The following is a 115,343-nucleotide window of genomic DNA, read 5'->3' on the forward strand; positions in this document are numbered from 1 at the left end:
GTCGCCGTCCTCGACGTCGGCGGCCGACAGCCGGCTGAGGCGAGTGGTCACTTGCGGGTCGTCGAGGACGAGGCAGGGGACCTGTCGGCGGTCTGCCGGGTGCAGTGCCTCGGCGGTGAGCAGAAGTACGGGTCCGGCGTCGGCGAGGAGACGGGTGATGCGGTCGGCAGGATGGTCGGGGTCGACGGGGAGGTAGGCGGCGCCTGTCTTGAGAACGGCCAGCAGGGCCACGACGAGATCGGCGGAGCGTTCCAGGTGGACCGCGACGAGGGATTCGGGCCCCGCGCCGCGTCCGGCCATGAGACGGGCGAGCCGGTTGGCACGCGCGTTGAGATCGGCGTAGGACAGCCGTACGTCTTCGAAGATGACGGCGGTGGCGTCGGGAGTGCGCGCGACCTGTGCCTGGAAGCGGTCCGCAAGCGTCGCCGCCGGCACCTCGTGCGCGGTGTCGTTCCACTCCACCAGCACGCTGTGACGCTCGTCCTCGCTGAGCAGGTCGATGTCCGTGACGGGCTGGGCGGGGTCGGCCGTGACGGAATCGAGGATTCGCAGGAACCGCTCGGCCAGCGACTCCGCCGTGCCGTGATCGAACAGGTCGGTGGCGTAGACGACGGAGCCGGTCAGGCCGCCGGTGTGGGTCTCGCGGAGCTGGAAGTCGAGGTCGAACTTGGCGGGCCGATCCCCCGTGTTGAGGAGGCGGGTTTCGACTCCGGGCAGAGTGAGGCTCGCGGGCGCGGCGTTCTGCAGAGCGAGCATGACCTGGAAAAGGGGGTGGCGGGCCATGGAACGGGTGGGGGCCACGTCTTCCACCAGCCGTTCGAACGGCACGTCCTGGTGAGCGAAGGCGTCCAGACCTCGTTCGCGTACCCGGTGCATCAGTTCACGGAATGACGGCTCGCCCGAGATGTCGGTGCGGAGGACCAAGGTGTTCACGAAGAAGCCGACCAGCTCGTCCAGGCTTTCGTCGGTGCGGCCCGCCAGGGAGGTCCCGATAGGAATGTCGGCACCCGCGCCCAGGCGGAAGAGCAGGGTGGCGAGGGCGGCCTGGAGCACCATGAACTCGGTGACGCCTTCGGCGCGGGCCAGGCCGGTGATCCGCTCGTGGAGTTCGCCGTCGATGCGCAGGTCGACGGTGCCGCCGCGGTGGGTGGCCACCGGTGGCCGGGGCCGGTCGGTGGGCAGGGTGAGTTCCTCCGGCAGGCCGGCGAGGGTCTCGCGCCAGTAGTCCAGCTGGTGGTTGAGGATGCTTGCCGCGTCGTGGTCCTCGCCCAGGAGGTCGCGCTGCCAGAGGGTGTGGTCCGCGTACTGGACCGGGAGCGGTTCCCAGGCCGGCGTCCGGCCGTTGGCGCGGGCGGTGTAGGCGGTGGAGATGTCGCGGGCGAGCGGTGTGAGGGACCAGCCGTCGCCGGCGATGTGGTGCAGCACCAGGACCAGAACGTGTTCCTGTGGCGTCACAGCGAACAGCCTTGCCCGAAGCGGGAGTTCACCGGTGAGGTCGAAGGGGCGCAGTGCTTCTTCGGCCACTGCCCGCGCCAACTCGCCCTCCGGCATTTCCTCCGGGACGAGCGGCAGGTCCATCGCCTGTTGAGCGAGGATGCGCTGCTCAGGTACGCCGTCGACATGTCCGAAGACGGTGCGGAGGATTTCGTGGCGGGTGACGACGTCGTTGAGAGCGGTTCGGAGGACGTCGGGGTCGAGGTCTCCGGTGAGGCGGAGGGCGATGGGGATGTTGTAGAGCGCGGAAGGCCCTTCCAGCTGCTCCAGGAACCACAGGCGTTGCTGGGCGTACGACAGCGGCACCGTGTCGGGCCTCGGCCGGACAGTCAGCGGCAGACGTGTGCCGTCGGCGCCGGCCTTGGCGAGACGGAGGGCGAGCCCGGCGACGGTTGAGGTTTCGAACAGGGCTCGAACCGGGATCTCGGCCCCGAGGGTGGTGCGGATGCGACTGACCAGGCGGGTGGCCAGCAGGGAGTGCCCGCCGAGGTCGAAGAAGTTGTCGTCCACCCCGACGTGCGCGAGGCCAAGAATGTCGGCGAACGCCTGACTGAGAAGGTGTTCCTGAAGGGTCCGCGGCTCCCGGCTCGGGCTCGTGGCGCTGTAGTCGGGAGCGGGCAGGGCTTTGCGGTCCAGCTTGCGGTTGACCGTCAGCGGGAGCGCGTCCAGTGCGACGATCGCCGCCGGCATCATGTAGTCCGGCAACACCTCTGACAGGCCGGCACGGACGTCGGTGATGTCCACACCGTCCGGACCGCTCGCCGGGACGGCGTAGCCGACCAGGCGCTTGTCGCCGGGCTGGTCCTCACGCACCACCACTGCCGCCTGGCCCACGGACGGATGCGCCATCAGCGCGGCCTCGATCTCGCCGAGTTCGATGCGGAAGCCTCGGATCTTGACCTGGTCGTCGGTACGGCCCAGGTACTCGAGCTGCCCGTCGGTGTTCCAGCGGGCCAGGTCACCGGTGCGGTACATCCGCTCGCCCGGACCACCGTAGGGGTTGGCGACGAAGCGCTGCGCGGTCAGCGCGGGCCGGTCGAGGTATCCCCGCGCCAGCTGAACACCTGCCAGATACAACTCCCCGGCCACCCCCGGAGGCACCGGCCGCAACGACCGATCCAGCACGAAGGCCCGGGTGTTCACTATCGGACGGCCGATCGGCGGAGTACGGCCCCACGACGGCGCAGCACACCGCATCAGCGTGGCCCCGACGGTCGTCTCCGTCGGCCCGTAACTGTTGTAGAACTCCCGATCGGCAGTAGCCCACCGGTCGATCAGACCCGCGTCCGGCGCTTCACCCCCTACCACGAGCAACCGCAGCTCCGGCAACCGCGCAGGGTCCAGCGACCGCGCCACTCCCGGTGTCATGTGCGCCACCGACACGCTCCGCGCACGCATCAATCCCTGCAGGCGCTCGAGGTCGACCCGATCCTCATCGGCAGCCAGCACGAACACCGCACCGGAGAGCAAGGTCATGAAGAGGTCCTGCACCGACACGTCGAAGCTGAAGGCCGTCGCCCCCAGCACCCGCGACCGCTCATCGATCCCGTACTCCGGCATGACGGCGGCGATGTTGTTGACGAGCGAACGATGCGTGACCACCACGCCCTTCGGACGCCCCGTGGACCCAGAGGTGTAGATGACGTACGCACGGTGGTCGAGCAGCAGCGGGCTGCGCCGCTCCACGTCGGACAGATCATGCGCAGCACGGCCCGACAGGTCCTGCCGCAACCGGGGGTCGTCAAGTGACAACCGAGCCACGTCGACGACGCCCCGCAGACTCTCCCACGTCGCATCGTCGGCGATGAGGACCGAGGGCCTTGCCTCAGAGAGCAGATGGGCGATCCGATCGACCGGATGACCGGGATCGATCGGGACGTACGCTGCCCCTGTCTTGAGTACGGCCAGGATGGCGACGATGAGGTCGACGGACCGAGGAAGCGCCAGAGCGACCAACTGCTCGGGCTCCGCGCCATGCTCCACCAGCAGTCGGGCGAGCCGATTGACACGGGCGTTGAGCTCCGCGTAGGACACTTCGACACCCTCGAACACAACGGCCGGCGCCGAAGGAGTACGCGTCACCTGCGCCTCGAACAACTCCGTCACCGTGGCCGGCAGCACCTCTCCGGCGGTGTCGTTCCACTCCACCAGGACGCGGTGGTGTTCGACCGCGCTGAGAGTGTCGATCCGGCTCACGAGCACAGACGGATTCGCGGTCACCGTTTCCAGGACTCGAACGAAACGTTCACCGATGCCGACGGCGGTGTGGTGGTCGAACAGGTCGGTGGCGTAGGTGAGGACGCCGTGCAGGCCCGCGGGGGTTCCGTCGTCGGTGAGGTGTTCGCCGAGTTGGACGTCCAGGTCGAACTTGGCCGGCGCCTCGCCGGTGGGCAGCACCTCGACGTTCAGGCCGGGCAACTCAAGGTCCGGCGTGGTGTTGTTCTGCAGGGTGAGCATGACCTGGAACAGGGGGTGGCGGGCCATCGACCGGGCCGGGGTGAGCTCCTCCACCAGCCGTTCGAACGGTACGTCCTGGTGGGCGTAGGCGTTCAGTGCGTGCTCGCGGATGCGCTCGAGGAGTTGGATGAAGTCGGGGTCGCCGGACAGGTCGGAGCGCAGGACGAGGGTGTTGACGAAGAATCCGACCAGGTCGTCGAGTGCCTCGTCGGTCCGTCCGGCGATGGGGGTGCCGATGGGGATGTCCTCCCCGGCGCCGAGGCGGTTGAGCAGGACGGTCAGCGCCGCCTGCACGACCATGAACACGGTCACGCCCTGCGCCCGGGCCAGTTCGACGACCGCCCGGTGCATTTCGGCGTCGATGTGCAGGTCGACGGTGCCGCCCCGGTGGGAGGCCACGGAGGGACGCGGCCGGTCGGCCGGCAGTGCCAGTTCCTCGGGCACCCCGTCCAGCGCGTGGCGCCAGTAGCTGAGTTGCCCGGCCAGGAGGCTGTCGGCATCGGACGCGTCGCCCAGCAGCTCCCGTTGCCACAGGCTGTAGTCGGCGTACTGCACCGGCAGCTGGCCCCATGCCGGCGTCCGTCCGTCGGCACGGGCGGTGTAGGCGGTCGACAGGTCGTGGGCCAGCGGGCCCAGCGACCAGCCGTCACCGGCAATGTGGTGCAGCACCACGACGAGCACGTGCTCGTCGGGGCGGATGCGCAGCAGACTGGCGCGCAGGGGGATCTCGCCCGCCAGGTCGAACCGGTGGCCCGCCGCCTCGGCGACCAACCGGCTCAGCCCGGACTGGGCGACGCCTTCGCTGTCGACGGTGGTGAGCAGGTCACCGATCGTGTCGGTGTCCACGATCCGCTGACAGGGCCGGCCGTCCTCAGTGGTGATCAGCGTGCGCAGGACCTCGTGCCGGCCCACCACATCACGCAACGCTGCGCGCAGAGCATCGGTGTCCAGCGTGCCGGTCAGCCGCAGCGCCATCGGGATGTTGTAGGTCGCCGACGGGCCTTCCAGCTCGCTCAGGAACCACAGCCGCTGCTGCGCGAACGACAACGGCACCAACTCCGGCCGCAGCACAGGCGCCAAGGAAAGCCGGGACACACTGGAAGTGGTCAGTCGGCCGGCAAGAGCGGCCGGGGTGGGAGTCTCGAACAACGTCCTGATCGGTACTTCCACCCCGAACACCGACCGGATCCGGCTCACCAGACGGGTCGCCAGCAGAGAGTGCCCGCCGAGGTCGAAGAAGTTGTCGTCCACCCCGACCTGAGGCAGATCGAGCACCTCGGCGAAGACCGCGCACAGGATTTCCTCCTGCACGTTTGCCGGGCCCCGGCCGCCGGCATCGGTGCCGTAGTCGGGGGCGGGCAGCGCCTTGCGGTCCAGCTTGCGGTTCACCGTCAGCGGGAGCGTCTCCAGTTCGACGATCGCCGCCGGCACCATGTAGTCCGGCAACACGGCTGACAGGCCGGCACGGACGTCCGAGATGTTCAGACCATCCGGACCGCTCGCCGGGATGACGTATCCGACGAGGCGTCTGTCGCCCGGCTGGTCCTCACGCACCACTACCGCCGCCAGGCCCACGGACGGATGCGCCATCAGCGCCGCCTCGATCTCACCGAGTTCGATGCGGAAGCCACGGATCTTCACCTGGTCGTCGGTACGGCCGAGGTATTCCAGCTGGTCATCGGTGTTCCAGCGGGCGAGGTCTCCGGTGCGGTACATCCGCTCGCCCGGCCCGCCGTAGGGGTTGGCGACGAACCGCTCCGCGGTCAACCCCGGCCGGTCGAGGTATCCCCGGGCCAGGCCGGCCCCGGACACATACAACTCCCCCGCCACCCCGACCGGCACCGGCCGCAACGCAGCGTCCAGCACAAACACCCGGGTGTTCCAGATCGGCCGTCCGATCGGCACACGCCCGTCATGTCCGCCATGCACAGCCGCCAACGTCGACCACACAGTCGTCTCCGTCGGGCCGTACAAGTTGGTCACCGACACGGCCGCCGCCGCCAACCGCTCGGCCAACGCCGCAGGCAGCACCTCACCACCGACCAGTACCCGCAGCCCGCCCAGCGCGTCCGGAACCTCCACGGCCAGCGCCTGCCACACCGCCGGCGTCGCCTGGAGCACCGTGGCCCCCGACCGGTCAATCAACCCAGCCAGCGCCCGCGGATCCCGCACCGTGTCCCGGCCGGCAAGCACCACGCAAGCCCCCGACACCAACGGCACATACATCTCCAACGTATGAATGTCGAAAGCCACCGTCGTCACCGCAACAAGGACATCATCGGCACCCAGCGCCAGATGCCCGCGCAAAGCAGCCACGAAGTTACCGATCGCCTGATGGGAGACCACCACCCCCTTCGGCCGACCCGTCGAACCCGACGTATAAATCACATACGCAGGATGAGCAGCCACCAGCGCCACACCACGGTCAGCGTCAGACAGATCCCCACCCTCACAACGCGAAAGCGCATCGACGGTCTCCGGAGCATCCACGACCAACCGCGCCACACCCTCCGGCAACACCGGCAACACCGGCGCCACACCACCGGCAGTCACCACCAGAGCAGGCCGCGCATCGGCCACCACAAAAGCAATCCGATCGACCGGATGACCCGGATCCAACGGAAGGTAAGCAGCTCCTGTCTTGAGTACGGCCAGGATGGCGACGATGAGGTCCACGGACCGAGGAAGCGCCAGAGCGACCAACTGCTCGGGCTCCGCGCCATGCTCCACCAGCAGTCGGGCGAGGCGGTTGGCACGGGCGTTGAGTTCCGCGTAGGACACTTCGACACCCTCGAACACAACGGCCGGCGCCGAAGGAGTACGCGTCACCTGCGCCTCGAACAACTCCGTCACCGTGGCCGGCGGCACCTCCCGGGAAGTGTCGTTCCACTCCACCACAATGCGGTCGTGTTCGACCGGACTGAGGATGTCGATCCGGCTCACGGGGACAGACGGATCAGCGGTCACCGTCTCCAGGACCCGAACAAGACGTTCGGCGATACCGGCGGCGGTGTGATGGTCGAACAGGTCGGCAGCATAGGTGATCGCACCCTGCAGCCCAGCAGGCTCGCCTCCGTCGGAGAGGTACTCGTTGAGCTGGACGTCCAGGTCGAACTTGGCCGGCACCTCGCCGGTGGGCAGTATCTCGACGTTCAGGCCGGGCAACTCAAGGTCCGGCGTGGTGTTGTTCTGCAGGGTGAGCATCACCTGGAACAAGGGGTGGCGGGCCATCGACCGGGCCGGGGTGAGCTCCTCCACCAGCCGCTCGAACGGTACATCCTGGTGCGCGTAGGCGTTCAGCGCGCGCTCACGGATGCGCTCGAGGAGCTGTGTGAAGTCGGGGTTCCCCGACACGTCGGACCGCAGGACGAGGGTATTGACGAAGAACCCGACGAGCTGGTCAAGGTTATCGTCGGTCCGTCCGGCGATGGGGGTGCCGATGGGGATGTCCTCCCCGGCACCGTGGCGGTTGAGCAGGACGGCCAGTGCCGCCTGCATCACCATGAACACGGTCACACCCTGCACCCGGGCCAGATCCACGACCGCCCGGTGCACCTCCGCGTCGATGTGCAGATCGACCGTACCGCCCCGGTGGGAGGTCACCGGGGGACGCGGCCGGTCGGCCGGCAACGCCAGTTCCTCCGGCACCCCGTCCAGCGCGCCGCGCCAGTACGTCAACTGCTCCGACAGCAGACTGCCGGCATCGGACGCGTCGCCCAGCAACTCCCGCTGCCACAGGCTGTAGTCGGCGTACTGAACGGGCAGGGACGCCCATGTGGGGACCTCACCGGCGGAGCGGGCGGCGTAGGCCGTCGACAGATCGTGGGCCAGCGGGCCCAGGGACCACCCGTCACCGGCGATGTGATGCATCACCATGATGAGTACGTGCTCTTCGGGGCCGGTCCGAAGCAGGCTGGCGCGCAGTGGGGTCTCGCCCGCCAGGTCGAACCGGTGGCCCGCCGCCTCGGCGACCAACCGGGTCAGCCCGGACTGCACGACCTGTTCGGTATCGACGGAGGTGAGCAGGTCACCGATCGTGTCGGTGTCCACGATCCGCTGGTAGGGCCGGCCGTCCACGGTGGTGATCAGCGTGCGCAGCACCTCGTGCCGACCCACCACATCGCGCAACGCTGCGCGCAGAGCGCCGGTGTCCAGTGCGCCGGTAAGGCGTATCGCCATCGGGATGTTGTAGGTCGCCGACGGGCCTTCCAACTCGCTCAGGAACCACAGCCGCTGCTGCGCGAACGACAACGGCACCAACTCCGGCCGCAGCACAGGCAGCAACGGGGGCCGGGACACGCTGGAGGTGGTCAACCGGCTTGCCAGCTCACGTAGCGTGGGTGCCTCGAACAGCGTCCGGATCGGTACTTCCACCCCGAACACCGACCGGATCCGGCTCACCAGCCGGGTCGCCAGCAGAGAGTGCCCGCCCACCTCGAAGAAGTTGTCGTCGAGCCCGACCGAGGGCAGGTTGAGCACCTCGGCGACCAGCGCGCACAGGATTTCCTCTTGCATGCTCGACGGACCCCGGTCGGTGACACCGGCGCCGTAGTCGGGAGCGGGGAGGGCTTTGCGGTCCAGCTTGCGGTTTGCCGTGAGCGGGAGTGCGTCCAGTTCGACGATCGCCGCCGGCACCATGTAGTCCGGCAGCAGCCCGGCGACGTGGGCGCGGAGCGCGGAACCGTCCGTCTGCGGCACAAAGTCCCCCGTGGGAACGATGTAGCCGACCAAGCGCTTGTCGCCGGGCTGGTCCTCACGCACGATGACGGCAGCCTGAGCGACGGACGGGTGCGAGGCCAGAGCCGCCTCGACCTCACCGAGTTCGATACGGAAGCCGCGAATCTTGACCTGGTCGTCGGTACGGCCGAGGTATTCCAGCTGGTCATCGGTGTTCCAGCGGGCGAGGTCTCCGGTGCGGTACATCCGCTCGCCCGGCCCGCCGTAGGGGTTGGCGACGAACCGCTCCGCGGTCAACCCCGGCCGGTCGAGGTATCCCCGGGCCAGGCCGGCCCCGGACACATACAACTCCCCCGCCACCCCGACCGGCACCGGCCGCAACGCAGCGTCCAGCACAAACACCCGGGTGTTCCAGATCGGCCGTCCGATCGGCACACGCCCGTCATGTCCGCCATGCACAGCCGCCAACGTCGACCACACAGTCGTCTCCGTCGGGCCGTACAAGTTGGTCACCGACACGGCCGCCGCCGCCAACCGCTCGGCCAACGCCGCAGGCAGCACCTCACCACCGACCAGTACCCGCAGCCCGCCCAGCGCGTCCGGAACCTCCACGGCCAGCGCCTGCCACACCGCCGGCGTCGCCTGGAGCACCGTGGCCCCCGACCGGTCAATCAACCCAGCCAGCGCCCGCGGATCCCGCACCGTGTCCCGGCCGGCAAGCACCACGCAAGCCCCCGACACCAACGGCACATACATCTCCAACGTATGAATGTCGAAAGCCACCGTCGTCACCGCAACAAGGACATCATCGGCACCCAGCGCCAGATGCCCGCGCAAAGCAGCCACGAAGTTACCGATCGCCTGATGGGAGACCACCACCCCCTTCGGCCGACCCGTCGAACCCGACGTATAGATCACATACGCAGGATGAGCAGCTACCAGCGCCACACCACGGTCAGCGTCAGACAGATCCCCACCCTCACAACGCGAAAGCGCATCGACGGTCTCCGGAGCATCCACGACCAACCGCGCCACACCCTCCGGCAACACCGGCAACACCGGCGCCACACCACCGGCAGTCACCACCAGAGCAGGCCGCGCATCGGCCACCACAAAAGCAATCCGATCGACCGGATGACCCGGATCGAGCGGGACGTACGCCGCCCCCGCCTTGACCACCGCCAGCAGAGCGACCACCAAGTCGACCGAGCGGTCCATCAACACGGCCACCCGGCCCTCCGGCCCCACACCTCTGGTGACCAACAGCCGCGCCAGACGGTTCGCCCGAGCGTTCAGCTCCGCATACGTCAACCGGATGTCCCCGAACACCACCGCGGTCGCATCCGGCGTGCGCGCAACCTGCGCCTCGACCAGCTCAGGAAGGGTCGCGAGTGGAATGTCCCGGGAAGTGTCGTTCCACTCCACCAGAATACGGTCGTGTTCGACCGGGGTGGCCAGACCCAGCTGGGCGATCGGCGAAGCGGGCTCCAGGCGGGCCAGGGCCGCGAGCAGATGAAGAAAGCGAGTCTGGTGGGCGGCGTTATCCTCTTCCGTGTAGAGCGCGGGGTTGGCCAGGAAGTCCACCCTCAGACCTGCGTCCCGCTCGTAGACGAGGATCGTCAGGTCGTCCACCGCACCGTTCGCCAGGTACGTGCGCGCGGTGGTCTCGCATCGTCCGAACCGGGGCATTGTCCGGTCATCGGGAAGAAAGTTGATGACGGGGCCGAACATGCGACCGCCCGTACGGGCGAGTTTCAGGTCGCGATGCAGGTGCTCGTATCGGTAACGCTGGTGCTGTAGCACGCCCCGGCTCCGCGCAGACGCCCCCCGAGCCAGGTCACGCACGCTCATGCCCGGCGCGATGGGCAGACGCAGCGGCAGCGCTTGGGCCATGCTCGCCAACGACCCGCGCACACGCGACCCCTTGCGCGCCGTGACAGTCAGTCCCAGCACGACCTCCTGCACCTGCGCCATCCGATGCACGTACAGCCCGGCGGCCCCGATCAGCAGGGCAGGCAAAGCGACGCCCGACGCGCGGGCCACCTGTCGAAGCGACTGCGCGACCTCAGCCGAAACCACGGCGGTCCGGCGGTGAGAATGCCGGGACGCAAACGCCGTCCGTGAGGCCAGGGTCACGGCCTCGGACGCGTCCCCCATCTGCTCTGCCCAGTACGCCCGGTCCTGTGCGAACTGCTCGCTACCGCGGTACGACTCATCGTCGGCCACGATCTCATCGAGGGTCGCGAATGGCGTGAACGGGCAGTCCTCTCCGTCCTCCAGGGCGGTGTAGATCTCCGCCACCCGGTTGAGCCACACCGAGTACCCGATGCCGTCCAGCGCGATGTGATGGGCCCCCAGATACACCACGGTCCTGTCCTCGCCCACGAGAAGGGCGGCGAGGGTGAAGACCGGACCGTCTTCGAGATCGGCGGGACGGGCCGCCTCGGCACGCATCCACGCCTCCGCGGCCGCCACCGGCTCAGGCTCCTGCCGCAGGTCGATCACGGGCAACCGGTAGTCAAGCGGGAGGTCGACCACCTGCCACGGCCCATGGCCGCTCTGCCCGAACCGCACACGCAACAGCTCGGCCTCGGCCAGCGCCTGGCCGAACGCCTTCTCCAGCAATGCGAGCTGCAGGGTGCCGGCGATGTCCAGGTAGTCCGCCATGTTCTGGGCCGGGCTCTCCGGATCCAGTGCCTGGGCGTACCAGATGCCTTCTTGAGCTGCGGTCAGGGCCTTTTTGGCGTGGTTCGACATATTGAATGTCCCGTGTGCTTGGTATCCAGCGAGAAATCAGCAAAAAATCCTGTGCCGCGCAGACTCGGCATCCGTCAGCAAGAGAAGTGGTTGACACACCCTCTTGGCCTCTCGGAAGCCTGGCTGTGAGCGCGGTTTAATGCTGGACCACCCGGGTGGCGACCAGCGAAGCCTTATAACCGTCCCCGATTATGCGGCAAGTTCGCCAATATCGGACGAAATAATTCTCCACTGCCTGGAATACGACCTGAGTGAACAGGTCGGTGCCCGACAGGTCACCCGGGGGCGCACATCGGCGCACGTCCGGCGCCCCGGCGGCGGATCGGGGATCCGCCTCAGGGCTCACGTCCGGGTGGTGAAGAAGCTATTCGGCGAAGATATGAAGCGCGTACGACGGCCCCGTCCCGGGGCTGATCGGCCGCGAGTGTGGTCCGCTGAGATCTAGCGGACCACAAAAGCCGATGCGCTCAATTGCCGCCCATGGCATCGACCAGGCTCTTGGGTCGCATATCGGTCCATGTGCGCTCAACGTACTCCAGGCAGTCCTGTCGCGGAGCCTCGCCGAACGCGATCTCCCAGCCCCCGGGGAGATCAACAAAGGTCGGCCAGAGCGAGTACTGCTTCTCCGAGTTGACCAGCACCAGGTAAGTGGCTGCCTGGTCCTCGAACGGGTTCGTCACGTTAGGGCTTTCTGATACTCATCGCTTGTGTTCTTGGTGAACTTGGCTCAGAAGGGAGTACAACTACCTTAAGTGAACGTGGAGGTACTCCTGATCGGCTCTGGGATGATCTTGCCGTGGCCAGCGGCCCAGGTCTTCGAACTCAAGTGGTGCATCTCGGTTGATGTGTTGACTACTCGGCACAACGTGCGTGACGCGCATGACGGGGCTGGCTCCCGGACGCACGACGCCCGCCGACCTGATTGATCATTTCTGCTCCCTGCACAGAAGCATCGCTGGGGAGCCACGGGCTGGATACGACGATATTGCTCGGCCTCGACGGGGTGTCCGTCGTGCGGGTCGAGTCACTGGCCGACGGACGGGACGAGGCGGCGGAGCCTGCCCGTCCTGCGGGTCATCGCCTCCCAGATCAAGAGGACGTGAGGTGATCCGGTCGGCACGATTTGCCCTACGAAGAGAGAGTTGGAGTTCTCCTGGTACAAGCGACACTGGTGGTGTCGGGAGCCGAAGTGCCCGAGGGAGTCGTTCACCGAGAGCCCTGCCCAGACGCCGGCCGGGGCGCGGATCACCACACGGCTGCACCAGGGGGCCGGGAGCCGGGTGCGCGATGCCGGCTTCACCGTCATCCAGGCTGCCCGCGACCTGCATCTGTCCTGGCCGACGGTGATGGGCGCCTTCCGCACAACGCCGCACGAGGCCGTCGCCGCTCCGCTGCCCGAGGTGGAGGTGATGGGCATCGACCAGGCCCGGCGGGGCAAGACGAAGTGGGAGCGGGACCGCGACAGCGGCAAGTGGCGTTTGACGCGGGATCGGTGGCACACCGTATCCGTCGACGCACTGGGCCAGGACGGGCTGCTCGGCCAGGTCGAGGGCGGTGTCGCACCCGGCGGGCTTCCCCCACGAGAGCTCCGCGACCTGCAACATCGCATCCGCGCCGAGCAGCACACACCCGACTGGAAAGTCGGCCATACCTTCCGCTCGGGAGTCGAGGGCACCTCAACACGGCCCCCCACCGCACAACATGGGCCACTGCCTCTACCGAGGACAGCCGAGAACCCATTTACAACACGTACTCACGGCCATCGCCGTGAACATCCAACACATCAGCACCGGCCGCCCGAGGAAAGTCCCCGACCATGGCCACCATCGCCTTCCAGACCTTTCCGGACCAGCACGGCATCCTCCGGTCGAAGTCGTGGCGCAGTTCGGGCAGTTGACCCCGCCCGCTGACAAGATCCCCGACCGAGTCAAGCTCAGCCCACGAGCACGTGACAGCGCCCATTTCACAGGTTGTTAGCCCGCTGTCACCCTGGCTCTCTCCATCCGTTAGGTACCCCAACGAATCATCGCAGGCGATACGGAGGTGTTGCCGCGGAAGGCCGCCGACTGGCGTGCCCGTCCCTCACAGGCCTCGGCTGCCACACCCGACCGAAGTCAGCGACGTTCGGATGACCGGACATGCACGCGCTGGCCCCGGACTGTCCGCCCGTCTCGTGAGTGAGGCGACACCCACGCGGATCCGAACCACGGTCTGACTCAACGCCACAGCAAGGACGCACACATGACGAACCCGTTCGAGGATCAGGACGCCCAGTACCTCGTGCTGGTCAACGCGGAGCAGCAGTACTCGCTGTGGCCGGCCTACATCGAGGTCCCCCAGGGTTGGGAGATCGCACATGACGAGGCCTCCCGGCAGGACTGCCTGGGCTACATCGAAGAGACGTGGACCGACATGCGGCCCAAGAGCCTGGTCGACGCCATGGAAGGCAACTGAGCCGGAGCCCAGACGACGGTCCGCCGGAAATCTGGCGGACCGTATAGGGGGCTCGATCGGAGCCACCGCTGCCGGGCACACTCCGGCGCTCAGTGAGGGCCTGCGCGCCCCACCGCCTCCAGGTCCGAGGAACTACTGATCCCTCCATGCGTTCTCCAAGGCAAAGCGCTCCCCACCGGCTGCCACGACAGTTCCATGCTGTCTGGGCCGCGGTGACTGTCTCGAGTATCGGCGACGGTATGCGGGCGGTCACCCTTCCCCTGCTCACCGCCCACCTCACAGACGACGCCCGGTTGGTCGGGCTGGTGGCCTTCGCCGGACAAATTCCCTGGCTCCTTGTCAGCCTTCCCTCCGGCGTCCTCGCGGACAGGTTCGAGCGCCGCCGTCTCCTGTGCTTCGTCGACACTGCACGAGCGGTCATCATGACCGGCCTCATGCTTCTCGCGATGCTCGACGGCCTGTCCATACCGCTACTGGCCGGTGCTGCCTTCCTCCTGGGCTGCGGCCAGACTCTCTTCAACGGAGCCTGGTCCGGCATGGTGCCCTCCCTGGTACCACCCGAAGGACTGACCAAGGCGAACACATACCTGCAGATCACTGTGCTGTTCGCCAGTCCCCTGCTGGGCACCCCGCTGGGAGCCGTGCTCTTCGGGGTCACGCCGGCGCTCCCGCTCGCCGTCGACGCGCTGTCTTTCGTGTGCGCCGCAGGACTGATCCTGCTGTTGACAGGGGGAACACAGGCCGGTTCCCAGAAGAGCGTTCCCACTCGGCAGTCACTGCGCCAAGACGCTCTGCAAGGACTCGTCTGGCTGTGGCGGCACAGTCAGATGCGTCGACTGTGCGCAGTTTCCGCTGTGAACAATCTCGTGGTGGTCGGACTCATGTCCGTCCTGGTCCTCTACGCTCAGCAGACGCTGGAACTGGAAAGCTCAGGCTACGCGGTACTGGTGGCTGCCTTCGCAGTCGGAGGCCTCATCGGAGTACCGCTCGCACCTCGCCTGGAGAAGCGGATCGGGGCGGTCCGATTGCTACGGCTCGGCATACTGGCCACCGGCGTCCTCTGCGCCAGCATGGGCATGGCCCGGTCCGTCCTGGCGGGAGTACTGGTCATCGCCGGGTACGGCGCAGTAAGTCTGGTTTGGGGCGTCACCGCGGTGTCACTTCGTCAGTCACAGGTTCCGGCCGAGCTACTAGGCCGGGTCACCATGGCCTTCCAGATGGCTTCCGTGAGCGCAGGAGCCCTGGGAGCCCTACTGGCAGGACTGGTCTACCACAGCATCGGCCCCCAAGCTCCCTTCTTCACCGGCGCCGCACTGCTCTGCCTGGCCGGTGCCCTTCTCTACCACGCTCCCACCCCGCACCCCGCTAGCAGCAACGGCCACGCACACGCCCGGCCCATGAGTCAGACTCCACCGGACTGAACAAGCGTGTCGTCCCCGCAGAGCCGCACGGTACGGGATTCAGGTACCGGCCAAATTCCAAGTGGACTCGCGGTGAGGCGTCGGCTTATGGCATCGATCGTCGCAACGCGGATCACGGCTACGGAGCGGTGGGGATGATGGCGCCCCAGGCAAGTGCGGGAGTGCACAGGGTCTCCGCCGGCACCAGTGACTCGGGACCCCACCTGTTAACGGTCGAGATCGGGCAGCGCGGGGCAGCCGCACAGAACGAGGGCGTCGCGCAAGGCGCGTGCCTTGTCAGGGCTGCTTTCCAGAGCAAACCAAGGCCCCCGGTCAATTCGGTGGAGCCGAACCGCACGAGCTGGCCGGTGACGGTCTGGCACCGGGGCTGCGCGACTGTACGTCAGTAGCCGCAGGCCACGCCGGGGGCGACGTGACCTGGGGGCAGAACCCCTCAGCGGCTGCTACTTCAGACTCACAGCGTCCCCGCCGGAAACGACCCGTGCGGTCGTCGTGGTGCCAGGGAAGTACCACCGCCAGTTTCCTGCCGAGGCGGCGGTGACCTTGGTGCTGAGCTTCCCGGCTTGGCCGGTCTTCACGGTCTTGACCGTGCTGTAGTGGGCGGCACCGGCCTTCTTGAACTGCAGCTTCACGTCCTGCCCGGCGAGACCGTGGTACGCCAGGTCCTCCCAGTTGGCGCGTGACAGCTTGCCGGTGACGGTGAGCTGGGCCCCCTTGGCCACGGGCTCGGGCGTGGCATCGGTCGTGAGCTTGGAGGCCCGCTTCATCTTGAACTCGGCGATGTGGTCGGAGATCCAGTAGTCACCGTCGTTCGCTTTCACGGTGGCGTTCACCTGCCAGGTGCCTGCGGTGTGATTCACGTCATCCGGCAGACTGTCCGGGAGCCAGGCCGGGGCGATCGTCATCGTGGCCGTGCACACCGACGTGGTGGAGCTCTTCTTCTCGCACCGGGTGTCCACCCAGTCGCTGAAGCCCCAGCCGTTCGTCTTGTTGAACACACTGACGTGCGACAGGCCCTTCACACCGGAGTTGTCCCGAATCGTGATGGCGATCGGGTACGTGACGCGCTTCGTCGTGCCGACGATGACGTTGTTCCCACCGTTCACGACCGTCTTGGTGACCCGGATGTCACCCCTGCCCTCCGCCTGGGCCCCCGTGGCTGACAGCAGCGTCAGGGCCGCCACCCCACTCGCCAGGACGCTCACCGTTCTGGCCGTTCTACCTCGCATGATCCCTCCCCTGTGATGTGGAGGGAGACTACACAGCCAACCGGGCCCGGTTCACACAAGGGTTCGCCAGTCACATGGTGCTTGCGGGCACACCCCGCGAGCCACATGGCGCCCGCGCAGCCTGTCCGAACCGCCCGACGGGCAGGCCGTCCTGGGCAGCCGCGGGCGGCCAGCCAAATGACGAGATCGTCGGCATACAGCCGCGGACCGTGACCATCGCACCTGCACCGGTGTGCACCGCAGGTCAACGAGCCCAACGATCCTCGGGCAGATCGTCGTCTTGGCCGACCATATGCAATACTGAGCATCGATTCATCAACGGATCCTTCTGCCCTTGGCGGTACCGGCGCTCCGTGCCCACACCGCCGCAGGAAGAGACGACCCCTAAGGACATGAGTACAGATATGCGCATGAAGACCTTCGTGCGAGCGGCTTCAACTGCCGCCCTGCTGGCCGCGGTGAGCGCCACCCTCACGCCTTCCGCCTCCGCCTCCGAGGTCGGGACGGCTGCCACCACGATCAACTACCCGCAGGCGCAGGCGTCGTACGACAACAACCCGGGCAACGGACGCGAGAGCTGGCTCTGGGCGTCGAACTGGGGCTCCAGCAAGATCCGCATTGACGCCCAGCACTACGACAACAGCATCAGCTATGACCTGGTGGTCGAGCCGAACCAGGCGAGGTCGGTCAACTTCAACAAGGACATCTGGCGCATCAGGTACTGCTGGTTCGACTCGCGGGTCAACTACTGGGGCTGCCACGGCTGGAGCTGACTCCATCACCCGTTCATCCGCCACGCCTTCCGTGTCGTGGATCGAGCAGGCCTACCGCCGGGGTGATCTCCAGGCGGTACACACATGAAGACAGGGCTTCTCGGCAGCTGAGGGATGCGATTCGCATCTCGCAGTGCCGGGAGGCCCTGGTGTCGCGGCCGTGCGCGTCCAAGCCCGTCCAGATCAACTCGACGGGGCATCGTGTGATGGATCCTCGCTCAACACCGGGTACTCAGCGTGGTTCCGCTCTGACATCTACCCCGCCCTGCGACATCATGGCCAGCAGCAATTCCATGGCCGGACGTGCCAGCCCGCGACAGTCGAGAACGAGAGTCCACCAGTACCCGGGCTGTGATCCCGGCGGGTTCTCTTCGTCGACCGCTTACAGGACAGGTGCCCGGGCTCACGGGCCGGTTCAGTCGGCGGACGGAGCGTCCGCGATCGACGCTGGCGGATCCCACCGCCGACCTGCCCAGCCTCCAACGGTTCGCCCAGCACCCGGAACGCGACTTCGACGCCGAAACCGCCGGGCTCTCGCCATGGAACTCCAGAGTCGTCGAAGGCCATGTCGACCGGATCAAGATGCTGAAGCGCCAGATGTTCGGCCGCACCAGCTTCGAACCCCTGCGTAAACGGTCCTGCCGTGCTCCTGAAAGGCGGTTCAGGACGCATCGTGGATGAGCCCGATACCACCGGGAACACTTCCAGGAGCTCGCGGCGAGCCCACCAACTGGGACCTGACCGCCGCCTCCCAAGACGTGACCGTCTCCCTCCACCACACCACCGACCTGAGCCAGGCGATCAAGCAGCCCGACCGCAAGGGCTGACTTCCCCGCCGCCGGGCCCAACCGACCGTGATCCCCTGAGTCCGCTGGGCCCCGAAGGGTGCCGCAGCGATGTTCAATCCCTCCCGAACCGGGCCGGCCCGTAGAGCGCTGCGGTGAGTGCCGCGTACGCCGCGGCGTCGGGGGTCACCAGACGGACCAGCTCCACCGAGGTCGGCGTCGCCGCAAGGGTGCGCACCGCGATCCGGGCGGCCTCGCCGACGGGGAGGGAGCTTCCCAGCATCGGGAACGCCACGCTGTGCACCCCGATCCCGTCCGCCGCCGCCAGGGCATCGCGGTGACATGACGCCAGGCCCCACGGCCCGTCGTCCTTCCCGGCCATTGCTGCCGGAACGGCGATCACGTGCATGATCCGAGGGCTCAGGCCGACGGCGGGCGTGATCACGGCACGCCCCGGCGCGTCCGTCCCGGCACCCGGCGCCGGGTCCACTGCGGTCACGACGGCCTCGGTGTCCTGCGCCGTGAGCTCCCCGAGCACGGCCCGCAGTTCCGGGCCCCCACCGGTCGGGCGGGCGGGGCGGGCGGCCAGTCGCCGTTCGACCAGCGCCCGGTGCTCGGGGAACCGGTCCGCCAGCCCCGGCAACCGCAGGAGCATCTCGCCCCGCGTGGGGAACGGGTACGCCTCGTGGTGCAGCGCCAGATGCACCCGCACCGGGTCGTCGCCCGCACGGAGCCACGTCGTCAGGGTGCGCCCGAGGGCGGTGCCGTTGTCGGTGCCGGACCACGCCGCGATGTTGAGCAGGTCCGCGCCCCGTGCGCGGTCGGCGCGCCCCGCGGCCACGGCCTCGGCGACGGGCTCTCCCACGTCGTCCGACCCGTGCGCGGCGATCAGTTCCTCGACGGCCTCGTGCAGCTCCCACGGGTGTCCGCCGTCAGGCTCCCACAGCGGCAGCGTGCAGACCCGGCCCAGCGCGGCGTCCAGCCGCGCGCCCCGCGCTCCGCCCACAAATCCCCCTCAACCTCGGCGTCAGAGGTCGAGATTACGCCGCGCACGGGCGCGCCCGTGCGCAGCGAGGGCCCCTTCCGCCCGCGCATGCCCGCCCGCGTCCGCTCCGGACCGGGCTGTCAGCACCCCCGTCTACCGTGTGGGCCATGAGCATGAACGGGCAGTACCTCCGCCTCACCCCGGCCGAACTCGAACGCGCCCTGCACGATCCGGACTGGGCCGCCGAGCTCGCGCACCCCCGGCACGACACCGGCGCCCTGGCGGCCGCCGAACGCGTCCACGAGACCGACAAGGCCTGGCACGGCCTCAACTTCCTGCTGACCCGGCGCGGATTCCCCGTGGACGTGGTCTTCGGCGAGGCAGACATGCCCTGGCCCGCGGGCCACGACTGGGGCTACGGCCCGCCCCGGCTCCTGACCGCCGACCGGGTGCGGGCCGCCGTCGACGCCCTCGACGCCCATGCCCCCGACACACTGACCGACGGCGTCACACCGGGCGACCTGGCAGCCGCGGACATCTACCCGCAGATCGTGTGGGAGCGCGGCGAGGAACCGGACTGGATCGCGGCACACTGGGCCGCGCTGATCCCCTACCTTCGCGCAGCCGCCCGCGACGGGGACGCACTGCTGCTCTGGATCTCGTGACCCGGCATCCGGCCTCACCGGGCTGGGGCTTCGGGGTCGATCCGACCTTGCAGGGCATCGATCACGTCGGGTGACGGTCCTCCCTGCCCACGCGGGGGTGATCCGTTGCACTCGTGATGCTGGCTGAGCTTCTCGCAGTCCTTCCCGCCGACGCGCCCAAGCGTGGTCGGTGTGGTTCAGGTCGTACAGCGGCGCGAGCGTGCCTCGCCGGGCCGTGACCCGGATCGCGATGAAGCCGGCAAGCGCGTGGCGGGCGATGACCTCGCGAGGTTCAACTTGGGTGGTTGGCGTGGCCAGGACCGGCCCGATGAGGCGCACGACTTGGTGGTCGCCGGCGTAGGCAGGAATGTGCTCAGTCGGATCCGAGTGAACGTGCTCAGCTCAGGCCGCTTCCACCGGACTCCACCGCTGCACTCCTTGGACGGCATGCTCCTGCCGTCCGCGGTGTCACTACACGGGCTCACCCTGGCGAGATCCGGAGGCTAGGGCCTGGTCGCGGCGCTGCAGGATGTAGAGGCTCCAGCTGTCGGGGTCGCCGATGGAGACCAACAGCATCGGGCGCTCGAGAGTGCCGAACACGTCCCAGGTGTCCAAGCGGCAGTCGTCGATGAGCACAACCACTGTCTGGGATTACGGTCCTGCACCCGGGTCGTACTTCCAGGTCCCGGTGCCGGTGCACTTGTGCATCACGGTTTCGAAGGAGTCGTCGTCGAGCTCGAACGATTCGACGCGGGTCGCCGTGGCTCTGCCATTCGCTGCGAGGACGAGTATGCCGCCCTTGCCGTCTGACCACGTGCCGGCGCTGCCTTCCGCGCCCGGTCGCGGAGGCTCGTATCGATTCCGGCGTACAGGCCGATCCCGGCGAGCACGCCGGCAGTGGCGACAGCGAGCGTTCCGTACTGCGCCACCCGCCCGAACATCACGCCACCGGAGAGCGGCGGGCGGTCCGGGAGCAGCAGCCTGCGGGCGACCAGCGCCGGGGCGGCGAGCGCCGCCGTCACCACGAGCCACCCACCGCAGCCCATGAGGGCGTCAGCGTCCACGATTACCGCCGTGGCCACGGCCGACGGGGCGGAGCCGGCGGCCGCCAGCGCCGGAACCCACCACCACGCCTCGCGCCTCGAGAAGCGGCGGCCGAGTCATCCGGCAACGACCAGAAGCGGCATCACCACGCCGATCGACAACATAGCGGCGAGAACAGCCCCGGCCACTGCCATGAACGGCGAGATCAGGATCAGGAGGATGACCCCCAACGGGTCGTAGAGGAAGCCCGGGCTCTCGAGGGTCTGCCTCCACACGAAGTACACGATCGCCCCGATCGCCGTCTCGACGGCCAGCACCGACATCGAGGCCGTCAGCACCGCGCCGAACCTGTCCCTCACACGTCCCTGCGGCACCGGCCGAGCATTTTTGAACGCATTCAAATCCTCTCCCGGTCCGTATCCTCCTCCATGCGAGACGAGCCCCGGCACGGCGTCCCCATCGGGTACGCCTTGCACCGGCCCGGGGCAGAGTGCCGGTCAGCGGGGAGCCTGTATTTCCACCCGCGTTGCCAGTGGGAGGATCTGGATCAATGGGTAGGTCGAGCCGCTGGAGATGCCCATGTGGGACACCCTCGTCGTCATAGTCGGCTTCGCGGTCGTGGTCGACCCGCTCCTGCGGCGTATCCGCCGCCTGTCGCAAGAGCGCCGCATTTCCCGAACAGTCGCCGCACTGGGCACTGGGGGAACCGTCCGCATCCGCTGTGATGCACGATTCCGCAACGCCGGCGGGAAGCGACACCGCGCTCGGCTCGTGGTGCAAGCCGAAGGCGCATTCCTCTCCACCGTCGACGGCAAGGTCCCAAACCTGGAGCTCAGCACCCCTGCTGCCACCGTCGAGGTCGTCAATGACCTCTCGATGGTGCTGTGCAACGTGGATGGACGACAGCTTGAGGTCCTCTTGCCAGCCGGCGAAGACCGCCTGCTCAAGGCCGTAGGGGACGTCCTCGCACGCTGAGGGGCGAGCTCTGCCCATCCCGACGTCACCGTCGACGCTGATTTGCCGTTGACAGGAGAGCCATCAGGGCAAGGTTCTGCAACACGTCACCTACAGCACGACCGGTGTGCGTGGGCGAGAGTCGCGAACTGCGGCGTCGGCAGGAGCGAGCCAACCCTGCGGTCGGCTCGCTCCTGCCGCCCAAAGGGCGGGACGGTCCTGGGCGGTTCCCCGTCACGGCTCCTTCCTCAGCCGATGGTGACGACTCGCGCCCAGGGCGGCGGGGTGTCCGGGACGTAGTCCGGGTCGTTCTCGTTCATGGCGCGGGCGGGACGGGGGAAGAGACCGACGACGGTGCGGCAGGGCGGCTGCGCGGAGGGCCACGGCGTCTGGCCGTCCGTCAGGGCGACGATCACGTCCGGGCGCGGCCGGGAGCGGAGCGCCTGGGCGAACCCCGAGCGCAGGTCGGTGCCTCCACCGCCGACCAACTCGATCTTCTCGGCGCGGCAGAGCGGTATGGCGATCCCGGCCGCCGCATCGCAGGAGATCACCGTGACCAGGTCACGCCGCCCGCCCACCGCCCGCGAGATCGCCGCCACCTCGAGCAGCGCACTGCCCAGCTCGGAGTCGCTCACCGATCCTGAGGTGTCGATCACGATGCAGACCCGGGGCGGCGTACGGCGCAGGCTCGGCAGCACCACCCCGGGGACGCTTGCCGAGCGCCGGGACGGACGCCGGTAGCTGTGGTTCTCGCCCACTCCCGGTGCGCCGGCCGCCGAGCGGACCGCGGCCCCGAGCAGCTGCCGCCACGGCTGCGGCGGATGGAACGCCTCGTCGGCCCACCGGCGCCAGCCCTCCGGGGCGTCGCCCGGTTTGCCCTTGATCCCCTCCGCCACCCGGAAGCGGACCGCGTCGCGCTGCTGCCTGGTCAGCCCGTGGGCTCCGTCGGGCCCCAGCTCCCGCGTCCGCTCCTCGCCGTCGGCACCGCTGCCGCAGTCCAGCCAGGCCAGGTTCGCGGCGAGGGAGGACATCGACGCCGTCCGCAGGTACTCCTCCATCAGCAGCCCGTCGGGCAGTCGGAGCAGCGATGGCAGTACCGCTGCGCCGGGCAGGGGCAGACCGTCGCCGTAGATGTCGTCGTTGATCTCGAAGTCTGCGGCGATGTTCCTCCGCAGCCGTTCGCCCGGCCCGTACTCCTCGTGCTCCCGTGCATACCGCTCGCCCCGCCCGTGGTGGTCGCGCAGCAGATGAGAGACCTCGTGCACCCAGACGCCCGCCAGCTCCTCCAGCGGGGTGCGTGCCACGAAGCCGGGCGAGACGTAGCAGCGCCAGTACGCGTCCACCGCCATCGTGGGGACCGACGGGTCCGCCACGATGTGCAGCGCGAAGAGGGCGTCGGCCAGATAGGGACGGACCTTCACCGCGTGCAGCCTGGCGGCCAGCAATTTCTCCATGTCCAGCGGGAGTCCGGGCCGGCCGGCCGGCCTGCCGGAGCTGTCCGGTCCGCCGGGTCCGGTGGGCGGCTCCGGCAGGGTGGCCCGCACCGGGCGCGGGGCCGGGGGCGGGGACATGGGGCGCGGCACCGGGCGCGGCACCGGGGACGCGGACACGGGTCCCTGCACCGGGCGCGGCAGCACAGGCACGGACGCGGAGCCCTGCGCGGCCCCCGTCATCGGCGTACCCCCCTCGCATGCCCGGCCTCGGCCGCCGTGGCCCTTTCCACCGAGCGGTCCGCGCGCTGGGCGAGACCGACCACTGCGGCCAGCCGCTCCACCGCCTCCGGCACCTCCCAGTCGTCGCGCCGCAGCGAGGCCAGCGTCGTGGCGGGGGCGACCAGCAGGTCCGCAGTGCCGGTCTCCATGGCCCGGACGAGCACCGCCCAGGCCGCTTCCCACCGCTCCCGCTCCGGGCGTGCCCCGACGGCGGCGACCACCGCCTCCAGCGCGGCCTGGCGCAGATCGCCTCGCTCGGGCAGTTCGGCGGAGGCCGGTTCGGCGAGCAGTGTCTCCGGGTCCGGCAGGTCCATGCGGTCCAGGTGGGCGAGGAGTTCAAGCCCGGGGCCGTCTCCCACCGCGCCCCGCACCAGCAGCGCGAGTACCTCGCGGGAAACGGAGGCCGCCGTGCCGAAGGCCAGCAAGGTCAGCGCGGCCTCCCAGCTGCGGGGCGAGGGCCAGGCACCGCCGCGCCGCGTCTCGGTGCTCGGCAGCCGGTGGATCAGCGTCGGCCGGACTTTCAGGAAGCCGCAGACCGCACGCCGGGCGAAGGCCACCGCCTCGGGCAGCCGCTCGGGCACCAGCCGGGGCAGCTCCGCCCGGGGCCAGACTCCGCCCAGCCCGCGCACCACGACATCCCGGTCGTGCACCCAGTGCAGATGGACGAACCGGTTGGCCAGCGGCGGACTCAGTTCCCATCCGTCCGCCGCCGACGCCCGCGGGTTGGCGGCCGCCACGATCCGCACGCCGGGCGGCAGTTGCAGCGCACCGACCCTCCGCTCCAGGACCACCCGCAGCAAAGCGGCCTGGACGGCCGGGGTGGCGGTGGACAACTCGTCCAGGAAGAGCAGCCCCCGCCCGGCCCGCACCAGTTCCACGGCCCACTGCGGCGGCGCCATCGGCACCCCCTGCACCGCCGGATCGTCACCCACGACCGGCAACCCTGAGAAGTCGGACGGCTCGTGGACGCTGGCGATCACGGTCGTCAGCGGCAGGTCGAGGGAGGCGGCAAGCTGGGTCAGGGCGGCGGTCTTGCCGATGCCCGGCTCGCCCCAGAGCAGCACGGGCAGGTCGGCCGCGACAGCCAGGGTGAGCGCGTCGAGTTGCTCGTCTGGGCGCGGCTCGGTGGTGGTCGTCCGCAGGAGGGTGAGGAGGTCGTCGGCGACGGCGAGCTGGGCGCCGGTTCGGGCCACGTCGGCGGCAGTGGAGGCGGGCGCGGACAGAAGGGTGCTGAGAGTCATGGGCATCACCTGGGGTGGGAGAAGGAAACGGAAACGGGACGACCCGTTCAAGAGGTCATGGGGGCGTACGGCGCCGAACACGCAGTACGTATGAAGGACTTTTGCGGTGGTCAGCAGGTCAGGCCGGTGCGAGGCCGACCCCGGCCGGCACGCTTGCGGCGCATCACAAGAGGCGTACGGCGGTCGAGCCGGGGACGGTGGTCCGCCTCCGCGTGCTCCCCGCCCGCGGCGGTCCCGCCGTCCGCCGTGCCAGCGGCGGGGTGCACGGCGACCAGCCCCGAGCGGAAGAGCCCGTGGCCGACGCGGCGCTCCGCGGCCGACTCCAGTTCCTCGCGCAGCGGCCCGTCGCGCATCACCGCAGCGGGACCGAGCAGACCCTCGACCACGGCCAGCGCCCCGACGACGTCACCGTGGCGGAGCCGCTCCCGGACCGCGGGCAGTGCCTCCGGGGTGCGGTGCACCGCGTCGATCGCTCGCAGGCAGGGCAGCGCCGGCCCCCCGAGCGCCACCAGCAGCTCCTCCCGGCGCAGTTCGGTCGGGTCGTGATCGACCGCCGTCAACGCTCCGCCCCGCAGCGCGATCCGGTGGACCTCACCCCGGCAGTCCACCCGGTGCGGGTCACCGAGCTCAGCGGCCGGGCCGGCCACCGGTGCGTAATCGGACCCCGGCAGCGCCGCGGCGACAAGCGGATGCAGCCGCTCGGACGCAACCAGCCCGGCCCGCAGCAGCTCCAGATCCGGCAGGACCCGGGCCGCCGCCTCCGGCAGCACCGGAAGCGCCGCAAGCTCCTGCGGTGGCAGTGCCTCCCGCAGCGGCCGGAGCGCCGGGGCGTGGCTGTCGTCAGGGGCGACGAGTTCAAACACGGCGCGGCTGCGGGCATCGAGCCGCACGGTGAACGCCCCGCGCGGACGCCCCTCGGCCCGCAACAGCAGCTCCGCCTCGGCGGCCCAACGCCCCACCGCCCACCAGGCGTCGGGTACAGCGGGCGAGGCGGACCGACCGTACCCGCCGGACAAGCCGGGGAGGTCCAGCGGCACCGCGAAGGGTGCTCCGTATGCCCCACACCGCCGCGCCAGTTCGCCGCTCCGCCCCGCATCCCACAGATGCCGGTGAAGGTCGAGCCGGAAACGCCGGTCGGGATGCGGATGCGGGTGGTGCCGCGGTGCGCCGCTCGTAGACCCCTCCCACAGGGCCAGGGACATCCGCTGTCCGGCATCTGCCCAGGCCGGCGGTGTCCGCACCACCAGTTCCAGCGGCAGGGCACCGTAACTCCGGTAACGGGCCAGCGAGAGGGTGAGGCCGGGCCTGAGCCGCCCGTCGGGGGCGATCCGCGGCATGTGCCAGCGCAGCAGATCCGGCGACAACCGCCGCAGATCCGCACGGAGGCGGCGGACGAGGTCAATACCGTGGCGGTCGCGCACGGCACGCAGATCGAGATCGACGTCGATCCGGGCGGCGGCACAGGCCCCCGCCCAGTCGCCGACCGCACGCCGTGCGGTCGCAGTCTCGATCATGGACGGTGGCACGGCGTACTCACGTACGCGCTGCCACATCAGCAGACGGGACGGAAACTCGTTCGCGAAGTGATGTGCCATCAGCAATCACCTTGCGCGGACGAGTCCCCCAATCCATATGAGGTGAAGTTCATCATCGCCGACATCGTAACCGTCCCGCTCACGATCTGTCTCTCCCTTCTCCGCCCTCCCCACGCCCGGCCCAGGAGCAGCCGGCCGCGAACGGAGCGCTCCGGGTACAGGGAAATACGATGACGGTGGCGGTCACGGTGAAGGAACCGCGGGGCTCGGCAGCCGCCGGCCGGCTGCTGGGAGGAGCCGACCGAGCGCGGCAGGACGTTCCTGGAACCTCCTCACCTACTTCCTCACCGCCCGCCACAGCGTGACCGTGCATGTCGACACCTCGGGCCTGACCCCGGCATGCACGGCCTGAGAGCCCACACCCTGCGCGCACTGTGGGGCGAGATGGAGAGCACCTACAGCGTCGTACGGCAGCACCCCTCGGTCCGACATTCGCTGCTGATGTGGCTTCGGCCCGCCACTCGCCCACCCCGCGCCCTGTGGCGGCAGTTCCTCCACAAGTACAGCGGTCTGCGGGTCGTCTCCCTTGGGGGGCAGCCGCCTCGCCACCACGGCTGAGGAGCTTGACCGGGCCATGGCGCGCGACGCGGGCCAGTGCCGCTCCCGGATAGCTGACCTGCCACGCTGTGCCTCGGAAAGGGAGCCGATCTCCGGCTGGGCGGAGACGGCATGGACGCCGCGATGCACGAGGAGTTCCCCCGCCCAGCCCCAAGTCAACCGGCGCGCAGATGCGGTACCTGATGCAGCAGTTCCAGGGGGGCCTAAGCGGTCGCCCAGACCTTGCAGGTCGCCCAGCACACGGCCGAGAGGTATGTGAAGGACCACGAGACGGTCGCCGTGGAACTTCGTACCCCTCGCGAGAACTGCCACCGCCGCAGGTTCCCGCCGCGCCCGGCCGCGAAGGAGCGAGAGTCATCCTTGCGCACGCAGTCGTTTACCGCACGAGCAGTTCGTCGAGCTCGCACGGCGGCCGCCGAACCGCGAAACACCGACTCCCTCTCCGGCACCAGCGGCCGCGTGGTCGTGAAGGCCCGCGAAGCCCTCCACCGCGCCCCACACCGTCCGCCGCCGGAATCCTCACGCACCCACAGGAGCCCGGACTGCCCCTATCGCGGATGCGTCATAGCGGTACTGACCATCGACATGCTCCGCACGGCAGGTCCGCGTCAGCCGATCTGTTCGGCCAGGGCCACAATGATGCCTGCGGGACCGCGGAGGTTGCAGAGCCTAAAGGTGTTCTCGTACTGCGCCACCTCGCCGAGGAGTTCGGCGCCGAGGGCGCGCAGGCGCGCGATGGTGTCGTCGATGTCGTCGACGGCGAACATGACGCGATGAAGGCCCAGCGTGTTGGGCGGAGAATTCCGCGGCTCGGCATCGGATGCCGCGGGGGTGTGGTACTTGGTCAGCTCCACCTTGCTGTGGCCGTCCGGGGTCCGCATCATCGCAATGTCGCTCCGGACGCAGTCCAGTCCGACGGTCTGGTCCGCATAAAGCCCTTCGATCTGCGCCTTGCCTTCCAGCTCCATGCCGAGCTCGGTGAAGAACGCGACCGCCGCGTCCAGATCGTCGACGACGATAGCGACGTTGTCCATCCGCTGAATAGCCATGCCCCTGACCCTAACCACTCGATACGCGGAAGCGCGCGGGCGGCACAGGGCGAGTCTGCGCTCCGGGAACGGCGCGGCCACGACCGTCAGCGGCCAGCCGGTACCGGGCCCAATCACCGGCTGGGCTCCGTCGACCGGGTGCTGATCACCTTGGTCTACCGGCGGCCGCAGCGGCCCGGCGCGCGGCTGCACACCCCGGCCCGAGGTGCTGGCCCGCTCCGGCTGCCGAGCAGAGCGCCGACAGCCATCGCCGCGACGTAGATCGGGACCTGGCGGTCTTCCATCCGTTCGCCCAGGCCTTACGGACCCTGCTGCGACACACCGACTGCCCCCTGCACATGTACCGAACCCCCGACTGTGGCGTACTGCCCATCCCACCAGGTCACCGGCAGTACCCGGCATCTCAGCTCAGCGACGCGTTGTCCTTCGGCACCGGCGCGACGGTTGGCATGCCGAGATCAGCACGAGCCGGGGTGGCGCGGCAGACCCCTGTCCCGCGGCACCGGCGCACGATCAGAAGACCCCGCTGCGGCGGCCACGGCCGGCACGGCGAGGACGGGCATCCACAAAACGCCGACTGCTGGCGCCACTCCCGCGCGCTGGCACCGCATCCACCTCGGCCTCACCCCTGACGAGGCTCCGAGGTTATGCGGCTGAGCCCCCGCACCCGGCGCGACGCCTCTTTCCCTCGAACTATGCACGGGTGAAGAAGCGCCGTCGGCTGGGCTGGCTTGCCCCACCGAGGCTGACCAGCAGGAACAAGCGGCGGGCGGCGGGCAAGACCTCCAGCTTCGGTGCGGCCCTCGGTTCCCCGCTGTGCCCCGAAAGACTCGGATCCTCGGGTGGATCCGCGACCCAACGGGGCTTGGGCGACATGACGGCTACAAGCCCGCCCGGGTCATCAGCCACTCCATGCGCTCGACAGGAAGGAACGGCGAGGCACCGGCCGCCTCCGCGACGCGCTCCGAGGAGTCGGCAAGGAGTCGGTACAGGGAGGGGAGCGGGAGATTGCGGTGGGGCGCGACCGCGCAGCGGACGCGGACTTCAGGATCGGAGGCCAGTCTTGCGGCGAGTTCCGACGGTAGATTCGGATCGCGGGGGGCGAAGGAGCGGAGCCGGGGTTCAGGGTCGGTGGCGAAGCGGCGCAGGGCCTGTGAGGAGAACGTCAGGATCTCCTGCTTGTCCCACCAGAACGTGAACTTGTCCCGTCGGCGGTAGCGGCGTTCGATGTTCTCGGCGGTCGCGGGATCGACCAGGTGCGGGGCGGTGTGCGCCATGGTGAGGCGGACGATCTCTTCCTCGTCGTCAAGCAGTCGGGCCACCGCGTTGACGGGAAGATTCCTGCTGGCGGCCGCTGAGGCTCTGAAGCTGACATAGGGCGAGTCGATGTGCGGCAGCGGATCGGCGGTGACCCATTGCAGGCGCAGGATCCTCAGTTCCGTGGGTGCGGCAATGTCCTGATACCACTGCAGGACTGTGTCGTCGTCGACGTCGGGGCTCGGGTCGGCCATCGAACGCGAAAGCTCGTGGACAGAGGTGTGAATCTGTGCCCGCACATCCTCCGGCGTGTCCGGTCGGGCGAAGACCTTCACCCGGACGCTCAGAGCCGGATCGACGGCAAGGACCTCACGGAGTGACGGCGGCAAGTCGGGATGCCGGGCGAGCTCGGCGCGCACCTCACTGTCCGGATCACCGGCGAGCCGCTGGAGTGTGTCCGCGTCGAGAACGGCGTGAATCACCGCGCCCGCCCGGGTCACAGGGTCCGCCAGCAGCGCCGGCAGCAGGTCCGAGGGTGGTATCGGATGTGGCCGATGCGCGAAGTAGGTCGAACAGGCCGCGGCGCGCACCTTGGTCTCAGGATCGGTCAGCAGGATCCGACGGATCGCTTCCGGCGCCTGTGTCCAGTGCCTCGCCAACGCGGCGCGGATCATGGGGTCGGAGTCAGCGGCAAGGCGGGCCCGGAGGTCGGGCGGCGTGTGTTGACCCCGGGCCAGGTACTCGCGGACCTGTGCGTCCGGATCGTCGATGAGCTGCTCCAGCATCTGCCTCGGTGCGGTAGCGGCACGGACAACGAGCGCCGACCGCACCGCCTTGTCATGATGGACGGCCAGACGGATACGAAACCGGTCCGGCAGTCGGTCGTTGAGCGCCAGGCTGTGCAGGAGCCAGTGGTCGTCGATCGCGATGATCTCCGCGACCATGTCCTCGGTAAGGTCCGGACGCCCCGCCACCTTCCCCCCACCCCGCCGCCAGGCGAACAGTCGCCTCACCATGAGAGCCGGCAAGGCAGAATTCATCGCCAACCCGTCCATCACCTTGTCAAGGTGAACCGGAGTCAGAGCGTCTGCGTCCATGCGGCCAGGATGCCAGGCGGGATTCGATGCGAACCTGCCGGGCTGCGGCTGGCGCCGATCAAGGTGGAGCTCAACGTCCGGGACGCGGTGACACACCCCACGGCTCCCCTGCCAGCACTGCCGTCAGTCCCCCTGACTTCACCGAACCGGTGGACGACACGCACAGCAGTCATCTCGGCGTTGTCGTCTAAGACCCACAGCAAGGGCCGGTCCCCGCACAGCGGGGAGCCGGCCTCTTTGCTGTACGCCCGCGCTCCCTCGGACCAGCTTCTCCCTCATGCCCCCTCCGGCCTCGGGACTGCGGAACAGCCATTGGCGCCGAGAACGATCATGTGCGATCGGCGTGAGCGTGTTGACCGGGTTCTCGTCTTCGTGGCGGGCTTGCGCTGGGCCGGACCACAGGACCGCCGTGACCGCCGTCGAGGGGGCTGGCAGCGGGCGAGGAGTCCGAGGTGCACGGCTCACTCGCCGTCGGCCACAGCCCGCCAGAGCCGACTCATCCGGCTGACTCGTTGAGGTAACTGGCCCGTTCCTCCTGGGTCAGTTCACGGGTGATGCCGTCCCGGGCACGCCGCAGGACCTCGTCAATCGGTGCGCAGGGCAGGCATGTCCAGACGCGTACGGTGCCGTCGTCGTGCGAGCTGACGAACCGATTGCCGGGCAGGACGTTCGTGTTCTCTACAGAGGCACCGAATCCGTGCAGGACGACGGGCGGGCTGTTGTCGGTGGTGCTCCAGATCCGGGTGGTCGCGTCGTTGCCGCTGGTCACCACCCGACGGCCGTCGGAACCGAACGACACGCTCCAGACAACTCCCTGATGTCCGTTCAGTACCCGCGGTCTGCCGGGCTTGGTCAGATCCCACAGCCTGGCCGATCCATCGTTGCCGCCGCTGACGAGATGCCGTCCGTCGGGGCTGAACGCCACCGTCCACACCAGGCCTTTGTGACCACGGAGGACGTGCAGATCCTTGCCGGTGGCGGGGTCCAGGACGTGGATGGTGCCGTCCAGGCCGGCCGCGGCCACGTGTCGCCCGTCGGGGCTGTAGGCGACGTACCGCACTTTGTCCTGGCCGGTGTCGACCACCAAGGGTTCCGCGCCCGGAGTGGTGCGCCAGATCCGTACGGTGCCGTCGCTGCCGCCGGTGACCAGACGGCGTCCGTCGGGGCTGAACTCCGCGGTCCACACCGGCCCGTCGTGGCCGCGCAGTACGACGGGTTTCGCCGCGTTGTCCACCGGCCAGATCCGTGTGGTCCCGTCGTCGCCGGTTCCGGCCACCCGGCGGGCGTCCGGGCTGAATGCCACGCCGAGGACCTCGCCGTCGTGCTCGCGCAGCACGGTCGGCGGGGCGGTGCTCTCGGTTCGCCAGACGCGCACGGTCCCGTCGGCGCCGGCGCTGGCGAGCCGGCGGCCGTCCCGGCTGGGCACCGTCGCCCACACCGGCCCGTCGTGACCGGTCAGGACGCTGTCGCTGCCCGTCGGGGCCGCCTCCCAGATCCGTACGGTGCCGTCCTCGCTGGTGCTCACCAGGCGCCGTCCGTCGGCGGCGAACGCGACTGCGGTCACGGTGCCGCGATGCCCGCGCAGGATCAGCGGTGCGGCGCGGTGATGCACGTTCCAGATCCGTACGGTGCCGTCGTTGCCCGTGCTGGCGACCCGGGCGCCGTCTCGGCTGAAGCCGATGCCCTCTGCCGTGCCGTCGTGGCTGCCGAGCACGACCGACTCGGCGGGGGCGTCGGGGTCCCACAGGCGCGCGGTCCCGTCGGTGCTCGCGGTGGCTATGCGCTGTCCGTCAGGGCTGAAGGCGACCGCCTCCACGGAATTGCTGTGCCCGCGCAGCACCACGGTCGTCCGCCGGCTCCTGACGTCCCAAACGCGTACCGTTCCGTCTCCGCCGCTGCTGGCGAGGCGGCTTCCGTCGGGGCTGAACGAGACGCCGAGCGTCCACCCCTCGTGGCCGCGCAGCACGACCGGTTCGCCTCTCCCTGTGGCGTTCCAGATCCGTACGGTGCCGTCGTCACTGGCGCTGGCGACGCTGCTGCCGTCCGGGCTGAACGTGGCGCTCCACACCTGTCCCGTGTGGCCTCGCAGGATCACCGGCTCGGCGCCGCTCGCCCACTTCCATACCGAGACTGTGCCGTCCTCGCCAGCTGCCGCGATCCGGGTGCCGTCCGGGCTGAACACCGGCGTCCACACCTCGCCGTCGCGGCCGCGCAGCACCACTGGGTCTCGCAGCGTCGTGCCGTACCGCCACACCCGTATCGCGCCGTCGCCGCCGCTGGTGGCGAGGTACCGGCCGTCCGGACTGAACGAGACCCCGAGCACCTGCCCGTCGTGACTGGCGAGCACAGCCCTCACTCGTGACTCGAACACGGCTTGGCGCAGTGCCGCCTCGGTCTCGTCGGTCGCACTGGTCCCGTAGGCACTGGTAGCCAGCAACAGGCCCAGCTCAGGGTCGAGCTCGGCCTGGCCACGCGCGCTCGCCACGAGTTGCCGCGAGAACGCGAGCGCCTGCCCGGCCTCCGCCCGCCGGGCCTGTACGAACGCGACGCCCGCGAGAACGGCCAGTGCGACCACCGCCGCCAAGAGCCCACTCACGGTCAGCCGCACACGGCGCCTCACCGCCGCCCGCTCGGCCTGTGCGCGGTCGCGGCTCGCCGCCAGGAACTCGCGTTCGAGATCATTGAGCCGGCCGGTGTCCCGGTCGTCCCACTCGGCCAGCCGTACGCCGCGGTAGAGCACCCCGTCGTCCCTGCCGTGCTCCGCCCACTCCCCGGCCGTATTGGTCAGACGCCGGTGTGCGCGCAATTGTTCGCGGCCGGTCTCGATCCACATACGCAGTCGCGGCCATGCAGTGATCAGGGCTTCGTGGGCGAGGTCAACGGTGTCGTCAGCGAGGGTGACCAGACGAGCGCGGGCCAGTCGTTCCAGTACCAGCGCAGCATCCCCGCGGGTGCCTGCGGCCAGTTCGGTGCGGAGAGCCGGGCGACGGGTGTCCTGGGCTCCTTCACCGGGGGTGATGAGCCGCAGCAGCAGATCGCGGGCGACAGCGGCCTGTGCAGGAGAAAGTTGAGTGTAGAGACGCTCTGCGGTTCGGGCGATGGCACCGCTCACCCCGCCGACGGCATCGTACGCGGCCTCAGTGAGTGCTCTTCCTCTGCGTCTTCGCCAGGTCTCCAGCAGCGCGTGCGACATCAGAGGCAGGGCGCCGGACTCATCGGCGACGTCCTCGATGATGCGGGCGGTCAGGGCGCGTTCCAGGGTCAGTCCGATGGCTGCGGCCGGTTTGACGATGGCGTCGCGCAGTTCGTCCCGGTTCATCGCAGTGACCAGCAGGTTGGCGTCGCGCAGTGCGCCGGCCAGGGCGTGGTGTTCGGCGCAGCGGCCGTAGAAGTCGGCGCGGACCGCGATCAGCACCTTGAATCGGCTTGCCGGTAGGAGGGCGGCGAGCAGGAGGTCGATGAAGCGGGTACGTTCCGCTGGATCCTGGCAGAGGGTGTAAACCTCCTCGAACTGGTCGACGATCACCAACGTATCCGTGCCGCCGTCGCCGGGTCTGCTCGCGTCGAGGAGCGAGACGAGGGCGCGTGCGGGGTGGTCGCCGGGCGTCAGGATCTGGATCACGGCCGGCCGCAAGCCGGGCTCCCGGGAGTGCTGGAGGGCGGGGATCAGGCCCGCACGCAGCAGGGAGGACTTGCCGCTGCCGGACGGGCCGAACACCGCGGCGAACCGCCGGCGCCGCAGCAGATCCAGCAGGTCGGTAGTGAGCCGGTCCCGGCCGAAGAAGAGTCCGCTGTCGCCCGGCTCGAACCGGGCCAGCCCCCGATAGGGCGCATCCGCACCCTCACCGCTCTCCTCCTCCGCGCCGACCGCGGCGGCGTCGTCCACGGCCTGTCTCCACCGGGCTTCCCACTCGACCGCATCGCCCCCGCATGCCGACACGTAGGCCAAGGTCACCGCCAGCGTGGGCAGCTGTCCGCCCGCCGCCGCCTGCGACAGGGTCGTGCCCGAGTAGCCGGCCCGCTCGGCCATCGCCCGATACGTCATCCCGCCCACCTCCGTCCGCAGCTTGCGCAACTCGAACGCGAACCGCTGCACCGGACCCGCCCCCGGATCCACCGGCACCTCACGACGTCCCGCCATACCCGCCCCCCTCGCCACCCATCCACACCGGACACCTCAACCTCTGCACCCCCCGACCCGGCCCGAAACGTCACCCCCGGGCATTGATTGGCCGCCGGAACAGCCCTGCCAACCAATAGGCCAGCCGCTGAGATCGGTTGGCGAGCGGTACCGAGGGATGGGGCTGCTGCTGGGGAGGCGGTCATGCCTACGGCTCCCCAGCGGAACAACAGATCCGGTCGTGACTGCATGCACCTGGCCGCGCCCCACGCGGCCTGGCGAACCCTGCTGTCTCGCCGGACGGCCCAGGGGAGTCAGGCCCGGCCGCATCAGTCGCCGGAGGGTTCTGCCCGCGCCCAGAGCCGCTCATGAAGCGAAACCAACCGACGGAGGAAACCCATGAAGTTCCGATCCCGGATCACGAAGCCCGTCTCAGCCGTGCTGTGTGTCATGGCGCTGGCAGTCGGAGCCGGCACCGCGGCCGCGGCCGCCACGGACCGGACCGCGCAGTCGGCCGAGTCGAAGTACGCGGCGCAGGCGAAAGCGGTGGGCCTTTCGAGCCGGCAGGCAGCCCAGCTGCAGGACCGGGTGGACGCCCAGCTGGCGGACATCAAGGTTCCGGCGGAACAGGTGGCGTACAACGAGATCCGGGCGAAGGACGGCAGCGCGATCATCACGGTGTCCGTGCCCGGTGTGGCCAACACCAGCTGCACCTACGAGTACCTGTGCCTGTGGACCGGTCCCAACTGGACCGACAGCAAGGTGTCGTTCTACCAGTGTCGGGACTACGACCTGAACGACTACAGCTTCAACAACGACACCCTCACCTCGTACAAGAACAATCAGACCACCGGCACGGTGGCTCGGTTCTACAACTGGGAGGGCCGGAAGGTTTACAAGTTCGGCAGCACGGCGTACCACACGGAGGACAGCCTCTCGAACACCCCCTGGGACAACATGATCGACATAGTCGACGTCTGCTGAGCCCTTGCCGGTAGCCCGATCATCAGAGTAGCCGCTGCTGTATCGCCCGTGGTGGGCGTGAGTTCGAGGGTGTCGGCTCGGTCGGGTGATCTTCGGGTCGGCCGCGCATGGGAGGGGGCCTCCTGCACAGCTCGTGGGTGTCGAATCCATATAGAGCAACAGGAGGCCCCTGGTGCTGCAGTTGTCCGTGCCGGTGCCGATGGAGTCCAACTCGGGGCCTCTGGAGTGTGACTGTCTCGCTCACCGGTTCGGGAACGCCGCGGACCGTCCGTACAGGCGCCCGGGTTACCCCTCGGACATGTCGGACGCCGAGTGGGGTGTGGTCCGGGATGCGATGCCGGTCCCGCCCTGGCTGGAGGGCCACGGCGGGCGGCCGGAGGGGTTCTGCCACCGGGAGATGCTCGACCAATGCCACGAAGTTCAGGCTCGGTTGACAATGTCAAGGCCTCAGGATGAGGGAGCTTGTACGTACTCGGTGCCGTACGGATGCGTCGGCCGTTACGCGCCCAGTAGCAGAGCTGCGCGTTGAAGCCGCTCAGCACACGCTCGGTGGCGATGAGGCCGAGATGCCCTGCGATGTCACGGGCGTGCATGGCCTGGTTGGAGTTCTCCGCCAAGATCCGGCAGACCTGCCCCCAGCGGCCGGAAGCGGCCCGGTCTGGGGCATGTGTGGCGGGGAGAACCGGTGGATGCACGGTGATGACAATGGCGGTGATCGGCGTACTGTCGCGAGGCCGCCCGTCGCGGTTCCAGATGTTGTAGCGGGATGTACCGCACTTGACGATGCGAGCGGACAGCCGCATTCGGCGCTTGGGAAGCAACGCCTTCAGGACGTGGGTGCCAATGTGTCCTACCAGGTCGGGGCGTCCGCTCGGAGTTTGCGGCCGCAGCCGTCCCCGCAACGCCAACGACAGTGTCGCGCGCGGCCTCCAGGGCCACGGTGAAGCCGGCTCGGTCGGGATCACAGCCAGGCACTGTCTCCACTGCGGTCACCATCATCGAGCGCAGAGCCTGGTAGACGGTCAGAAGTGCCCACATCTCCTGTGTGAGGCCCACCGGGTCCTTCGACCGTAGAACGCGCCCTTTGAGCAGGGTGTGACGCAGTGCCAGACAGGCGGTCTCGATCTCCCAGCGCTCGTGATAGAGACCGACCAGGTCGTCTGCCAGGTCGGTGCGGTGGTCGCTCAGCGTGGTGAGCAGGCGGTAGGTGTCGGCGTACTCCTTAATCGTTCACGTGTACGCCGACAAATGTGGGCAGTTCGGTCCGCAGGAGTCGGGGACGGGTCAGCAATAGTCGTGGAGCCAGTCGCCGGGGATCAGGTCACGAATGCGATCGAGGTCTCCTGCCGTCCGGCCGCGAGCCAGGATGGCCGCGCCGTCGTCATCGCGCAGAAGGACGTCCTGACCCAGGAACCACCGGGTCTCCTCGCCGATGGGGTAGGACGGGAACGGGAGCCGGACGGAATGCGTCTCCAGCAGTTCGAGGCTGTTGCCATCCGGGTCGAGGTAGTCGCAGACCTCTTCATCGGCCTGCAGGGACTCCGACAAGGTGATCTCGATGAAGTAAAGGGAGAGACGTTCCAGCCAGTCCTCCCACCGCTCGGCGCTCTTGTCGGCAAGGTCAAGCCTGATGAACACCGCAGGATCTTCCTCATGGACGCTGTCGAGGAAGATGCCCCAGGAAGCGGCTCCCTGGTTCTCGTGACGGAAGACCAGGACCTCTTTGGCGTCATCGACGTACAGCTTGGCAGGACTGAGCAGCACATCGTGGTTGCTGGTGAGATCCTGCCGGCGTCCGAACAGCAGATATGCCTCGCGCAGCGCCGTCGGCAGCCGCAGCCCCAGTCGCTCCTCGGCAGCGTCGAGATCGGCTTCCGTCCACCCGTCATCGCTTCCCAGAGCGGCGCCGACCCAGTGGGCGGCGAAGCCCCGGATGAAGGCCCATGCACCACGGCGGCCTTCGACGCCTCTGGCGAGCGACGCGGCAAGATCGAACTCTTGTGTCATGCCAGGACGATATCCGTCCCAGTCATCAGCCCCTATCGCATCCTGCCGACCGGGTGTTCCAGGAGTCCGGAAATGTTCCGGACCCGCTCAATCAACATCCGTTTCCCCGAACTCGGCATCAGATCCTTCTCATCTGACACCAGCGAGGCTGGTCATAGCGACGGCTCACCCGCCAAACCCGACCTGTCACACAACCACCGGACGCGATCCGGCAACACGGCCACCCACACCGCGGTCAGGCCCCTGGGCCGTCCCGGCCACCAGTCCCCAGTCCCCAGTCCCCCACGCCGACACACCATGCCGGCTGTGCGACGAACCCCGAATTGCTGCACAGACAGCGATGCAGCGAGGGCGAGTCCAGGACCCGACACTCACCGATGTTCATGGGCTCGTGGCTGCGCAGCCGCGCCGACAGCTCCATGAATGTACATGCGCGGCTTGCACAGCCGACGCCGACGGCACCAGCCCTCGGGCGGCTCAGTTCCAGCAGCCAAGGCGCGCTATCACGGCTGACGTCCGTACCGGCCGTGCGCAGTACGCATCCCCATGGCAAAGGCGATCGACGGCGGCCACAACTGCGCATGGGGATCGACGAACGCCTCCGCGCCCCGACCGTCCCGCCGCCGCACACCAGACGCGGGTCAGGTCTGCGCCACGCCCGGGGCGATGGAGTCGTGTCGGCCGCACCGCGGCGGCGGTGCCGTATCAAGTCACGTGGCGAGCTGCTGGCTGATCTTCTCGGCCTGCAGACGGGCCTGCTCGTGGGCATTGGCCAGGGAGGTCTCGTGGGCAGGGATGAGGTGGGCGAGCGCCGGGACGACGGGGGCCTTGGTCAGCTCGGCGGTGAGGGTGGTGACGTCGAGGCTCAGGTAGGCGGGGTCGCCCAGGACGGACTCCAGGGTCGGTACAAGGAAGTCCTTGCCGTGGTTGGGCGTGCCAGGGCCGTAGCCGCCGCCACGGGCGAGATCAGCACGGCCGGGCGCCCGGCAGCGGGTGCACCCGTGGGGTTGATGGTCCGGCCGGGGAAGATGACCTGGTCGAGCCAGGCCTTGAACACCGAGGGCATCGTGCGGTTGTACATCGGCACGGTGAACAGGTAGGCACTGGCCCCGAGGAACTCCGCGATGAGCTCCTCCTGGACGGCGGCAGCCGCAGCCTGCTCCGCGGTGTGCTGGGCGGGGTCCGTGGACCGAGCGGAGAGGCCGGCCGCACTCAGGTGCGGCACAGGTGAGGCGGCCAGGTCCCGGTGGACGACCTCGCCCGTCCAGGCGTCCCGGAAAGAGTCGGCGACCTGGCGGGAGACCGAAGCGGTACCAAGGGAGGAGGAGTCGACGTGCAGCAAGTAGGACATGACAAACGATTCCTGTCGTATGGGAGATGGAAAAAGGAGTGGTGTCGCGCATTGTGCGACCCCATCGGGCTGTGAAGGCCGCGGAGCGAAGCCGCTTCAGCCACCGGCAGCGTCATCGCCGGGCAGTGCGCATCCGTCCGGGCAGCAGATCCCATCGGCGTCCTCCACCGAGGTGTGGGCGAGCGGCGGGTGGGTGGCGTCCCACACCTGCTGAAAAGCGCCGAGGAGTGTGTCGGTGTCCTGGGCGCCAGGGATGGCGTACTGGCCGTCGATGACGAGGAAGGGGGCCCCACGGGCGCCGAGTTCCCTGGCGCGGCGGGCCTCGTCCTGGACCTGCTGTCGAAAGCGGCGGTCCGTCAGGGCCTGTCGGGTCTCGTCGCGGTCCAACCCGAGCTCGTCGCTCAGTTCAAGCAGCGCGTCAACGTCGAACAGCGAGCGGACCTCGCCGAAATACGCGCGAAAGCTCAGCTGCCACGCCTGCCTGTGCATGCCCCGTGCAGTGGCATGGGCAAGGAATTCATGGGCCAGTTGGGTGTTGGCCTTCTTGTTGTCCAGCACGACGTACGGCTGCAGCCCTTCGCGCTCCGCCAGTACCTCGACCCGGCGGGTCGCCGCTTCGGCCTGAGCGTCGTCCATCCCGTACTTCTGCTTCAGCATCTGTCGGGTGGACACCGCGGGGCTGCTCGAAAGGCCGGGGTCCAGCGGGAAAGAACGGTGAAAAACCTCGATGTCGCCGCCATGGGCGAACCTTTGGACGGCCTTGTCGAGACGATGGCTGCCCAGACCGCACCACGGACAGGTGAGGTCGGACCAGAATTCCACCTTCAACGCCGCCACCTCCACTACCTACGCTTTGGGCGCAGCGCCATGATGAGCCAGTATGGGAGGCCGTACAAAAGGCACATGGGTGTGTGCAACCGGAAGGGAGTGTGCGCCATGGACGCCACCGCAGGGGACACCGCGGTCAAGACGGACACCGTCGCAAGCTCTGGGCCCTGCGCCCGCTGGCCGGCGGAGAACAGGGCAATCATCCGGCAGATCATGGACCGGGCCGGCGACAAATGGAGCGCACTTGTGATCGCCACCCTCAACGACGGACCGCTGCGCTACACCGACCTGCTGCGCCGCATCCCCGGCATCTCCCAGCGCATGCTGACCCTCACCCTGCGCCAGTTGCACCGCGACGGACTGATCACTCGCACCCCCTACGCCGAGGTCCCGCCGCGAGTCGAGTACAACCTCACCCCCTCGGCCTCACCCTCCACGACATCGTGGTGTCTCTGATCGACTGGGCCGGCCTCCACCACGACGAAATCAGCCAGAACCGTGCCCGGTACGACACAGCCACGAAGTGAGGCCCGCAGGACCGGGTGTTTCAGGAATTTGGTGCAATTGGACTGTTTGGCTTGCAGGTTCCTCGGTGGGCTGATCGAGCTACGCCTGTGCGGGGTAGGGCGACCGTCAAAGAGCAGGCCGCACTCATTACGTGCGACGTCGCGCGTGATGTTGCCTGTGGCAGCCGCCTGAGCTGCAATGACAGCCGACCCCAGTACGACATCGCCCGAAGATCACCAGCAGCACCCCTGCCGAAGAGGTCGGCGTCGCAGAGGTCGGTCGCCGTTCGGGGGAGCAGGGCAGCTGGCTCAGCAGGTCGTGCACACCAAATGCCGTAAGCACCAATGCGTGCGACATGCCGAACGTAGCCGACAGGCGGCAAGCCCCCGTCACTACCTGCCTTCGCGAACGCCGCCAGCTGACCTCTCCCAGCCGTTCGGTGGATTCCCTCAGTTCTGTCGACGGTCGGCCTCCAGACCGTGGTCCAGCGCTGTCGCGTCCGACAGGTTCCGGGCGCGACGGACCTGGAAGCGCAGATGCGTGACGAGCGGCGAGGAGAGGATTCTGGTCCGTTCCAGCTCGAGGTGTTCCGTTCCCAGATGCTCGAACAGCCGACGTCCGTCGCCCATCAGCACAGGCGCGAGCTGGAGATTGATCTCATCGAGGAGTCCTGCGCCGAGCGCCTGCTGAGCGATGTCCGCCCCCATCAGTGCGACGTTTTTCCCGTCCGCCACTGCTTCCGCCTGCTGAAGCGCGCTTTTCAGACCATTGGTGATGAAGGTGAAGGTCCCACTCTTCATGGCGCGCTGACTTCGAGCGTTGTGCGTGAGCACGAAGCACGGCACCGGGAAGGGAGTGTCCTGCCACACCTGGACACCCACGTCGAATGTCCTTCTGCCCAATACGACGGCACCTGTCGACGCCGAAATCTCCTGCGTCACTGAAGTGTCGACGTCATTGGTCGGTGTGTTCAGAATCCAGTCATGCAGGCGCAGACCACCCCGGCCCATGGGGTGTTCGACACTGATGTCCGGACCCGCCATGAAGCCGTCGAGTGACATGGTTACGTGCAAGACCACCTTGCTCATATGACGGGTACCTTCCGCGCGGCTGGGGTCGAGAGCTCAAGAAGTCAGACCGTGCGGCAAGGACGAACTCATCGGCTCACCGGGCGTGGGTCTTAGCTGCCCGCCTGCAGGCCGGCGACCTCGACCACCAACTCAACTCGGGCAAAAGGTTCCTGGCTGGTACGGAACAGCTGCCAGACCCTGTCGATGGGCAGGAGGGCAGACTGATCACGTGACCGCATCTCGCAAAAGCTCTCGACACAGGTCAGGAGGTGTTTGAGCCTGACTTCGATGACCTACGTCGTAGACCACCAAGTCTGAGAGATCCTGGCTGCACGGAGATTGGACAGGCGGAGACCGCGTAGCCCAGAGCGCTCGAGGAGCACCACGCCACCCCGCCCGGCGCCGGGCGACACGCGCCGCGAGTTCTCTGACCAGATCTCCACCGATCTGAACCTCGAGAACCAAGCAGTCCCATAAGGGATCGTTGGTGCCCCCTCGATCAGCCTGTGCGCTCTTGGCTCGGGACGTAGGACGGGATCGTCCAGCGCATCATTGTCCCGCCCTTTGGGCCACATTGAAGCGTCACGGGATACACCTGCCCGAAGCGGCGCTCGCCACGGTGTCTCATCGCGTGGTCACCGCTGTCCCAGTTGATTCCCACTACCGGGCAGCCAACGACCTCGATGGCGCCGACCCGAAGCGGGTGAGTCCAACTCGCCCGGTTGAAGCGGTGGAAATCGGTGTGCTCATCGACCGCGACCATGATGCCCCGGCCCTGTTCGTCGCCCTCCCAGGCGTTGAGGGCGTCGGCAAGCTCCGCAGCATGGTCAAGAGGCACGTCGAGCCACCCTCGCACCTGGCTGCCGCGCCGAGTGATCAACTCTCCCCCGAATTGAAGGTGGGCGGCCTTCGCGTAGCCGCCCCAGTAGATGACGTCGGCAAGACCGTCGGTGGACGGGTGGCCGTCTCCGGTCCAGGAGTCCAGTGCCACCGCGTCACCGAGCACCATGCCGCCCCGGTCGACCGGCAGGTCACCGATAACGATCGGTTCGTCCCCTGCGGTGCCGGCCCACGGCAGGCCGAGATCCATCTCGAGGACCGCGATCGTCTGTCCGCCGTCGAACGGAGACGCCGTCGCGCTGGCCCTGACCGGCAACGGCCTGTCAGTCGCTGCGGACACCGCGACCATCTCACACATCCAGTCGTGGACATGCCCACCGCCGATGGAAGCTGCTGCCATTGCGCGCGCGGACAGCGGTTGGCCCAGCTGCGGCCAGTAGTCGATCCACGATGCCATCCCAAGCACGATGACTCCCGACGGCGCCGTCACGACTCCCAGGTCAATGTCAGTCTCAGCCACCCGGCGATTGAACCTTCCGCCAGCTCTCAGGATCAAGGTCCGGCCGGTTCAGGGGCTGTGGTCGCCCGGGGCTACCCGCTCCAGGTTCCACCAACTTCGACGACCGAGTCGGTCCGCCACCCCGGGCAGTTACCTGTGGTTCGCGGGCGAATGAGACCCGTGCCCCAAGCGTGCCTGATCCACCGGAGAGCCACGGGGAATCCTGCAGCCTGACGGGTGCTTAGTTCGCCGGTCGCCATGGCCAGGTCCCAAAAGTCAGCCACGAATCGGCCCCACCTCGTCCCCCAAAAATGAGGCTGGCCCTCCGCATCTGGCGGATGAGACGATCCGTGGATGGCAGACGCACAGCTACCCCCGAGTTGGTCCCTTCAGCAGATCCGTGACGTATCCGGGGACCAAGAAGCTGTCGCCCTGGATCCAAACCGGGCGGTGCATTGGGTAGCCCGCCCCGAAGCCCACGACGAGGTGCTGCACCCGGAGATCGTACTTGGATTCCACAGCTTGTGCCTTGTAAAGCCTTTCAATGACGACGACTGGTATATGGGCAGCCTGTACGACGACGGCAGCATCCTCTGTTGGGCGGCCTATGGCGATCTGTACGAGGCACTGCGCGGTCTGTAGCGGCATGCGGACTGGGCTGCACTCCAAGAACTCACGTTCCGACCATCCCATTCCGCCTCCTGTCACCACCAGTCGCCGCGGCTCAACACTGGCCCGGGCCGTCTCCGGGCGTCGTTCGACGGCTTCATCCCACGGGAGAGCTGCCGACTGTCCGCGATGGGCCCTCGATAGCCGCCAGGGGCTCCCCGCCGCTTCACTCCGGCGTATCGCGGCAAGCAGGAGCATGATTTGTTCGTGCACATCATCAGATGGGCTGCACGGACTTCTGCCACATCGCCTTGACAGACCCAGTCGCCGACCGCGTTCTGACCTGGTGACTCGGATGGGCCGCACGTGTCGTCCGCCAAAGACTTCCCGACTGCTACGAACGCTGGCTCGCGCGCGTCACCGCATCAGGAAAGTTCCCTGGCCCGGGAGACTTCCTCGCTGCCAAAGATCTTGTCAGACACGAGACCTTCGACAAATGACCGGAAGTCCTTGGCAAGCTGCAGTTCTACATCGAACTCGATGTCGAACCAGGTGACCATGGGTTCGCCGTCGCTTCCGCATTCCCGATAGTCGAGCGCGATCCAATAGTGCCCGTGGCCGGAAACGAGGACGATCGACGAAGGCAGACCCCACTCCTCAACCAGGTAGGGCGTGTCCAGCAAGGACACCATGGTCTCGCTGTGGCCGATCCCCATCAACTCTCCGAAAGGGACATGATCCTGACTCCATGAGGTCGGCTCGGCGGCAGGGGCGGCGTTCCAAGCGTCGGCCACCGCACCACCGTTCTGCTCACTCAGCAGATCGAGCAAGGAAGGCGGCAGTGTCACGCCGAGCTCGTGCTCAGCATCCCTGACCGCTCGATCCGTCAGCGCCGGCTGGACTCCATATGCTCCCTCGCCCCAGAACGTTTCCTTGACCTCTTCGAACCTCGGCACGGCTGCATCCTACGAGCCGTCTCCGGATGGGGACAGGCTCAGGAAGAGGAGGCAGCGTACGCCTGCGCCCTGATCAACACCGAGGCACACTGATCATGGACGCCATGCTGGAGAGCTACGAAGCCGCCGATTTCACGCCGTGGCCTGTCGCAAATCCGCGCCCAGGTCTCAAAGGGAGGCAGCCACCATCCATCCGCGCGGAAAGACGGATGGGCAGCAAAGCTTCGAAATCGCACCGTGAGCAGAGCGTCGGAGCCGTGTCCCCACTCAGTAGCACTCTGGTGGAGTCCTGAACGCCGCTGACCCTGCCCTGTCACCGGGCTCAACGATGACGAGGTCGTGTCCGTCCCCCTCCCGATCAGCGCCGAACCCATCTCGTACCGGCACGGCTTCAAAGAGCGCAGTCACAGCGGCAGCCAAGGCTTCAACCTCACTCCTACCCAGGACCATGCCCCGCAGGGGATCACCCGCCACCCGATACATCACCACGACGGGCTCATCGGCGGCGAGATCCACCGCCCACGGCTCGGGCGCCAGCCCCAGAACGTGAGCAGACAGCAGTGTCAGTCCCCGCCACTCACGTTCAGCGCGACCGTCGTCCCTCGACGCGAACCGCTTGATCACGCGCTCCGCGGTCATCTCGACACCATGGGTGCCCCACTGGGCAGAACTCATGAGAAGCGATCCTGCCAGCCCATTCCGTCAACACACTTGCGTGTTCTCTGTTCACGGGCCACAACTCGACCACGTGATGCGGAGCATCAATCTCCGGCCGGACTCGTGAAGCCTCATCACTGGCCCCAGGCTGTGCTGTTCTACTGGCACGGCAGGTGTGCAAGGCAGCCGGTCGCGCCTCCGCCAGGGCGACGCGGACCACGAAGTGACAATACGTGCACGACGGACCGGCAGAGAGTCTCGGCGTGGGCCATAGGACCTATTCACCGCCCCACGTCCGTATGAGAATCCTTATGGCACATACCGGCGGTGCCCGTCACGCCGGGTCGGCTGCCGCGGCCAGAATCCGGGCGAGCTCATCGGACTTGGTGATCACGGGCCAGTGCCCCGAGTCGATGTCAGCGAAATCGACGTGCTTGGCCCGAGCGAGCTCCGGGACATCGCCGGAGTCGATCCACTCCCGAGCCTGCCCGGGCGTGAACTCGGTGCACACGACCACCACCGGGACATCAAAGCGCCGTTCGTCTTCCAGCCGGACCACGCCCTTGGCCACCCCTTCCGGCACGGGGATCGCGCCGGTCTCCAGCTCCCGCCTGGCCGCTTCATCGAGGTCGGCGGCATCCGGCCCCTCGAAAGGACCCCAGCCGGGGAATGGCATCACGCCGTCCTTCACCTCGAAGAAGTCGGCGTAGGGCAGACCATCGGTGGTCGGAAAGCCGCCGATGAGGGCGACCTTCGCCACCTGCTCCGGCCTCCGGTCGGCGGCCATCCAGGCCAGCGAGCAGGCAGCAGAATGCCCCACCACCATGGGCTTGCCCGGCGTGGCATCCACGGCTGCGAGCACCGCAGCCAGCTGGTCACCGAGCGTGGCGGACGCGGAGCCGTCTCCCTGGCCCGGCAGGGTGAGCGGCACCGGTCGATGGCCGAGGTCTTCCAGCGCGGACGCGACGTTCCCCCACACAGATCCACTCAGCCACAGGCCGCCGATCAGCAGGATGTCCATGGTCAATCTCCCCTCTTCCGGTTCAGGAGTGCCACCGTAGAAGGAGATCCGGACAATCCACTACCGGTACGCGCTGCAACCTCCCGCCGCCCCACCCGACACCCGGCCGCCACCCCCAGACGCAACCAGACCGGGCGCCCCCAAGCGTTTGAAGCGAAGTCATGGGAATGCGACCGTAGGACGGCTCGGCGGAGCGGACTAGCCTGCTCCCGTGCCGAACGATCTCAGCCCCACCGCGCGAGCACTCCGCGTGCTCGAGATCCTCCAGACCCGCCCCGGAACGACAGCCGGCGAGCTCGCCGGTCGCTTGGGAGTCACGGAGCGGGCCGCACGCCGGTACGTCGGCATCCTCAAAGAAGCCGGCATACCCGTCGAGTCGGCCCGGGGGCCGCACGGCGGATATCGCCTCGGGCGCGGAACCCGGCTGCCCCCTGTGCACTTCACGCAGGCCGAAGCGCTCGGCATCGTGATGGCGGTCCTCAGTGTCGAGCCGGCTGCGAGCGACACCGGGAACTTGATCGGTACGGCCTTGGGCAAAGTCGTGAAGGCACTTCCGGAGAGCGTCGGCCAGCAAGCGGCACTGCTGCGCCAGTACGCGTCAGCTGTGCCCGACCCTTATACGGTCCGCCCGGATCCAGCCGTGACCAGTTCTCTTGTCGATGCCGTCGCCGACCGACGCCGCGTGCGAGTCACATACCGCAGCGACAACGGTAACGAATGGGAGGCCGAGGTGGACCCCTGGTCCATCGTCATCCGCTACGGCCGCTGGTACTTGCTGTGCCACTCCCACCGCGCCGACGCGATCCGCACGTACCGCATCGACCGGGTCCACTCCGTCCGCCCGACTGAGCACGGGTTCAAGCCCCCCGAAGACCTCGACCCGGTGGCCGTGCTCGAGGAGAACCTGGGTAAGGGGTGGGAGTTCTCCACCCGAGTCATATTCGACGCGCCCCTGCGTGAGGTGGCCCCCTGGATCCGGCCCCCTATGGGACGGCTGGAGCCCTTGGGAGACGGATGCGTGCTGGTCGGCAGCACACGCAATCCAGACATGTATGCACAAGAATGGCTGGCCAGGATACCCTTCTCGTTCCGCGTCGATGGCGGGAAGGAACTACGCACAGCAGTCTCCACGCTCGCTACGCGTCTCACTGCCGCAGTGAATGACCAGCCCTGACGGGAGTTGCAGAGCCGGTCGACAACAGACGTCTTTCCCGCGGAGGTGTTCACGCCTTGCAAGGCACCGGGCGATCCAGAGGGCAGTTGCCGAAGCGCCGTACACAGACGCTGTAGTAGGCCCGCGCGGAGCAGTTCACGGCGCCACGACCCGGCACCCCGTTCACCGTCGGTGCAGGTCGAGACGGCCGCCTTCTGTCACTTCCGGCTCCCTCAGTACGCCGACGTCCCCCGCGCCAAGGTCCAAGTCATGCAGACCACAGTCGCCATCGGGCCCTCACCCACTTCCCTCCGGTCGCGCCGGCCTTCGCCAATGCCCGGCGGGACGCGACCGGCGCCCGCTTCATCCGGCTCCCCTGACCCGCGCCCGCGTCTGGCCCGCCCTCCACACGGCCGGTGGACGGTCAGCCGAGGGAGAGCAGCTCCTCGTAGAAGCCGCCGAACTCCCTCTCCCGGTCGACCAGATGGACCTCCAGTATCCAGTGGCAGGTCTGGCCGGCCTTGTCGGTGCGGCGCAGCGGGGTGTCGTTGTCGGGGGTGATGTACGACTCCGTTTCCGCGCCGTCGATCCGCTCGTGCGGGAACTCGCCCACCAGGTGCCCGGCGTGCCAGCCGCCCAGTGCCCAACCGGCCTCCGCCGCGTAGCGCTCCACCTCGGCGTACAACTGCTTTCCGGTGATGTCGTCGTGCTTGGTGAAGTACCGCTTGCCGGCAGCGAAGATCTCCGACAGGTCGTCGCGCAAGCGGTGCTTGACGGGGTCGTCGCCGAGTACGAACGTCCGGCCGAAGTCGGCCTCGTAGTCCTCGAAGATGGGGCCGAAGTCGGCGAACACGATGTCATCCTCGCCGATCACCCGGTCCGGCGGGTTCTCCCGGTACGGCCGCAGAGTGTTCGGCCCGGAGCGCACGATCCGCTTGTGCCAGTGTCGGGTGGTCCCGAACAGCTCGTCCGCGAGGTCCCGGACCCGGTCGCTGACCGCCCGCTCTCCCGCGCCCGGCGCGACCAGCCCACGCTTCTCGATCACCGCGAAGAGTCGTTCGGCCTTGGCCTGGGCGTCCAGCAGTCGCGCCGCGCGCGTGGATTCGTCCTTCGCCATGGCTCATAACCTAGCCAGCGTGATCGTCTCGGGCAACGACTTGTGCACGGGCGAGCAGTTAGGGCCAGAGCATGTGGCGCACCCACGGGCTGTGGCGATCGCGGCGTTCGTAGCGCAGCCGATTGTGGAGGCGGCCCTTGTCCGCCTGCCAGAACTCGATCTCGGACGGAACGAGAGTGTGGAGCGTCCACTCCGGGCTGATCAGATCGGGTTCGGCCTCGATGCGGGCCAGGGCCGCACGGAACGCGCGGTCACGCTCTTCGGCATCGGTCAGATGCTCGCTCTGGCGCCCGAGCAGAACCTCAGCGCGAGCCGAGGGAGCGCGCGCCAGCAGATCCGCAGCGCTCTGCTCGGCGGAGGCCGGTTCGTCCGTGCCTCGCAGCCGGACCTGCCGGCCTTGGAGAGGCCAGTAGAAGGTGAGTGCCGCGCGGGGCCGGCCGCCCAACTGGCGGCCCTTGGGACTGCCGGAGTGGACGGCGAACTGCCAGCCGTCGGTGTCCACGTTCTTCAGGATGAGTACGCGGGCGTCCGGGCCGCCGTCCTCACCGATGGTCGACAGGGTCATGGCGTGCGGGTCGGGCACGCCCGCGGCGACGGCCTCCCGCAGCCATTCGAGGAACAACTCGACCGGATCGGCCGGGGCAGCGGCGGGATCGAAATCCGGTAGCGGGCCGGCGAACACCTCCAGACTCCGCAGCCACTGCCTCACGTCCAGGTGCTGCGCGGTGTCCTTGCGCTCCAGATAGGCCCACGCATTCGTTCCCGACCGCAGCGTCACCCTGACGCGAACGTAGTCGTCGACCTCGTAGTCGTCGGCCATGGCGAGTTCGGTGTCGCTGATGACGAACACCTGGCCCTCGACGGTGTCCTGTGGGTCCGGAGAGACGACGACCATGGGGTGCCGGTCGGTACCGCTGGTCTCGATCACGGCAGGGTCGGTGATCAGGACGGTCGTCATGCGGTGACCGGGCAGGGCATCCGGTCTGCCGTCGAGCAGGCGGCCGAATCGGGAGAGCTGGACCCCAGGCAATTGCAGGGTGCCGTAGGAGAAGAGGTGATGGACGGCCTCGGCAGGTACGGTCGGATCAGTCACGGCGTGCAAGCTCCTTCAACGGGCGTGGGTTTCGTCAGGCGAGGCGAAATGGAGGGCGGTGCATATGCCGTCCGGACGCGGTTCACGGCCGGGTGCGGGATCTCGCCAAGGGCGTGGGGTATGTCGACGACCGAGAACAACAACGCGTGCCGTTCGGTCCGGTCGGCATCGACGATCAGCGTGAAGCGCTTGTGCCGCAATCGGCCCGCGCCGTGGAGAGTCGGCAGCCGCGGCGCCACGGCCATCTGGTGGGCGGCGTCGGTGTGGAGGGGTCCGGAATCTCCTCCGTGCAGGCGAACTCGGTTCGTTCGCAGTCCAGTTCGCTGCTCACCCCGCGCATTTCCGCACCAGCACGGCGGGGGAATTCGGGCCGCGCGCCGGGAGAGAGTCGGTTCTCCGGCGTGCCGCGCGCGGCTCCGGGGACCTGTCCACAGTCGATTCCGGTTCCGGGACAGGCGAACAGCGCGGTGTCGGGGGCATCCGCGGCGACGACGGGGAGGTCGGTTCACCGCGTGGGGTGCAGGTCGGTGCTCTGCGTGGAGGGCAGTTCCAGGCCGTCGGTCACGCAGGAGGGGACCAGGGCGTGCACCGGGGCGCGCTCCGCGCCGTCCGCTTGCGCGGTCGCGGTGACGCTGCTGTCGCCGAAGACCTACCGGTCGCCCCAGTCCAGCCTGGCGACCAGCAGAGGCAGGAGCGCAGTGCCGACCTCGGTGAGCGCATACTTGTAGCGCGCCGGACGCCGCTGGTTGAGGCTGCGGCCGAGGACTGCTTGGGCGGCGAGTCGACCCGGCCGCTTGCTGAGGACCTTGCGGGCCAGGCCGATCTCCGCGGCGAGCGCCTCGAGGCGGATGTGCCCGCGGGCGATCTCGCGCAGCGCAGGCACGTTCCACCAGTCCCCCAGGACCAGAGCCGCTTGGGCGATGCCGCAGGTCTCTTCGGTGTTGTGGATCCCCGGCCATAGTAGGTTCCTTTTCGGCACTCATTTTGTTCCCGAATGGAACTTACTACCTCGCCGACACAGGAGCACAGTCTGAGGAGGTGCACCATGACAGCCGCTCGCCAGGTCATCGCGCGGGAGATCATCGAGAGGCGAGGCACCCCGTGCTCGGCGTCCCCCGGCCAGCGCCAAGGCCCGCCGCGGCCTGCCCATCGCCAACCGCTCTTCCGCTACATCGTCGGAGTTGACGCCCACCTGCTGCCGGTCCCGATGATGTACATCCTCAACGGCGCCCAGGCGCCGCCGAACACGAGACCCTGGACAGGATCGTCGGCACAGTCACGGAACGATTTGACCGCACCCGCAGCACGCCGCTCTCCCCTTCGCGAAGCCGTAGACACCCCCACAGGGCCTGGCCGGTTGATCCCTGAGGACCAGACCCTGCGGACAGCCGTCCAGCGAGGCGCGAACCGGGTGGAGACGCCGTCGCTTTGAAGTCATTCGAAGTCAACGACCAGGCGGCCGACGACGTCGCCGCGGCCGAGAGCCTCCAGGTTCTCGTTGACGTCCTCCAGCTTGATCTTGGTGACGTTGTGCTTGACGAGGCCGGCATCCGCCAGGGCGAGTACCTCCGCGAGGTCCTCGTAGTTGCCCCAGAACGAGCCGAAGTAGGACCGCTCCGTCCCCACGAACGGGAACTGCGGAAGCTCGACGTGGTGGTCCATCAGACCGACGGACGCCACGATCCCTTCAGAGCCGAGCACGTCGAAGGCCATCGCGATGGCGTCCTTGCTGCCCACGCAGTCCAGCACGGCATCAAGCGTCCTGCTGCCGGTCAGCGACTCCAGCGTGTCCTGGATGGCCTCGGTCGACTTGCCCCTGACGTTGACCCCGTGGTCCGCCCCGTTCTCCTTCGCCACTTCCAGCTTGTTGTCCGAGCGGGTCAGGGCCACCACCGTCGCACCGCCGCCCAGCAGCTTCGCGTACTGGACCCCGTAGCTGCCCAGACCGCCGATACCTGTCACGCCGATGACACGTCCGGGCACCACCTTGCCCGTGTCACGCAGCTTCTTCATCGCACGGTACGGAGTGAGCCCCGCGTCCGTCATCGGGGCCAGGAACTCGGGATGCCGGGCGGCCTCCTCCGAGACCGGAATGGCATGGGCGTACTGCACCCCTATGTACTCGGCGTAACCTCCGGGCGGCCCGAACCCGACCCACCGGCCCGTGCCACTGCAGATCTGCTCGTTGCCCTCACGGCACTGACGGCACGTACCGTCGCCCCAACTCGTGAGGACCACGACCATGTCACCCTCGGAATAGCCCGGCGACTCCGGCACCGCGCTGCCCTTCCCCACCACACGACCGGCCACCTCATGGCCGGGTATGTAGGGGAAGTCCACAGGAAACGGACCCTTGAAGTAGCCCTCGATGAGCTGGAAGTCACTGCGGCACATGCCTACCGCGGCAACCTTCACCAGAACTTGGTCCGGGGCGGGTTCGGGAACGGGTACCTCCTCCAGCCGAAGAGGTTCGTTGTACCCGTGCATCCGCGCTGCTCGCATCTGCATGGGGCGCCTCGCTTTCCCTGGCCAGTAGTGGCACGCGCGACGACGGACAGACGAGGGTGGTCCGCCCGTGCCGACTCGCGGCAGGCCACTTGGACACGACCAGAGTCCCCCACCCATCCCGACTTCACACCCTGAATAAGCACACATATTCCATAAGAGGCACACGTATGGGACTTTCTCGGGCGCAACCTAATATGCAGCGAGTAATCGTTGACTTACAGATGGTACGCACGTCGATATCGTGGCCGCCCAGGGACCGTCCGCGTGATCTCGACATGCGGAGGCCGGGACGTCAACTGAAGAGATCGAACCAAACGCGCGATCGATGCCCTTAGGGTGATCTTGTGAATACCTGGGACGTTCTACCGGACAACGAGCGCCGCCAGTGGGTGTTGGATCCGTTCGTGAGCGTAGGGCCCCTGCGATTTGGGATGAGTCGTAGTGAGGTATCTGCGGAGCTGGGCGGTATCCAGGTGAACTGGGGTGTGCGCAGCGCACATGACGGAGCAGGTCACGACAGCTACTCCGAAGTGGGGCTGACGCTGCACTACGCGGCGGGTGATCAGTTGCGTGCTGTTCGGGTTGACGCCCTTGGCGGGCCGCAAGTCTTCGCGGGCGACACCGCGTTGGTCGGCCGGGTTCCCTCCGAGTTGGAGCGCTGGGTGGAAGTACGCGCCGAACGCCGAGAACCCGATCCCGAGCTCTTCTACCTACCCGGCGGGGAGATCGGGTCGGTGAGTCTCGGATTGGCGCTGTGCCTGCAGCGGGCCGGAGATCGGCTGCTCACCCGGCCGGTCTTCCTCTCCTCCGACACGATGGAAGACAGCTATGACAAGCTGGGCAGGGACGCGTGGGTCATCTCCTGAACCTGACGAGCAGGCTCACGTACGCAGCCAGATCAAAGCGATGCAAGCCAGGCCTCCGTGTCATCGGGATGACCGAAGTGGATCGTGTCGAGAGGGGCGAAGCGGGGATCGCGGACACGGTGACCGACTTCGCGGCGGCGCGTCCCGTGCTGCGACCAGGCCCACCAGACCGGGTGTTCCCGGCTCAGCCAGCCCGTCCAGGTTTCGCGGTTGCCGCCGAAGAGGGCTTCGCGTGTGACGGTGCGCCTGAAGGACCGACGCAGAACGCGGGGGATGATCACGCGTTTGGGATAGTCCAGCCAGATCACGGTGTCGGCCCTATCCCACAGCAGGTCACGGACTTCCGGATAGCCGAGGGAATCGATGATCCAGCGGGGCTCGGCCGTCAGACTGGATACGTCTTCGGTCAAATTGTTGTTGATGGCCCAGTTGGGGCCGTTGAAGTACAGCGCGTCCATCTCGTGGTAGGGCACGCCCAGACGACTGCTCAGGGCTTGAGCGAGCGTGGTTTTGCCCGCACCGGTGACACCCACCACCAAGATCCGTTCCACGGATGCACCCTATCCCGGCACCCTGGGAGGAACGCTCCCGCGCCCCTCCCCTGCCACCACCGGCTCACCAGATGACACGATGTATCGGGTGGCTCGGGGACCGAACGTACCCGCCCGGCCCGTCGACCACGACCGGCAGAGAAGAGCCGGGACACAAGAGGTGGTTCGGTGTTCCAGGCCGACGCCACTGCTCTCTTGAAAATGACCTGAGCTTGCGTGTATCGGTGCAGCTCAACCGGCCTCTTCGCGTGGGGTGACGGTGACATCGAGGCCGAGGGCGGCGAGTTGGGCGATGAGGCGGCGGGTGTGGCGTTCCTTGCCGAGCCGGTTGGTGAAGTGATCAGGACCGAGGTCTTGGTAGGGGACCATGTCGCGCAGGATGTGCCAGGCGGCGACCAGGATGGAGTGGCCGACCGCGACGGTGGCGCGCTTGCTGCCGCGGTGGGGAACGAGTCTTCGGTACTGGGCCCCGAGGTAGGTGCCCTTGCTTCGGGCGGCGGTGGCGCCGGCCAGGAACAGGGCGGTCTTGAGCCAGGTGTCGCCGTGACGGGTGCGCCCGGACAGTCGCTTGCCGGCCGACTCCTTGTTACCCGGGCACATCCCGGCCCAGGACGCGAGGTGCCCGGCGGTGGCGAAGCGGCCCATGTCCACGCCGACCTCGGCGATCAGGATCTGGGCCAGAGTCAGGCTGATCCCGGGGATCGTGATCAGCAGCTCGGTCTGCGCACGCAGGGGCAGCAGCTGCCGGTTGATTTCCTCACTCAGGCGGGCGATCCGTGCGTCGGCCTCGTCGATCGCGCGGAGCATCGAGGCGACCATGAACGCGTGGTGCTCGCTGAAGGCTCCGGTCAGTGCCCGGGTCAGCAGGGGCACTTTGCCCTGCAGGCTGCCCAACGCCAGCTCCGCCAGGACCTGGGGATCACGCTCGCCCGCGACCAGGGCGTCGAGCATGGCGCGCGCGGAGCGGCCGGTGATGTCGCTGACCACCGAGCTGAGCTTGATCCCGGCGTCTTCCAGGAACATCGCGAGCCGGTTGACGTCGCGGACCCGGTCGCGGGTGGTCTCGGTGCGGTACCGGGTCAGGTCCCGTAGCTGCCGGATGTCACGCGGCGGTACGAAGCTGGGCCGGACCAGGCCGTACTCGACCAGGCGGCAGATCCACTCGCAGTCCTTCACGTCGGTCTTGCGGCCCGGCACGGTCTTGATGTGCTGGGCGTTCAGCAGCCACGGCTCGACCCCCTCGGTGGCCTCCAGCAGGTAGAACAGGGGCTTCCAATAGGACGCGGTCGCCTCCATGCCCACCCGGGTGATCTGGTTGTCCACCAGCCAGTCCCGCAGTTCCAGCAGGCCGTCGCTCATCGTGGAAAACGTCCGCACCTCACGACGGGCCCGCTTCCCCGAACCCGGCAGCCGGATGCACACCTTGGCGTCCGTCTTGCTCAAGTCGATGCCCGCGCATCGCTCTTCCACCACGTCCACGAACCCTGCCCCTCCCAGTCGAACCGCGACGGGTACCCGCCCTTCCGAGGCCACAGGATTCAAAGACGCTCTCTTGCGTGCTCATGGCAACAACATTGGATTCCTGCACACGGCCCCCGCGTCCGACTGGCTATCGGGCTCACTCGCACCAAGCAGCAACGACGTCCTCCGGACGGGCACCCCGCCCCATTTTCCCGGCCCCGGGGTGCGGCCGACAGGCCGCGGGATGACTGGCTACTGTCGGGCCTCTGGGCAGTACCGGGCCTGCCGCCTAGAGCTTCTGCTGCCGGATGATGTCCTCCAGCGAGCCGCTGGGCAGAGAGCCGGTCGGGGACAGCTTGTCGACGGCCGCGGGAAGTGACTGGGCGATCTCGTCGGCGGCCTGCTGGGAGCTGACACCCGTCTGCTGAGCGACGTGTTCGAGGGTGGCGTTCGGCAGCGCCTCCGCGATCTGCGCCCCGCTGACGGGCTTGTTGTCGCCGGTGCCCAGCCAGGACTGCGCCTGATCAGCCAGGCCGGACTTCGTCAGCATGTCGAGGAGCCCGCCGAGCGGGTTGTTGCCGACCGCTGCCTGGCTGCCGGCCGCCTGACCGCCACCGGCCTGACCGCCCGCGCCCATCAGCGCACCGAGCAGCGCCCCGAGAATCTTTCCGCCGTTCCCGCCGCCACTACCGCTCTGACCGCCGCCGAGGAGTCCGCCGATGAGGGAGCCGAGGTCGTTACCCGCCATGGTGTTGCCTTTCACTGGAGGACCGGGCCGCGCAAGCAGCAGCGTGCCCGGCTCCGGGAGACATGAACAATGTCACCCGAATCGCCACATGTCGCTACTTAGCGCACGCACGCCGGAGGGCACTCGCTTCGCCACCCGGCAGCATTTGCCCCTTTCTCCCCGCAGAAGGCGGAGAGACGATGCCGACCCAGGTCGGCGCCGACAAACGTGGGCGACCCTCACCGTTCGGCACCTGAGCCCGGCGAGAACGACGTCGAACAGGAAGGGCCCGCGGCTCCTGGTGCTGAGCGCCAGCCTGGGCGGCGGACGCAGACCCGGGCGTGGCCGCGCAGTGGGCAGCGGTGTGAGAGGCCATGGCGCCTGCCACGGTGCCTGGCCCGGTCGCGACGGCGAAGACAGTCGACTGGCACCCCGCCGCCCGGTTCGGTTGTTCGGTCACTGCCGATCTTCGAAGCTCTCGCCCTCGCGCCACGCCGTGGGCCCGGGCACCGCAAGGCGACTCACCCGGGCCCAGCAACGCGAAAGCCAAAAAAGGTTCGGACACCGATGTCGAGAACACGCGTCCGGCTCCGTCCCAGGGGTGAACGTGCCGACAATGGGTCGCACGAGTAACTAGGAGAGCCACGATGGCCAAGTACCTGCTGCTCAAGCACTACCGCGGCGCCCCCGCTTCGGTCAACGACGTGCCGATGGACCAGTGGAGCCCGGAGGAGATCTCGGCGCATGTGCAGTACATGAACGACTTCGCAGCCCGGCTGGAGAAGACGGGCGAGTTCGTCGGCGGCCAGGCGCTCGCCGCCGAGGGAGCATGGGTCCGCTACGACGGTGCGGGGCGCCCGCCGGTCACGGACGGTCCGTTCGCAGAGACCAAGGACCTCATCGCCGGCTGGATGATCATCGACGTCGACAGCTACGAGCGCGCCGTCGAACTGGCCGGGGAGCTGTCGGCCGCCCCTGGGGCGGGCGGCAAGCCGATCCACGAGTGGCTGGAGGTGCGCCCGTTCCTGGCCGCGCCGCCCACCATCACGGAGTGATGTCACCGATGGACGAGGTCCTGCTCAGGAGCCTCACCCCGAGCGTGCTCACTGTCCTCGTCCGCCGCGGAGCAGACTTCGCGGCGGCCGAGGACGCCGTGCAGGACGCTCTGGTCGAGGCCGTCCGGGTGTGGGCGGCCGACCCGCCGCGGGATGCCAAGGGTTGGCTGATCACCGTGGCCTGGCGCAAGTTCCTCGACGCGACGCGCGCCGACGCCGCCCGCCGTCGGCGTGAGGACCGCGTCGAGGAGGAGCCGGCGCCCGGGCCGACGCCCGCGATGGACGACACGCTCCAGCTCTACTTCCTGTGCGCGCACCCGTCGCTGACCCCGGCATCGGCGGTCGCGCTCACGCTGCGCGCCGTCGGCGGGCTGACCACGCGCCAGATCGCCGAGGCCTACCTGGTGCCCGAGGCGACCATGGCGCAGCGCATCAGCCGGGCCAAGCGCACCGTGTCCGGTGTGCGCTTCGACCGGCCCGGCGACGTCGCCACCGTGCTGCGCGTTCTCTACCTCGTCTTCAACGAGGGCTACTCCGGGGACGTCGACCTGGCCGCCGAGGCCATCCGGCTCACCCGGCAGCTCGCGGCCCGTATCGACCACCCGGAGGTCGCCGGGCTGCTCGCCCTCATGCTGCTCCACCACGCCCGGCGTACCGCCCGGACCTCGTCCGACGGCAGCCTGGTGCCGCTCGCCGAGCAGGACCGCGGCCGGTGGGACACCGCATTGATCGCGGAGGGCGTCGGGATCCTCCAGGCGGCCCTCGCCCGCGACCGGCTGGGCGAGTACCAGGCCCAGGCCGCCGTCGCGGCACTCCACGCTGACGCGTCCGCCGCCGAGGAGACCGACTGGGTGCAGATCGTCGAGTGGTACGACGAGCTCGCGCGCCTGACCGACAGCCCCGTCGTCCGACTCAACCGCGCGGTCGCCGTCGGGGAGGCCGACGGAGCACGGGCCGGCCTGGCGGCGCTCGCGGTCCTGGACGCCTCGCTGCCCCGCCACGCTGCGGTGGCGGCGTACCTCCACGAGCGCGACGGTGACCTGGCGACAGCGGCACGGCTGTACGCCGAAGCGGCCCACAAGGCACCCAACCTCGCCGAGCGCGACCACCTGACGCGCCAGGCCGCCCGGCTCAACGCCCGCCGAGGTCAGTGAAGGGCACCACTGGGACTTTCCCTCAGCGCGGGGCGCACCCCATGGCGAGGGCGGTCACTTCACAATGAGTGGGCGGTTCGAGACCAGCCGCACAACGCGTTGGTGGCGGCGCGGCCCGGCTGGTGGCCGGGACGCGGGATGAGCGTCCCGGGCTGCGGTGAAATGAACAATGCGCGGCTGATGTGATCACGGCGTCGCAGCATCGACGCCGTTGCACGGCTGGACGTCGCCGCCGGCCGACCGCTGTGCTCTACCGCAACGACGGCGGCGTAGGGGAACTGTCCGGCGCGAGGGCCACCGTCGGCCCAGCCACGCCGATCGCCGACGGTGGTGACTGTGGCGCCGGGCTCGTGATCCCGCATCGCCGCGCACGCGGCCAGAGCGAGCTCCCGGCCTGGAAGAAGGAGCACGACCGCTCACACCGCGAAGCAACAGCGGGCAAACGCCCCAGCACCCAGACGCCGGCGATGCCTGCCGACTGATCCCGAAGAGCCGGCAGGACATCGCGGCGTCTCTGTAGACCGACGTGGCGTATCACGGCCACGCGCCACCTGGCCTCACGGTCGAACGGCGGAGTGCAACTGGACTTCGACATGTGGGTCTCCGTGGTGATCGGAGGCCGCCGGGGTTCGACCCGCGCGAACCGGCCCACCATCCGGCCGGTCAGGACCTCGAAACCCTGCCACCCCGCAGCATCCACGCCCGCCTCACCCTGGATGGGACCTTGGCAGCCGCGGACGGGTGATCGACCAGAGTCTTACGACCGCAGAACTCCTCAACTGCCGGTCAGCGCAGCCGGCGCCGGCGGCCGCTCGGGCTGTCCCGTCCAAGAGGAGAGGCCGCCGTCAACGAGCACGGTTGCGCCAACCATGCCCGAGGCATCGTCCGACGCGAGGAACAGCACGACGGCCGCCACCTCACCCGGCTCAAGGGCGCGACGTGTGGGGTACTGCTCGATGATGGCATCCCAATAGCCGTCGATGCGCCGGAGTTTCTCCGACTGAGGTGTCTCCACGATGCCCGGGCACACGCAGTTGACCCGAATGCCGTCCCTGATGTGATCGATCGCCATGCTGCGCGAGAGATTCACGACTGCGCCCTTGGCGGCATTGTACGCAGGAAGGCCGTAGTCGCCCCGAAGTCCGGCCGTCGAACCGATGTTGACGATCGCACCGCCGCCGCGCCTCACCATCTCCGGCACGAACGCTCTGGAACAGTGGAATACACCGTTCAGAGTCACATCGAGCGTTCTCTTCCAGTCGTCGAACGCGACCTCGGCAACGGTCCCGAAGGCACCGATGCCAGCGCAATTGACCAGGACATCCAAGCGGTCATGGCGTGTCGAAATATCACTCGCTGCCGCCTGGACGGCGGGCCAGTCGGTGATGTCGAGCTCGACAGCCTCGGCAGTCCCGGGCACCTTGCCATCATTGACCGCGTCAGCAACCCGGTTACCGGCAGGCGCGTTCGAGTCGACGATGACGACGTGTGCGCCCTCTGCGGCGAGCCTGCGAACGGTTGCCTCTCCGATGCCGGAGCCTCCACCCGTCACCACGGCGACGCGGCCTTCGAATCGGGCGGCGGTTCCTGTGTCGACGAAGTTCATTGCCCTCTGCGCTCTCCTTCTGCCGGCGGCCCGGCTCCGCGACCGCTGATGGATATGTCTTCACTTGAGGTGAGATCGCTCGCCCACTCCGACAGCGGCGCAAGCCACTCGACCGTCTTCTCGACGATGAGCTCCGGCATACGCGCCATGTACTCAACTCGATAGGGCTTTGCCAGTTCGACCCGAAGAAACTCCTCGACGGTGCCCTTCCAGATCTCGTAGAGGATGATTTCCTGCGCGTCCTCCGGATTGTCGTGAACGACGACACAGGCGCACGCCGGATCGTTCGTGACTCCCTCAAGAACCGGCTGAAGGAGTCGGAGGAACTCCTCCTTGCATCCCGATTTCATCTTGAAGCGCGCCAGGATCACCAGGTGGTCGTTGATCCGCGGTGACCCATTCCCCGGCCTCTCGGCCCGGGGCGCCGGCGCGGTCAGCTGAAGCTCCCGCGCATCGCTGGATCGGACCCGCCGATGACGTGCTCGGTGCCGTAGAGCATCAGGAAGGGAGCGTCAGAATCGGCGATCTTCAGTTCGTCCGGCCTGAGAAGGTTGAGGTAGTCGTCGCTTGTCCATGCCTTCATGGCGCTGTCCGTACTGTCGAACCAGAATTCCGCGACGACGTCGAAATCTGTCGCGTCGGTGGTCACCAACTGGCCGTCGGCCAAGCCGAATCCGCCGATGACATGGTTCTGCACGTAGCGATGGCAGTGCTGCCAGAAGCCGGGCGCAGACTTCACGAGGTCAGCGTGCACGGAGAGCGCGTGGTGCTGCATTTGGTGACGGCTCAAGCCTGGTTTGCGCTTGCCGGCGACGAGAACCTTGATCATCTGTCACCACCCCTTTCATGGTCGGAGCGGGTGCGGGTGGGAGGCAGACCCGCTGCACAGAGCACGGCCTTCTCCGCCCCGCTCATTGAGCGCCCGCCGTTCTACTGACACAGCGCACCGTAGTGTGATGCTGACCAGCAGTCAATGACCTGAAGTAAACGACTGTCAGTCAGAGACAGCCGGCGGCTGGATTCCGAACACCTTGAGATGCGTGGCCACCAGGTCGAAGTACGTCACGAGACTCACGACGTCCATGACGACCTGGAGCCCCAGCGAGTCGACTGCCTTCCGGTAGTCGCCGTCCGGCACGGTGCCGTGTGCCAACAGGCTTGTGACGAGCTCGAAGACTGCCGCCTCGTCATCGTCTTGGAAGGCGGGAGCGCGGCCCGCCTCCATCGCACTCAGGTCGGCCTCGCTCAGGCCGGCACGGCGACCCGCGAGCTTGTGCGCATACAGTTCGAATGCACTGTTCCGACGATGTGCCACCAGCAGGATGAGGATCTCGCGGCTTCGACGCGAGACCTGGGCATGCTGTTCGAGCACGTCTCCCAGGGCTTCGAGCGCGAGTCCGATCGCAGGACTGTGCACCCAGGCTTCAGGCGGCCCAAGGAGACAGCCTTCGCCGTCGATGAGACGGAAAGGACTCGACGGATCAGCCCTCCTCCCGGTGGAGAACTTCTCGTGGAGTTTTCGCTGTTCGGGGGTCATCTGGTGCGGCAAGACCTTGGGAAGGCGCCGACCAGGCAGGGGATGGCTCACATGTAACCTCTCTCCTCAGCGCACCAGGACGTGGCTGGGCACGCTGCTCAGCCGTCGGCACGATGTGCAAGAAATTCTTCTCAGCGCCGTCGCGGCATGGTGGGCGGGACGGACGAGGACCGCACGGTCGTGAGCGATGCCCGACAGGTCCTGCCGGACTCCTGCGGGAGTGGCCGCACGTGTCGGCGCGCACGCAGGCTGTCTCGATGGGCCTCAGAGGCGATCGCTCGCGTCTGCTCCGCCGCTGCGCGCCGTCCGCCCCCAGTAGGCCGGCGACGAGCCCACACCGATCGCGTCGCCCCGTCAGGTCGTGCGTCGACATGTGTCGGCCGGGGCCCCGCTGCTCCCGACATCACGGCATGCCATTTGACGGGCAGGCAGGCGCGAGCATCACAACACGGTCGGCGCAGGTCTTGGAGATCCACGGGAGCGGCAGTCGCCGCCGGCTCCTTCTCCGGCGGACGGATCAGCCGCGGCTCAGTGGGGTCCGAAGGTCGGGTGGTCCGGCCCCCACGAGCTGTGGTCCCAGACGTAGGGACCGTCGACGTGGACGTGCATCCGCTGACGCTGATCGGGTCGCGGAGCGAATTCGCCCTGGACGTAGATGCGCCGGTGCAGCTCCTCGAGGCCGGCGCCCCGGTTGCGTGCGTCGATGACGCGATCGGGGTCGAAGAGGATTCCCGCGGGATTTGTCGCGAATTCATCGGCGGACCGTATCCACTCCCGGGAGAGCTGCCAGTCGCCAAGTGCGTCGGTCTGGATCTCGACGCCGTGCCCGACGGGGTCCCGGTAGTAGAGGGAGATGGTCAGGCCGTGGTCGATGCTCAGGTACGGGTGGATGCCGTGATCGCGCAGGTAGGCGTACTTCGTCAGGAGGCCGTCGACGGTGGGGAACTCGAATGCGGAGTGGTCGAGCCTCGCGCGCCCCCCGTACTCGGCATCACGGGTGAAGGCTGGGTTCGTCACGAACACGAGCCGGTGGTTGGCTTCGTCGTTGGAAAGGAAACACACCTCGGACTCGCGCTGGTACCCCCGGAAGTTGACCTCCATGTCGAGGACGTCCTGGTACCAGGCGATCATGGCGTCGAACTCGTCGGTGGTCACCTTGAACGCAAGGTGGTGCACCACGGCCCTCTCCTGCACCGCGTTTACCGGCACCGTGCGAGCCATGTCGGCGCTGATGGTCATCCGACAACTCCCTAGCTAGGTTGGCTTTCACTTCGTAGGACGGGTGAAGGTGTTTCGCATCGATCCGATCCGGTCGCCCGAAGTCACCAGGACGTCATCCGGCCGCAGTACGACGCGGGGATCCCGGACCCACCCGATGCCCGACGGAGTTCCGGTGAAGACGAGGTCGCCGGGCAGCAGCGTGACGATCGACGACAGGTACTCGACCAGGTGGGGCACATCGAAAATGAGGTCGCTCGTCCGGGCCCGCTGCATCTCGACACCGTTGAGGTGACAACTGATCTCCACGTCGTCGGGATTCGCGAACTCGTCAGGCGTCGCGAGTACGGGCCCCACCGGGGCGAAGCCCCGGTAGGACTTCGCAAGCGAGTACTGCTGCGGTTTCGGCGGAGCGGTCTGAACCGCGCGCTCCGACAGATCCTGGCCCAGCGTGAGGCCGGCGACGTAGTGCCACGCTTCGTGCGCCCCAACGCCTTCGGCGGGTTTGCCGATCACGACGACGAGCTCGGCCTCGAAATCGACGTACTGGCTGGGGAGCACGACGCTGTCAGTCGGTCCGGTGATCGCGCTCGGAAACTTCGTGAAGACCATGGGGGTCGACGGGATCTCGGCGCCGCCCTCGCGCGCGTGCTCCCGGTAATTCAGGCCGATCGCGAAGACCTGCCTGGGAAAGGGAACTGGCGCGGCCAGCCGCACGTCGCTGATCTGCGGTCCGTTCACGGCTCGAGCGCGAAGCTGCGCGTCGTTCCGCCGAACCCACTGACTGAACGTATCCCAGCTCTCGTACAGTTCGTGCACTCGGGCCGACCATCGGCCGGCGCTCGCGGAGACGACGTCGACCAGTCGACCGTCGAACACGAGGGCCGCCCGCCCCGCGGCGTTCACCAGGCGCATGTCCACCCCTCCAAGGCGATCCCCGATAGATGTGCGTCGCAAGTGTCCAGGTGCAACACCAATGGGCGGCGTCTCGCTCGACTCCACCTCGATCGCTTCAGCTGCAAGCCCTCGCACCTCACACGGCGCCCGACTCCACGGCTCGCGGCGTCTGCCGGAGACGCTACATTTTCACTGACCACCAGTCAATGAATTCGGGTCGCGGATTCTGCAATTCCCCCGCGCCGACCCGTATGATCAGCCGCACATCAGCGTTTAAAGCGGACAAGCAAGGGAGCGGCGTGGCCAGATCCGACGAGAACCGGCCGACCACCAGGCGGGCGGAGATGGCGGAGCAGACTCGGAAGCGCATCCTTTCCGTCGCGCTGGACGAGTTCACGCGCAGCGCCTACGCCAACGTCACCGTCGCCGACATCGCGGCCGCCACCGGAGTCGCCAAGGGCCTGGTGTTCCACCATTTCGGCAGCAAAGAGGGTCTGTTCCTCGAGGCGTTGCGTGTCGCGACGGCGGAACTCGACGCCTCACATCACTCCGATCCCCAGCTCCCGAGCGGCGTTCGGATCGCTCAGCGGTTCCGAGGACATCTGTCGTATCTTGCTGAGCACCGGGACCTGGCACTCAATCTGATCCTCCGGGGAGATGACGCCGGTCCGGCTGTCGCGCAGGCTTTCCAGAGCATGCGCTGGTCGGGAATCGACTGGATCTCCCGCCTGCTCGGCCTCGACCCCGACCAGCCCTCGGTGCAGCTGACGATGAACACCTACGTCAACACAGCGGACGACATCGCGACCCGCTGGCTGCAGCAGACCGAGCCGTTCGGGCTGGATGAAGTGACCCAAGCCTTGCTGGAAGTGCTCGTCGGCTCCCTCAAAGCCGCCACGCGCCTCGACCCGGAACTCGACGTCGCAGACGCCGTCGCGAGCCTGGACGCAGCACTCCAGCAAGAGCCGACACTTCACCGGCAAGACACGGCCAAGGCGACGCACGCGCGGGCCACACGCTAGGGTCCGGCCTCGATCGAATCTTGGCCAGCGCAAGAACGATGCGAGGGGGACTGCCTCCTCGCAGCGGATGGCGGTCGTCTTCGCCGGCCCCGCTCCCGGGGCCGGCCGATGGCGGCCGGCCGGAGTCCGCGCAGCTTCAGTAACTCCCCTGCCTGATGGGTGAGTTCACGGTGCCCCGTATCACCTCCACCACGGTCCACCATCCCGTGTCCTTTGAAGACGGACCCCGGATCTCGCCGGCCGGCTCGGGCTCGATGCTCAGGCGGCTATTCCTCAGGGTCCAGCGGAACAAAGCGCGGAATGCAGACATCCGTCGAAATGTGGTCCCAGTGCACTTCGACGGGCATGCCGATACGAAGGTCATCGACGGCTACGTTCCAGAGGTTCGCGATCAGGCGGAGCCCTGGCGCACCGGCGAGGTCGATCACCGCGATCACGTACGGCAACTGGCCGCGGACCTGCGGAATGACCGCATGCCGCACAACGGTGTAGCTGAAGACAGTGCCCTGCCCTGAAAGGGGCCGCCAGATCACGTCCGTGGAGCCGCATACGGGACAGATTGGTCCGGGCATTCGGAACGTTCCGCACCGTCCGCACGCGCAGCCGACCAGGCGCTCCTCACGCGTCGCCCGCCAGAAGGGGGCAGTCCAGCTGTCGACGTGCAACTCGGCAAGGTCCGCGACACTGAACGGGGCCACGTGGTCTATCGGCTCGCTCACCGCTCCACCCCCAGAAGGAGGTTGCTGCTCGGAAGGGGCGCCGGCCCTCCGGTCACCAAGGCGACCTCGGCTCCGTCGACCTGGTTCACAGCATTCCCCCGCAATTGCTCCACGGCTTCGCGAACATGCGTCATGCCGAGGATGTAGGCCTCCGACAGATTGCCGCCATGGGGATTCACCGGGGTTCCGTTGCCGTCGATCGCTCCCCCACCATCTGCCATGTACGGTCCGCCCTCTCCTGGGCCGCAGAACCCGTAGTCCTCGAGTTGCATCAACACCATCGGGGTGAAGTGGTCGTACAACAACGCGACGTCGACGTCCGACGCAGACAGACCGCTCTCTCGCCAGAGCCTCTGCGCCAACGACTGGTGCCCGCTGGTGACGAACGAATCCGCGGGCATGTTCATCCATGTGAGCGCCTTGCCCCAGCTGCCTGTGCCGCCGTGGGCGGACGCAAGGATCCGAACGGGCCGATGGGCAAGTTCTCGGGCGCGCCGGTCCGTTGTGGTGACAACCGCGACTGCCCCTTCCGACTCGAGGCAGAAGTCGTAGAGGCACAGCGGATCGGCGATCATTCTGGAAGCCAGGTAGCTCTCCAAGGTCAGCTCGTCCCTCATCAGCGCCGACTGCCGCGTCTGGGCGTGACGACGGGTGGTGATCGCCACCGATGCGAAATGCTCCCGGGTCGTCCCGTAGACGTGCATGTGCCGCTGGGCAAGCATCGCGAAGGATTGGCCGGGCGACAGCAGCCCCGACGGCACCGAGAAGTCACTTTCGGCAGTGGGTGTGCCCGCGTAGGGGCCGGAGCCCCCCGACGGGGAGAACGCCGCGCCCATTCGACGCCGCTGCTGTACGGCGATCGCCGTCACCACCACTTCGGCCGCACCCGAGTCCACCGCCATCCCGGCAAGCCCGACGGCGCCCGCGGAACCGCCTCCGGTACCGGTGATGGCTGCCGAGAACCGCAGCTCGCGAAGCCCGAGTGTCTGGGCGAGCAGTGCGGTGTCGTAGCCGCCGGAATACAGGGCGAACCCGTCAATGTCGGCCAACTGCAGTCCTGCATCGTCGACCGCGTTGCGGATCGCCTCGATGAGCAGATCCATCGTCGTCCGCGCGACAGTGGCGCCCCGCTGGTAATAGGGAGTGGCGCCCACGCCGACGATTGAACTCGAACGCGTCATGGCGTTCTCCTAACCGAACCGCTGGTTCTACCGATCAGTCACTACATGTGCCGAGAGGCGGGCTCCGAATGCCCGGAAGAGGTCGATGACGAGAGCCTCGGCTCGCGGCGACACGACGCCCATGCCTGCGAAGCCGTGGACAGCTCCAGGAACCACGAGCGTCTGGCTCGTCGCGTTCGATTCACCGATGCTGCGGCCGAGTTGCAGGCATTCGTCAACAAGCGGATCCCTGCTTCCGACCACCAGATCGACTCGGGGCAGGTTCGACGTCACCCTCAGCGGTTCCCACGTCGGCCCGCAGCCTCCTTCGAAGAACTGCGTCCAGAACCACCGCATCGTCGATCTGGCGAGGAAATGGCGGGACGCCATGGCTTCCCATGAGGCCGTCGAACACTCGGGAAACACCGGCGGATAGAACAGGAGCGCCCCGTCGATCACGCGCTCGTGCACCCAGGACAAGCTCGAGATCGAGTGCCAGGCCAAAGTGGCTCCGGCGCTGTCACCGACAACGCCGAGCGACCCCGACCAGTCGGGCTGCCGTTCCGCCCACTCTCTCAACGACAGGACGATGTCGCGGCATTGTGCGAGCATCGCCTCGGCAGACGCTTCGGGGGCTCGCGTGTAGTCCACGCTGACGACCGTCGCGCCAGCATGGTGTGCGAGGCGGCTTGCGACGGCGTCGTGCGTGTCGAGGTCACCGAGGACGAATCCACCGCCGTGGAAGAAGACGACCGTCGGCCGCCGGGTGGTGCCACGCGGTCGGTACACGCGCACACCCACCAGGTCGCCGGCCGCCGGCATCCGCATCTCCTCGACGACGACCTGGCTGTTGCGGGCGCCGCCCCATCGAACCAACGCGCTCGCCATGATGCGGCGAGCGGACTCGACCGGCAGGTCCTCGAGGCCAGGGTGCCCGCTGGCGCCATCCTTGTCGATGATCGCCTGGAACTCCGGCCAGATGCCGTTCGCGGCGTTCTCAGCCGGCGACATACCGTCCCCGTTCGACGTCGTACGTCTTGCCGGTCATCCCGGCGATTCCGAACTCCTTGAGCTTGTACTTGGCGAGCTTCTGGTTGGCGGTCTTGGGGATCTCCTCCACGATCTCCACGTACCGGGGAACCATCGCTCGCGGCAACGCGCCGCGGCAGTAGTCGATGAACGCCGGGATGCCGAACCCGCCGTCGACGACGACGCACACCTTGATCTCCTCGTCCTCGTGCTCGGACGGCACCGCGATGGCCGCCACCTCGATCACCAGGGGGTACTTGTTGATCACGAGTTCGATGTCGTAGGCGGAGATGTTCTGGCTACGACGCCGAATCATGTCCTTGGCACGGTCGACGAAGAAGTACCAGCCGTCGTCGTCCACGTACATCTGGTCGCCCGTGTGGTGCCAGAGATTCGCGAACGCTTCGACCGTCTTCTCGGGCTTCCCGAGGTAACCGAGCATCGTCGTGTGGGGCTCGCGAGGGCGCACCAGCAGCTCACCGGACGTGTTCGGACCGACCGGTGACTCCGTGCTGTCGACGATGCGAAGCTCGAAGCGGTCGTGGTTCGGCTGGCCGCAGGATCCGGCCGGCACCTTGTCCCAGTCGACGGGAAAGGTCGCCACGCCGATCTCGGACTGTCCGTAGACCTCGTAGATCCTGACACCGAAGCGGTCGCGGAACTCCTTCGCGTAGCCGCTGGGACCGGTCCAGATCCCACGCATGCCATGCGCGCGGTCCAGATCGCTCGGCGGCTGCTTGAGCAGGAACGGGATCATACTGAACACCGCGTGTCCCAGCGTCGCGCCGCACTCGATCGCGCGTGCCCAGTACTGGCTGGCGCTGAATCTGCGGTCGAGCTGCATGGCGCCGCCCTTGAGGAGGGTCGAGATGACACCGAGGATGAATCCCAGCGTGTGGAAGAGCGGCATCGGCGAGTAGAGGACGTCGTCCGAGGTCGAGCCCATGCACTTGGTCCAGTCATGGGCGAAGGTGAGTACGTGTCCGTTGGAGAACAGGACACCCTTCGAGGGGCCGGTCGTGCCGCTCGTGTAGTTCACCATGAACAGGGACGACGGGTCTGTGGGGACGAGGTCGTGCAGCGGCCGCGCCGTGCTGATGGTGTGGAACGGGACCAGGTCGGCACCGCCGTTGACGGCGCCCCGAATCACCACCTTGCCGCCGGCCTCCGCGGACAGTGCGTCGAACAGCGGGCGGGTCTGCTGGAAGACCTCGCAGAGTTCCTCGTCCACCACAGCGACTCGCGCGCCGGTGTCGTTTACCACGTAGCCCAGCAGTTCGCCCTTGTATTCGGTGTTGATGGGGGCTCCGGCGGCGCCGATCCGACCGAGCGCCAGCATGCACATGACCATGTCGGTGGAGTTGCCCATGTAGAGGACGACGACGTCGCCCTTCGTCACACCGAGGTCGGAGAAGCCCTGCGCGAGTCGCTTGGTGCGCTCGCACGCCTCCGCGTACGTCGCGGAATCGCCGAGTTGATCCGCGATGAACCGCTTCTGCGGATGGCGATCCGCCATGAGATCGAGCAGCTCGGGCACCGAACCGACCGTCTCGGGCAGGCCGACCCTTCGTGTCCACCCCTGGACCGAGTTCTTGTTCACTTCATTTCTCCTTCCGTGGTGGCCGGCCGCCCCGCCGACCCACCTTCGAAGCGCAGCGTTGATCGGCGTCCAACCGCTGCCGTCGACCACCGACACCCTGAGGTGTCACGGTCCCCAGCAGTTGCTGCCGCACGATCGATCTCCGTGCCGTCCTCGTCGACCTGGACGCGCACATCCATGTCGCACAGCGATGCGACCTCGTCGGGCTCCTCCGGGGCTTCCCGGAGCATCGCCCAGGTGTACTCACTGATCAGTACAGAAAAGACATCACATACGGTCGGTCAGGCCGTTGACGAAGTTGACGACGGGATGGAGGTAGAGACTGCCGTCATCGCCGGTGATCATGTGATCCGCGGCCGTGACGACCTGGACGTCGGCGTGCGGCACCAGTTGTCCGAAGGCCTCGACCCTGCTTGCCGGCACCAGGTCGGATCGTTCGCCCGCAAGCAGGGTGACCGGCACTTTCAGGCGACGCGCGGCATCCTCCACCTGAGCGGCCTGGGCGGTGCCAGGACGATAGGCGTGTGTCAGGAACCTCGGATCCCAGTGCCAGTGCCAGCGGCCGTCGAGTCCCATCCGAAGGTTCTTCCGGAGACCCGGTCGCGGCGTCCGCGTCCTGCCCCGGCCGTCACCCTTGAACCGAGCGATGGCCGCCTCGGCCTCCACCAGGGATTCGAAGCCCTGCGGGTGGGAGGCCATGAACGCAAGGACACGCTCCACCCCCTTCGGCTCCATCTGCGGAACGATGTCGACCAAGGCGAGGCCGACTGCGAGGCCCGGGTTCGCGTCCTGCCCGAGGATCGCGGTGTGGCCTCCGAGGGAAGCTCCGACGAGCACGAAGGGTGGCTTCATGGCGCCCGCGACCAGCATCAGGTCTTCGACCAGCGCGGGCAGAGAGTAGTTCCCGTCCGCCGCCCATGAGGACGTGCCGTGCCCCCTGGCGTCGTAGGCGAAGGCGGACCAGCCGTGCTCAGCGATCCGGGCTCCGGTGTCGCGCCACGGATGGCGGGTCTGACCGCCGCCGTGCAGCAGGATCACCGTCCCCAGGGGGCGCGCGAGTTCCCAGAGGTCACCGCTGAGAGTGCCCGCGGCGCCCCTCAGTGTGACTTCCCGCCGGCTAGTCACGCCGCGCCTCCCAGATGTAGTCATCAGGGTTCACAAGCCGGGTGACCTGGAAGAAGTCGACATTCCTGTAGGGGTAGTTGACCGCCACGCGTCCTGCGGAGTTGCGGTAGTAGGTCTCCATGCCCGGATGCGTCCAGACGAGATTCGCGTGGGTCGCGTCGACGCGCTCGTTGTACGCTTCGGCGACATCCGGCCGGCACTCGACTGCTCCGGCTTCGCTCTCCGCCATCCGTTCGAGAATCTGCAGCACGTAGTTGACCTGGCATTCGATGGTGAAGACGATGCTTCCGCCGTGCCCGGGCTGAGTGTTGGGGCCGTACAGCACGAAGAAGTTGGGGTATCCCGGCACGGTGGTTCCCAGGTAGGCCCGCGCGTTGTCGTCCCACTCCTCGGCGAGCCGGCGTCCCTCGCGTCCGACGACCTCGTAGGTCGACAGGAAGTGCAGGACGTCAAAGCCGGTGGCGTAGACGACGACATCCAGGTCGTACGCCGTGCCGGCCGCCTCGACGCCGGTCGCCAGGACCTTGTTGATCCGATCGGTCACGAGCGTGACGTCGGGTCGGGTGAGGGTGCGGTACCAGCCGTTGTCCAGGAGGAGCCGCTTGCCGAACGGGGGGTAGGGAGGCACCACGACAGGAAGCAGGTCCGTCCGATCGCCGAGCTCGTCGGTGATGTACCTGATGAAGGACCGCCGGTATCCCTCATTGATCTCGTTCAACGACCGCCCCGGGTACGGCCAACTGGGATCCTTGATCAGAGCCGGGTACGTCTTGTCGTTGAACACCCACCCGAGGCGCGCCCGATACCACGCGTGGTACAGCGGCACCTCGCGCAGAAGGAGCCGCACCGCGTCCGGCACGCGCTGGTGAAGCTTCTCGAAGGGAACGATCCAGTGCTGCGAGCGCTGGAAGATCGTGAGGTGCTCCACGCGGTCGGCGATCGCGGGAACGATCTGCATCGCGGTGGCACCGTTGCCGACGATCCCCACCCGCTTCCCCGTCACGTCCAGCCCGTCAGGCCACAACTCACTGTGGAACGAGGGTCCCTCGAAGTCGTCCTTCCCCGGCAGGTCCGGCAGCTTCGGCGGGTTGAAGATCCCGACGGCGCTGATGACCGCGTCGGCCACCATCGCGTCCCGTGATCCGTCCGGCCGCACGAAAGAGACCGTCCACGACTGGTCGTCATCCGAGTACTCGGCCGACAGCACTTCGGTGTTGAAGGCGAAGCGATGACGGATGCCGAACGTGTCGACGACGTGGTCCAGGTACTCCCTGATGTCCGCACCTGGGGAGAAGTAGGACTTCCAGTCGTAGTCGACGAAGGAGTAGGAGTACAGGTGACTCGGAGTGTCGACACCGACGCCGGGGTAGTTGTTGTCGTTCCACACACCACCGACTCGGTCGGACTTCTCGATGACCACGTACTCGTAGCCCTTGGCCTCCAGCGCGACCGCCGCGCACACCCCCGAGACGCCTCCGCCGATGACGATGACACGCGATCGCGGTGAGGCCTCCTCGGACGTCGGACGGAGGTCCATCACCGGTTCCAGCCCGAGGGAGGACGCGATCATCTCCGCGTACTCGTCCGGAACCGGCTCGCCCATCGCCGCACTCAGCATGCGGACCAGCAGCGCGCTGTCCGGACGGGGGATCGCCACCGGCTTGCCGGCGCGCCACTCCTCTATGACACGGAGCGCCAGCTCCCGCAGTTCGCGCTGTTGGTGAGGCTCCAGGCCGCCGGTGTCATGGTCACTCAGTCCGCGCGGGCGGGTCAGACGATAGCGATCGAGAAGTGTCAGGTCGCCGCCCAATTGGACGGCGACCATGAGGAGCGTGGGAATGTTCGCGTGGGTGACGGCTTCTGATAGCGCTGAGCCTTGGACGTTCGTCATGGAACCCCTCGTTTCGCAACGACCGTCCGGCCCAGACTATGGGTCATTGACCGACGGTCACAAGAGTTGTGCACATCTGGATGGCGGGATCGGCAGCGCTGCTTCTCGCGGGCTCAGGCGCGGTGACCCGAGGCCCGCCGCGCGCGGATGGCCCGCGAACTCGACGACGACCGCCGCCCGGCACCCTGGGGCCGGGCCCCGGCACGGGCGACGGGCTCTCGGGCCGAATCACAGCCGGCGTCTCGGAAGCCGACGCACGGTGTGCGATTGCCGGCCGCCGTCACAGCCGCCTTGGACCGTCCCAGGGCTGGGGCGTGTTTCGAGAGCGGCGTCGTCCGCTCGGAGTGCGGACCACCACGGCGCCTGGTGCGTGTGTTCGCGATGCGGAGGGCCGCCTTTGCGCCAGGCTGTGCGGCAGGCTCAACGGGGGGCCATGCGGATGGCGCCGTCGAGGCGGATGGTCTCGCCGTTGAGCATGGGGTTCTCGGCAATGTGCTGGACGAGCGCGGCGTACTCCTCCGGGTGGCCGAGGCGGCTGGGGTGCGGCACCTGGGCGCCCAGGGACTGCTTGGCCTCCTCAGGGAGCGAAGCCAGCATGGGGGTCGCGAACAGGCCGGGGGCAATGGTCACCACCCGGATCTGTCGGCCGGCGAGGTCCCGGGCGAGCGGCAGGGTGAGACCGACGACGCCGCCCTTGGACGCGGAGTAGGCGGCCTGCCCGATCTGGCCGTCGAACGCGGCGACCGACGCGGTGTTGACGATGACTCCTCGATCGCCGTCGATGGGCTCGTTGGCGCTCATCCGCTGGGCCGCCAGTCGGAGGACGTTGAAGGTTCCGATCAGGTTGACCTGGATCACGCCGGCGAAGAGGTCCAGGGGGACCGGGCCGTTCTTACCCAGCACCCGGGCCGGGGTGCCGATGCCGGCGCAGTTCACGGCGATGCGTAGGTGCCCCAGCCGCTCGGCGGTATCCAGGGCCGCGGTGACCTCCTGCTCGTTGGTGACGTCCGCGGGGGCGAAGGCGGCCCGGTCTCCGAGTTCGGCGGCCACGGCGGCACCCTCGGAGGTCGGAAGGTCCACCAGGACCACGAAGGCTCCGGCGTCCAGCAGTCGCCGGGCCGTGGCCAGGCCCAGACCGGAGGCCCCGCCGGTGACGAGTGCGACGTTTCCTGCGATGTTCACTCTGCTTGTCTCCCGTATGGATACGGATGGTGCGATCAGATGCGTTCGACGACGGTGGCGTTGGCCATGCCGCCGCCCTCGCACATGGTTTGCAGGCCGTAGCGGCCGCCGGTCGCTTCCAGGTGGTTGACCAGGGTGGTGAGCAGCCGGGTGCCGGAGGCACCGAGCGGGTGGCCGAGCGCGATCGCGCCACCCCGCGGGTTGAGCTTTTGTGGGTCGGCGCCCACGTCCCGCTGCCACAGCAGCGGCACGGAAGCGAAAGCCTCGTTGACCTCGTACGCGTCGATGTCGTCGATCGTCAGGCCCGATCGGGCCAGGACCTTCTGCGTGGCCGGGACGACACCCGTGAGCATCAGCAGGGGGTCCGAGCCGGTGACGGCGAAGGAGTGGAACCGGGCCCGGGGCCGCAGCCCCAGTCGCTCGGCCGTGGCCGCGTTCATGATGAGAGCGGCCGAGGCACCGTCGGTCAGCGGTGAGGAGTTCCCGGGTGTGATCCGCCAGCCGATCTCCGGGAAGCGCTCGGCCGCGGGCACCTCGGTGAAGGCGGGTTTGAGGGCCGCCAGCCCCTCGGGTGTGGTGGCGGGTCGTACGGTCTCGTCGACCACGTGCTCGCCGACCGGCACGATCTCCCGGTCGAAGCCACCGGACTCGGCGGTGGCCGCCGCCCGCTGGTGGGAGCGGGCCGCGAAGGCGTCGAGTTCCTCGCGGTCCAGCTTCCAGCGGGCCGCGATCAGCTCGGCCGACAGGCCCTGCGGGATCAGGCCTTCTGGGTAGCGGCGGCTCAGCAGCTTGCCGGAGGTGTCCGCGCGCCGGGCATTGGAGAACATCGGCACCCGGCTCATCGACTCCACGCCGCAGGCGATCGCGATGTCGTACGCGCCCGCGAGCACGCCCTGTGCGGCGAAGTGTGCGGCTTGCTGACCGGAACCGCACTGGCGATCGATAGTCGTCGCCGGAACCGATTCCGGGTAGCCGGCCGCGAGCAGGGCGGTGCGCGTGATGTTGAGGGCTTGCTCGTCGGTCTGCGATACGCAGCCGCCGATCACGTCGTCGACGAGCACGGGGTCGAGACCGTTTCTCTCGACGAGGGCCTGGAGCACGGTGGCGAGCAGGTCGACCGGATGCACGGCGGACAGGGCGCCTCCCGGCTTGCCCTTCCCGGACGCGGTACGCACCACGTCGACGAGGACGGCGTCCTTCATCTGAGGTCCTTTCGCAGACTGCCTGGAATAGGAGGTGAGCAGCGCGGCGTCGCCTGCACCGGGCCGGGCTGGGTGGTGGCCGGCGCTCTCATCGGCCCTGCCACACCGGAGCGCGCTTCTCAGCGAAGGCGCGGGCCCCTTCCAGGGCGTCGTCGCTGTCGCGGACGACCTGCCACTCGCGGCTGTTCTCCTCCCAGATCGCACGCTCCCGGTCCGGTCCGAAGGCCTCACTGTGATGGATGAGGCGCTTGCTGGCCCGAAGGGCCAGTGGGGCACCCGCAGCGACGACCTCGGCCAGATCCAGCGCCACCTCGACGGACTTGCCGGCCGCCGCGACCCGGTTGACCAGGCCCCATCGTTCGGCTTCAGCGGCGTCGAGGGGCTTACCGGTGAGCGCCATCTCCAGTGCGATCTTCTTGGGCACCTGGCGGGGCAGGCGCAGCACGCCGCCGGCCGCGGCGAACAGCCCGCGGCGCACCTCGGGGAGGCCGAACTGCGCGTTCTCGTCGGCGACGACGAGGTCGCACGCCAGGGCGATCTCGGTCCCGCCCCCGAGGGCAAAGCCGTTGACGGCTGCGATGACCGGCTTGTCGACGAAGTGGTTGACGAGACCGGCGAAGCCCCAGTCCTCGTGCCCGGGGGCCATGACGGAGCGACCGGCGGCCGCCTCCTTCAGATCCATACCGGCACAGAAGGCCCGCCCGGCTCCGGTGACCACTGCCACCCGCAGTTCAGGATCGGCGGCGAACTCCTCCAGCGCCTCGCCGACAGCCGTCGACAGCGCCGCGGTCACCGCGTTGAGGGCCCGGGGCCTGTTGAAGGTGATCAGTGCGACCCCGCCGAGGCGCTCCATGGTGGCCGCCGGCTCGACGGCCTCCGTGCTCACGTCCGTCATCGCCATCCTCTCCGGATACTTACCTATCGATCGCTAAGTACGGTAGATCGCGCCTTTCTCGAGGTCAAGAGAACGCATCGATTGACCAATCGCCAGCCATTCCCTACCGTCTTAGCGATCGATAAGTAAGTCCCTTCATCCTGAGGACAGCAATGGCGATCGACTTCACTCCCGAGCCCCGGATCGCGGACCTGCGCGACCGCACGGCCGCCTTTGTCCGCGACACCGTGCTCCCGGCCGAGCTCGCCATGCTCCGTGGCCCCGGATCCCCCGATGACACCCTCCGCCGCAAGCTCCAGCGGGCCGCCCGCGAAGCCGGGGTGTTCGCCCCGACCGTGCCCACCGGCCACGGCGGCCTGGGACTGGACGTGCGAGGCCAGTCCGTCATCCTGGAGGAGGCCGGATACAGCCTGCTCGGCCCGCTGGCGCTGAACTGCGCCGCTCCGGACGAGGGCAATATGCACCTGTTGGAGAAGGTGGCCACCGACGCGCAGCGCGAACGGTTCCTGAGGCCGCTGGCCCTGGGTGAAATCCGGTCCTGCTTCGCGATGACCGAGCCCGCGCCCGGCGCCGGATCGGACCCCTCCCAGTTGCTCACCACAGCACGCCGCACCGACGGCGGCTGGGTCATCGACGGCCGCAAGTGGTTCATCACCGGCGCCGATGGGGCTGCGTTCGCCATCGTCATGGCCCGCACCGGAGGCCCCGACGGCGCCCCCGAAGCGACCATGTTCCTGGTTCCCTCCGACACGCCCGGCTTCCGGCTGGTCCGGCACGTGCCGACGCTGGACGCCGGATTCACCGGCGGCCACTGCGAGATCGACCTGTCCGGCTGCACGGTCGGTGACGATGCCGTGCTGGGCGAGGCCGGCAAGGGGTTCTCCTATGCCCAGGTGCGACTCGCCCCGGCCCGACTGACGCACTGCATGCGATGGTTGGGGCTGGCCCGTCGCGCCCATGACATCGCGCTGGACCACGCGAGCGGGCGCACCGCCTTCGGCAGCCGCCTCGGCGACCTCGGCATGGTCCAGCAACTCATCGCTGACAACGAGATCGACATCGCCGCCAGCCGGGCCCTGATCCGCGAGGCGGCCTGGGCGCTCGACACGGGCCGCTCGGGCAAGCACGAGACCTCGGTCACCAAGACGTTCGTCGCCGAAGCGGTCGGCCGCGTGGTCGATCGCGCGATCCAGATCTGCGGGGCTCTCGGTGTCTCCGACGACCTGCCGTTGGCCGCGTACCTGCGGGAAGTCCGGGCTTTCCGGATCTACGACGGCCCCTCCGAGGTGCACCGCTGGTCGATCGCCCGAAGAGCCCTTCGCAACCGCTGCACCGGGTAGCGCGCCCGGCGATGAAGAGCCCGATGCGCGATCGAGGGCCGCAGCGTCCCACATCCGGCACGCCAGTTCGCAGGCACACACCCGCAGCCGCTGCCGGACGGACGTGAGCGCCGCGCGATCCCCCGCCCCGCGGCGACCGCGCGGATGTCCCCGCCTACCTCTGCCTCCCAGCGCAACGGCGTGACAGCCCCGGACGCCGTCCGCCGAGCATCTGAACGGCCCCGGCCGAGCCACCCGCTCCAACCGAGGAGACATACCGTGCAGCGCACGCTTTATGACCAGGACCACGAGGACTTCCGGGCCATCGTCCGGGAGTTCATCACCCGCGAGGTCGCCCCGCAGCAGCAACACTGGGAGCAGAGGCACCTCATCGATCGGGCGGTATGGACCGCTGCCGGGAAGCAGGGGCTGCTCGGCCTCGCGGCCCCCGAGGAGTACGGGGGCGCCGGCCAGCACGACTTCCGCTTCCGCGCTGTCATGATGGAGGAGTTCGCCCGGGTCGGCGCTGCCTCCCTGCAGTCCGGTTTCGCGGTCCAGGACGACATCGTCCTGCCGTACCTCCTAGACCTCGGCACCGAGGAGCAGAAGCGCCGCTGGGTCCCCGGAATGTGCACCGGCGAGACCGTCGGCGCGATCGCCATGACCGAACCTGGCGCCGGCAGCGACCTCCAGGGCATCCGCACCACCGCCGTCCGCGACGGCGACGACTGGATCATCGACGGCACCAAGACCTTCATCACCAACGGCATCCACGCCGACCTGGTCATCGTCGCCGCCCGCACGGACCCGGCCGCCGGCGCCAAGGGCATCAGCCTGTTCGTCGTGGAGCGTGACGCCCCCGGTTTCACCCGCGGTCGCAAGCTCGAGAAGGTCGGTCTGCACGCCCAGGACACCGCCGAGCTGTTCTTCGACGCGGTACGGGTCCCCGCCGGCAACCTCCTCGGCAGCGAGGGCGAGGGCTTCGTCCACCTCATGGAGCGACTCCCCCGCGAGCGGATGTCCATCGCCGTCTTCGCGCAGTGCGTCGCCGAGGCCGCGCTGGACTGGACCCTCGACTACGCCGCCGACCGGCAGGCCTTCGGGCAGGCGATCGGCGACTTCCAGCACAGCCGCTTCCTGCTCGCCGAACTCGTCACTCATACCGAGGTCACCCGCGCCTACATCGACAAGGCCATCACGGAACTCATCGCAGGCACCCTCACCGCGGTGGACGCCGCCAAGGCCAAGTGGTGGGCCACCGAACTGCAGACCCGCGTCACCGACCGCTGTCTCCAACTGCACGGCGGTTACGGCTACATGCTCGAGTACCCCATCGCCCGCGCCTTCATCGACGCCCGCATCCAGACCATCTACGGCGGCACGACCGAGATCATGAAGGAGATCATCGGCCGCGACCTCGCCCGGCGGAAAGCGGATCGTTGAGCGGCGTCCGGCAGCTCAACCGGCCCATACCAGCAGAGGATTCCCTCGCATGACCACCACGAGCCCGCCCGGTCTCGACCTGACCGCGCTGTACGGCTACTTCGACACCAACGTGCCCGGCTGCCGAGGCCGACTGAGCGCAACGCTCCTCCACGGCGGCCGCTCCAACCTCACCTACCGCGTCACCGACGGGCACACCGACTGGGTCGTGCGCCGCCCGCCCCTCGGTGGTCTCACCCCCTCCGCTCACGACGTCGGCCGCGAGTACCGTGTGATGTCCGCCCTCCAGGGCAGCGGCGTCGCGGTACCCGGGACCATCGCCCACTGCGCGGACGAGACGGTGCTCGGCGCCCCTTTCACCGTGGTCTCCTGGGTGGAGGGGCGCGTACTGCGCACCCGCGAGGACACCCTCGGTCTGACCTCGCACGAACTGCGGCGCTGCGCTGACGGGCTGGTCACGCAGCTGGCGCGGCTGCACTCCGTCTCCCACCGCGACGCCGGACTCGGCGGACTCGGCCGGCCTGAGGGCTATCTCCAGCGGCAGATCAGCCGCTGGCGCGCCCAGTGGGACCTGGTCGCCACCCGCCCACTTCCTGCCCTGCTCAGGCTGCACCAGGGCCTGGAAGACGCCGTCCCCGTCGAGAGCGACGCGACCGTGGTGCACGGCGACTACCGCGTCGACAACACCATCCTGGACCCGGCGGACCTCGGCCGGGTGCGCGCGATCGTGGACTGGGAGCTGGCCACCGTCGGCGATCCCCTCGCCGACCTGGGTACCTTCCTCGCCTACCGTGACCCCGCCGTCGACGCGTTGCTCGACGGGCCCGCCGCGACCGAGCCCAGGTTCCCCGCACCTGCCGAACTGGCCGAGCGGTACGCGATGGTCAGTGGCCGGGACGTGGCACTGCTGCCGTTCTACCTCGCGCTCGCGTATTTCAAGATCGCTGTGATCGCGGAGGGTGTGTACGCCCGCCATCTTCAAGGCGTCACCATCGGCGAGGGCTTCGCCGGGGCGGGCGAATCGGTGCCCGCGCTCGTCGGGGCGGGCTTGGCGTCCCTCGGCCGGCGCGGAGCGGTCCTGTGACCGGCACCCGGCGGACGGCGCTGGTCACCGGTGCGTCCCGCGGCATCGGCCGCGCCATCGCACGGCGTCTGGCGGAGGACGGGTACGACCTCACCCTCTCCTCCCGCGACACCGACGCGCTGCGGGCGGTGGCCAAGGAGCTCGGTCAGTTGGGAGTGCGCACCGAGGTGGCGCCCGCCGACATGGCCGCCGAGGACGACGTACGGCGAGTGGCGGACGTCCATCGTGCGGCGTACGGCCGGCTGGACGCGCTGGTGCTCAGCGCGGGCGTCGGCTCGTCGGCGCCGCTGGGCGGTTATCCGCTGCGTCGCTTCGACAAGCAGTTCGCCGTCAACGTACGCGCGCCGTTCATCCTCATCGACGCCTGTCTGGACCTGTTGCGGGAAACGGCCGAGCTGGCCCCGGAGACCGGCACGAAGATCGCCGCGATCTCGTCCGTCACCGCCTCTGCGCCCGAGCCCGGACTGTCGGCGTACGGAGCGAGCAAGGCAGCGCTGGTCGCGCTCTGCGAGGCGGTCAACACCGAAGCCTCCGCGGACGGGGTGGCCGCGACGGCGATCTGTCCCGGCTATGTCGACACCGACATGAGCGCCTGGATGCACGACCGCATCGCCCCGACCGAGATGATCACCAGCGAGGACATCGCGGAACTCGTGCTCGCCCTCACCCGTACCTCCCGGCGCGCCGTCGTACCGCACCTCCCGGTCGTTCGCGCCGGAAGCGAACTCTGGCGGGCGTGAACCGATGTTCCGCCCAAGTGGTAGCGGCGGCCGAGTGACCGGACATGATTGCCAGTGGTCCGGGGCCTGCTCGATCCGGGAGTCGGCCACCGCCCAAAGGAGGCGACTACGACTGCTGCGCCGAGGGCGAAGGCGGCCCTCCCGCAGCCGGCGGTGCCCCCGCCCCGGGCGGCTCACTCGCCGTCACATCGGCGGCAGACAGGTGTCCTCCCGCCGCATCTCGGGCACCACACCCCTCTCCCGACCGCTCGGCCAGAACGGCGGCCCGGACGGGCAACCACAGGCCATACCAACGTGGTCCTCGTTCATGGCAACCGTGGCACCCAGCCGTCCCGGCCGCACGGCAGCGGCGGCTCCCGCTGCGGGCTGCTGGACGCGGTGACCAGCTAGGGTGAGATCGTTCGGAAAGCGTCGTTCAGAGAGAGTCGTGAGGTGCGAGCGTGGTAAGCAAGGCTGCATCCGCCGACGGCGGGCAGGCCTGGCGTCTCTCCAGGCCACTGGAGCTGTCGCCGATGCTCTCCGGCGCCCTGGAGGTGTTCTACGAGCGGGGCTACCACGGGGCATCGGTCCGCGACATCGCGCGTCGGGTGGGCGTCACGGTGCCGGCGCTGTACTACCACTACGAGAACAAGCAGGCCATGCTGGTCACCCTCCTCGAGACGGGAATGGGTGAGGTACTCGACCGCGCCTGGCAGGCGGCCAAGGACGCCATCGACGACCCCGAGCAGCGGCTGGCCAACCTCGTCGAGGCCATCGTGCTGTACATGACGGACTGGGTGAGCGTCGCCTACCTCGACACGGAGCTGCGCTACCTCGACCCGGAGAACCGCAAGCGCTACGCCGCCCTGCGCAAGCAGCTCGAGCAGCTCCTGACGAACACCATCGAGGAAGGCACAGAGAATGGGGTGTTCGCCGTTTCGCACCCTGACGACACCACCCGTGCCCTCCTCGGCATGTGCCAGGCGATCGCCACGTGGTACCACCCCGAAGGCCCGCACGCGCCGGCCGAGATCGCCGAGCGCTACGTCGAGATCGCTCTGAACGCCGTCGGCGCCCGCGTGCAGCGGAAGCCCACGTCCGGCAAGCGGAGCACGCGCTCCCGTCGGACTGACCCGGTGGAGTAGCTCCCTCACGAGCGGTCGACGATCTGGCTCACGCTGATCCCGTGCATCGTCGCGTCGGTGCCGCCGCCGATGCCGAGGATGTGCGCGTCGCCGTACCGCTCGCTGAGAGCCAGTGCGGTGCGAGCCTGCGGACCGGCGCGGCTCCGGGTTGTGACAGACGGTCAGGTGTCGGTAACGACCAAGTTCACATCGGCCAGTTGCTCCAGCCGACCCGGGATCGCCTCCGGCACAGCCCAGGGATGCTCGCGGAGTTGGGCAGGCGGACTCAGTGATGATGCGTCAGCAGGCCCGCTGTTCCATTCCGATCACGGGGCGCCGAGAACTCCACGATCTGGGAAGCCGCGCCTGTCGCATTTCCAGAACTCCACCGAGTCGGCAGATCATGACGGACCGGACGTCAGGCGTCCACGGCGAAATTTTGTAGCCGTGCGGTCAGGCAGGACCTCGGTCCGGGGCTGGAGAGTGAGGCTGTTCGCCATTGGTGTTCCTCAAGAGAGGGCACTTACTTAGCGGTCGCTAAGACAAAGAGAAGTGCTGCCGGCTCGCAGCCAATTCGTGCGCGATTCCTTGACCCTTGGATCGGTGCACCCTAGTCTCCTTAGCGATCGATAGGTAAGCACCCGGGGAGGGTGGCGATGACGGACGTGAGCACGGAGGTCGTCGAGCCGGCGGCCACCATGGAGCGCCGCGGCGGCGTCCCACTGATCACCTTCAACAGGCCCCGAGCCCTCCACGCGGTCGCCCCGGAACCGCGCAACTCGCCCAACCGGAGGATGCCGGGCCTCGCCTGAAAACGCCGGACACCCGGATTGCGGTCGAGCGATCCGGCCTGGTGCCGGCGAGCCGTGTCGAGTCCTTTGACAACCAGTGCAGCACGCCGACGTACACGTCGACGCGGCTGCCGAACACATGGTCGCCGGCGATGGCGGCGGTCCCTCCCCCACTCATCGTCAACTTCATCAACGGCCTCGCCGTCCGTGTGAATCCCTGTTCTGCACTGATCAATCAGTACACCTGGCGCATGCACTCAGGAAACGGCCCGCAGAGGTTGTTGTCGCAGGTGGCTCGGAATGAGACGAAAGGAAGTCCGGATGCGAAGGTGCAAGCGAGTCCTTGCGGCCACGATCATCACCTCGCTCGCGGTGGGAGCAGTTGGATGCGGGAGCACCGGCGCCGCGGACGGTGACGGCAGCGCGGTGACGATCGCACACATCGCCCAATTGACCGGTGCCGCCGAGCAGAACGGCATCCAGTTCCAGGGCGGCGTGGAAGCGGCCCTGGATGAGCTCGACGCGGTCGAGTTGCCGGGCGGCATAGATGTGCGCGTCGAGGTCCATGACGACGGCACGGAGATCGACCGAGCGGCGCAACTGCTGTCGACCGTGACGTCCGAGGATGTCGATGCGGTGTTCAGCAGCGGCTGGACCCCGATCGCCACTGCGCTCTGGCCCCTTGCGAACGGAGCCGAAACGCCTCTGATCGCCGGCGCGACGCTGGGTGGTGCCGAGCACTCGGCCGACTACTTCTTCTCGCTGCTCGACCTGCCCGGTCCGCACGCCGCGGTGGGTGAGCACCTGGCAAAGCCGAGCGGCGCACGTCGGGTCGGACTCGTCATCGATGGCGACAACCCGGGATTCGAGCTGCTCGCCGATCCGCTGGAGGACGGCCTGAAGGCAAAGGGTCTCGAGGGTTACGTGACGACGCAGACCATCTCGACCGGCGACGCCGACTATTCGGCGGTCCTGTCGAACCTTGCCGCTGCGGATGTCGACGCGATCGCGGCGATGATCTCCCCCGGTGACGTGGGAAACCTCATCGTTCAGGCACGCCGAGCGCCTGGCCTCGAGGACGTCGTCTTCGCCACCCACCACTCCGTGTCCGGGCAGGTGGCAGAAGTCGCAGGAGACGACGCGGTGGGCACGACCTTCCCCCAGTCGTGGGTGATGACGGACGAAGCGGCCGCTGCGGCGTATCAGGCCGAGCACGGAGTGCAGCCGACGTCGTACTTCGCATACGGCCACGACGCCATGTGGATCGTCGCCGTCGCTGCCTCGATCGCAGCCGAGGACGGTGTCGAGATCAACGGCGAGGCGATCAGGGACCGCATTCCGGCGGCGACCGAGTCCGACCTCTTCGCTGAGCAGCGCCTGGTCGACGGGCTCACCCTCACGGCTGACGGTCAACCGTCCATCACCGGTGTTCTTGCGACCTTCGACAACGACGGTCGCGTCGTACCTGTCGGATGAGGTGACCTGGATGTCGATCTTCGCTGAGCAGCTCGTGAACGGTCTGGTTCTCGGCTGCGTCTACGCCACATTCGCGTTCGGCTTCGGTCTGGTCATAGCCAGCCTGGGCGTGTTCAACGTCGCCCACGAGGCAGTCTTCACGACCGGCGCCGTGGCAGCCTACCTGGTTGTTCTGTACATCGGTCCCATGCCGCTGTGGCTGCTGGTCCTCGTGGCCGCCGCAGCCGCCGCGGTCGTGAACTCGATCGTGTACCTGCTCCTGGTCCGGCCCCTGGAGGGCCGCCGAAACCACGAGATGGCCACGTTCCTCAGTTGCATCGGCGGCATGTTCGTACTGACCGAGATCGTCCGTCTCATTCTCGACAACCACGAGGTCCGTTTCCCTGCCGCGATCGAAGGCGGCATAAAGGTCTTCGGCCTCCACATCAACAACCGGCAGGTCGTCATGGTGCTGACCAGCCTGGCGGCCTTCGCCGTCGTCTACCTCGTGATCGAGCGCACTCAACTCGGCCGTGCGATCCGGGCGACGTCCTATGACGCCGAGGCCGCGACACTTCAGGGCATCAATCCGTCGCTGACGGCGCTCATCGTCTTCGCTCTCTCCGGCGCCCTCGCAGGAGTCGCGGCGGCGGTCATCGGTGCGGCATACAACGTGGTTGACGCGGAGATGGGGTCGAGCTACTTCCTGATCGCCATGGCCGTGATGGTCCTGGGCGGCTTCGGCAACACGCTCGGCACGCTCATCGCCGGCCTGGTGATCGGCTGCGTCTCAACCATCTCGACCGGGTTTCTCACCACTGGATATCGGGACGTCATCGTCTTCGGAGCGCTTCTCCTGGTCCTGTCCGTGAGGTCGGAAGGCCTCTTCCCGACTCGCTCGGCACGCGTGCGGGCCTGAGGGGAAATCATGTTGACTTGGCTCGGCTCGTACCACTACCTCGGCTCGACGGCCATCATCATGTGCCTGCTCGGGTACAGCACCTACGTATTGCTGCGCGCCGGAATCTTCGCGGTGCCGCAGATCGCATACTTCTGCATCGGCGCCTATCTCTCGACCATCCTCACGGTCGATCACGAGGTGAACTTCTACGTCGCGATCGCCACCGGTGGTCTTGCGGCAGCAGCGTGCGGTGCCACTCTCGGCTGGCTTCTGCGCAGCGTCAGCGGCATCTACCTCGCGATCGCGACGATCGCGTTCGGCGAGGTCACCAGGGTCATCGTCCGGAACCTCGACGTCACAGGAGGACCTTCCGGAATCCTGGGGATTCCACGGGCGGCCCAGGACTGGCACCTTGTTCTCACGCTGGCTGTGGTGATCATCGCCTGTGCAGTCCTCGCCAAGAGTCGGTACGGCGTGGCGATGGATGCCCTGCGTCAGGATCAACTGGTCGCCGAGCACCTCGGCATCGCGGCGCGACTCATGCGCATCCAACTGTTCGCGCTGTCCGGTCTCATCGCCGGCATCGCCGGCGGCCTCTTCGCCCACTTCCGGGGATTCATCATCCCCAACGACTTCGCACTACCCGTGCTGCTGAGCGTCCTTGCTCTGGTGGTCGTAGGCGGTTTGTACGGCTTCACGGGGCCGCTCGTGGGTGCGGTCGTCGTCCACACACTGCCCGAGCTGTTCGCGGACTTGGAGGAATACCGGGAGATCATGCTCGGAGCGATGCTCGCGATCATCATCCTGTTCGCCCCCCGCGGTGTTTCCGGACTGGTGGAGTCCCTGGTGGCCGAAGTCCGTGGGAGACAGCGAAGGGCGCGATCAGCAGCCGTCGCAAGCGCGATCCATGAGCCAGCGGCCGCGGAGACTCCATCCGGGGACCCGCGGCGTGCCCGCGATGACGTGCGGGTGCCTTCTCAGCAGGTCGAGCCGGGGCCCGCGCTGGCTGTTCGAGACGTCACGAAGCGATTCGGCGGCCTCGCCGCACTGTCGAACGTCAGCTTCGACATCCGGAAAGGAGAGTTTCTGGGCCTCATCGGTCCGAACGGATCGGGGAAGTCAACCCTCATCAATGTGGTCTCCGGAGCACTCGAGCCGACCTCCGGAACTCTGGAGGCCCACGGGCGGCGACTCTCCCTCGGTCGTCCAGAAAAGACTGCCGACGAGCGGATCGGCCGTACGTTCCAGGGCATCCGGCTCTTCACCGACTTCACGGCCATCGAGAACGTCGCGCTCGGGGCGTACTGCCGCCACCAGCGGTGGACGGGCAGCGGCGGTGCGGGATACTTCGCCATCTGGCGGCGTGAAGCCGCCGAGGTGCTCGAACTCGTGCGCGTTCCCGCTTCGATGTGGTCCCGAGACGTGACGACGCTGCCCTATGGAATCCAGCGGCGTATCGAGATCGCGCGCGCCTTGATGGGCCATCCGCACCTTCTGATGCTCGACGAGCCGACCGCCGGCATGGCCGAGGACGAGACTCAGGAGATCTTCGCGCTCGTCTCGGAGGTCGCCCGCGAACGGGACATCAGTGTCCTGGCGGTGGAACATGACGTCCCCGTCATGCGCACCTACTGCGACCGCGTCGTCGTGCTCAACTTCGGACAACTCATTGCGGACGGAAGTCCGGAGGTCGTGCTGCGCGACCGTACCGTGGTGGAGGCATACCTTGGCCAGTCTTGAGATCACCGGGATCGAGGTCGCCTACGGAGCCGTCGAGGCAGTCCGTGGAGTGGACCTGTCGATCCGCACGGGTGAGTGCGTGACGGTGCTCGGATCCAACGGGGCGGGCAAATCGTCGCTGCTGCGAGCGATCGGCGGCCTCCAAAAGCCGCGATCTGGCTCCATCCGGATCGACGACACGGACGTCACCGGCAAGTCAGCGACCCGAATGTGCCGTCTCGGTGTGGCCCTGGTGCCGGAGGGTCGGAGGATCATCGGTTCCCTCACCGTCGTCGAGAACCTGCTGCTCGCAGGACGTGGCTCGAAGCGCACCTCGCGCAAGGAATGTGCGGCCAACCTCCAGCGGATGTACGAACACTTCCCGCGACTTGCCGAGCGGCGGACACAACTCGGCGGTTCGCTCAGCGGCGGTGAGCAGCAGATGCTCGCCATCGCACGCGCCCTCATGACCCGGCCGGACTTCCTGTTGCTGGACGAACCCAGCATGGGTCTCGCGCCTGTCATGGTCGACCGCGTCTACGAAATGTTCGACTCGGCCCAGGGCGTGTTCGACGGAATCGGCGTCCTGCTGGTGGAGCAGTCGGCAACACACGCGCTGAAGTTCGCCGACACCGCACACGTCATGGCCCAGGGGTCTTTTGCCTACAGCGGGACATGTCACGCCCTCAAGGCGTCCCCCGACACTCTCACCAGGGCATATCTCGGGGACCAGGACATCACGACGAACAGGTCGGTCAGTGCGGCCGTCGGCCGCACTGAAGGAGAATGACGTGAAGACGAGCGCGGGTTCGAGGTCGAGCCCGTGCATCACCTGCTCCGGGCCAGATGGGGTGCCGACGCCGGCGCGCGACGGCGTGCTTAGTACGCGCTGGAGCGGCTGCGCGTCGAGGGTGCGGTGCTGACGATCGACGAGGCCGGGGACGTGCGGAAGAGCACGCACACCGTCGAGGCCCAGCCCCGGTACACCCGGCACGGTCCGCAGGGTCAGAAGGCTCGCAGGCCACCCCCTGCCTGGTAGATGCAGGCCGCCACGGACACGAGGTCCACGGCGCCAACGCGAAACCACGCCCCGCGCTGGAAGAGCGCGAGGTCGTTCACACGCTCGCCGTCGCCTGCTCCCACGAGCGCCGACGAGCGCGCACATCACACATGAAGAGCACGATCTACGGCTGGGGTATCAGGCGATGCACGAATTCTCTGTCGATGTGGCACTGCTCGCACTGCGCGTGGGTGCAGGGCTCGTACTCCTGGCACACGGGTGCCGCAAACTCTTCGGGTGGTTCGGCGGGAAGGGGATCGCCGGCTCGGGTGCGGACTTCGCGGCGATCGGATTCCGCCGCGGACGGCTGAACGCCCTCATGGCTGGACTGTCGGAGGCGGTAGGGGGCGCATCGCTGGCACTCGGGTTCCTGACTCCCCTCGCCGCGGCCGCTGTTCTGGGCACGATGCTGGTCGCTTGCTCGGTACACGCCCCGGCGTTCTTCGCTCTCGACGGCGGCTATGAACTCCCGGCCGTATACGCCTTGGTCGCGACCGTGGTCGCTGTGGCAGGTCCCGGTGAACTGTCCGTCGATGAGGCGCTGGGCCATCCGCTCGCAGACGCGGCGATTCGGGTCACGGCCGTCGCGCTCGCGGCCGCGACCGGCTGCGCAATTGCCATTCAGCGACGAATTGCGGTTCGAGCCCAAGCGTGAAGACAAAATGCCGAGCTTCGGCAGATTGAATTGATCAAGGAGGAACCATGGCGAAGTACTTGGTGCTGGCTATGACCAATCCGCTCCCGGGGCGGGACAGTGAATTCAACGAGTGGTACGACCGTGTGGCGATCCCGGCCTACGCGTCGCTCCCTCACGTGCGGCCACTCGGCCGGTATCGATCGGTCCCGCATGACGGCTACGAGTTCGAAATGAAAGACATCGGCTTCGAGTATCTCTCCGTCTATGAGATCGAAACCGACGACCTGGAAGCGGCGTTCTCAGAGGTTCGCGTCGCCCTGGCGAAGGCGACCGAGGAAGGCCGTTACCACTTCTCTCAAGCGATCGACAAGGGTCGGTTCTTCGAACCTGTCTTCGTCCAGATCTAGGCTTCGTCCGCTCGGCATGCCGCCGGCCAGGGGCGCACTCCCCTCCCGCCGCGCATCCTGACCCAGTCGATCGACGATCGATTTCGCACGGATGACAGATGGTCAATGAGAGACGGTCAGGAATAGCCCGGCACCTGGTGTCGCACGTCATAACTCGCGCGCACGCCGCCGGAAGCGGCGAGCAGAATAGGAGCGACCATGTCGGTTCCCAGGAAACTTCGCACTACCGTGGCTTTCACGGCCCTCGCCGCGCTGCTTGCCGCATGCGGTAGCGCATCGAGTTCGGGGGGCGGCGGGGACGAGACCCTGTCGATTGGCCACATTGCTCAGCTCACCGGGGCACAGGGTCCGAACGGAACGCACTACGACGCGGGCATCGAAGCCGCCGTCAGGGAAGTCAACGAAAGTGGTGTGCTCCCGGACGGCTGGAAAACGAACGTCGTCAAGCAGGACGACGGCACGGACGTCGCGAAGTCAGCGCAGATCCTGAGCGAGATGGTGGGCCGCGACAGAGTCGACGCAGTCCTCTCGAGCGGCTGGACCCCGATTTCGGTGGCGCTCTGGCCACTCGTGAACGACTACGAGGTGCCGCTCATCACCGCCTCGTCGCTCGGCGGCGAGGCCTTCAAGGAGGACTACTTCTTCTCCCTCGCCGACCTCGACCTTCCCCGAGCCGCAGGTGAATACCTCGTATCGCGTGACGTCCGCCGTGTCGGTCTGGTGATCGACGGCGACAATCCCGGCTTCGAGCTGGTGTCGGGGCCGATCGAGGAGGTCTTGAAGGAGGGCGGACTTCCGGGCTTCGCAACGAAACAAGCTGTGGCAACCAGTGACACCGACTTCTCCGCCGTCATCAGCAACCTCGCCGACGCGGACGTTGACGCCGTCGTTCTGGCCGTCGGCACGGACGCGGTTGGCAACTTCCTTCTCCAGACCGAGGATGTTGCTGCGCTGAAGGACGTCACCTATGTGACCCACCACGCCATCTCCGCGACCGCGGCGACCGTGGCGAAGGAGAAGGCCGCAGGTCTGACCTTCCCGCAGGCATGGATCGTGACGAATGAGCCAGGCGCTCTGGCGTTCGAGAAGGAATCAGGGAAACAGACCAACTCCTACTTCGCGTACGGCCACGACGCAGTCTGGCTGCTCGCTGTTGCCGCGTCGCTCGTCATCGAGGAAGGGGACGAGGTCAACGGCAGCCTCCTGCGTGAAAAGATCTCGGAGGCCAGCCGCTCCAAGACCTTCGCCGAGTACGCCTACCTCGACGGACTCTCGGTCGATCCGGAAGGTCGCTCCTCGGTGAACGAGGTGCTCGGAACATTCGACACCGAAGGTCGCATCGTCCCCGTGGACTAGGTGATACCTGCAAACCCTGCCGTAGGTGAGAGCTGGTGCGGGCCACACGGCCTGAACCAGCTCTCAGCCCATTATCCAACCTGAGCCCAGGTCCTACGACGGGACGGCTGGTTGCCGTTCCATGCGGACGTCTCGGTCATGTCGTACAGGTAGCGACATACGCCTTGGCACCAAGGTTCTATGCGTCCCTCGCCCAGTACAGGGAATCTTTCCGAGGGCCCCTATGGGCCGACTGCTCCACAAACGATCGAGGACACGTGAACCCGACCACCGACGAACCCATGGCCGATGTGCGAGACATGTACATGGCTCACCGCATGATCCGGCGTGAATTCGGCTTGCTACCGCAGCGAGTGCGGGAGGTCGAACCGAACGACACCCGGCGTTCCGAGGTTGTCGGCGCGCACACCGAACTCGTCTGTGGCTTCCTGCATTTTCACCATGAGGGCGAGGACCTGATCCTCTGGCCGCTGCTCCAGGGGCGGGGTGGGGAAGAGGCTGAAGCCGTCTTGCCCCGCATGGAAGAACAGCACCACGCCATTGAGGCCGCCGGCAATGAGGTGCTTCGCCTGCTACCCGAGTGGCGGTCCACCGGGCGTAGCGGCCACGAGCTCGCGGAGGCACTCGACCGGCTGCTGGCTGTGCTGCTGGAGCACATGGCCATGGAAGAGGAGCAGATCCTCCCCCTGGCCGAGAAGTACGTCACCGCGGCCGAGTGGAAGCAACTGGGCGAGCACAGCATGAAGGAAGTTCCGAAGAAGGTCCTCCCGCTTGCTTTCGGCATGGCGATGTACGAGGGAAACCCCGAGGTGATCAAGGCGGTTCTCGCTGAGGCCCCACTGCCCGCACGACTGATCCTGCCGTTCCTCGCGCCCCGCCTGTACGCCAAGCATGCCAAGCGGGTGCACGGCACCGCCACTCCGCCTCGCGGCACCGCCGCTCTTGGCGAGCCTGGTCAGCCCAGTCGAGCCGAAATGTAGTGAGGCCCGCTCGTTGCCGGAATCCGGGACGTTGTCGTGGGGTGTATGTCCGCCCACCCGATACCGGGCTACTTCGGAAACGTAGATGGCGCGGTACGTCGTCCAGGTAGCCGACGGCACGGGGCTGCGCGGTAACGGCCCGAGCGGGTCGCCTTCTTGCATGGCGGAGTCGCCGCGGAAGTGACCAAGACGATGGCGGTGCTGCAGTTCCCTTCATGGATGCTCAGTACGGTGCCATCACCAAGTCACCGATCACCCGCAGCCCGACTCGGGCCGCAAGCCACGGTGCGCGTTCGGCCTCAATTTGCTTGACGTGGACGAACACCGTGTAGTCGGCCGCGGGCTCCTCGAGGTCGAGGTCCCGGGCATGCGCGCACAGGGTGACGAACGCGCCGCGGGTACCTCCCACCCCCAGACCTACCTCCGGAGCCTCGGGCCAGGCGTTGAAGTCCCACCGCACCGTCGCCGGACTGTCGCCCACCGCCTTGAGAAACGGCTCCACGGTCTCGGGTGCCTGAGCCCAGCGTCGCAGCCAGATGGGCAGGTAGGCCGACGGATCATCCCCGGGGCCCGAGGTGCCGTCCCTCTCCCCCTCAGCCCACCAATCGGCGTCCGGCAGCAGGGCCAGCACCTCCGACAGAGAGTGAGTCGAGGAGATCCGCGCTTCGAAATCGACTTCCAGATTCCTCAGGTCGGCGATCCCCAGCAGCCTCTCAACGATGCGCAACCCTTCCGAAAGGTCCGCCGTTCTCAGGATGGGCTGCGCGTAGGAGTTGGACACGACGGCCATTGTGCCACCGCATGAATGATGTCCACCCCGCCGAGCGGGCTGCGCAGTTGAGCTGACCTCCAAGGTCATCGCGCCCGGTCCGGAAGAACCGAGCGCGATGACCACCTGGTCTCATTCCCGCGGCTGCACAGCTACAACGCCGTCCGAGGCCACTCCCGCCGCAGGCAGCGCAGCTCGATCACCTAAGAGCGAGCGCTCCGAACAACATCAACTACGCCGCCCACTCGCCGGCCGAGATCCACGGGTCACGGCACCACCAGGAGGCGCGCCCATGGGTCGCCAGTCCCGCACAGGACTGGTCTCGCCCTTCGCTGCGAACGGGCTCAGCGGGCAAGAATGCCGGAGAGCGCCTTCCTGAGCTCATGGACCGGGTCCTGGACCGAATCGTGGATCCGCCATGCCACGTGATTGTCGGGACGTACGAGGACCGCACCGTCGTCGGCGATGTCCGACACCTGTCCCCACTCGCCTGTGGGATCGAGGTAGCCGTCGGCCGCACCGACACACGCCGTGGTGATGGCGACACCCAACTCCTCGGTCACGGTGGCGGCTGCCTTGCGCCAGGTGTCCCCGTCGCGTCCGGTGATCAGCGCGAAGCTGTCGCCGACACCCGTGAGGTCGTGCGTCGACATCCGCTCCGTTCCATGCTGCAGCCAAGCGTGGGGCAGGCGATGCCCGGGCCGCGTCGTCGCGCGGTAGTGCAGCCCCAGCGGGTCGCTCGGCGGCCGTGGCGTGCCGTCCGGGACGATTGCGGCGCTCTCGTACGAGAAGCCGAGCTCGATGTCGAGGGCCTGGTACTCGGTGCGCTGCGTCGCGATGATCTCTGCGCCTCGCGCACGCAGGGTGGCGCCCGCCTGCGTGTCCGAGAGATAGGCGGCAAGGGCGGCGATGTTCTGCTCCTGTGACGCACTTGCCGAGAGTCCCAGCCCGACATCGATGTTCGCGTTGTTCATGAAGGTGAACAAGGCCCAGTCGGCGTTGCGCACGTCAGCCGGCCGGCGTTCGGCTTCGTAGGTGTCCAACAGGTCGGGTCCGGCCTGGCCGCGCACCACCGCGGCGATCTTCCACGCCAGGTTGTGCACGTCCTGGACGGCCGAATTGAGGCCCAGACCGCTGGTCGGGACATGACGGTGTGCGGCGTCACCCACAAGGAAGACCCGGCCGTACCGGAAGCGGTCGGCCACCACACGTTCGACGCCCCAGGTGCTGGTGCGGTGAACCGTCAGGTCGAGACCGGGAAGGCGCAGGGCCTGCCGGATGATCGGGGCGACGGTGTCCTCGGTCAGCGTGGTGCTGTCTTCCGGACGCAGGGCGAACGACACCCCCCATTCCTCGCTTTCACGCGCCCAGTCGGTGCCCTTTCCGTAGCTCGGCCCCATCGGAACGAGGCCGACGAATTTGAAGGGGTTCTCCGGGTGCATCAGCAAGGTGATGAGCGCGTCGCCCTGGACGTGGTCGGACAGGTCGGCGCTGATGTGGTTGCTCACCAGGCGGGCGATCGAGCGGGGCCCTTCGAGCGTCACACCGAGCTGGTGAGCCAGCGTCTTGCCGCCGTCGGCGCCGATGACGTACTGGGCACGTACTGTGAAGTTCTCTCCGGTACGGCAATCGCGGACGAGGGCGGTGACGCCGTCGGCGTCCTCGTCGTAGCGGACGAACTCGTGGCCGAACAACACGGTCGCGTGACCGTGCTGCTCGGCGTGGCGGCGCAGCACGGGCTCAAGGCGCAGCTGGGGCAGGTTCGTGTGCGGGCAGGGGGTGGCCCGCTCCGTGGATGCGCGCAGGGAGCCGCCGCCGAAGCCGTCGATGGCGAAGAGCTCCCTGCCGTCCAGCGGGCCGTCACCGCCCAGGGACGTCTGGAACCGGACTCTGTACTCCCCCGGCGGGCCGCCGATCTCGTACACGTCGTCGGCGACGCCCGCCTGGCGGAGTATCTCCAATGTGCGCGGATTGATCAGATGGGCCTTCGGATACGGCGACGTGCTCGGATGCCGTTCGACCAGCACGTGGTCGATACCGAGGCGGGACAGCAGAATTGACCCGGCCAGACCGGCGGGACCGCCGCCGATGACGAGTACGGGAACGTCCATGGTGGTCACGGTGATCTCTTCGTCTCGTGGTCCGCGTTCACCGGTCGCCGAGCCGGCGGTCGAACGTCGGGTGATCCGGTCCCCAGCTGCTGTGGTCCCACAGGTAGGGCTCCTTCTCCGGGGGCATCTGCAACCGGGCGCGCTGCTCGGGCCGGGGCGGGAACTCACCGTCGTCGTAGATCCGCCGGTGCAGCTCGTCCAGGCTCGCGCCGGCGTTGCGGGCCTCGATCACCCGGTCGGGGTCGAAGAGGATTCCTGCCGGGTTCGCCGCGAACTCCGAGGCAACGTGCATCCACTGCTTGGAGGAGCTCCAGTCACCGTGGGCATCGGTCTGGAGCTCGACTCCATGACCGGTCGGGTCCCGGTAGTACAGGGACAAGGTGAGCCCGTGGTCGATGCTCATGTAGGGGTGGATTCCCTGGTCCCGCAGCGCGGCGTACTTCTCCAGCAGACCGTCGATCGTGGCGAACTCGAAGGCCGAGTGGTCGAGTCGGGCCCGTCCGCGGTAGGCGGGGTCGCGCTCGATGCCGGGGCGCGTGACGAAGACGAGCCGATGGTTGGCCCGGTCGTTGGCGAGGAAGCAGACTTCGAGGTCGATCTGCTTGCCACGGAAGTTGACGTCCATGTCCAGAACGTTGCGATACCAATCGATGAGCTCGTCGAACTCCTCGAACGCGACCTTGAAGGCGATGTGATGGATGGCTGCCTTCTCGTTCGCGTTGCTGAGGGGGAGAACACCGCTGCCGGCGCTGTCTGTTGTCATCGGAAATCCTTCTGCTCGGATGAAATCGGTGGTGCGGCTGAGGGAGATTCACTTCTGGCGTCCGACCATGACGTTTCTCCTCGTCCCGATGCCTTCGGCGGCGGTGGCGAGCACATCTCCGGAGTGGAGGAGGACCCGGAGATTTCTCGTCCAGCCGATTCCGGCACCCGGTCAGCACGGCGGCCCATCACGACCTTGAGCTCCGCCTGCCAGTCGAGCGAACAGGTTGGCGATTCGCACGGTGTTGCACGGGCCGGTCACCGGCGTGGGGGACATCGAGAACACCGCGGGACGGTCCGGGAGTTGTGCTCCGCCTTCGTCTGCGCGCTCGCGATCTTTGGGACCGATCCCGAAGACCTGGTGTGGCGGGGCCAGGAACGGGGCGACCCGGGCGACGTCCTCCAGTACCGCTCCGTCCGGCGGTCGTGGAGCTCTTGGACGTGGGAGGAGTAGCGCCCCCTGCTGCTGGGCTCGACGTCGATCGGACGCCCACCGACGACCGGCGCCGCACGCCCACCGCCGTTCACGACGCGCACACCGAACACCTCCAAGCCGGTGGATCTCCACGGAAAGAGCGGGGGTGGGAATCACGAGCCATGATCACCTCACTTCGTTGTAAGGAGCATGCGTCGGGGCCTGCGGACGGCGGACGTTCGAAAGCCGGCTCGCGGATTGCGGATCCTGGACGCCGGGCTGGCCCGACGGTAAGACAGTCATCGATCAAAGGTCAATGACCGTGAGTCAATTAGTTTGGGTCGGTGCTCGCGGGAGCTGTCCCCCGAGCACCGCTGCACCGCTGCACCGAAAGCGATGCCGACTTCCGGATGACGGGGGACGTGACGACGGCCGAGCTGAGCAGGCCGATCACCTGGCGGGCGGCAACGGCCCGGAAGACGCCCCAGAAGAAGTCCGGCGGCCGTATCGAACCATCGCGCACGCCGTCCGTACTCCTCCGTCACGATCGCTGACATCGCCCGCATCGCCGAAGCCCACCAGGGGGCGTCTTCACCCCGGCGAGCGCCTCGTCCAGCTCCGGGTGCCCGGCGATCCACCGCTCCAGGGCGTGAACGGGCTGCACCTCGCGGCGCTGTGCGTGGAGAACACCACGTTCGATTCCGCGCGCCGGACGGATCCGACGCGCGGTGCGGGCAGCACGCGTCGCCGACAGGCTCCATGCGCACCTTCCGCCAGGTGACCAAGCCGAAGGACTCGCGCTGAGTCGCTCGGACTCGCTCGGCTGCCGAACACGAACGCGTTGCGTGGCGTCCGCCTGCCCGGCCGGGCGAGTCCGGCCCGAGCGGTCAGAACTTCATCGTCGCCAGGTCGAAGGCGGCGCGGACGATGCTGTCGGCGTCCAGACCGTGGTAGCGGTAGACGTCCTCCAGGGACCCGGACTGTCCGAACCGTGTCACCCCGAGCGCGGTGTGCCGGACACGGTTGATGGTGGCCAGGAACGCCAGGGTGTGGGGGTGGCCGTCCACCACCGTGACCAGCGGCGTTGCTCGTTCTGCCGGGAATACCTGGTCGAGGACCCACGACTCGGCCTCCGCTTGCCCCTGACGGGACCGCACCGCGCGGTACAGCAGATCAGGGCTGGTCACACACACCACGTCGGCCCGGATGCCGTTCTGGGCGAGCCGATCGGCCGCGGCCAGCGCCTCGGGTACGACGGCTCCCATCGCGGCGAGCGTGATATCGGGAGCATCCGTACACCGAAGTGTGTAGGCGCCTGCGACGACCTGGCGACGCCGTCGCTCCCGGGCGACGGGATCACCCGGCACCGCAGCGAGTGTCTGATCCACCGGGCGCGTGGACAACCGCAGGTAGGCGGAGCTTCCGTCCGGTCTGCCCAGTTGGGCGAGGGCGGCCAGCATGGTCCACTCGGTGTCGATCGCGAACGCGGGCTCGTAGCTGACGCAACCTGGCTGCTCGAGCCCGATCGACGGCGTCTTGACGGACTGGTGCGCACCGCCCTCAGGGGCCAGGCTGACTCCGGACGGGGTACCGACCAGGATCGACTGGCCACCGGAGTAGATGCCGTACGACCAGGGCTCCAGCGCCCGCTCCACGAATGGGTCGTACAGCACGCCGATCGGCAGCAGCGGCTGGCCCCAACGGCTCCACGCCGCACCCAGCTCACCGAGCAGTCCGACGAGATTGACCTCGGCGATTCCCAACTCGATGTGTTGGCCCGACGGCTTCTCCGACCAGTGCAGGATCGTCTCGGCGTCATCGGCGAACCAGTCCTGCCGCTCTGTCACGGACCACACGCCGACTTTGTTGACCCATCCTCCCAGGTTGGTCGTGGAACTGACGTCCGGGCTCACCGTCACCACCCGGCCGGCGGCCTCCGGGGCTTCACGGGTCAGATCCATCAGCAACCTGCCCAGCGCCGCCTGCGTCGTGGTGGTGCCCGTCGGTGTACGACCGATGTCCTGCGGCATCTTGGGAGGGGCCGCCATGCGCCGCGGCGCTCTGCGCAGCCGCTCGGCTGCCGCCTGGCACACCGCGGCCGCCGGGGTGCCCTGCTCGAACGCCTGCCATGGATCGTCGGCGTCCGTGCCGCACCTGACGGCCAGTTCCCTCATCTGCCCGGCCGTCAGCAGCGACGAGTGGTTCTGCGGATGCCCCTGCGAAGGCAGGCCGTACCCCTTGACCGTGTAGCAGAGGACGACTGTGGGCCTGGTGTCGTCGATCGCGTCGAACGCCCGGTCGAGCGCGGCAAGGTCGTGGCCGCCGAGGTTGCGGATCGCTGCAAGCAGGGCGGCGTCGTCAAGACCTGCTGCCAGGGCGGCGATCCGGTCCCGCCCCGGCCCGTCGCCCGGGAGCCGCCGGCGCAGCTGTTCGGCGTCACAACGCAGCAGCCGCTGGTACTCCGGATTGGACATCCGGTCGAGGCGGTCGCGAAGCTCGGCACCGCCGGGGCGGTCGAACAGCTGGGTGAGCAGTTCTCCGTACTTCAGCGTGATGACCTGCCACCCAGCGGCGGTGAACATGCCGTGCAGCCTGTCACCGGCCATGTGGGGCACGACGCGGTCCAGCGACTGGCGGTTCAGGTCGACCATCCACACGAGCTCGCCCAGTTCACCGACCATGGGATCGAGCAGCGCCTCCCACACAGCGCCCTCGTCCAGCTCGGCGTCGCCCAGCAGCGAGTACTGTCTGCCTGTTCCGCAGTCGCCGGACATGTCGTTCACATACCGCCGTGCGATGGCCCCCCAGACCGGGGCGGTCGCGCCGATGCCGACCGATCCGGTCGAGTAGTCCACCGGATCCGGGTCCTTGGTCCGGCTCGGATAGCTCTGCAGGCCGCCGAACTCTCGCAACCGCGTCAGATAAGACTCGTCGAGCTCGCCCAGCAGGTAGTTGATCGCATGCAGCACCGGCGACGCGTGCGGCTTGACCGACACTCGATCTTCCGGCCGCAGATGCCTGAACCACAGCGTGGTCATCAGTGACGCCATCGACGCACACGACGCCTGATGGCCGCCCACCTTCAAGCCGGACGGGTTCGGCCGCACTCGGTTCGCATGGTGGACGATCGACGTAGCCAACCACAGCACACGGTTCTCCACCTCACGCAATGTGTCGTAATCGGGCGCGGGTTGCATGAGAGGGATCGCAGGACTGCTCACGGTGCTCTTCCCTTCGCAGTTGATTGACCCCCAGTCAATCACCGCTCCGGACCGGTGCACAATGATCCAGGCGATCACTGAACTGGTTGGCGTGTCGCCATTGAGGCCTGACGGCGTGTGAGCGTCCCGGTACCGCTGCTTGTATGAGGCGTACGCAGAGTGGTGCGTGAACGACTGATCGGCAGGCGCTTGGTGAACGGGTTCGGATCCAGGCTGCCGAACGCTTCTGCGCCGGCACTTCCACCGGGAGCGCTTGTCAAGCAAGGTCACGCCCCTGGCCCAGTTGGTCGCCCCGCATCGCGGCCGTCGTACTCCCGGCAACATCGCCGGCTTGCACGACACAGACCGCGTCGCACTGGCCCCGCCCAAGGCGCGGGACGGCCACTGTGCGTTGGGACGCAGGTGTGCCATACGTGTTGGTTGGGTGTGCGTGTGCACTCGGGAGCGTTCGCCTGCATTCACGGGCGCATCGCCACCGGATCGGAATGCGCTTCCGGTCCCCGCCGAACGTCTGTGAGCCCCGTGGAACGGAACCGTACGCGAGACGTGCGGGGCGCGCATTCCCCGTACAGCCTCGCATCGGGCCGCACTCGGCTGATTGGCCGACGAAGCGAGTTGTCGTGCCGGGCGTCGCAAGCGTCAAAGGTCTTCGACCTGTGATCATCGAGCGTTCACAGAAGTGATCAACGAGGAGTTCCAGGTCGCGGGACCGATGTACCGCCGCATGGGCTCCTCACGGAACGCGCTGGAGGTGATGTGGTGAACTGGTTGACCTCCCTGCCGCCGGCGGTACTGGTCGTCGGTGGTCTCCTGCTCGCCCTACTGGTCGCGGCGGTGGCGCGAGTCGGCGTCCGGGCGCTCGTGCCGGTCCGCGAACAGGACCGGGTGCCGCAGATCGCCACGCCTCTGATGCCGACACTCGGCGCCGCCTTCGCGATCTTCGCGGCACTCTCCCTGGCCAGCGAGGCCGGCTACTTGCGCGCGGCAGAGGGGCTGGTGAGTGACGAGGCGGCTGCGGCCTCCCGGCTGGCATGGGCGGCAACAAGTCCGCGAGTCGAGTCGGAGCCGATCCATACGGCGCTGCTGGACTACTTGCAGACCACGCGCGCCAGGGAATGGGAAAGCGCAGCGGCTGCGTCCGGAGACGACCCGGCCACCGCGCGAGCGATCGCACGGCTGGAGCGCACCGTGCGCGCCGAAGCAGCCCGGCCCGAGGTGGGAACCCCGACAGGCACGGAGCTGGTGGTCGCCCTGGACGGTGTCACCAGTAGTCGTCGCGCCCGCATCGCGGCGGCCTCGCGCGACGTTCCCGCCCTCTATGTCATCACGCTGGTGGTCAGCGGACTGGCCTTGATCGTGAACTCCGGCGCACTGGTCTTCCGCAGCAGCCTGCGAACGTCGCTGCTCATCGTAGGTGTGGCGAGCGTGGTAGGGCTGAGCCTGGCGTTGCTCTTTGCACTCAGCGCACCCTGGAGTGGACCGTTGATCGTCAGTGGGCATCCACTCGACACCATCATCGGGGACCTGAAGTCCGACTTCTTCACCGGCGGTCCGTGAGCTGCGCACGCCATCAGAACGCCGACTTCTCGCCCTGGGCAGCGTCGGGGATCCTTGTTGCCCACCGGCTACAAGATCCAAGGCGACGAGTACGGCGCCGCCCTTGGCCCCTCGGGCACCTCAGCGGCTTCACTCTTCGAAGCACACCGGGTAGCGCGGCAACGTCCACACCCTTGCGAGGAGTCCGCGAAGTACGCCGATCTCCTCCGCTGCGAGGTCGCCGATGCGTCCCTCCTCGACTGCATCGACGGCCTGCTGGGCCTGAGCCAAGAGACGACGTCCCTCCATCCTGATCGCGGCGAATATGGCGCCGACGGACCGACGGGGCTCGGCGGCGCTCGAGGAGTTGAGCAGACACCAGGCCTTGGAGAATCGCGACCATGATGCTGGGATCAACCGCCCTGGCCGCGCGTATGCCAGTTTAGCCCGCTGGCCGGACGCGGGTCTGGTGGCCGAGTCCCATTACTGGACGAACGAGACCATCCGGCGGACCCAAGGCCGTGAGGCGGACCGGGGGGCGGCGGTCACGGACCCGGCCAGGTCCCGGGCGCGCGGCCGGCCGGCCGGACCTGGTCGGCACAGATCAAGACGCTGATCGGTCGCGGGTTCCACGAGAGCCTGACGCTGTCAGCCATCGCCTGGCCAGACGCACCCCGGCCAAGCAGCCAGGTCCAGAACGCTGTGCCTGGCTGCGCCCGGCCGCCCGGACAGCTGACGACCCATGTCAGACAATCTCGTGGAGACAATCCTCACGGTGCACAAATCGTTGCGAGGTGCCTACTATTTTCTAGCTTCAATGAATAGCGACCTTCGCGGCGGCATGCGCCCCCGCGCACGAACTGGAGAACCAGATGTCCCTTGCCGCAGCCCTGCTGTCCTGCGCTCTCGCGGCGTTCATGACCTTCGCCGGGGCGCCGAAGGTTGCGGGCCACCCGAAGACGGCCCTCATGGCCCAACACCTACGGGTACCGACAGAGCTGCTCCGATTCGTCGGCCTGACGGAAACGGTTGCGGCGATCGGACTGCTGGTCGGCATCTTCGTGACGTGGTCGGGCGTGGCTGCCGCCCTCGTCGTCGTGGCGCTGATGCTCGGTGGGGCAGCCTGTCACCTGCGCGTCAAGGATGGATTCACAGCGGCCGCGCCCGCCCTGGTCTCCGCCGCCACCGCGGCGGGCGTGATGATTCTGCACATTGCGGGCAACTGACACCCCTCGCAGCATGCACTTCGGCGCCACCGGTTGGCACTCGACCGGAAACCACGCCGACCGGGGCCTGCCCCCTCATCGAGCATCCTGCGCATGCGAGAGAGGTACCTCATACGCGATAACCGTTGAACCGCCTCAATCATCTGTTACTGTCAATGTAGATGGAAAGGGCCACAGAGTCCGCCGGCCACACGAGACACACAGCAGTTCCGGAGTGGCCGCCGAGCCGGCGACGGTGACGCGACGGCTTCACGGCCCTCGACGCCCGCACGTCGTCTGTTGGTGACGAGGTGCGGGATCGGCCTCCGCGGAGCGGAGCGGACGGCCATGGCGGGCGAACTATCGCCCACGCCCGCGGGGCGGTACCCACGCGCGACTTTGGGGAGTACGCAGCGGGTACCGCCCCTTCAGGTCTTCGGTGCCGTTCTCTCGCGAGTGCTGCGCAGCGCAGTTGCTGCTCAACGCACCGGTCTGCTTTTCGGCACGTCATCGTGTCGGGCAGGATTGAGATGGGCGTCGCGGCTCGTGAGGCAGGACAGGGACACGGGTATCGCCGCGTTGATGCCCGGGGTCATCGCCCACTCAGATGGAAGGTGATGACGGCCGGACCGCACCCTGCCGTCTCCGTTCTGCTCGGGCCATCCGTGCGCGACCGGCCCCTCGGCCAGTTCCTCTTCCCACGCGGCGAACATCGCCGCGCTCAGTTTCAGCCGTGATGCCTCTATGACTGCAGGCCCTGCCGGCCGTGCGTTGTCCCACGCGCGCAGCCACCGCCGGACCGCTCGTACGTTGACCCGTTGTCGGCGTCGGCTGAACTCGTTCGGCCGTCGTCGAGAACCCGAAACTACTTGGAGATCGCCTTCCCTAGTGCCCTCGCCGGCAGCGAACAACTCAGCCGCCCGCATACGTATCGGGCGGCCGCTTCGAAGGCCACACACGTGGCGAATGGCCGGTCCGGGCTGGCCGATTCGCTCGCCCAGCCCGGACCTGCGGCAGGTCGGAGGGTGCGCCTGCCGCGCGACGCTGGGGCAGAAACCTGCCCCAGCAGGTCACTTCAACACATCGGACACGACGAATGGCGCGTCAGTCGACGTGCGTACGGCATCAATGGAAACGCCTTGCCCGAGTTCCATCAGATGTAGCCCCTCGGGGGTTACGTCGAAAACTGCCAGCTCGGTGATTATTCGGTCCACAACTCGTCGGCCAGTGACCGGGAGGGTGCATTCACTCACGATCTTCGGAGAGCCGTCGCGGGCAGTGTGCTCCATCACCACCACTACTCTGCGCGCACCGTGCACCAGGTCCATGGCCCCACCCATCCCCTTGACCAGCTTTCCGGGAATGGTCCAGTTCGCCAGGTCCCCCGCCGCGGATACTTGCATGGCGCCGAGCACGGTGGTGTCGATCCGGCCGGAACGCACCATGCCGAAGGACGTCGCCGAGTCGAAGTACGCCGCGCCAGGGAGGACCGTCACCGTCTCCTTGCCGGCATTGATGAGATCCGGGTCGACTTGATCGTCGTACGGATAGGGTCCGACCCCCAGGATCCCGTTCTCGGACTGAAGGATCACATGTACGCCGTCCGGCAGGTAATTGGGTATCAGCGTGGGCAGACCGATGCCCAGATTCACGTACTGACCGTCAGTCAGTTCCTGAGCCGCACGCGCAGCCAAAGAACTGCGGATGGTTCCATCATGGGTTGCTGTCATGGTGTTCTCCAGCGGATTGAACCGAAGCAGGCAAGTGTGCTGACGGGCTTCGTCAAGTCCCAGCGGGCTGGCGTACTGTGCGGCGCTCAATGCGCTTGTCCCGGGGATCGGCGGCGACGATCCGGTCGACGAAGACTCCTGGCAGATGAACCGCGTCGGGAGCTATCTGACCAGGCTCGACAATGCGGTCGGCTTCCACCAGGGTCGTTCGGCCCGCCATCGCACACAACGGGTTGAAATTGCGAGCGGCAGCGTGAAACACGAGGTTGCCGTGCCGGTCGGCGACCTCTGCCCGAACCAGCGCGAAGTCGGCGGTGATGGCCTCCTCGAGCAGATACCGGCGGCTGCCGAACTCCCGTACTTCCTTGGGCGGGGACGCGACGGCTGTGGTGCCATCGATCCCGTAGCGCCAGGGCAGGCCACCCTCTTCCAGCAGGGTGCCCACACCAGCGGGAGTGTAGAAGGCAGGAATCCCCATGCCTCCGGCACGAAGACGCTCGGCAAGAGTGCCCTGAGGCACGAGTTCCACCTCGAGCTCGCCCTGGAGGTACTGCCGTGCGAATTCCTTGTTCTCTCCAACATAGGAAGAGGTCATCCGAGCGATCTGGCCGGCGCGCAGGAGGAGTCCCAGACCGGCATCGTCGACACCACAGTTGTTGGACACCACCATCAGCCCTGTCGTCCCCGTCTCGACCAGAGCGGCGATGAGCGTGGAGGGGATGCCGGATAGTCCGAAGCCTCCGACCGCGAGAACGGCGCGGTCCGGGATGTCTGCGACGGCCTCGCTGGCTGAGGCGACCACCTTGTCCATTGACTGTCCTTCATATCGCTCTGTGGGTGTGGGGCATGCCGTTGCACTGCCCTTGTGATGCGGTTCGAGCTCGACTACCTGGAGTGTGTGTGCCGGCGCCGAGCCGGTGCGGCGCCCGCCTGCCGCCTGAGTGCCCCCGCTCTTGGGCGCGCACCGCCCCGGGCAACTTCCTCTGACGTCCTTGTCACCGGCCGCGACGAGCACCCCTCATCCGGCCCCGAGGTGTCGGGCGTGCGTTCATCGCTCCGCCTGGCTCGATGGGGTCCCACCGAGGTCAGCGGCATGCCATCTCCACATCGGACGCTCAAAGAACAACGTTCTTCCTTCCGTCTGCGCGGAAGAGCGAGCGGCGATGGAAGTGGCTGGTGCGGCAGTTCCCATCCTGCACGTGCCGCACCAGCCAGGGCCTGCCAGGAGATACAGGCCCGCCTGCCATTCCCGACTCCTACGCGCGGAAAGGCAGGTGCTTGGGGGGTTACCAGGTCGGCTTGTCCGGATCAGCCATGTGCCAAGGACATCCGGAGGTACTCGTTGGTATGAACGACGAATACCGAAGCTGTGGCTTCGTGCATGATCTTGGCATCGCGCAGAGTCATACCAGTTACGCATCTCCGCGTGGTGCCATGTCCGCGGAACCACGCGAGAAGACTGGGAGGGGACGTCATCGTCACTCCTTGGTGCGCTGGGGAAACTTGATACGCGGCTGCACGGGAGGCGGTTGCACATCACCCGTGCATGCCGGATCACCGCAACTCACCCGCAGCTCGCAGCGGCAGAACGGCGAGCGGGGGCAGTGAGACTTTCACCGCCGCCCTGGGCTCAGCGGCCGGTTATGGCTTAACGGTGCACCGAAGAGGCAAGCCGAGCAAGCGGCGAGTTAGCTGCTAATCAATAGTAAGTACGAATCCTCGGTCGACACGCAGGCCGCGCCCCCCGGCCCAACCGCATGGGCGCACGGCCCCGTCTTGCCGTGAGGCAGCCGATCATCCACCGCCGACTCCGGACCCAGCCCCCCGCCAAGCCAACGGCGCCACCACTGCGTGACCCAGGAGTGACCACTGGCGGTACCGGCGGCACGCGCGAGGGAGGGAGGGGCACCTGGCGGTAATCGGCGGGAGAGACGACCATCACAGCTCGACAATCATTGACTTCATTCAACGATCGGGTAGCTTCAATGTGTCAGTGCTCCTCACGTCGCATACGCGTAGCGAGGCGTCGTCTACGGGCGACGCGCCGGTGCGATGACTGAGGCAAAAGGCACTCAAGATCAGCAACCGCTCGTCGGGAGTCGTTCCCGACACAGGACGGAAGAGCTTCCCCACCATGGTTCACCTGCTACACATCGATTCCTCTGCCGCGCCCCTCGGCTCCGTGTCCCGCGAGGTCGGCGCCACGTTCCGCCAGGCCTGGGACAAGGAACACCCGGCCGGCACCGTGACATACGTCGACCTGGTCAAGGAGCCGGTGCCACACCTCACGCCTGCCGGCATCGCTTCCCGCACGAACGCAGCCAGCGATCGGTCCACGGAGGAGTCGGACGCTGCGGCGCTGCAGGACCGCCTCGTCGCCCAGCTGCGCGCCGCGGACGCGTACCTGTTCACCGTGCCGATGTACAACTGGAACATCCCGTCCAGCTTCAAGGCATGGCTGGACCAGATTGTGATCTCCGGACGCACCACGGTGTTCGGCGACGAGCCCGAGAACGTCAAGGGCCGCCCGGCCACGGTGATTGTCAGCGCGGGCGGCGGTTACGGCCCCGGAACTCCCCGCGAGGGATGGGACTTCGCCACGCCGTACCTGGAGAAGGTGCTCACCGAGGCGCTCGGACTGAACGTCCACACGATTCAGGTCGAGCTGACCATGGCCCACCACGTCCCCAGCATGGAAACGCTGCGCGATGTCGCGGACATGAACCGGGCGAATGCTCACACCGACGCCGAGAAGCGAGCCCAGCTGCTGGCGCAGGAGTTCAGGCGCTGATACCCGGGTTTGTCGACCACCGTTGACACAACAGCGAGATCACGCTGCAGATTGAGCAGCGGGCGGTGACATCAAAGACTGGGGGCCGCGCACAATGGCGTGCAGCGGTCACCAGGTTGAGCCGGCCCAGGGCTGCTGAAGACTGGGCCGGCCGGCGGGGACGTTGCGGCCGCAGCGCAGGCAGCACTGCGACGTGCAGGCCGGGTTCACATTGATCCCGGCCTCTCCGGCATGTTGTGCCTGATAGGCGATGAACGAGCCGAGTTGCCTGCAGGGCCGGAACATCCGCACCATCCGCGACGACATTCTGATGCCGGCAGTCCATACGCACCTGTCGTGTTCACCGCCTACCTACTCGACGCCGGCATCGACACTGCGGCCGGCACCGCTGGTGGCGCTCTGGACAACGCGCCCAACGAGCACTCAACCTGACGGTTGCGGTCAACGTTCCGGCCGTTGGTCGGCCAAAGGGCTGGCGAACGGCCGGACATTGCTGTGAGTCGCGCCCTCATCCACGGCTGGCACTTCTGCCTGCGTCCTGACCGATGGGAACGGGGAACACCCGTACCGTCGTCAGGGGGTGGTACGCGTACTGCGCGCCGCTCGATGCTCTTGTCCAGGGGGTCGGCCCCGACGAGCCGGTCGACGTGGATCCCCGGCAGCTGAACCGCGTCGGGCGGGATCTGTCCGGGCTCGACGATCCGGTCGGCCTCCACCCGAGTGGTTCGGCCCGCCATCGCACACAACGGTTTGAAATTGCGGGCGGTGGCATGGAACACGAGGTTGCCGTGCCGGTGTGCTACCGCAGCCCGTACCAGGGCGAAGTCAGCGGTAATGGATTCTTCCAACAGCTACCGCCGGCCTCCGAACTCCCGCGAAACTTTGGGTGGTAAGGCGACCGCGTTGCTGCCGTCAGCTGCGTACCGCCAAGGCAGGCCGCCTTCTTCCACGAACATCCCGACGCTTACCGGAGTGCAGAAGGCCGGGATACCCACACCTCCGGCACGCAAGCGCTCGGCGAGGGTTCCTTGGGGGTACGAGCTCGACTTCGAGTTCGCCCTGAAGGTACTGCCGTGCAAATTCCTGGTTCTCTCCGACGTGGGAGGAAGTCATCCGGTCGATCCGACCAGCCGCCAGGAGGAGTCCCAGGCCGGCGTTGTCGCCGCAGTTGTTGGAGACCACTCCGAGCCTCGTCGGTCCCGCCTCGACCAGAGCGGCGATGAGGGTGGAGAGCGCACGCCTGCCGCCTGACAGGGCACCACATTGGCGGCGGCAGGCGTGCTGCCTAAAGGGGAGGCGCAGGGGCGGCACGCACCAAGTTGCGGAGCCGCCCCAGCCCCTCGATTTCCACGGTCACCAGGTCTCCGGGCCGCAAATAGCCGCCTCTGGCCAGTGCGACACCGCCCGGGGTTCCGGTCAGTACCACGTCGCCGACCATCAACGGCACCGTGGCGGAGACATGGGCGATGATCTCAGCCACTGAGAAGATCATCTGATTGGTCCGTGACTCTTGACGTGTCTCGCCGTTGACGAGGGTGCGAATCGACAGGTCCAGCTCGGTGCCGGTCTCTTCCACCGTCACAAGCGCTGGCCCCAGTGGCTTGAAGTGCGGGAACGACTTGCCTCGTCGTACGCCTTCGATATCGGTGACGACGCCGTTGGTCATGGCCGCCAGCTGTACGTCCCGTGCTGAGACGTCGTTGGCGACCATGAGCCCGGCGACGTGGTCCCAGGCGTCGGCCACGGAGATGCCCCTGCCGGCCCTACCGATCACTACCGCGAGTTCCCCCTCGTAGTCGACTTCCAAGGGTGCTTCGGCGGGCAGCCATATGGTGTCGTGAGGGCCGGTCACACTGGCGCCGGACGTGGTGATGAAGACTGGAGCCTCGGGGATCGGCAACCCTGCTTCCACCACGTGGTCGTGGTAATTGGCGCCCGCGATCACCACCGTCTGCGGCACACCCACCGGCGGGAGGAGTACAGCGTCCTCGATGGCGATCCTGCCTCGCACGCGTGCGTGGCGTGCCTGTTCGATACCGTCCGCCAGGAGGTCGGTGACGTTGTGGTGAGGCAGGTCGAGCAGCGCGAGTTCATCGGCCTCGGCGCGGGCAAGCCCTTCGCTGGTGCGATATAGACGCATGTCACTCGCCTCCTGCCACGACGTTCACGACGCGGCGCGCGATACGCCAGCGGCCGTCTTCCCCTCGTACGAACCGGTCTTTGATCTGTGTCACCGCGCGCGCAACGGGCGGATGGCCATCCTGCTGGTCCGCATCTCGGTACAAGTGCAGGTATGTATGCGTCTCCGCTTCGCCGGGGGCCAGCAGGCGGAAGGAGGAGGCGGCCGGGACATGCACGCCGCTCTTGCTCGTGGCGTCCTGTCGAGCCCTCATGGCCGCCGTCAGGGCAGTGCCGGTGAAGTGTGCTTGGTCCATCACCAGTTCGCCGTTCGGGGTGAACAGTTCAACGGTGCGTTCCGCTTCGCCGTCATCGACCCACCGGAAGAATGCGTCGATCACGTCCATGCAAGCCGCCCGGGCTCGAAGTTCCGCGAGGTCAGGTTCAGTACCCGGCTTCGGGTCCGTGGTTTCGAGAAGTGCGCTCATCACTGTGCCTCGTGTTGGGATAGGGCCCTCTCGGTGTTCAGTGGCCGATGGTCCAGGCGCCATCGGTCAATCCAAGCCTGTCCGTGTACATCGCGATGAGCAGATGGTCGCCCTTGAGCTGCTTGACCGTCGCCGTGTCCAGCAGCTCGTCCTGGTTCACCATCCAGCCGGTGCCCTTGTCGGTGCCGAAGGGCACGACCAGGTGCGGGAAGGGGTCCTGGAACTCGGCGCTCTCGCCCTCGCCGGTAATCTGCACCCGGATATTGCGGGCTGCGATGTCCGCCTGTACGTCGGCGATGAATGCTGTCGGCAGGCCCAGGTCGGCGATGTCGCCCACGGCGTACACCGTGTCGTGGCCCTGGACCCGCAGGTCATCGTGGACCCGAAGCCGTCCGGACTCCGTCCTGGCCTGCGCCAGGCTTCCCACGACGTAGTCCGAAGTCACTCCGCCGCCGAAGCACTGGAGCCAGAGGTCGGCATCGATCCTTGCGCCCGAGGTGGTCTCCGCGACGAACGGCGTGACTTCGCCGGCCACCGCCTGCGGCAGGTCCCTCAGCCCTTCCCCGAGCCGGAGGTCCACGCCCTCGCTGCTGAGCATCTCGCGGAGCGCAGCCCGCAGCGGCTCCGGGTACTGGCCCTTGAGAACATCGGCGGAAGGATCAAGGAGGGTGATCTGCTTCTCCGGCCACCGTGCCAGGATTTCTCCCACCAGTTCGACACCCACGACACCGGCGCCGAGAAGCAGGACGTGCTTCGCGCTCTCCAAGTTCTCGTTGATCCGCAGGTACTTCTTCTTCGAGAGCTCGCTACTCGTCTCGTCGTCCTTGGCCGGGAAGGGGTACTGAGATCCCGTGGCAAGCACGATGAAGTCGGCGTCCAGGACCTGCCCAGAAGCCAGTTCGACGCGTCCGGGCTGCACCTGCGCGGCCCTGTCGTGCACGACCTTGCCATTGGCCAGCAGCTTCTCGTAGGACATGAAGATGTTGGGCATCCAGTCCGGGCGAACCATTGCCCGCAGTGCGCCGACGTTGTGGCGGAAGCTGTCACGCGGTTCGACCAGCACGACATTGGCAATATCGTCAAGGTCGCGAGCGGCGCGGATGCCGGCGTAGCCGCCACCGATCACCGCAACACAGGGCTGGCCATCTATTTTCTGAGGCATGCTCGTTCTCCACATGAGGCACTGAAAGCGCGGGATTGATCGCTCCATGTCGGAGCGTGAGGAGGAGCTGGTGCGGCGGACGGCTGTCCCATTGACGTCCGCCGCACCAGCCAGGGGCCTGCCAGGAGTCACGCAGGCCCCTGCCTGCCGAATCCGCAAGGCGCATACGGCAGGGGGCTTTCGGGTGGGTCACCAGGTCGGCTTGACCAGTTCCTCGAAGGCTTCACCAGCTCGGAAGCGCTTGACGAGGTCGTCAAGGTCGATGGGAACACCACCGGGGCGGCGAAGCCAAAGCTCGCCCTGCATGAAGTCCTCGGCCTCCTCAGCCGTCGCGAAGTTGTCGATCTGCAACTCCACGAGGTTGTCTTCCGGGTCCCTGTAGTACATCGACGTGGTCACACCGTGGTTCATCGCCAGGACAGGCCAGATCTCGACCTCGGCCAGCCGCTCATAGTTGCCCAGCAGCTCATCGAGGGTGTCGTAGGTGAAGGCGATGTGGAACAAGCCCGTCGACGGACCGGCAAGCGCCTCGAATATGTCGGTGTCGGCAGTGGCCGCAGCCGGCTTCTCCCGCTTCTCGACCGGCTGTTCCGAGCCCCCGTGCTCGGGGTTCTCGAGATCGGCCATGTTGGCGAGCGCGATTCGGTGGTGCTCGTCGTCGTAGGTGATGAAGACGGAAGCCGCGTCCTCGTGCATCACCTTGGCGTCGAGCACGGTCACGTACCAGTCACGCATCTCCGAGAGGTGCTGCGTCCGCAGTACGACGTGAGCGAGCTTGGCAGGGGACGACATTGTCTCTCCTTCGTGTGATGGGCGGCCACCGTTGGCTCGAACCCGGCAGTCACCGTAGACCAACTGGTTGATCGCTGTAAATGATTACCTTGGATCGATCCTTGATAGCGAGCGTTTACTTTATTCGAGCACAGCAACCCCGCAGGGCTACGGCACCCCCAGAGCCAGCAGGATCGAGCAGCCGCGGCGCCCTGCTCGTGCCACCGTTCAATCGACTTCGACATAGGTGGCGCCGGCCAGGGACTCCACGAGTCCCACGCCCGCATCGGCGCACAGGCAGGCCACTGACGCACACAAGCGGCCGCCCGTCAGCCTGACGGACATCAGTTCGCCGATCCGGGGCCCCGAGTCGGACTGGGTGTCACGTGACGGCAACGAGAGCCCTGTTGCGGCGGTGTGCCAACCGTGCATCGGAAGTCTTTGGCTTGCAACAAGCCGGTTAGTCACTAATCATTAGTAAGCGCCTCGCTCTCGACTGCCGAACGATGGCACGCATATTTCGCCCCGACATGGCAGATCGATGCCTGAAAGCTGCGACCGCGCGAGGCCGCCACCAACCCGCCCGGGCCAGTCGTCACACCTTCGCCGACCGGCGCCCCGACGGCTAATCCTGCCGAGAGGACCGCTGAGCGCCCCACTGCGCCAACGGCTCAAGCGCAGCGATGAGCGCCTGGCCGTCCGAGGTGAGACCGTAGCGGATCTGAACCGGCATGCTGGGCATCACAGCACGATCGATGAGCCCTTGAGCCTCGAGTTCCTTCAGGCGTTGCGCCAGCAGTCGGTCGGAGATGCCCTCGATCGCACTCCGGTACTCGCCGAACCGCCGGGCACCCAGGGATGCGGCCAACAAGATCGACCCGGTCCAGCGGCTCCCCACGAGTTCCAGTACACCTTGAAAACTGGGGCACGTGTCGTCGCGTACAGCACCAGGCTCGCGACGTTGAAATTGGGCGTTCTGCTCCACCGCCACCCTCACTTACTATTAGTTAGCACCTTACTGTGCTGTTGCTGGTCGGTCCGCCCTGGTGAACCGTGGACGCATGACCGATTACGGACAAAGCCTCACCTTCGGGCCGAGTGGCGTTCCAGGAGACAGGTCCCGACGACCAACCCCCTGCCCTGGTCGCCGAGGCACATTGACTGCCTCGGCATGTCTCCGCGTCATGCACCACCCCTACGGGCTGGGGCACTTCGAGAAGTGGTCCTTGAACGGCCGACCGGGCGAGGGTGAGAGCGCACACATCCCGATTCCCACGGGTGCCACCGGTCTGCAGCCGCGGCGATCGGCCATGTCTGACAGAGCCGAGTCGCCAACGAAGAGCGGGCCGAATCACCAGATCCACGATTCTGCCGCCGCAGTCACCCGTGTGGCAGTTGACCGTGCCATGGTTCGTTGGGGCGGTCAATGACCGTGGTCCTCGGGGCAGCGCCGAGCGGACTCGTCGGCAAGGTCGTCACCCCTGACGACCGGCGCTACGGCATGCTGTGTTCCACCTATACCACCGTTGGTGCGCCCGCTGCCGTTGTCCTGCCCGAAAGCGCTTCTGACGTTGCCGCGGCGCTGCGGCTGGCTCGCGAGCGGGGTCTGTCGGTCGCCATCCGCAGCGGTGGGCACGGCTTGTCCGGAAGCGCCACGAACACCGACGGGCTGGTCATCGATTTGAGCGCGATGAGCAGGGTCGACGTGCTCGACCGCGCTGCCCGCCTGGTGCGTGTCGAGGCCGGCGCTCGCTGGGGGCAGGTTACCCAGGCGCTCTCCTCGTCCGGGCTGGCCATCAGTTCGGGTGACCATGGAAACGTCGGCGTCGGAGGGCTCGCCACGGCTGGCGGCATCGGGTGGCTCGTTCGACATTTCGGTCTCACGATCGACCGCGTCCGTGCAGTTGAGGTTGTCCTGGCCGACGGCACCATGGTTCGGGCCGATCACCTCACCGAGCCAGATCTGCTGTGGGTGATGCGTGGGGCAGGCGCCGGCGCCGGCGTCGCAATTGCCTTTGAGATAGAGGCCATCGAGCTCGGAGACGTCGGATTCGTTCAGCTCGTTGCCGGGGTCGACCGGGCCGGCGACACTCTGCGGCGCTGGGAGGTCGCCATGGCAAAGGCGCCACGCGAGCTGTCGACGTCAGTGATGCTCTCCTCTCATTCGGTGACTCCGGTCGCGTTCATCACGGCGGTCGTTGCCTCGGATGAGCAGGCGCGCATCATGCGAGCCATTCAGCCGCTCCTCGGTATCGGCAAGGTCACCATCCAGCAGGCACACGTCGTTCCGTACACGAACCTGATTGCATCCGCGCAGATGCAATCGAACACGGGACAGATGCCTTCCCACACGACCAACGGACTCTTCACCGAACTCACCCCCGATGCTGCCCGCGCACTGGTCGCCGCAGCCAGCGGCCCCGACCCAGTCCTCCTTCAAATGCGCTCACTTGGCGGTGCTGTCAACGACATGGATCCGTCAGCCACCGCGTACGCACACCGCCACCAACAGACGATGGTCATTGCCTCGACGTTCCCACCAGATGCGCAGCAGGAACTGGTAGCCGCATGGGACACCATCGCCCCATACTCGGATGGGACGTATGCGAGTCTTCAGAGCAATCCCAGCAAAAGCATGATGGCCAGCGCCTATCCCGGACCGACCGGCGCGCGGGTCGTCGACCTGTGGAAGCGCTACGATCCCGACGGCGTACTGCGTCAGCCACTTGGAAAGTGACCGAAGGCTCTGCCGGGCCTGCTGGGCACCCGTGCGCCCCCGCGTCGAGGTACGCAGACGACGCGCACGGTCAAAGCATCCTCGGCCCCGCTTGCGCGCCGCTGCGTCGGATCCACCGCACAGTCTTCTCGGTCCTACGCATTCATTGCCGCTGGTGTCGCTCAGCTGCAATCCGACCCGCTGAACCACCGCAGGGCCTGCCCTCGCGCGGTCTCGTCGACAGAGCCACATGCATCAGCAAGCGGGCTGTCCTGCGTTCTCTCTTGGAGAGTCATGTCCTTCCTGCCCCGCCTACTCCCCTCGGCCAGGGCCGCACTCTTGCTGGTGCTGTCCGTTGCAGTGTCTGCGTATGCGCTGGTGCTGTCCCTGATCATCCCCGTCCTACCGGAGATCCAGCGCGATCTCGGCGTCTCTCAGGACGTAGTCGGGTGGGTGATGACCGCCTGTCTGATGTCGGCAGCCATCTTCACCCCGCTGCTGGGCCGTCTCGGCGACCGCTTCGGAAAGCAGCAGGTGATACTGCTGTCGCTCCTGGCGCTTTCAGCCGGCTCGTTTCTCGCGGCGTTCTCCTCCGGGATAGGCCTGATGATCGCGGGTCGCGTACTCCAGGGCGTCGGCGGCGGAGTGGTACCGCTGGCCTTCAGCGTCATCCGCGACGAGCTGCCCGACAAACGCATTCCCGGCGCGGTGGGAGTACTCGCCGCTCTGTTCGCCGTGAGCGGCGGCCTCGGGTCCGTGCTGTCAGGCCCCATCACCACTGCCTTGGACTATCGAGCCCTGTTCTGGATACCAGGCATTGTCACTGTCGGGGCCGCTCTCGGGGTCCGGGTCCTGGTCCCTCGGTCCTCCCACCGCGAAACCGGACGCATCAGTTGGACCGGCGCCGTGCTGCTCGCAGGGTGGTTGATCGCCCTCCTGGTCCCCTTGGCACAGGCCTCCACCTGGGGCTGGCGATCCACCCGAGTGATCGTCTTGCTGGTCGCTGCCGGCCTACTCCTCGTCGCTTGGGTCGCGGTGGAAATGCGTGCTCGCAACCCCCTCATCGACGTACGGATGTTGCGTCTCCCGGCGGTGTGGCCAACCAACCTGGTCGCCCTCCTGTCCGGCATGAGCATGTATGCACTGATGGCAGTTCTGCCCTACTACGTACAGACCCCTTCCTCTGCCGGCTACGGCTTCGGCGTCAGTCCGACTGAGGCCGGGCTCATCAATCTGCCGCTCACCGCGGCAATGTTCTGCGCCGGATTGGCCACCTCACGGCTCTCTCTGCGCCTGTCTGCCCGACACATCTTGTTGCTGGGAACACTGCTCAGCGTCGTGGGATTCGGCATCCTGGCCTTCGCCCACGCGCAGTACTGGTCGGTCATGCTGGCCATGGCCGTCGTCGGCCTTGGTTTCGGACTGGCGTTCGCCACAATGACCAATATCATCATGACGACCGTGCCTCGACATCAGACCGGCGCTGCCAACGGTATGAACACCAACATCCGTACTCTTGGCGGCGCCATCGGCACGGCACTCGTCAGCACCATCGTAGGCAGCCAGACACTCCCGAGCGGCCTCCCCGCCGAAGGCGGCTACACCTTGGCGTTCGCAGCCCTCGGTATCACTGCTGTCGGTGCGGTGATCGCCGCCATACTTCTTCCTCGCAGTGACCGGATGACATCAGGAAGCGGTGCGGCGGAAGGACCCAGGCGCCCCCAACACACCAACGCGGCACCTACGCAGGCAGCCAAGAGTATGGAGTAGGCACGCCGCGGCAGGTTGAACTTCGCCTACCTGGTGTCGGGTAGCCGGGTCACGTCGCCGTGACCCGGCCCCCTCAGAACCGGACGTGCCTGTTTCCAAGCATCACGGCTCAAGCAAGCCCGAAGGCTTCACAGGTTCTGCTCATTTCCGGTCGCTGTCGCCTGCGTGATGCTGGCGATGGCATTCCGAGTGGACGAGCCGAAGATTCTTGCTCTCATCAGAGCCGCCATGCCGCCGGTAGGTGAAGTGGTGTTTATGCAACCGCTTCTTCACCGCGTCGAACCAGTCAATCCACTCGCGTGGGCTGTCAGGCTCATATTCCGCGCCGGCGATGAGCGCTTGACCGCACAGTGGGCAGACGCCCTTCTGGCGGGCTGCCAGAGTAAGGCTGATCTTGTCCATCGGTGGTGGTGTGCGCGTCTGACGGCGTTGGCTCCAGTAGTCGAGGAGTGCGGGATCGTCAGGTGACGACTTACCCCTGACCAACTGATGCCGCCTGATGTTGGTCCAGGCGAACTTGGGAAGGTGTGCGCCCGTGGCACGGTCACCGAATACCCAGTTGTTCATCTTGGATCGGTTGAGCCTGCCGAAGTACTTGTTCACAATCCAACGCTTCGACTTCTTCGGGTGGGTGCGCTTGGCCCACTTGTAGGTGAGCGTCCACACATAGCTGTCCAGCGCCGAGAACGTCCGGCTGGACACCACTGTCCGGTAATACGCGGACCAGCCCCTGACGATAGGGGACAGACGGCGTAGTACGACTGTGATGCTCTGCCCTAAGAGGGCTTGCATCTCGGATCTCAGTCGCTTCCGGACTCTCTTGACCGCGTCCCTGCTGGGCGTGATGATCAGGCTGTCGCCATGGCGGCGGATGTTGAACCCGAGGAAATCGAACCCGTCCGACAGGTGGAGGATTCGCGTCTTCTCTTCATTGAAGCGAAGTCCTCGGGGTTGCAGCCATTCCGCCAGGCGTGACCTGACGGTCTCCGCCTCCTCCTTGCTCGTGCAGAACACGGCGAAGTCATCGGCGTATCGCACCAGGATCGGAGTTCCTTTCGCAGCCCACATGACCTTTCCTTTGCGGGTGGCGAAGCGGACTCCTGCGGCCTCCTCCATCCCGTGCAGAGCGATGTTGAGCAACAAAGGGCTGATCACGCCGCCTTGAGGGGTTCCCTCCTCGGTCCGGGTGAAGCGTCCGTCATCGACCACACCAGCCTTCAGCCACTGCCGGACTAATTCCCTGGCTGGGAATTGCCCAACGGCTTCGAGCAGGTGGTAATGGTCGATGCGGTCGAACGCGGCAGCCAGGTCGGCGTCCAGTACCCACTGGCGCTTGGCCGCCTTGCCCTTCGCGGTGCTGAAGATCGCCTGGATGGCGTCGTGGCAGCCGCGGCCCGGCCGGAATCCGTAAGAGCGTGATTCAAACCGAGCTTCCCACTCAGGCTCCAACGCGTTCTTCACACGTGCTTGGATGGCCCTGTCACGCATGACGGGGATTCCGAGTGGTCGTTGCTTTCCGTTGCTCTTTGGGATGTAGACCCGCTTGACGGGCTTGGCCCGCCAGGGTTGTGTTTGGCCGTCAATTTCAACTGCCATCCGTGCTCTCGCCTTGGGAGTGAGAGCGCGTTCCCTGTCGATCCCTGCCGTCTTGCGGCCTCTGCTCTGCTGTGTCACCCGCTTCACGCTCACGAGCGTGTTGCTGCGGCTTCTCAGCATGAGCTTTTGCAGATTGCGGACCTTCTTGAGGTCCCCTTCCTGTGTCGCTTTGAAGATCCTCTGTCTCAGACGCCGTACGTTCTCCTCGGCTTCGGCCCAGTTGATGCTGTGCCAGTCGAGATTTCCGCCCTGGGGTCCGTTCGCTATGGAAGTCCGAACAGGATTGGGTAACTCCAACTGTAAGTTCCTCCTTCGCGTCTAACTTGTCCGCCAGGTTCCGGCTGCTTTACTCGGGATACTGCAAAGGCTCACCTGGTCCACGTGGGCACCCTTTCGGGTCGGGTCACTGGGACCCGTATCCGGCGGGTTATGACCGGAGGCGTGAAGGTTGCCTCCAACTTTCCCCTGATCTTTCGATCTACCGGCATTCGCTTCTTGGACCATCCTGTTCCCGCTGGAGAGTTGGGCCTTCCTTGCGGTTGGCTTACCGGGCTGTGGCCCGGACTCCATCGGGGTTTCCACGTTCCACACACGTAAGTTGCGACTGGGGTGGGTGCCCCCTCTATCCCGAAACCGGCGGTGTCCTCCTTCCGGTCTCAAATCTCCGGAAGTCGCCTGACGCCTCTCAGCATCGGGTTCTGTAGCTGCCGACTGCAAACCACCAGGCAGCTTCAACCTTACGAGACATCAACAGGGGTTCACGCGGTTCACCCGTCCAGTCTTTCCC

92 protein-coding genes and 2 pseudogenes (1 of these 94 only partly in view) are annotated in these 115,343 nt (G+C 67.5%); 37 read left to right on the forward strand and 57 right to left on the reverse strand.

The features are described 5' to 3' along the window. Both DN051_RS01450 and DN051_RS01455 read right to left on the reverse strand, forming a co-directional pair. Positions 1 to 11,385, reverse strand: the 5' portion of a protein-coding gene (locus DN051_RS01450; RefSeq protein WP_112437674.1) for a non-ribosomal peptide synthase/polyketide synthase. Its footprint begins 4,626 nt before the window's first position; 11,385 of the gene's 16,011 nt are visible here — the first part of the coding sequence; it begins with the start codon at positions 11,383 to 11,385; its stop codon lies beyond the left edge, outside the window. Positions 11,386 to 11,852: 467 nt separating this feature from the next. After that, positions 11,853 to 12,065 (reverse strand): MbtH family protein, encoded by a 213-nt coding sequence (locus DN051_RS01455; RefSeq protein ID WP_112437675.1) that lies wholly within the window; start codon positions 12,063 to 12,065, stop codon positions 11,853 to 11,855. 600 nt (positions 12,066 to 12,665) lie between these two features. Between DN051_RS01455 and DN051_RS47715 the strand changes: the two genes are divergently transcribed. The 3 genes from DN051_RS47715 to DN051_RS01470 all read left to right on the forward strand — a co-directional run bounded on the left by DN051_RS47715 (position 12,666) and on the right by DN051_RS01470 (position 15,260). Next, positions 12,666 to 13,295, forward strand: a complete 630-nt coding sequence (locus DN051_RS47715; RefSeq protein ID WP_425471802.1) for a hypothetical protein — start codon at positions 12,666 to 12,668, stop codon at positions 13,293 to 13,295. Between the two features lie 331 nt (positions 13,296 to 13,626). Then, positions 13,627 to 13,839, forward strand: coding sequence for an MbtH family protein (locus tag DN051_RS01465; protein ID WP_112437677.1), 213 nt, complete (start codon positions 13,627 to 13,629; stop codon positions 13,837 to 13,839). Positions 13,840 to 14,051: 212 nt separating this feature from the next. Beyond that, positions 14,052 to 15,260 carry an MFS transporter gene (locus DN051_RS01470; protein ID WP_162624774.1) on the forward strand — a complete coding sequence of 403 codons (1,209 nt, stop codon included), beginning with the start codon at positions 14,052 to 14,054 and terminating at the stop codon, positions 15,258 to 15,260. 443 nt (positions 15,261 to 15,703) lie between these two features. Here the strand turns inward: DN051_RS01470 and DN051_RS01475 are convergent, their stop codons facing one another. Then, on the reverse strand, positions 15,704 to 16,489 hold the full coding sequence (locus DN051_RS01475; RefSeq protein ID WP_246040837.1) for a hypothetical protein: 786 nt from the start codon (positions 16,487 to 16,489) through the stop codon (positions 15,704 to 15,706). A gap of 410 nt (positions 16,490 to 16,899) precedes the next feature. Between DN051_RS01475 and DN051_RS01480 the strand changes: the two genes are divergently transcribed. From DN051_RS01480 to DN051_RS44800, 3 genes are all read left to right on the forward strand, one after another. Next, positions 16,900 to 17,262 carry a hypothetical protein gene (locus tag DN051_RS01480; protein WP_162624775.1) on the forward strand — a complete coding sequence of 121 codons (363 nt, stop codon included), beginning with the start codon at positions 16,900 to 16,902 and terminating at the stop codon, positions 17,260 to 17,262. A gap of 393 nt (positions 17,263 to 17,655) precedes the next feature. Further along, positions 17,656 to 17,943, forward strand: coding sequence for a hypothetical protein (locus tag DN051_RS01485; protein ID WP_112437680.1), 288 nt, complete (start codon positions 17,656 to 17,658; stop codon positions 17,941 to 17,943). After that, positions 17,940 to 18,089, forward strand: coding sequence for a hypothetical protein (locus DN051_RS44800; protein WP_162624776.1), 150 nt, complete (start codon positions 17,940 to 17,942; stop codon positions 18,087 to 18,089). The genes DN051_RS01485 and DN051_RS44800 overlap by 4 nt, the downstream gene beginning before the upstream one ends. A gap of 73 nt (positions 18,090 to 18,162) precedes the next feature. Here DN051_RS44800 and DN051_RS46275 read toward each other — a convergent pair whose 3' ends face one another. Further along, positions 18,163 to 19,053, reverse strand: coding sequence for a macro domain-containing protein (locus DN051_RS46275; RefSeq protein WP_246040838.1), 891 nt, complete (start codon positions 19,051 to 19,053; stop codon positions 18,163 to 18,165). A gap of 146 nt (positions 19,054 to 19,199) precedes the next feature. Here DN051_RS46275 and DN051_RS01495 point away from each other — a divergent pair, with 146 nt between their 5' ends. Next, a complete protein-coding gene (locus tag DN051_RS01495; protein ID WP_112437681.1) occupies positions 19,200 to 19,697 on the forward strand; it encodes a YfbM family protein in 498 nt (165 codons plus the stop codon). Positions 19,698 to 20,147: 450 nt separating this feature from the next. Here DN051_RS01495 and DN051_RS44805 read toward each other — a convergent pair whose 3' ends face one another. Together DN051_RS44805 and DN051_RS01500 are read right to left on the reverse strand one after the other, a co-directional pair. After that, positions 20,148 to 20,318 carry a hypothetical protein gene (locus DN051_RS44805; RefSeq protein WP_162624777.1) on the reverse strand — a complete coding sequence of 57 codons (171 nt, stop codon included), beginning with the start codon at positions 20,316 to 20,318 and terminating at the stop codon, positions 20,148 to 20,150. 518 nt (positions 20,319 to 20,836) lie between these two features. Next, on the reverse strand, positions 20,837 to 21,079 hold the full coding sequence (locus tag DN051_RS01500; protein WP_112437682.1) for a hypothetical protein: 243 nt from the start codon (positions 21,077 to 21,079) through the stop codon (positions 20,837 to 20,839). Positions 21,080 to 21,299: 220 nt separating this feature from the next. Here DN051_RS01500 and DN051_RS01505 point away from each other — a divergent pair, with 220 nt between their 5' ends. Beyond that, the gene (locus tag DN051_RS01505) at positions 21,300 to 21,695 is read left to right on the forward strand and encodes a hypothetical protein (RefSeq protein WP_162624778.1); all 396 of its coding nucleotides are present in this window, start codon (positions 21,300 to 21,302) and stop codon (positions 21,693 to 21,695) included. A 227-nt stretch (positions 21,696 to 21,922) separates the two neighbouring features. Here the strand turns inward: DN051_RS01505 and DN051_RS01510 are convergent, their stop codons facing one another. The 3 genes from DN051_RS01510 to DN051_RS01520 all read right to left on the reverse strand — a co-directional run bounded on the left by DN051_RS01510 (position 21,923) and on the right by DN051_RS01520 (position 26,222). Continuing rightward, on the reverse strand, positions 21,923 to 23,128 hold the full coding sequence (locus DN051_RS01510; protein ID WP_112441947.1) for a vWA domain-containing protein: 1,206 nt from the start codon (positions 23,126 to 23,128) through the stop codon (positions 21,923 to 21,925). Positions 23,129 to 23,343: 215 nt separating this feature from the next. Continuing rightward, positions 23,344 to 24,627 (reverse strand): AAA family ATPase, encoded by a 1,284-nt coding sequence (locus DN051_RS01515; RefSeq protein WP_112437684.1) that lies wholly within the window; start codon positions 24,625 to 24,627, stop codon positions 23,344 to 23,346. Positions 24,628 to 24,737: 110 nt separating this feature from the next. Beyond that, on the reverse strand, positions 24,738 to 26,222 hold the full coding sequence (locus DN051_RS01520; RefSeq protein ID WP_112437685.1) for a hypothetical protein: 1,485 nt from the start codon (positions 26,220 to 26,222) through the stop codon (positions 24,738 to 24,740). A 339-nt stretch (positions 26,223 to 26,561) separates the two neighbouring features. Here DN051_RS01520 and DN051_RS01525 point away from each other — a divergent pair, with 339 nt between their 5' ends. Then, positions 26,562 to 26,780: a hypothetical protein gene (locus DN051_RS01525; protein WP_112437686.1), complete on the forward strand. Its 219-nt coding sequence runs from the start codon at positions 26,562 to 26,564 to the stop codon at positions 26,778 to 26,780. 608 nt (positions 26,781 to 27,388) lie between these two features. Here DN051_RS01525 and DN051_RS01530 read toward each other — a convergent pair. From DN051_RS01530 to DN051_RS01545, 3 genes are all read right to left on the reverse strand, one after another. Then, on the reverse strand, positions 27,389 to 27,829 hold the full coding sequence (locus DN051_RS01530) for a VOC family protein (protein WP_112441949.1): 441 nt from the start codon (positions 27,827 to 27,829) through the stop codon (positions 27,389 to 27,391). Positions 27,830 to 28,710: 881 nt separating this feature from the next. Then, positions 28,711 to 30,183, reverse strand: coding sequence for a hypothetical protein (locus tag DN051_RS01540; RefSeq protein ID WP_112437687.1), 1,473 nt, complete (start codon positions 30,181 to 30,183; stop codon positions 28,711 to 28,713). 496 nt (positions 30,184 to 30,679) lie between these two features. After that, positions 30,680 to 34,324: an nSTAND1 domain-containing NTPase gene (locus DN051_RS01545; RefSeq protein ID WP_112437688.1), complete on the reverse strand. Its 3,645-nt coding sequence runs from the start codon at positions 34,322 to 34,324 to the stop codon at positions 30,680 to 30,682. Between the two features lie 378 nt (positions 34,325 to 34,702). Here DN051_RS01545 and DN051_RS01550 point away from each other — a divergent pair, with 378 nt between their 5' ends. Then, on the forward strand, positions 34,703 to 35,287 hold the full coding sequence (locus DN051_RS01550; RefSeq protein WP_112437689.1) for a hypothetical protein: 585 nt from the start codon (positions 34,703 to 34,705) through the stop codon (positions 35,285 to 35,287). Between the two features lie 1,284 nt (positions 35,288 to 36,571). Here the strand turns inward: DN051_RS01550 and DN051_RS01565 are convergent. The 3 genes from DN051_RS01565 to DN051_RS01575 all read right to left on the reverse strand — a co-directional run bounded on the left by DN051_RS01565 (position 36,572) and on the right by DN051_RS01575 (position 39,482). Then, positions 36,572 to 37,294 (reverse strand): SMI1/KNR4 family protein, encoded by a 723-nt coding sequence (locus tag DN051_RS01565; protein ID WP_112437690.1) that lies wholly within the window; start codon positions 37,292 to 37,294, stop codon positions 36,572 to 36,574. 865 nt (positions 37,295 to 38,159) lie between these two features. Beyond that, entirely contained in the window at positions 38,160 to 38,645 is a 486-nt protein-coding gene (locus DN051_RS01570; protein WP_342781523.1) for an NAD(P)H-dependent oxidoreductase, read from the reverse strand. Positions 38,646 to 38,741: 96 nt separating this feature from the next. Further along, entirely contained in the window at positions 38,742 to 39,482 is a 741-nt protein-coding gene (locus DN051_RS01575; protein ID WP_246040840.1) for a DsbA family oxidoreductase, read from the reverse strand. Between the two features lie 99 nt (positions 39,483 to 39,581). Here DN051_RS01575 and DN051_RS01585 point away from each other — a divergent pair, with 99 nt between their 5' ends. Then, entirely contained in the window at positions 39,582 to 39,929 is a 348-nt protein-coding gene (locus tag DN051_RS01585) for a winged helix-turn-helix transcriptional regulator (RefSeq protein ID WP_342781524.1), read from the forward strand. Between the two features lie 500 nt (positions 39,930 to 40,429). Here DN051_RS01585 and DN051_RS01590 read toward each other — a convergent pair whose 3' ends face one another. Next, positions 40,430 to 41,068: a dihydrofolate reductase family protein gene (locus tag DN051_RS01590; protein ID WP_112437692.1), complete on the reverse strand. Its 639-nt coding sequence runs from the start codon at positions 41,066 to 41,068 to the stop codon at positions 40,430 to 40,432. Between the two features lie 481 nt (positions 41,069 to 41,549). Next, positions 41,550 to 42,410 carry a hypothetical protein gene (locus DN051_RS46285; protein ID WP_246040841.1) on the reverse strand — a complete coding sequence of 287 codons (861 nt, stop codon included), beginning with the start codon at positions 42,408 to 42,410 and terminating at the stop codon, positions 41,550 to 41,552. Between the two features lie 333 nt (positions 42,411 to 42,743). Between DN051_RS46285 and DN051_RS01605 the strand changes: the two genes are divergently transcribed. Beyond that, positions 42,744 to 43,031, forward strand: a complete 288-nt coding sequence (locus DN051_RS01605; RefSeq protein ID WP_246040842.1) for a hypothetical protein — start codon at positions 42,744 to 42,746, stop codon at positions 43,029 to 43,031. A 392-nt stretch (positions 43,032 to 43,423) separates the two neighbouring features. Here the strand turns inward: DN051_RS01605 and DN051_RS01610 are convergent, their stop codons facing one another. The 3 genes from DN051_RS01610 to DN051_RS01620 form a co-directional block, all read right to left on the reverse strand. Next, positions 43,424 to 43,954 (reverse strand): SMI1/KNR4 family protein, encoded by a 531-nt coding sequence (locus DN051_RS01610; protein WP_112437693.1) that lies wholly within the window; start codon positions 43,952 to 43,954, stop codon positions 43,424 to 43,426. Between the two features lie 267 nt (positions 43,955 to 44,221). Beyond that, positions 44,222 to 44,593, reverse strand: coding sequence for a hypothetical protein (locus DN051_RS01615; protein WP_162624779.1), 372 nt, complete (start codon positions 44,591 to 44,593; stop codon positions 44,222 to 44,224). Positions 44,594 to 44,945: 352 nt separating this feature from the next. Beyond that, complete coding sequence (locus tag DN051_RS01620; protein ID WP_112437695.1) at positions 44,946 to 45,632, reverse strand: alpha/beta fold hydrolase; 687 nt, start codon at positions 45,630 to 45,632, stop codon at positions 44,946 to 44,948. A gap of 211 nt (positions 45,633 to 45,843) precedes the next feature. On the opposite strand from DN051_RS01620, the gene DN051_RS01625 reads away from it, so the two are divergent. Beyond that, positions 45,844 to 46,806: a helix-turn-helix transcriptional regulator gene (locus DN051_RS01625; RefSeq protein ID WP_053757221.1), complete on the forward strand. Its 963-nt coding sequence runs from the start codon at positions 45,844 to 45,846 to the stop codon at positions 46,804 to 46,806. 403 nt (positions 46,807 to 47,209) lie between these two features. Here the strand turns inward: DN051_RS01625 and DN051_RS01635 are convergent, their stop codons facing one another. The 4 genes from DN051_RS01635 to DN051_RS01655 all read right to left on the reverse strand — a co-directional run bounded on the left by DN051_RS01635 (position 47,210) and on the right by DN051_RS01655 (position 51,503). After that, positions 47,210 to 47,902, reverse strand: coding sequence for a M24 family metallopeptidase (locus tag DN051_RS01635; RefSeq protein WP_112437696.1), 693 nt, complete (start codon positions 47,900 to 47,902; stop codon positions 47,210 to 47,212). A gap of 58 nt (positions 47,903 to 47,960) precedes the next feature. Beyond that, positions 47,961 to 48,995, reverse strand: coding sequence for a pyridoxal 5'-phosphate synthase (locus tag DN051_RS47500; RefSeq protein WP_342781525.1), 1,035 nt, complete (start codon positions 48,993 to 48,995; stop codon positions 47,961 to 47,963). A 649-nt stretch (positions 48,996 to 49,644) separates the two neighbouring features. After that, positions 49,645 to 49,974: a winged helix-turn-helix transcriptional regulator gene (locus DN051_RS46300; protein WP_246040843.1), complete on the reverse strand. Its 330-nt coding sequence runs from the start codon at positions 49,972 to 49,974 to the stop codon at positions 49,645 to 49,647. Between the two features lie 455 nt (positions 49,975 to 50,429). After that, on the reverse strand, positions 50,430 to 51,503 hold the full coding sequence (locus DN051_RS01655) for an NAD(P)-dependent alcohol dehydrogenase (protein WP_112437698.1): 1,074 nt from the start codon (positions 51,501 to 51,503) through the stop codon (positions 50,430 to 50,432). Between the two features lie 344 nt (positions 51,504 to 51,847). Between DN051_RS01655 and DN051_RS44810 the strand changes: the two genes are divergently transcribed. Beyond that, the gene (locus DN051_RS44810; RefSeq protein ID WP_162624780.1) at positions 51,848 to 52,369 is read left to right on the forward strand and encodes a hypothetical protein; all 522 of its coding nucleotides are present in this window, start codon (positions 51,848 to 51,850) and stop codon (positions 52,367 to 52,369) included. Positions 52,370 to 52,401: 32 nt separating this feature from the next. On the opposite strand, the gene DN051_RS01665 is transcribed toward DN051_RS44810, so the two are convergent. The 3 genes from DN051_RS01665 to DN051_RS01675 all read right to left on the reverse strand — a co-directional run bounded on the left by DN051_RS01665 (position 52,402) and on the right by DN051_RS01675 (position 55,129). Then, entirely contained in the window at positions 52,402 to 52,920 is a 519-nt protein-coding gene (locus DN051_RS01665) for an AAA family ATPase (RefSeq protein WP_112437700.1), read from the reverse strand. Positions 52,921 to 53,151: 231 nt separating this feature from the next. Beyond that, entirely contained in the window at positions 53,152 to 54,399 is a 1,248-nt protein-coding gene (locus tag DN051_RS01670) for an IS110 family RNA-guided transposase (RefSeq protein ID WP_053758776.1), read from the reverse strand. 271 nt (positions 54,400 to 54,670) lie between these two features. Beyond that, the gene (locus DN051_RS01675) at positions 54,671 to 55,129 is read right to left on the reverse strand and encodes a YidB family protein (RefSeq protein ID WP_112437701.1); all 459 of its coding nucleotides are present in this window, start codon (positions 55,127 to 55,129) and stop codon (positions 54,671 to 54,673) included. 626 nt (positions 55,130 to 55,755) lie between these two features. On the opposite strand from DN051_RS01675, the gene DN051_RS01680 reads away from it, so the two are divergent. The 3 genes and pseudogenes from DN051_RS01680 to DN051_RS46305 form a co-directional block, all read left to right on the forward strand. Beyond that, complete coding sequence (locus DN051_RS01680) at positions 55,756 to 56,163, forward strand: YciI family protein (RefSeq protein WP_112437702.1); 408 nt, start codon at positions 55,756 to 55,758, stop codon at positions 56,161 to 56,163. Between the two features lie 8 nt (positions 56,164 to 56,171). Next, positions 56,172 to 57,317 carry an RNA polymerase sigma factor gene (locus DN051_RS01685; RefSeq protein WP_112437703.1) on the forward strand — a complete coding sequence of 382 codons (1,146 nt, stop codon included), beginning with the start codon at positions 56,172 to 56,174 and terminating at the stop codon, positions 57,315 to 57,317. Positions 57,318 to 57,518: 201 nt separating this feature from the next. After that, a pseudogene (locus DN051_RS46305) lies at positions 57,519 to 57,754 on the forward strand (IS5/IS1182 family transposase); the annotation flags it as partial. 338 nt (positions 57,755 to 58,092) lie between these two features. On the opposite strand, the gene DN051_RS01695 reads toward DN051_RS46305, so the two are convergent. From DN051_RS01695 to DN051_RS01725, 6 genes are all read right to left on the reverse strand, one after another. Then, the gene (locus DN051_RS01695) at positions 58,093 to 58,923 is read right to left on the reverse strand and encodes an SDR family NAD(P)-dependent oxidoreductase (RefSeq protein WP_112437705.1); all 831 of its coding nucleotides are present in this window, start codon (positions 58,921 to 58,923) and stop codon (positions 58,093 to 58,095) included. After that, positions 58,920 to 59,294 (reverse strand): putative quinol monooxygenase, encoded by a 375-nt coding sequence (locus DN051_RS01700; RefSeq protein WP_112437706.1) that lies wholly within the window; start codon positions 59,292 to 59,294, stop codon positions 58,920 to 58,922. Before DN051_RS01700 ends, DN051_RS01695 begins: the two co-directional genes overlap by 4 nt. 62 nt (positions 59,295 to 59,356) lie before the next feature. Next, positions 59,357 to 59,752, reverse strand: a complete 396-nt coding sequence (locus tag DN051_RS01705; protein ID WP_079001599.1) for an EthD domain-containing protein — start codon at positions 59,750 to 59,752, stop codon at positions 59,357 to 59,359. 165 nt (positions 59,753 to 59,917) lie between these two features. Next, complete coding sequence (locus DN051_RS44815) at positions 59,918 to 60,511, reverse strand: carboxymuconolactone decarboxylase family protein (protein ID WP_162624781.1); 594 nt, start codon at positions 60,509 to 60,511, stop codon at positions 59,918 to 59,920. A 477-nt stretch (positions 60,512 to 60,988) separates the two neighbouring features. After that, the gene (locus tag DN051_RS01720; protein WP_112437709.1) at positions 60,989 to 61,699 is read right to left on the reverse strand and encodes a VOC family protein; all 711 of its coding nucleotides are present in this window, start codon (positions 61,697 to 61,699) and stop codon (positions 60,989 to 60,991) included. Between the two features lie 27 nt (positions 61,700 to 61,726). Next, positions 61,727 to 62,593: a fumarylacetoacetate hydrolase family protein gene (locus DN051_RS01725; RefSeq protein ID WP_112441959.1), complete on the reverse strand. Its 867-nt coding sequence runs from the start codon at positions 62,591 to 62,593 to the stop codon at positions 61,727 to 61,729. 281 nt (positions 62,594 to 62,874) lie between these two features. Between DN051_RS01725 and DN051_RS01730 the strand changes: the two genes are divergently transcribed. Next, positions 62,875 to 63,597, forward strand: a complete 723-nt coding sequence (locus DN051_RS01730) for a TetR/AcrR family transcriptional regulator (RefSeq protein ID WP_162624782.1) — start codon at positions 62,875 to 62,877, stop codon at positions 63,595 to 63,597. Positions 63,598 to 63,863: 266 nt separating this feature from the next. Here DN051_RS01730 and DN051_RS44820 read toward each other — a convergent pair whose 3' ends face one another. From DN051_RS44820 to DN051_RS01780, 9 genes are all read right to left on the reverse strand, one after another. Further along, positions 63,864 to 64,316: a Zn-ribbon domain-containing OB-fold protein gene (locus DN051_RS44820; protein WP_162624783.1), complete on the reverse strand. Its 453-nt coding sequence runs from the start codon at positions 64,314 to 64,316 to the stop codon at positions 63,864 to 63,866. Beyond that, entirely contained in the window at positions 64,313 to 65,497 is a 1,185-nt protein-coding gene (locus tag DN051_RS01745; protein ID WP_112437711.1) for a thiolase C-terminal domain-containing protein, read from the reverse strand. Before DN051_RS01745 ends, DN051_RS44820 begins: the two co-directional genes overlap by 4 nt. Before the next feature lie 27 nt (positions 65,498 to 65,524). Next, positions 65,525 to 66,487 carry an alpha/beta hydrolase gene (locus DN051_RS01750; protein WP_112437712.1) on the reverse strand — a complete coding sequence of 321 codons (963 nt, stop codon included), beginning with the start codon at positions 66,485 to 66,487 and terminating at the stop codon, positions 65,525 to 65,527. Further along, positions 66,474 to 68,105: an AMP-binding protein gene (locus tag DN051_RS01755; RefSeq protein ID WP_112437713.1), complete on the reverse strand. Its 1,632-nt coding sequence runs from the start codon at positions 68,103 to 68,105 to the stop codon at positions 66,474 to 66,476. Before DN051_RS01755 ends, DN051_RS01750 begins: the two co-directional genes overlap by 14 nt. Before the next feature lie 267 nt (positions 68,106 to 68,372). Continuing rightward, positions 68,373 to 69,230: an alpha/beta fold hydrolase gene (locus DN051_RS01760; RefSeq protein WP_199314838.1), complete on the reverse strand. Its 858-nt coding sequence runs from the start codon at positions 69,228 to 69,230 to the stop codon at positions 68,373 to 68,375. Further along, on the reverse strand, positions 69,223 to 71,121 hold the full coding sequence (locus DN051_RS01765; protein WP_112437715.1) for a flavin-containing monooxygenase: 1,899 nt from the start codon (positions 71,119 to 71,121) through the stop codon (positions 69,223 to 69,225). The genes DN051_RS01760 and DN051_RS01765 overlap by 8 nt, the downstream gene beginning before the upstream one ends. A gap of 420 nt (positions 71,122 to 71,541) precedes the next feature. Further along, positions 71,542 to 72,303, reverse strand: a complete 762-nt coding sequence (locus tag DN051_RS01770) for a 3-hydroxyacyl-CoA dehydrogenase (RefSeq protein WP_112437716.1) — start codon at positions 72,301 to 72,303, stop codon at positions 71,542 to 71,544. A gap of 35 nt (positions 72,304 to 72,338) precedes the next feature. After that, on the reverse strand, positions 72,339 to 73,505 hold the full coding sequence (locus DN051_RS01775; RefSeq protein WP_112437717.1) for a thiolase family protein: 1,167 nt from the start codon (positions 73,503 to 73,505) through the stop codon (positions 72,339 to 72,341). A gap of 88 nt (positions 73,506 to 73,593) precedes the next feature. After that, positions 73,594 to 74,400: a crotonase/enoyl-CoA hydratase family protein gene (locus DN051_RS01780; protein WP_112437718.1), complete on the reverse strand. Its 807-nt coding sequence runs from the start codon at positions 74,398 to 74,400 to the stop codon at positions 73,594 to 73,596. A gap of 152 nt (positions 74,401 to 74,552) precedes the next feature. Here DN051_RS01780 and DN051_RS01785 point away from each other — a divergent pair, with 152 nt between their 5' ends. The 14 genes from DN051_RS01785 to DN051_RS01845 all read left to right on the forward strand — a co-directional run bounded on the left by DN051_RS01785 (position 74,553) and on the right by DN051_RS01845 (position 89,395). Then, entirely contained in the window at positions 74,553 to 75,740 is a 1,188-nt protein-coding gene (locus tag DN051_RS01785; protein WP_112437719.1) for an acyl-CoA dehydrogenase family protein, read from the forward strand. Positions 75,741 to 75,998: 258 nt separating this feature from the next. Continuing rightward, on the forward strand, positions 75,999 to 77,162 hold the full coding sequence (locus DN051_RS01790) for an acyl-CoA dehydrogenase family protein (RefSeq protein WP_112437720.1): 1,164 nt from the start codon (positions 75,999 to 76,001) through the stop codon (positions 77,160 to 77,162). A gap of 49 nt (positions 77,163 to 77,211) precedes the next feature. Further along, on the forward strand, positions 77,212 to 78,246 hold the full coding sequence (locus tag DN051_RS01795; RefSeq protein WP_112437721.1) for a phosphotransferase family protein: 1,035 nt from the start codon (positions 77,212 to 77,214) through the stop codon (positions 78,244 to 78,246). After that, entirely contained in the window at positions 78,243 to 78,986 is a 744-nt protein-coding gene (locus DN051_RS01800; RefSeq protein WP_112437722.1) for an SDR family NAD(P)-dependent oxidoreductase, read from the forward strand. Before DN051_RS01795 ends, DN051_RS01800 begins: the two co-directional genes overlap by 4 nt. 440 nt (positions 78,987 to 79,426) lie before the next feature. Further along, complete coding sequence (locus DN051_RS01805; protein ID WP_246040845.1) at positions 79,427 to 80,110, forward strand: TetR/AcrR family transcriptional regulator; 684 nt, start codon at positions 79,427 to 79,429, stop codon at positions 80,108 to 80,110. A 635-nt stretch (positions 80,111 to 80,745) separates the two neighbouring features. Further along, on the forward strand, positions 80,746 to 80,901 hold the full coding sequence (locus DN051_RS44825) for a hypothetical protein (protein ID WP_162624784.1): 156 nt from the start codon (positions 80,746 to 80,748) through the stop codon (positions 80,899 to 80,901). A gap of 405 nt (positions 80,902 to 81,306) precedes the next feature. Beyond that, positions 81,307 to 82,356 (forward strand): ABC transporter substrate-binding protein, encoded by a 1,050-nt coding sequence (locus DN051_RS01810; RefSeq protein ID WP_162624785.1) that lies wholly within the window; start codon positions 81,307 to 81,309, stop codon positions 82,354 to 82,356. Between the two features lie 10 nt (positions 82,357 to 82,366). Then, positions 82,367 to 83,254: a branched-chain amino acid ABC transporter permease gene (locus DN051_RS01815; RefSeq protein WP_162624786.1), complete on the forward strand. Its 888-nt coding sequence runs from the start codon at positions 82,367 to 82,369 to the stop codon at positions 83,252 to 83,254. Between the two features lie 9 nt (positions 83,255 to 83,263). Next, positions 83,264 to 84,976, forward strand: coding sequence for a branched-chain amino acid ABC transporter ATP-binding protein/permease (locus DN051_RS01820; protein WP_112437726.1), 1,713 nt, complete (start codon positions 83,264 to 83,266; stop codon positions 84,974 to 84,976). After that, positions 84,963 to 85,745: an ABC transporter ATP-binding protein gene (locus DN051_RS01825; protein ID WP_112437727.1), complete on the forward strand. Its 783-nt coding sequence runs from the start codon at positions 84,963 to 84,965 to the stop codon at positions 85,743 to 85,745. Before DN051_RS01820 ends, DN051_RS01825 begins: the two co-directional genes overlap by 14 nt. Positions 85,746 to 86,160: 415 nt before the next feature. Beyond that, positions 86,161 to 86,670, forward strand: a complete 510-nt coding sequence (locus DN051_RS01830; protein ID WP_112437728.1) for a DoxX family protein — start codon at positions 86,161 to 86,163, stop codon at positions 86,668 to 86,670. 47 nt (positions 86,671 to 86,717) lie between these two features. After that, complete coding sequence (locus DN051_RS01835) at positions 86,718 to 87,059, forward strand: hypothetical protein (RefSeq protein WP_112437729.1); 342 nt, start codon at positions 86,718 to 86,720, stop codon at positions 87,057 to 87,059. A gap of 198 nt (positions 87,060 to 87,257) precedes the next feature. Then, on the forward strand, positions 87,258 to 88,415 hold the full coding sequence (locus tag DN051_RS01840; protein ID WP_112437730.1) for an ABC transporter substrate-binding protein: 1,158 nt from the start codon (positions 87,258 to 87,260) through the stop codon (positions 88,413 to 88,415). A 257-nt stretch (positions 88,416 to 88,672) separates the two neighbouring features. Continuing rightward, positions 88,673 to 89,395, forward strand: coding sequence for a hemerythrin domain-containing protein (locus tag DN051_RS01845; RefSeq protein ID WP_246040848.1), 723 nt, complete (start codon positions 88,673 to 88,675; stop codon positions 89,393 to 89,395). 223 nt (positions 89,396 to 89,618) lie between these two features. On the opposite strand, the gene DN051_RS01850 is transcribed toward DN051_RS01845, so the two are convergent. The 4 genes from DN051_RS01850 to DN051_RS01870 all read right to left on the reverse strand — a co-directional run bounded on the left by DN051_RS01850 (position 89,619) and on the right by DN051_RS01870 (position 96,649). After that, a complete protein-coding gene (locus tag DN051_RS01850) occupies positions 89,619 to 90,185 on the reverse strand; it encodes a hypothetical protein (protein WP_112437732.1) in 567 nt (188 codons plus the stop codon). A gap of 323 nt (positions 90,186 to 90,508) precedes the next feature. Further along, positions 90,509 to 92,275 carry an FAD-dependent monooxygenase gene (locus DN051_RS01855; RefSeq protein WP_199314842.1) on the reverse strand — a complete coding sequence of 589 codons (1,767 nt, stop codon included), beginning with the start codon at positions 92,273 to 92,275 and terminating at the stop codon, positions 90,509 to 90,511. A 37-nt stretch (positions 92,276 to 92,312) separates the two neighbouring features. Then, entirely contained in the window at positions 92,313 to 93,038 is a 726-nt protein-coding gene (locus DN051_RS01860; protein ID WP_112437734.1) for a VOC family protein, read from the reverse strand. A gap of 1,301 nt (positions 93,039 to 94,339) precedes the next feature. Next, entirely contained in the window at positions 94,340 to 96,649 is a 2,310-nt protein-coding gene (locus tag DN051_RS01870; RefSeq protein ID WP_112437736.1) for a transketolase-like TK C-terminal-containing protein, read from the reverse strand. A 783-nt stretch (positions 96,650 to 97,432) separates the two neighbouring features. Here DN051_RS01870 and DN051_RS01875 point away from each other — a divergent pair. After that, positions 97,433 to 98,230, forward strand: a complete 798-nt coding sequence (locus DN051_RS01875) for a bestrophin-like domain (protein WP_199314844.1) — start codon at positions 97,433 to 97,435, stop codon at positions 98,228 to 98,230. A 129-nt stretch (positions 98,231 to 98,359) separates the two neighbouring features. Here the strand turns inward: DN051_RS01875 and DN051_RS44830 are convergent, their stop codons facing one another. Next, entirely contained in the window at positions 98,360 to 98,500 is a 141-nt protein-coding gene (locus DN051_RS44830) for a hypothetical protein (RefSeq protein ID WP_162624787.1), read from the reverse strand. 581 nt (positions 98,501 to 99,081) lie between these two features. On the opposite strand from DN051_RS44830, the gene DN051_RS01880 reads away from it, so the two are divergent. Then, complete coding sequence (locus tag DN051_RS01880) at positions 99,082 to 99,435, forward strand: DoxX family protein (RefSeq protein WP_112437737.1); 354 nt, start codon at positions 99,082 to 99,084, stop codon at positions 99,433 to 99,435. A gap of 1,049 nt (positions 99,436 to 100,484) precedes the next feature. Here the strand turns inward: DN051_RS01880 and DN051_RS01885 are convergent. Next, on the reverse strand, positions 100,485 to 101,144 hold the full coding sequence (locus DN051_RS01885) for a CoA transferase subunit B (RefSeq protein ID WP_112437738.1): 660 nt from the start codon (positions 101,142 to 101,144) through the stop codon (positions 100,485 to 100,487). A gap of 52 nt (positions 101,145 to 101,196) precedes the next feature. Next, positions 101,197 to 101,955, reverse strand: coding sequence for a CoA transferase subunit A (locus DN051_RS01890; RefSeq protein ID WP_112437739.1), 759 nt, complete (start codon positions 101,953 to 101,955; stop codon positions 101,197 to 101,199). A gap of 1,323 nt (positions 101,956 to 103,278) precedes the next feature. Here DN051_RS01890 and DN051_RS01895 point away from each other — a divergent pair. Further along, positions 103,279 to 103,935: an FMN-dependent NADH-azoreductase gene (locus tag DN051_RS01895; RefSeq protein ID WP_112437740.1), complete on the forward strand. Its 657-nt coding sequence runs from the start codon at positions 103,279 to 103,281 to the stop codon at positions 103,933 to 103,935. Positions 103,936 to 104,043: 108 nt separating this feature from the next. Here the strand turns inward: DN051_RS01895 and DN051_RS47720 are convergent, their stop codons facing one another. The 7 genes and pseudogenes from DN051_RS47720 to DN051_RS01935 all read right to left on the reverse strand — a co-directional run bounded on the left by DN051_RS47720 (position 104,044) and on the right by DN051_RS01935 (position 109,459). Beyond that, positions 104,044 to 104,241 (reverse strand): zinc ribbon domain-containing protein, encoded by a 198-nt coding sequence (locus DN051_RS47720; protein WP_112437741.1) that lies wholly within the window; start codon positions 104,239 to 104,241, stop codon positions 104,044 to 104,046. A 278-nt stretch (positions 104,242 to 104,519) separates the two neighbouring features. After that, positions 104,520 to 105,189, reverse strand: a pseudogene (locus tag DN051_RS01905) (CoA transferase subunit A); the annotation flags it as partial. A 31-nt stretch (positions 105,190 to 105,220) separates the two neighbouring features. After that, positions 105,221 to 106,075 (reverse strand): fumarylacetoacetate hydrolase family protein, encoded by an 855-nt coding sequence (locus DN051_RS01910; RefSeq protein ID WP_112437742.1) that lies wholly within the window; start codon positions 106,073 to 106,075, stop codon positions 105,221 to 105,223. 1 nt (position 106,076) lies between these two features. Then, the gene (locus tag DN051_RS01915) at positions 106,077 to 106,460 is read right to left on the reverse strand and encodes a nuclear transport factor 2 family protein (protein ID WP_162624789.1); all 384 of its coding nucleotides are present in this window, start codon (positions 106,458 to 106,460) and stop codon (positions 106,077 to 106,079) included. Between the two features lie 118 nt (positions 106,461 to 106,578). Then, positions 106,579 to 107,667 carry an NAD(P)/FAD-dependent oxidoreductase gene (locus tag DN051_RS01920; RefSeq protein WP_162624790.1) on the reverse strand — a complete coding sequence of 363 codons (1,089 nt, stop codon included), beginning with the start codon at positions 107,665 to 107,667 and terminating at the stop codon, positions 106,579 to 106,581. A 225-nt stretch (positions 107,668 to 107,892) separates the two neighbouring features. Next, positions 107,893 to 108,438, reverse strand: a complete 546-nt coding sequence (locus DN051_RS01925; protein ID WP_246040850.1) for a VOC family protein — start codon at positions 108,436 to 108,438, stop codon at positions 107,893 to 107,895. A gap of 661 nt (positions 108,439 to 109,099) precedes the next feature. Beyond that, complete coding sequence (locus DN051_RS01935) at positions 109,100 to 109,459, reverse strand: winged helix-turn-helix transcriptional regulator (RefSeq protein ID WP_053762237.1); 360 nt, start codon at positions 109,457 to 109,459, stop codon at positions 109,100 to 109,102. A gap of 441 nt (positions 109,460 to 109,900) precedes the next feature. Here DN051_RS01935 and DN051_RS01940 point away from each other — a divergent pair, with 441 nt between their 5' ends. Both DN051_RS01940 and DN051_RS01945 read left to right on the forward strand, forming a co-directional pair. Beyond that, positions 109,901 to 111,211 carry an FAD-binding oxidoreductase gene (locus DN051_RS01940; RefSeq protein WP_112437746.1) on the forward strand — a complete coding sequence of 437 codons (1,311 nt, stop codon included), beginning with the start codon at positions 109,901 to 109,903 and terminating at the stop codon, positions 111,209 to 111,211. 273 nt (positions 111,212 to 111,484) lie between these two features. Next, positions 111,485 to 112,960 carry an MFS transporter gene (locus tag DN051_RS01945; protein ID WP_112437747.1) on the forward strand — a complete coding sequence of 492 codons (1,476 nt, stop codon included), beginning with the start codon at positions 111,485 to 111,487 and terminating at the stop codon, positions 112,958 to 112,960. Positions 112,961 to 113,101: 141 nt separating this feature from the next. Here DN051_RS01945 and ltrA read toward each other — a convergent pair whose 3' ends face one another. Then, positions 113,102 to 114,853 carry a group II intron reverse transcriptase/maturase gene (gene ltrA, locus DN051_RS01950; RefSeq protein ID WP_199314792.1) on the reverse strand — a complete coding sequence of 584 codons (1,752 nt, stop codon included), beginning with the start codon at positions 114,851 to 114,853 and terminating at the stop codon, positions 113,102 to 113,104. Positions 114,854 to 115,343 lie beyond the last annotated feature (490 nt).

The sequence above is a fragment of the Streptomyces cadmiisoli genome, from assembly GCF_003261055.1.
Taxonomy (GTDB): domain Bacteria; phylum Actinomycetota; class Actinomycetes; order Streptomycetales; family Streptomycetaceae; genus Streptomyces; species Streptomyces cadmiisoli.

Coding starts and splice junctions, on each gene's coding strand:
- DN051_RS01465 (WP_112437677.1), top strand. CDS start 13,627: ATGACGAACCCGTTCGAGGATCAGGACGCCCAGTACCTCGTGCTGGTC.
- DN051_RS01475 (WP_246040837.1), bottom strand. CDS start 16,489: ATGCGAGGTAGAACGGCCAGAACGGTGAGCGTCCTGGCGAGTGGGGTG.
- DN051_RS01480 (WP_162624775.1), top strand. CDS start 16,900: ATGAAGACCTTCGTGCGAGCGGCTTCAACTGCCGCCCTGCTGGCCGCG.
- DN051_RS44800 (WP_162624776.1), top strand. CDS start 17,940: ATGAGCCCGATACCACCGGGAACACTTCCAGGAGCTCGCGGCGAGCCC.
- DN051_RS01495 (WP_112437681.1), top strand. CDS start 19,200: ATGAGCATGAACGGGCAGTACCTCCGCCTCACCCCGGCCGAACTCGAA.
- DN051_RS01505 (WP_162624778.1), top strand. CDS start 21,300: ATGTGGGACACCCTCGTCGTCATAGTCGGCTTCGCGGTCGTGGTCGAC.
- DN051_RS01510 (WP_112441947.1), bottom strand. CDS start 23,128: ATGGAGAAATTGCTGGCCGCCAGGCTGCACGCGGTGAAGGTCCGTCCC.
- DN051_RS01515 (WP_112437684.1), bottom strand. CDS start 24,627: ATGACTCTCAGCACCCTTCTGTCCGCGCCCGCCTCCACTGCCGCCGAC.
- DN051_RS01520 (WP_112437685.1), bottom strand. CDS start 26,222: ATGGCACATCACTTCGCGAACGAGTTTCCGTCCCGTCTGCTGATGTGG.
- DN051_RS01525 (WP_112437686.1), top strand. CDS start 26,562: ATGCACGGCCTGAGAGCCCACACCCTGCGCGCACTGTGGGGCGAGATG.
- DN051_RS01530 (WP_112441949.1), bottom strand. CDS start 27,829: ATGGCTATTCAGCGGATGGACAACGTCGCTATCGTCGTCGACGATCTG.
- DN051_RS01540 (WP_112437687.1), bottom strand. CDS start 30,183: ATGGACGCAGACGCTCTGACTCCGGTTCACCTTGACAAGGTGATGGAC.
- DN051_RS01545 (WP_112437688.1), bottom strand. CDS start 34,324: ATGGCGGGACGTCGTGAGGTGCCGGTGGATCCGGGGGCGGGTCCGGTG.
- DN051_RS01550 (WP_112437689.1), top strand. CDS start 34,703: ATGAAGTTCCGATCCCGGATCACGAAGCCCGTCTCAGCCGTGCTGTGT.
- DN051_RS01565 (WP_112437690.1), bottom strand. CDS start 37,294: ATGACACAAGAGTTCGATCTTGCCGCGTCGCTCGCCAGAGGCGTCGAA.
- DN051_RS01570 (WP_342781523.1), bottom strand. CDS start 38,645: ATGTCCTACTTGCTGCACGTCGACTCCTCCTCCCTTGGTACCGCTTCG.
- DN051_RS01585 (WP_342781524.1), top strand. CDS start 39,582: ATGGACGCCACCGCAGGGGACACCGCGGTCAAGACGGACACCGTCGCA.
- DN051_RS01590 (WP_112437692.1), bottom strand. CDS start 41,068: ATGAGCAAGGTGGTCTTGCACGTAACCATGTCACTCGACGGCTTCATG.
- DN051_RS01605 (WP_246040842.1), top strand. CDS start 42,744: ATGGCAGACGCACAGCTACCCCCGAGTTGGTCCCTTCAGCAGATCCGT.
- DN051_RS01615 (WP_162624779.1), bottom strand. CDS start 44,593: ATGACCGCGGAGCGCGTGATCAAGCGGTTCGCGTCGAGGGACGACGGT.
- DN051_RS01620 (WP_112437695.1), bottom strand. CDS start 45,632: ATGGACATCCTGCTGATCGGCGGCCTGTGGCTGAGTGGATCTGTGTGG.
- DN051_RS01635 (WP_112437696.1), bottom strand. CDS start 47,902: ATGGCGAAGGACGAATCCACGCGCGCGGCGCGACTGCTGGACGCCCAG.
- DN051_RS01655 (WP_112437698.1), bottom strand. CDS start 51,503: ATGCAGATGCGAGCAGCGCGGATGCACGGGTACAACGAACCTCTTCGG.
- DN051_RS01675 (WP_112437701.1), bottom strand. CDS start 55,129: ATGGCGGGTAACGACCTCGGCTCCCTCATCGGCGGACTCCTCGGCGGC.
- DN051_RS01680 (WP_112437702.1), top strand. CDS start 55,756: ATGGCCAAGTACCTGCTGCTCAAGCACTACCGCGGCGCCCCCGCTTCG.
- DN051_RS01685 (WP_112437703.1), top strand. CDS start 56,172: ATGGACGAGGTCCTGCTCAGGAGCCTCACCCCGAGCGTGCTCACTGTC.
- DN051_RS01695 (WP_112437705.1), bottom strand. CDS start 58,923: ATGAACTTCGTCGACACAGGAACCGCCGCCCGATTCGAAGGCCGCGTC.
- DN051_RS01705 (WP_079001599.1), bottom strand. CDS start 59,752: ATGATCAAGGTTCTCGTCGCCGGCAAGCGCAAACCAGGCTTGAGCCGT.
- DN051_RS01720 (WP_112437709.1), bottom strand. CDS start 61,699: ATGACCATCAGCGCCGACATGGCTCGCACGGTGCCGGTAAACGCGGTG.
- DN051_RS01725 (WP_112441959.1), bottom strand. CDS start 62,593: ATGCGCCTGGTGAACGCCGCGGGGCGGGCGGCCCTCGTGTTCGACGGT.
- DN051_RS01745 (WP_112437711.1), bottom strand. CDS start 65,497: ATGACGCGTTCGAGTTCAATCGTCGGCGTGGGCGCCACTCCCTATTAC.
- DN051_RS01750 (WP_112437712.1), bottom strand. CDS start 66,487: ATGTCGCCGGCTGAGAACGCCGCGAACGGCATCTGGCCGGAGTTCCAG.
- DN051_RS01765 (WP_112437715.1), bottom strand. CDS start 71,121: ATGACGAACGTCCAAGGCTCAGCGCTATCAGAAGCCGTCACCCACGCG.
- DN051_RS01775 (WP_112437717.1), bottom strand. CDS start 73,505: ATGAAGGACGCCGTCCTCGTCGACGTGGTGCGTACCGCGTCCGGGAAG.
- DN051_RS01780 (WP_112437718.1), bottom strand. CDS start 74,400: ATGACGGACGTGAGCACGGAGGCCGTCGAGCCGGCGGCCACCATGGAG.
- DN051_RS01785 (WP_112437719.1), top strand. CDS start 74,553: ATGGCGATCGACTTCACTCCCGAGCCCCGGATCGCGGACCTGCGCGAC.
- DN051_RS01795 (WP_112437721.1), top strand. CDS start 77,212: ATGACCACCACGAGCCCGCCCGGTCTCGACCTGACCGCGCTGTACGGC.
- DN051_RS44825 (WP_162624784.1), top strand. CDS start 80,746: ATGACGGACGTGAGCACGGAGGTCGTCGAGCCGGCGGCCACCATGGAG.
- DN051_RS01815 (WP_162624786.1), top strand. CDS start 82,367: ATGTCGATCTTCGCTGAGCAGCTCGTGAACGGTCTGGTTCTCGGCTGC.
- DN051_RS01820 (WP_112437726.1), top strand. CDS start 83,264: ATGTTGACTTGGCTCGGCTCGTACCACTACCTCGGCTCGACGGCCATC.
- DN051_RS01830 (WP_112437728.1), top strand. CDS start 86,161: ATGCACGAATTCTCTGTCGATGTGGCACTGCTCGCACTGCGCGTGGGT.
- DN051_RS01835 (WP_112437729.1), top strand. CDS start 86,718: ATGGCGAAGTACTTGGTGCTGGCTATGACCAATCCGCTCCCGGGGCGG.
- DN051_RS01840 (WP_112437730.1), top strand. CDS start 87,258: ATGTCGGTTCCCAGGAAACTTCGCACTACCGTGGCTTTCACGGCCCTC.
- DN051_RS01850 (WP_112437732.1), bottom strand. CDS start 90,185: ATGGCCGTCGTGTCCAACTCCTACGCGCAGCCCATCCTGAGAACGGCG.
- DN051_RS01855 (WP_199314842.1), bottom strand. CDS start 92,275: ATGGACGTTCCCGTACTCGTCATCGGCGGCGGTCCCGCCGGTCTGGCC.
- DN051_RS01860 (WP_112437734.1), bottom strand. CDS start 93,038: ATGACAACAGACAGCGCCGGCAGCGGTGTTCTCCCCCTCAGCAACGCG.
- DN051_RS01870 (WP_112437736.1), bottom strand. CDS start 96,649: ATGCAACCCGCGCCCGATTACGACACATTGCGTGAGGTGGAGAACCGT.
- DN051_RS01880 (WP_112437737.1), top strand. CDS start 99,082: ATGTCCCTTGCCGCAGCCCTGCTGTCCTGCGCTCTCGCGGCGTTCATG.
- DN051_RS01885 (WP_112437738.1), bottom strand. CDS start 101,144: ATGACAGCAACCCATGATGGAACCATCCGCAGTTCTTTGGCTGCGCGT.
- DN051_RS01890 (WP_112437739.1), bottom strand. CDS start 101,955: ATGGACAAGGTGGTCGCCTCAGCCAGCGAGGCCGTCGCAGACATCCCG.
- DN051_RS01895 (WP_112437740.1), top strand. CDS start 103,279: ATGGTTCACCTGCTACACATCGATTCCTCTGCCGCGCCCCTCGGCTCC.
- DN051_RS47720 (WP_112437741.1), bottom strand. CDS start 104,241: ATGTCGTCGCGGATGGTGCGGATGTTCCGGCCCTGCAGGCAACTCGGC.
- DN051_RS01910 (WP_112437742.1), bottom strand. CDS start 106,075: ATGCGTCTATATCGCACCAGCGAAGGGCTTGCCCGCGCCGAGGCCGAT.
- DN051_RS01915 (WP_162624789.1), bottom strand. CDS start 106,460: ATGGACGTGATCGACGCATTCTTCCGGTGGGTCGATGACGGCGAAGCG.
- DN051_RS01925 (WP_246040850.1), bottom strand. CDS start 108,438: ATGCGTGACTGGTACGTGACCGTGCTCGACGCCAAGGTGATGCACGAG.
- DN051_RS01940 (WP_112437746.1), top strand. CDS start 109,901: ATGACCGTGGTCCTCGGGGCAGCGCCGAGCGGACTCGTCGGCAAGGTC.
- DN051_RS01945 (WP_112437747.1), top strand. CDS start 111,485: ATGTCCTTCCTGCCCCGCCTACTCCCCTCGGCCAGGGCCGCACTCTTG.